The sequence below is a fragment of the Haploplasma modicum ATCC 29102 genome (assembly GCF_000687835.1).
GTDB classification, from domain to species: domain Bacteria; phylum Bacillota_I; class Bacilli_A; order Acholeplasmatales; family Acholeplasmataceae; genus Haploplasma; species Haploplasma modicum.
Genome location: NZ_JHYB01000005.1, coordinates 1 through 115,343 on the forward strand (window position 1 = coordinate 1; position 115,343 = coordinate 115,343).

Genomic DNA, 115,343 nt, shown 5'->3' on the forward strand with positions numbered 1-115,343 from the left:
CCATTAGCGCTACTTGGATCAAGATAATTATAACTATCAATAGATAGCCATCTACCTAACTCTGGATCATAATATCTTGATTCACAGTAATAAAGCTTATTCTCTACATCATAGATATATCCCTTATATAGATAAATATTTAAGTTCTTTAATTTATTTGCTAGTGCTTGATAATTACCATCTAGGTTTTCTGGTACTATAATAGTTGGAATGCCAAATGCTGTATATTCGTATTTTAACACAGTTACATCATAAGCGTCAATAATACTTATAATATTTCCAAGTAAGTCTCTTTCATAAAAGTATTCTTTATCTAAGTAATTAAAACCTATTACCATATCATTACTATCATAATGATATACTAACTCATCATTACTTGTTTTACTACTTATGACTTTATTACCTTCAAGGATATAGTTAGTTATTATGTTGTTTTCAGACTTTTCTATTCTTATTCCACTTTCATTATATTTATAACTACTTGAACCATTTGTGCTTGACTAAAAAAATATTTTTCATAATGAAACTCCTTTTATTAGTACATTTTGAATTTGTTTTTTGTTATATATTTATAGCATGATTTCATAATTATATTATATCTAATATAAGTTAACATCATTGAATTCTTTCATAATAATCTATGGAAATATTAAAGTATAAAAGTATTTTTCTATTTTTACTAATATTTACTTAAAATATATTACAGTTGAAAATAGTATTTATTTTCATGTATGTTTTTAGGAAAATAAGATTTATTTTGATCTTAAACATTCTATAGTAAATGGATATTCTCATATATCAGGGATTTTATCTACTAATAATCCAACACTATCCATAATCAGTCAATACTTTGTGATTAAATTACAAAAAACTTGGTTACCACAAATTGATAACCAAGTTTTAATCTAAATTTATTTTATTGAATACTATTTTTTCTATTAAATCATTATTTGTCTTTAAAATGTATTTATTAGATAACAATGATATATTCAATAATAACCAAAGAAACCTATTGTTATTTAACCAATTCAACAAAATCGCCATTGCTTAAGATAAATGCACTACCATCATCTGTATCTAAATGACAATCTAATTTGAAGTGTTCACTTACACGACATAAAACATTTCCTAAGATTCCAGGTTTAATTCCTGATACTTTAATTTGAACTACTTGGCCATCTGTTACACCGAATTCTTTTGCATCTTCTAGTGAGAAGTGAATATGACGGTCTGCAACTATTACACCTTCACTTATTTCAACTTCACCTTTTGGGCCAACAATTTTTGCTGCTCCACTACCTGCAATATTACCACTTGACCTAACTGGTGCTTCAAATCCTGCTCTTCTTGCATCACTATATGATAATTCAACTTGTGTGTTTTTTCTAACTGGTCCTAGAATTCTAACTCCTGCAATAACTTTCCCTGTTGGGCTTACAACATCAACTTTTTCGTTTGCTGCATATTGTCCTGGTTGGCTTAAGTCTTTTAAAACTGTTAATTCATAACCTTTCCCAAATAACACTTCTAAATGTTCGCTACTTAAATGGATATGTCTTCCTGATATTCCTACTGGTATTTTCATTTCTTTACTCCTCCTAATTTACTTTATTATTATAACACTTATCAATCATTCTTTCAAATTAATACTATTGTAAATTAAACTATGTGATAAAATTAAATTGGAGGGATTATTATGACAATATTTGAAAAAATAATAAATAGAGAAATTAGTTCGTATATCGTATATGAAGATGAGTTAGTTATAGCATTTTTAGATATCATGCAAAGTACAAAGGGACATACACTTGTTGTTCCAAAAAAACCGTATAAAGATATTTTTGAAATTGATGAAAAGACTTTAGCTCATTTAATTACAGTTGTTCAAAAGATTACAAAAGCAATCGATAGTAAATTTAATCCACTAGGAATAAATTTATTAAATAACAATAAGGAAAGTGCTGGTCAAACTGTTTTTCATTTCCATTTCCACATTATTCCAAGATACAAAGATGATCAAATAAGATTTAATTTTGTTAATAATATGGATAAGTTAACGGCTCTAGATTATGAAAAAAGAGCTTCTTTAATTAAAGAGGCTCTATTGTAAACATTACACCACCATTAACATTTTCAACTCTTAATTTTAAATTGAAAATATTAACTGTTTTTTGCACAATTGTCAGTCCTAAACCAAACTGACCCTTATGTCCTTTTTCATATGGTTTAAATTCACTATCAATAAATTTTTTATCAATTGGCTCACCATCGTTAAAGATTGTGAGCTTTCTTGCTTTTAAAGTAATCTTAATTACACTTTTAGCATATCTTAAAGCATTTTCAACAATATTTGAAATCATTACATAATAATGATCATCTAACCCCATTAAATAACTATTATCTAGGTCTAATTCAAATCTAACATCTTTTTTAAATTTATAGTTATTTGCAACAGTTTTAATTATAGTATTTAAATTAACTGGATAAAACTCTTCTTCTTTAGCTACATAAACTAATCTATTCCACTCTAAAAGTTTAGTAACTTTAGATGTTAAGATATCTGTTTGTTTAATAACAACTTCTATATCTTCAGGATCAGAGACCCCATCTTTAATCGCTTCTGCATATGACTTAATAACTGAAATTGGAGTTTTAATATCATGGCTTAAATTTTGAAGCATTTCTTGTTTAACTCGCTCACTATTAGAAATCTCTTGACGCATAATATCTATTGTTGATGCTAGGCTTGATATTTCGTCATTACCTTCAATTTCAACCGGTTTAGTATAAGAAGACTCACTTAATCCTCTAACACCTCTTTCAAGCATTTTAATACGTTCTACCGTAATGCTTGACCACAGTAAAATAATAGCATTCCCGAGTAAAATAATGGCAATAAAGCCGATTGTAACAACATTGTTTATTGGCTCTCTTAGGATTGATGCATATGTGTTATCACCAACTGTAATGATTAAATCGATATTACCACTAGGAAGTTTTTTATTAACAAAGTAAAATGATAATCTATTGTATTTTATAAACCCTTTTTCTCTACTATTAATTTCTAGTTTATGTGTTTCATAAAATTCATTAATGCCTTCTTCATCAATAAATTCTTTATCCGGCTTAACTTCATTTAAGATATTGACTCTTTCCTTATTTTCATCAAGTTCATAGACAATATAATAATAATATTCGCTAAAGACAACTTCGCCTCTATTAGTTTTAGATAAAGTTTCAGAAAAAGTGATAAATGCTTTTTGTGCTTGATCATTCATGAAAAAAAACATTGATCTTCTAAAGACCATAACAAATAAAACACTTGTAACAAGTGTTATTACTGTGAATATTAAATTTATTTGTGTAGATAAACTAAATCTAAACTTGCTCTTACTCATAATAATTTATAGCCAAATCCGTATATTGTTTCAATTCGAAGATTAGGCATTTTTTGTCTAAGTCTTCTAAGTAAGTCATCTACTACTCGGTCACTACCAAAGTAGTTATCTCCCCAAACTTTATGAAGAATTTGTTCACGGTCAAAAGGTGTATTAATATTTCTTAAGAAAAATAATAATAATTCAAATTCTTTATTTGTTAATTCAATAGGCTCACCGTTTTCATATATTTCTCTTTTTGTAATATTTACTTCATATGTTTCATGAGTAATAACTTCCAATTCAGTCTTATTTCCTCTTCTTAAAATAGCTTTTACTCTTAAAACTAATTCTTTAGGTGAATAAGGTTTTGCTAAATAATCATCACTACCTAGTTCAAGACCAATAATCTTATCAATGTCTTTATCTCTTGCAGATGTAAACATAATTGAGGCATTAGGTCTTTTTTCTTTAATTGCTTTAATTAAATCATAGCCACTTGTATTTCCAGGTAACATGATATCTAAAATCCATAAATCAACATCGCTTGCTACATGTTCTAAAGCATCTTCCCCATTGTAAAAAGTATTTACTTCATAACCTTCTTTAATTAAATATTTGGTAATAATATTAGCTAAATCTTGTTCATCTTCAACATAATTGATTTTCATGAAATACCTTCTTTCTTTACTTTAAATTTTTAATAAAAAAATAAGTGTGCAACTGCACACTTATTATACCACGTTAGTGTGGTTGAGAGAAAAATGAAGCATGTTTATTATAGCAATTAATTGTGGATAAAATATCAAAACATTATGTGAAATTATTTTATAATGTCAGTTTTCATATATGGAACTAAAACTTTAGGTAGTGTAATTGATCCATCTTTGTTTTGATAATTTTCTAATACTGCAATAAATGTTCTACCAACAGCAAGTCCAGATCCATTTAATGTATGAACATATTCGGTTTTACTATCATTAGTTCTTTTAAATCTTATGTTTGATCTTCTTGCTTGATAATCTCCTGCGTTAGAAATTGATGCTATTTCACGGTATTTATTTTGTGAAGGAATCCATACTTCTATATCATATGTTTTAACCATTGAAAATCCTAAATCACCTGTTGAAAGCATTACTACTCGGTATGGTAATTCTAACTTTTGTAAAATAAGTTCAGCTTCATTTACCATTTCTTCAAGTAACTTATCTGATTCTTCTGGTCTTGCAAAATTAATTAATTCAACTTTTTGGAATTGATGTTGTCTAAGAATTCCTCTTGTATCTCTACCTGCAGAACCAGCCTCAGATCTAAATGCTGATGTATAAGCAACATATTTAAGGGGTAATAAATCATTATTAATAATTTCATCACGGTATAAGTTAACCATCGGTACTTCTGCAGTTGGATTTAAGTATAAGTTTTTACCTTCTAATTTAAAAGCATCTTCCTTAAACTTAGGAAATTGCCCTGTTCCGTACATGCTATCTTCATTTACGATGTATGGTGGGATAAATTCTTTATAATTAGCCTCAAGACTATGAGTATCCATCATAAGTTGCATTAACATACGTTCTAATCTAGCACCTAATCCCTTATAAACAACAAATCTAGTCCCAGTAATTTTTGATGCACGTTCAAAGTCTAAGATATCTAACTTTTCTCCTAAATCAACATGATCTTTTATTTCAAAGTCAAATTCTCTTATTTTTCCCCATTTTCTTACTTCTAAGTTAAATGATTCATCAACTCCGACTGGAATTGACTTATCAGGTAAATTAGGTGTGTTAAGTAATATTTCTTTAATTTTATTATTAATTTCTAAAGCTTTATCATCAAGAACTTTAATCAAATCACCTAGACTATTAACTTCTTCTAATACTTCACTTACATCTTTTTTATCTCTTTTTAAAATCCCAATTTCTTTAGATTTTTGGTTTCTAAAAGCTTTTTTAGCTTCAACTTCGTTTATTACATCTCTTCTTTCGTTTGAAAGCTTAACAAGCTCGTTTAAATAACTAAAATCACCATTTCTTGTGTTTAGTCTTTCAATAACTTCATCAATATTATCAACTATATATTTTAAATCTAACATTTCTCTTCCCTCTTTCTTTAATAAAAAAATCCCTAGACAAAATAATTGTCTAAGGACGAATAATCGCGGTGCCACCTTAGTTCTAGTTTCCTAGCGCTTACTACTTTTACGAAGTAACCCGTTTATCACTCAAAAGTAGATTCGTTAACTGTTAATATCTATTTACACCAACCATAGACTCTCTTTTAATAACTTAGTTAATTACTATTCTTTATCATCATGATAGTTATATTATAAATTGTTTTATCTTTTTTGTAAAGCATTTTTAAAATCTATATATACTGTTTTATCACTAATAATTAAATCACTTAACTGTTTAAAGTATTTAATATTATCCATAATTCTTTTCTTGTTAGATAATTCAACATTTGGATAATATTTATTTTCATTTCTAAGTGATACTAAGTATGGTTTATAATCATCTTCATTAATTCTATTTATATCATCAATTATAATATCTTGAATTCTGTTATCAATAACAAATGATGGTTCATTACTTATTCCATTAACACCAAAATAAAAATCATTTTCATCAAATAAACCAAATAAATCGCCAATTGTACGGTAAAGATCGGTATTTGTTCTAGTTAGTTTTTGTCGTCCTTTAATTAATCCTTCATTAAGATTAGTTAATGGATTAATGGTTTTTCCTGGTGCATAAATAAAACTTATTGTTTGTTGGAGAATTCTTCGTTCTTCAAGCAGTGATAAATTTTTATCATACAATAAATTTAAATCACCATTTTTCAAACTACTTCCATGATCACTATAAAATATGTAAACAGTATTTGTATCTATTCTTGAGTTACTTGTTTTTGGATCAAATAATGAACTCTTAATTAAGTCATCAAGATAAGGTACATAATTTATATATCTTTTTGTTATTTCTTTTAGTTTAGAATAATTTTTTAAATTAGAATAATCCGGACTATCATATGGATCAAATAAAAATGGTGTATGTTGGCTTATAAATGCTGGAAAAAGCATATATTTGCTACCCAATTCTTCCTTGAATTCTTCTAATATATCAAAGGTTTCAAACTCACTTGGCCAAGGACTCTTAATTTCGATTCCATTATAGACATAATTTTTTCTACTTTCCTTATATTCCTCAAGTGTCATATTTTCTCTTCTTGCAAAATCTTCATTAGAGAACATTGGTTCACTAAAGCCAATAAAATCATGATAAGCATGATTCCTATTATAAAATTCTTTAGCATCACCGTGAACTGATACACTCTTATAATTTTTTTTGCTAAATAATTTAGGTAATGTATCAACAGTTAAACCAGACTTTTCATAATCACGGTAAAGCGTTGAATAACCATTCATATAAAGACCTGTAAGAACTGATGCTTCAGCATCACTACTTACTCCCATCCCAACAGATGTGTAAAAATTATCAAAGACAATACTCTCTTCTAATAATTGATTTAAAAAGACAAACTTTTCACTAATCTCAGGAACTTCAAGTAAAAATTGATTAAGTGATTCCATATGTACTAATACTAAATTTTTATCTTTAAAAACACCATTTAAAGAATCATCATCGTTTAAATTTAATTCATCACTAATGGTTGCAAAACTATTCCTTACTAATAGCTCATTTGAATAGTACTTTCCATCAATAAAATTATAATAACTGTTTTGATTTTTATTAAAGTTATTATAACTATCAAATAGTTCTTGTTCCGTATTTATATCTAAACTTTTTCTTGTTGTATGATTAAATTTAATTCCTAAAAACTCTGTAATATAGTATGGATAAAGACCATATTGCTGAACTCCTTGTGTACTATTTAATGAATTAATATTATATGAATCTTTTCTAGAGATTTGACCAGCAAATGAAATGTTTACTGCTCCAAATACTAAGATAAATGAAAAGCTTGAGATTAGAATTTTTCTTAGTGAAAAATTAAAATCAATTGTTTCATTTATTTTTGCATAGTTTCTATATTTGATAAATAATACCAAAAGAGTAACAGATGGTATAAATACTAATATTCTATAATATAAAAACAATTCGTTAATGGCTTCAGTAAAAAGTCCTTGAGATAATCCTTCTGAGGGATTTTTAAAAATATCAAGAGCATTTAATGAAAAGTGATTACTATAAAATAATGTATAGTAGCCAAGAAGTAATATTAAGATATTTAGAAATAATGAAATAAATAATAGTGATTTAATTCTATTTTTATCTTTTCTCGCAATTAAAAAAACAACTATAACAATTAAAAATAAAATAGAAACATTACCAAAAAAAGAAGTTACTTCACCGACAAAAGTACGGCTAATTGGTGCAGTATATCTATTTAATAATTGGCTTGTTACAAAGTATGTATTAATTGTATTTAAAAGGATAAATAGTAATACTATAATAAATAATTTTTTGTGTTCTTTTCTAATTGTCATCTTACCACCTTCAATCTATCTTTTATTTTATCATATTTCATTTATAAAAAAAATAACTATGTTAAATAGTTACTTTTTCACTTAATTTACTTAGATTGGTTTCTGAAATCTTTTGGCAAGATACCTACAATCTCTTTGAATTTCTTTGTAAAATAACAGGGTTCGATAAATCCAACTAATAAACCTATTTCATAAGCTCTTAGTGTTGTTGATAAAAATTGTGTTTTATTGATATTTTTATTGCAATAAAATAAAAAAATAATCTATTTTAGGATTATCTTTAAAAACCATCTGTTGTTATAAAGTCAACATTCATGGATACCATCTTATCAAACACTTCTTTTTTATTAACTGTCCATACATTAATAGGTATCTTATTATCTTTTAAGTATTTTACATTGTCTTTTGTCGCAATCGGAAACTGAATATCATAACCGAGTTTGTATCTTTCAAGTATTAAAAAATTTATGTTACGATGTTTGCTAGTTAAATATTGCAAGTTAATTTTTTTATTATACTTTCTTATTAAAACTAGATTTACAAGCCTAAAGCTAATAATTGTTATATCTTTATACTCATTTAAGTATAGATAGGATAAAAGTTCAGTAATTTGTTGCTCATTTAATTCTGGCTTAATTTCAATTATTGTGTGTTTGTTATTTTTTTTCATTAAATCTAAAACTTCAGAAAGTAGCGGAATTTTTAGTTCATATTTTTCATTTCTCTTATTATAAAGATCAATATCTTTTAACTCATTATATGTCTTATCTTTAATAACAACATCTACTTTAGCAAGTCTACCTGTTGTATCATCATGAAAAACAACGTACTTATTATCTTTTGTTAAATGAATATCTAATTCTACTCCATAAAAATAATCTTGTTTTGCCGCAAGCAAGAAAGATCCTATTGTATTTTCTGTTGCAATCTTACTATATCCTCTATGAGCAATTACTTTTGTTTCATTCATTTTTTATATCCCTTTCTTTTAATTATAAAAATATAATATATGAGTACTACTAAAAATATATAAAAAGGTATTGCTGAAATATATACAATATATGATTTTAAATCACTGAAAAGTAAATCAAGTGATAACGCTAATGTCCAAACAAATATTGTCATATAAATATAAATCAAAATTATTTTCTTCCATATAACATTAAATATAAACATTGAAAGACTAAATAGAGGTATTGCAAATATAAATAAATACGCTGTTTTAATCTTAAAATCTAAAACTCTAAAGATAAAGTATAAAACTGATGCTATTAAAAACAAAATCATCGAATACATAATAGCTTTAACTTGATTGTGTCTTAAAATTTTAGGTCTAATCTTATGCTCATTAAGTAAATCATCAACAGAAACATTAAAAAAGACAGACAGTTCCTTTAATACATAAATATCTGGAACTCCCTCTTTTCTTTCCCATTTAGAAATTGACTTATCAGAGTAATTAAGTTTTTCAGCTAACTCTAGCTGGGTTAGATTCATTTTTTTACGGTAGTAGGCAATATTATTACCTATATTGTTCGTCAACATCTCTTTTTCATTTATCATAATGCAATTATATCATAAATACCAATTCTACTGTGAGTAGAGTTAGTTTTTTTTCTCTATTTTATATTTTTAAATAGTAGGTTGAGTCTTTTATCAAACTTTTTTATAATTAGTCTATAGAAAGTAGGTATTAAAATGAAAAATAAATTAGCAAAAACAATCAGAGCAATTTCAGTACCACCTATTGTAGTTACAATTATGGCTGTTGCATTATTTTTATTAAAAATAACAACATTAACCGAAACATTATTCTTATTCTTATTTTTAGGATTCATTCCGTTCTTGTCATATCCTTTATCTTTTATATTAAAGAAAAAATCAAGAGATGAGGTTAGAAAATTAGCTTTTATTTTCTCTATCATAAGTTATACTCTTGGTTTATTTTATAGTCTTTTCATTGATTTAAGTATTGAACTTGAAATTATATATTTAACATACTTCTTATCAGTATTAATACTAACCTTTATTAATAAAGTAATTAAAGTAAAAGCTAGTGGTCATATGACAAGTATAACTGGTCCACTTCTTATCTCTATCTATTTGATTGGCTTTAAATCAATCTTTATTACACTAGCACTTTATATTTTAGTGTTTTGGTCAAGTCTTTATTTAAAAAGACATACAAAAAGAGAAATGATTTTAGGAACTTTAACAGTTTTAATCTCATTTCTCCTAGCTAATATAATTTATATGTTTTAAATTAAGGGTATACAATTGTATACTTTTTTTATATATCTTTTACTATTTCAGAAATAAATGAACTATTCAGCCAAAAGCAATGCTTTGTGTATTCAGTCATACCTGTTTTATTATCTGGAATCGGAAGCGTGTTTACATCATTAGCATTTCTAGCATGTGGCCTTACATGACAGACACTATTATCAGCCATTCCAGGGAAGTTTGAAAATTTTTTCCCACCTATTATGTCTTTAACAACATTACCATTTTTTATTACTTCAACTGTCTTTGACCAAGCATCTTTAACTTCATTATTTAGTGTAGAGTTAGGCATATTCCAAAATTTTATTCCGGAAAAAATATAATCGTTATTCACTTCTCTGAACACCACAAACATATACTTTGTTGTAGAAAACATTTCATATAATTCAGAATTATACCATTTTTCTTTGCTGATTTTAATAAAATCAAAAGAAGGAAAAGACATACTTTCTTTTATTGATCCATTTGAATTTATTCTTATTGTCTTAGGTATGATATTTGCTTTTATAAATTCATCTGTTTGTGCAACTTTACCCTTGATGTTTAACATTCTTGCAACAATTAATTCATTAACGTTTTTACTATTAGAGTTTATCCCAAATAATTTTTTTAGTTCTATAACGCTTTTTCCTCTATATTTTTTTATTTTATTTTCTATAATCTGTTCAAAAGATATATTTTCATCAATATCAGTAATGATTCTCTCTGCACTACTATTTGAAACATGATTTCTTACTAATTGTGTCATATATGATGATTTCAGACTAAAAGCTCTTTGTTTTGCTCTAATATCAGAGAATGGTTGTTCTCTTTCTGATTTAGAATTTTCTCCTTTTGTACATGCACCTAAGTACATTGTGTCTGCTTCTGAAATTTCATGTGCCAAACCTAATTTTATTTTATTTATTATAGTATACCAATCATTTATTATTATAGGAAGATCTTCTTTTGGAAATTTAAAAAGTAATTCATCAGTTATAAGAAAATCACTTTTGGGTTTGTTGTCCTCATATCTATACCAGACGATTTGAATCAACTTATTTTTAAACCAAAAATGGCTATCATAAAAGTCATTTTTATACTCTGTCATATAATTGATAATATTTAATACAAGCCTTTCTTTAGCTGATAATGTACCGTTTTTATTAATTTTGTATGGTGTCATTTTTAACTCAATATTTAAATTTGCTATATCAAGTTCTGATTTAGTGTTTTTACCATACTTAAAAACATCTTCTTCCATTATAAATCCAAATGATCCCTTATTATAGTTTTCAGATGAAATTTTATAATTATTTAATTCTCCAAAAGTTTTCCCTATCATATTTTCTACGATATTCCTAACTTCCGAAAATGTATAGTTTTTTTTCAAGAAAACACCCCTATTTTATTTTTTTTTATAATAATTCATTGATCGATCTTGTCAAAATACTTGATCAATGATATACTTATATAGTATAATTTTATCATAATATGGTATAGATTTGAAAGGAACATTGAAATGGAAAAGAAAGTAGTTGAATTATTTGCAGGTGTTGGTGGTTTTAGGGTAGGATTAAATAATGTTAAATTAGACAAAAATGGAAAAACTATCGAAAAAAATAATTTTAAGTTTGTATGGGCAAACCAATGGGAACCTTCAACAAAAGTTCAGGATGCTTTCTTATGTTATAAAACTAGATTTTCTAAAGGGAACGATGATCATGAATTTTCAAATGAAGATATCTCATTAGTTGATAAAAACTCTATTCCCGACTTTACTCTTCTAACTGGAGGATTTCCTTGTCAAGATTATAGTGTGGCTAGAAGTTTATCGAAAGAAAAAGGTATCGAAGGTAAGAAAGGTGTTCTCTGGTGGCAGATTAATGATATTCTGATAAAAAAGAACCCACCATTTGTCCTATTAGAAAACGTAGATAGATTATTAAAATCTCCTTCTACTCAGAGGGGTAGAGATTTTGGTGTTATGTTAAGATGTTTTCATGACAACAATTATTCGGTTGAGTGGAGAGTTATAAATGCGGCTGAGTATGGTCATCCTCAAAAAAGGAAGAGGGTATACATCTTTGCATATAAAAATAATACAAGACACAGTGAAAGTATTATTGAGAATACTCCTGAAGAAATAATATTTCACAAAGGAATTTTTGCAATAAATTTTCCCATCTCTTCAAATGATAAGGTAACAAAAAAAGAAATTAAAGACTTTGTAGACCTGGTTGAGGTATCTAATGATTTTGAATTTAGTTTTGAGAATACAGGTTTTTTAAGAGATGGAATAATAACAACATCAAAGGTATATCCACATGAATCAAAAACAATTAATTTAATAGATATATTAGAGTCTAATGTTATTGATTCCAGATATTTTTTATCAGAAGATAATATTAAAAAATTTGATTATTTAAAGGGGAATAAAAGAATTGATAGAATATCAAAAAGTGGGCATAAATATGTGTACTCTGAAGGTAAAATGACATATCCTGATGATCATAATAAACCTGGAAGAACAATGTTAACATCTGAAGGAACTGTAAATAGAAGCACCCATGTTGTATTGGATATTATAACTGGAGAAAAAAGATTTATAACACCTATAGAAGCTGAAAGACTTAATGAATTCCCTGATAACTGGACAGAAATGATGTCTGATAAACGTAGATATTTCATGATGGGTAATGCTCTTGTAACCGGAATTGTTAAAAAATTAGGTAAATCAATCAGTAAAATAATTGAAAACGAGGAATAAATCCTCGTTTTTCATTTAATTAAAATATATTTAAAATTATTATTGTTTTTATTATATATAATTTTTGGACAACTAAGTTAGAACTAAATAAGCTAGATCAATTAACTATTTTATTTTATCTGTGCTAAAATATTAATGTAGTTAATTACTTTTTAAATTAGATCAACGGAGGTTTTTAAAATGGATAAACATGACTATAACTATCATGGGCACACTTTTTTATGTGGTCATGCTACAGGAACACCAATTGAATATGTAAAAGAGGCAATAAAAAAGAATTATAAGGTTCTCGGTATTAGTGAACATGCACCAATGCCTAATCTAAGAAGCAAAAATAGTAGATTAGAAATTGAAAATTATGATCTTTATTTTAAGTTACTAAAAGAAGCGAGTGATTATGCTTTAGAAAATGATCTTACATTTTATAAGGCGTTTGAAATTGAATATTTTAGTCACTTAGATTTATATGAAAAATATTTAAATGACGTTGATTATTTAATACTAGGACAACATTATATAATAAGAGATGGTAAAAATAAGAGTACTTTTGCCCTAGATGATGTTGAAGATGTAAGAATATATAGTAAAACTGTTGTTGAAGCTTTAAAAACTGGATATTTTAATTTACTTGCTCATCCAGACTTATGTTTTTTTAATATTAAAAATCCAACAGATGAAATGTATGAACTACTTAGACCTATTATTAAGACTGCTAAGGAGCTAGATATTCCTTTGGAAGTAAATGCTAACGGCATTAGAAGATCTCTTGTTGAAGATAACAATAAAGATATAAACAAGGTTAAATATCCGAAAATTAAGTTTTTTGAAATGGTTAAAGAAGAAAATGCAAAAGTTATTATTTCAAGTGATTGTCATAGTGTAGATGCATTAGATGATTTTGCTATTAGTGAGGCAAATAAATTTGTTAAAGAGTTAGGTTTAGATTTAGTAACTAGACTAAAAACTAACTACTATCCTGCTAAATAAATAATGATTATTAATTAATTATATTATGTAAACGTTTTATAAAAAAAATTTGTTTTTATTCAATTTAATATGATATAATTTTCTCAAAGTTAATAAGTCGTATAATATCGATATAATGGTTCGAAAGTTTCTACCTCATCGCCGAAAAGATGAGACTACGATTTAGTTTGTTTTTACGCATGAACTAAAGTCCTAGAAGAAACCATATTCTAGGACTTTTTCTTATGATTTATTAACTAAAATAATAAACAGGAGGAGAAAAATGAATAATCTTAAAAATAAGATTGAATCATTCTTTAAAATTAAAGAACGTGGTTCATCAATTTCAAAAGAGATTATTGGTGGTGTTACAATCTTTTTAGCAATGCTTTATATTTTACCAGTTAATGCTGGTATGCTTGCTGAGACTGGAATGCCAATAGCAGCTGTATTTGCTGCTACAGCAATTAGTGCTGGTATTGCTACAATCTTAATGGGGTTACTTGCTAACTACCCAATTGGTTTAGCATCGGGGATGGGTGTAAATGCATTCTTTACTTACACTGTAGTATTGGGCTTAGGTTTTTCATGGGAGGAAGCCTTAGCAGCAGTTTTAGTTAGTGGGGTAATCTTTTTAGTAATATCATTTACTAATATAAGAAAAAAACTAATTAATGCAATTCCAAAAGACTTAAAATTATCAATCGGGGCTGGAATTGGATTCTTTGTTGCTTTTATTGGCTTAAAGAATGCAGGTATTGTAGTTGCTAGTCCTGCAACTGGAGTTGCAATGGGTAATCTTGCTCATCCAGCAGTATTGCTTGGTTTATTTGGAATTATTTTAGTTTTAGTTTTATCAGCAATGAAAAATAAGTTTGCAGTTATTATCTCAATTGCAGTAACAGGAATACTTGGTGTAATTCTTGGCTTATTAGGTGTTGATTTAATGCCTTCATTTGGTAGTGAAAGTTTAGGTAAAGTTTCAGATATCAGCCTAACATTTGGTAAAGCTTTTAAAGCAATTCCAAGTCTTCTTTCAAAACCAGAAAGTTATGCTGTAATATTTACTTTCCTATTTGTAGACTTCTTTGATACATCAGGTACTTTAGTAGCTGTTGGTCATGATGCTGGTCTATTAGATAGTGAAGGTCAATTAATCGGTGATAAAAAAGCTTTCTTAATTGATGCAATTGGTACTGTAACAGGTTCAGTACTTGGTACTTCTACTGTTACATCGTTCGTTGAATCTACAACAGGTATTCAATCAGGTTCTAGAACTGGATTAACTGCTGTTACAACAGGTGTATTATTCTTGTTATCATTATTAATCTATCCATTATTTGGATTTGCTAATGGAATCTTTGATCCAGTAACTGGTTTAGTTTATTCACCAGTCACTTCAATGGCTCTAGTTTTAGTTGGTTCATTAATGATTTCTAGTTTAAAAGACTTAGACTGGGAAAATAAAGTTTCAGTTACAAGTGGATTTATGACAATAGTTGGTATGATTTTATTCTACTCAATTGCTGATGGTATCGCATTTGGTATTATTACATACTTAGTTATGATGTTAGCAAGTGGCAAGTTTAAAAAAGTAAACTTAACGGTTTACATTTTAAGTGCTTTATTTATTATTAATTTAATCATAAGATTTACCGTATTAGCTTAAATATTTAAGACTTGAATTTATTTCAAGTCTTTTTATTAAATAAAAGGAGAGAGAAAAATGGAAAATAAAATGTTGCTAGGGCCAAAAGATAGGCCAGGAAATTTAAAATGGGTAATACTAAGTGTTCAGCATATATTTGCGATGTTTGGAGCAACAATATTAGTTCCAATGTTAACTGGACTCCCAATAAGTGTTGCATTATTTACATCGGGTGTAGGAACACTAATCTATATTGCCTTAACAAAAGCAAAAGTACCAGTATATCTCGGTAGTTCATTTGCCTTTATTGTACCAATTCAACTTATTATTGGTTTTAGTAGTGAAAATAGTAATCCTAGTTACTACTTTGGTTCGGTCTTAACTGGATTATTCATGGTTGGGTTAGTATATGTCGTAATTGCCTTTGTCATAAAACTAATTGGAACAAACTGGATTGATAAACTACTTCCACCAATTATTATTGGACCAATGATTGCAATTATTGGTTTTAGTTTAGCAAGTACTGCAGTCTCAAGTAGTGGCTTAGTTGCTCTCGGAAGCTACAAAACAATCATTACAGCAGTTATCTCATTTATTACAGTAGTAATATTTGCACTTAAAGGAAAAGGATTCTTCAAGATAATTCCATTTTTAATGGGAATTCTTGCAGGATATGTTACAGGATTAATTTTAGGTCTTGTTGATTTTTCAAACATTATCGAAACAATCAAACTTCCTGGTTCATGGTTTAAAATACCTGAATTTATGTTCTTAGGATTTAAAGATAAAACTTTAGAAGTCCTAGGTAGTACAATTACAATTTATAAATTAAACTTTACAGCAGCCCTTGGTTTAATCCCAATTGCATTTGTAACAGCTTGTGAACATATTGGCGATCATGCTGTGTTATCTGAAATTACTGGAGAAAATTATTTAAAAGATCCAGGGCTAGATAAAACTTTAATGGGTGATGGTGTTGCTACAATGTTTGCAGCAATGGTAGGGGGACCTGCAAATACAACATACGGTGAAAATACAAGTGTTGTTGGAATGACAAAAATCGGATCTGTTTGGGTAACCGGACTTGCTGCAATAATCGCAATCTTACTATCATTTTCAAATATCTTTATCTTACTAGTATCTTCTATTCCCTCCTCAGTTATGGGTGGTATTTCATTAATTCTTTATGGTTTTATTGGATTAAATGGGATAAAGGTTTTAATCGATAAAAAAGTTGATTTTAATAAAACAAAAAATATGATTATTGCTAGTGCAATGTTAGTAATTGGTCTTGGTGGTGCAGTTATAAAGTTTGGTGTATTCCAGTTATATGGAATGGCACTTGCTGCAATCGTTGGAATATTACTAAATCTTCTCTTACCTGATAATTAAAATTTAGTTAATAAATATAAAGAGCTCATTGTCCGTAATGGAAAATGAGCTTCTTATTTTTATACAATTAGTGTTATTAAATTAAAAATTAATGGAGCAATTAACGCTGTTACAATTCCCGTTAATATTAATGATAAAGAAGACATACTAACAGCATCTTCACCAAAGTCCATGGCTTTTGCTGTTCCTAGAGCATGTGCTGATGTTCCAAGTGCTAAGCCGATTGCAATATTGTTTTCAATCTTTAATAGTTTTGCCATAATCGGAGCAATTGCTGCACCTAGAATTCCTGTAACTATTACTACTGCAACAGTTAAGTTTTCAATTCCACCTAGACTCTTTGAAACATCAATAGCAATCGCTGTTGTAAGAGATTTAGGAATAAAGGTTGCTACCATTTCATGACTTGAACTAAAAAGCATAAATAATAAAGTTAAAACAATCGCATGAGCAATTATCCCTGATAAGATCGATGAGATTATTACTTTATAATATTTTTTTACTAAATGTAAGTTTTTATATAATGGTACTGCTAGCGAGACAGTTGCAGGTGCGATTAAGAAACTAATAAACCTTGTCCCTTCTTTATATGTGTCATATTCAATATTTGTAACAATTAAGAAAATGATTATAAAGATACTTGAAAATAATAAAGGGTTTAAGAAACCTAATTTATATTTTTGTTGGATAAAGTAAAATAACAAATAAACTCCTATTGTAAGGGTAAGTGACCAAATAATATTATTCATTTTTTAGCCCCCTTTTTGCAATAAGCCCAACTACAATAAACGTTACTACAGTTGATACTACAAGAAGTACAATTATTTCAATTAAGTTTAATTTAATAATATCAAAATATTGCATAACTCCTACACATAGCGGAACAAATAAGATTGCCATGTTTTTTTGTAAGTAATTACTAACATCATCTAAATGTTTAACTTTAACAACTTTTAATACTAAAAAGACAAATAATAATAAAAGTCCTATAATACTTGCTGGAAAAGAAAAGGGTAAAATACTACTAATTAATTCTCCTAAAAATGTAAATAATAAAATTATAAAAAACTGAAATAAAATCTTCATCAAATCACCAATCCTAACATATTATATTATACAATATATCTTTAACAAATATTTTCAATATATGAATAAAATCTATACTACTTCACTTAGTTTATTATCAACAATTGAATAAACAAACATTAAGATTGGTAAATCAAATATTTTACTTAAATATTTCTTATAGTTTAATAACTGATCTCTATATTTTACTGGATCATTATTCTTTAATTTATAATCAATAATATGAACTTCATCCTTATATAGGGCTACCATATCAATTATTCCTTTAACTGAAACATTTTTATCTATATACTCATATTCATACTCGTGATATATTTTGGCATCACTTAATTTTTTACCGTTAAATAAGTTATTTTTAAAGTTTAAATAAAACTTATCATTAATATTTTCATACTCAAATGATTCATGCATTAGTATCCCTTGTTTTAAATTATGTTTTAGCCCATCATCAATTAACTCGTTAATAGTAATTGATGCTTTACTTGATTCAATTACTTGAGACTCAATTTCAAAATTAATCTCTTCTAATTTATCTAGTTCTAGGGGATAATATGTATTTTCTTCTTTTAACTTTAAGTAATACTCAGCATTACTTAAAGATTTTCTATATCTTGTTATATTTAATGGATTAATGAAATCATATAATCCATTAGAATAGAGATAATCTGCAAATGAATTTAATTTGCTATAATCATCTTTCGGCGTTAAGACTAAATATAGTGCTTTTTCTGCTCTAGTTAAAGCAACATACAATAATCTTAATTCTTCTTTTAAATTATCTTTAACTGTTTTCTTTATCTTACTGTTTTTAACTGAATCATTAATTTTTAAAGTTTTTATATCACTTGGACTCTTTAAATTTAAATTAAACTTAACTACATTATTATAATTAAAGTTTCTAACTAAAGAACGATTAAACTCATTATTTAGTCCAACGACAAATAGTGTTTCATATTCTAAACCTTTAGACTGATGAATGTTTGTAATTTTAACACTATCTTCTTTGCTGTCTTGTAAAATACTAATCTCTAAATTTAAGTCATCATTGTATGCTAAATTATAGATATATTCAACAAAATCTAATCCTGTAATATTTAAGTCTGATAAGGTCTTACTAATATTGTATAAATACTCAATTTGGTATTCTTTTTCTTTAACTTTAGTGGTTTTACTAATTTTTTTATACATATCAAAGATATGAACCATATCGTCTATTATTTCATAATTTGATTTGGTATATATTACTCTGTTTAGTAAAAGACATTTTTCATAAATTAAATCATCAATTTCTAATTTACTATTTAGTTTATTATCAAATACTTTTGTTAATGAATTAAATAAATTATAATCACTAAAGCCAAATAACTCACTTCTTGCAACTGAGAAGTAATAAAATCTTTTTTCACTGTTTTCCTCGTCAATTAATGAACTTAATTTTAAGACGTTTGCCATTAGTTTTAAAAAATAAGTTTGTTTTAATTTTTGATCTACCTGAATTTGTAGTGGAATATCTAAATATTTAAATACATTTTTAAAAGTCTCAAATGATTTTTTATTTCTCGCTAGAATAGCAACTTCTTTGTAACTATTAATTGCCTTACTATCCAATAATTCCTTAATCTTTCTCCCCACAGAAAAAGCTTCTTCTATCATTTGATTATTACTTGTTCTTTTATCTTCGCTTGTATTTAATTCTTCTAAATATACATTAGCAAACCTATTTCCCAAAAACTTAGTAGATCTACTTTCCATATAATGATTATCTTTATAATCTATATCATATTTATCTTTATCATCTAATATTTCTTTAAATAGTTTATTGACAAAGTCAATTATGCTAGATGAACTTCGGTAGTTTGCTTTTAGGGGAATACTTTTAATTGTTTCTAATTTATTTTTAAAAGTTTCTGGTTTGGCATTTCTAAATTTATATATACTTTGTTTAATGTCACCTACATATAAAACATTTATTTTATCATTGTCTTTTATTAACATTTCAAGAAAATCTGATTGAACTTTTGATGTATCTTGATATTCATCAACAAACACATATAAAAACTTGTCCTTTTGACGTTTTAAAAGACCTTCATTTTCATTTAATATTTGATTTAAGAAATTAGCAATATCATTAAATTCATATTTGTTAGTTAACTTTTTAAATTCATTTAACTTTTCTTCATATCTTACTAGAATATCTAAAATGATTTTCAATGTATTAAAAGTTTCTTCCTTAAATATTTCAACATCGTTTATTGTTACATCATTTTTATATAGTTCCTTAGGATATTTAATCAATTTTTCTATCATAGATCTTTGCTCACTACTTATATTTAAATCTTTCCATTTAATATTAGTTTTTTTAATTACAGGTCTTTCTATATCTTTACCATTTAAATAGTCATAATAGTCTAAGTAAAAATCAACTAATTCCTGATTCTCTTCAATAAAAGATAAAGAGATATCAGCTAGTTCTTCACTAAGCATCAAACTATCAAAATAGTTTGAATCATCAATTAAGGTATTAAGTTTTAAATCTTTTATTTTACCTAATTCACATAAGTTATTATAACTCGAAAGAAAGTCTCCCTTTAAAGAATCTTCACTTTGTTTATCTGTATATGTTCTAACAAAATTATATAAACTAGGATTTCTTTCTTCATTTAACATAATATCGGTAAATATTTCATCTAAGATATCTTTCTTTATTTGATTAAAAAAGATACCATCTAATAGTTCAATGTTAGAATCAAGTCCGATTAAGCTTGCATTTTGTTTAACAAAGTTATAGGCAAAAGCATCAAAGGTTGAAATGTTTGAACTATCAATTTTATTTGCCATATTTCCTAAGTTTGCCTTAATCAATTCTTTTTTAATACGTTCTTTCATCTCATTAGCGGCTTTTTTAGTAAAAGTCAAAACTAAAAAATTATCTAAGCTTTTTCCCTCTGTTAAAAGGTTTACAACTTTTGTTACTAAAGTTTTTGTCTTACCACTTCCAGCCCCTGCAGGAACAATTAATTCCTTTGAGCTATCTAGTACTACTAAGACTTGTTCATCATTAAGACCATACGTATTAATCAAATCATCTTTAGTTTTCTTCATCATTTTCACCTTCTTCTTGATTACTATTAAAAAACGCTAAGGCTTCATAAATGCTGTAGTATGATTCGTTGCGGCCTTTTTTATCAACTAAATCTTTTCTAATTTCAATTTTAAAGTTAAAGTTTTTTATTTCCTCTAGAACCTTATTTAAAAGTTTTTCAACATCTAAAAATAGTTTTTTTAATTCTTCTTCATTTATAATTCTGGTCTCCCCTTTAATATAATAATCTAGATTTAAATCAGTAGTAGATAGTGCATTTAGTTTTGTCGAATTATAGGAAAAATATGCTAGATCCTTCATTTTTAATTTTTCGTATTTAATGCTATAAAAATATGCGTAAAAAATTAATTGAAGTAAATCTAAATTTTTAAGCACGACTTCCTCATTAGTATCTTTTAATAAGAGATTAATTGTTTCAATTATTTTATCCTTGTGAAATGGTTCTTTTGCACTTGATTTATAATCAATGATTGAAAAAGTATTATTCTCATATATTTTAACTAAATCTGATTGACCAATAAATTTTTCAAGTTCTACCTTTTCTTCAATTATTAATTCTTTACTAGGTATATCTTTTTCTAAATTAACAACTACTTCTAAGGCAGCTACAATTGTATCTTGTTGTTTTTTTGTATAAAACATTGTTTTTATATACATAATATCTTTTTTTGATAAATCTTTATAGCTAATATCTTTTAGCATATTTGTATACTCTAACATCTTCTTAAAATAAATATTAAAATAATCGTTAAAGTATTTATTGTAATTGAAATTTGAAATATCAACATTTAAAATATAATTAATAATTTCATTGTTAATATCTATATCATCATGATAATTTTTAATTTTTCCAGTTTTACTTCTATCTACTTTAGTTTCATAAAATATAATCATTAAGGTCTCTACTAAACTATGGAAAAAATTACCCATTAAGGTACTAATACTTTCATTAAATATTTGAAGTCTTAAAATATTTTCAAGATAATAAACAAATGGAATATTAAAATATTTTGTCACTTGAGAAGGACTTATTTTAGTTTTTATATCTTTCGTATAATTAATTAAAGAGTCTTTTTCTTTTTTTGTTAAATTAAAATCTGACTTGAAAGTTGATTGTAATATATCACCTGTATTTTTACTATAGTAAAGCTTGTAAAAACTAGGTGCATAACCAAAGTTAAGTTCTATTTCGCTAGGCTCATTAGTACTTTTTATAAATTCACTTGATATATCACTTGGTGTATATGATAAGTAATTATCACTTAAAGAAAAAGAGATGTATTTAACGGTAGAGAATTTTATTACTTCTTTTAAAAAATTATTGGCTGCAATATTTAAGTCTGAACTAGTTGGATAATTAATTAATTCTTTATCATTATCAGATAAGTAGTCATTATCTTTACTTAGCTTGGGAAAAGACTCATATACCGTATTTAAGATAAAGATATGATTAGATTCATCAAGTCCTAGTATTTCTTCATTAGATATTACATTAACGGCATTACTGTAAACCTTAGATTTAACTTTTAAGTTTTTAAGATCTTCTTTAATTACTTTTAAAATATTAGACGTCTTATAATTTTTTGTTGGATACTTATTAAATAGACTAATTAACTTATTAATATTTGTTTCAAAGTCTATTTTATCTTTCAAAATTTCTTTTTGATATAATTCATTACGATACGCTTCATCTTTTAATATTTGAATGATTAATTCATATTCTTTACTCATAATATCTTTAATATAAGGAATATCATTTAAATATACTTGGTTATCGTAATTAACATTAATATTGTAAAATAACTTAAATTTATTTATTAAATTAAAATAAGTATTGTCAATATTTGAAATATAAATTTTATTAATATCAATATTTTTGTGTAATAGTTTAGCTATTTCTTCAAACAGATAAAATACTTCATCTTCTTTTGTATTAAACTTTAATGTTAATACATCTTCTTTTATCTTTTCAATATTTATATAGTTAACCTTTAGTTTGTAGTAATCAATAAATGGTTTTAATAATACGTCATTACCTAAAATATTAAAAGTATATTTTTTAATATTATCTTTAAAAAACTTATTTTCTAAAATGTATTTTTTATTAAAATCTAAAAATTTATTTAGATCATCATTTTTTTTATCTAGATTATATTTTGAAAATCTTATCTTTTCGTTAATAACTGAAAGTGGCAAATTATTTTCTTCTAAATTAAATAAATAAATTTCGTCAAGAACATCAAAAGATAAAAGATTTATTAACTCACTATAAGTGATTATCTTAAAATCTACTAATACTTTATTAGTAAGTTCATAATTACTTTTAGATCTTATCACATTAGATTTTATTTTATCTGGAATGACAAAATAATTATTGTTATAATTTATTTTTTTGAATATTTCATTTAATTTCAAGTAAAAACACCACCCATTTTATATTAGTTTTATTATACTATAAACTAGCTAATAAATGAAGAACGCTCTTTTTAAACAAAATGATTATTTCATAAATCATTTTATTTAATTAGTATAGTCATATCATAAAAAAAATAATACTCTACCCTTTAAAAGGATAGAGTATTTTTACTATATTACTTTATTTGGATTTAATAATCCTTTAGGATCTAATGCTTTTTTAATACTTCTCATAATTTCTACTTTTACTTTGTCGGTATGTTTTAAGAAATAGTCTCTCTTAATGTAACCTATTCCGTGTTCAGCTGAAATTAAACCTCCAAGTTCATATACTTTGGTATATAAGTCATCTAAAATATTTTTTCTAACTAAATTCCATTGCTCATCTGTTTTATTTTCTTGTAGAAGGAGTGTATGGATATTCCCATCACCAGCATGTCCAAAATTTAAAATGGTTGTATGATATTTTTTCTCCAACTCTTTAGTATAGGAAATCATTTCTGCAAAATGATGAATTGGAACTACTTCATCAAGCATTTCATATTTTGTAAGACTCATTAAAGCATATAAGATATTATCTCTCAGTTGCCATGCTGTTTTAGCTTGATCCTTATTTAGTAAAATAATTTCTTTGGCATGAACTTTATATTTATTCATTATTTCTTCTAAAATTAAATCAATTGCCTTCTCATCCATCCCATCAAATGTAGATAGTACATATGAATGTCCCATCTGACTTGGAAATTTAGTGTTTAAGTACTTTTCACTATACTCAATTGTTTCTTTATCAAATAATTCTAAAGCAGTTGGAAGATATCCACTATTTAATATTTTAGTAACTGTTAAAGCAGCTTGAGTTGTTTTATCGAAAGCTAAGATTAATGATTTATTATACTTAGGTCTTGGAATTATTCTTAACTTAATTTTAGTAACAATACCAAGAGTTCCTTCTGAACCAATAAATAAATCTTTTAAATCATAACCACTTGCATCTTTAACTGTCAGACCACCAATAACTGTTTTTCTACCATCAGGAAGTACTATTTCAAGTTCTTTAACATAGTTTCTTGTTGTTCCATATTTGATTGCTCGCATGCCTCCTGCATTAGTTGATACATTCCCACCAATACTTGAATCCTTTGAGCCTGGATCTGGTGGATAGAAAAAGTTTGTATCTTCTAAGAGATTTTGAATTGTGCCAAGCTTAACACCCGGCTCTACAGTTATAGTCATCGTGTCTAAATTAACATCTAATATGTTATCCATTAAACTCATATCAATAATAACTACACCATCTAACACATTAAACTGACCACCAACTGCACCTGTACCAGATGCTTGGGGAATAAATTTTATGTTATTATCGTAACAATATTTAACTATTTTACTAATTTCATCAGTGTTTATTGGTAAAAAAACTGCCTTTATATTTGTATTTACATTCATGTAATAACTAAAAGTATATTTTTCTGGAATACTCCCTGATAAAAAAATTCTTGCATTATCTAATATTAAATCTTTCATTTAAAGCCCCCTTTAATTTTAAACAATTATATATAAAAAGTGTTTACATTTCAAAGGAATAGACTTTCAGTGAAAAAAATATCCAAACAGTGATTATAATTCGAAAGTCATGAAAAAAACAGATAGATTTTTTACTTTCTATCTGTTTGAATTTATTAAATATTTATACTTTGATCTCTGAAACTATAAATTCAAATATGTTTATTACCTCTTTAAAGTCTAGTTCAATTTGTAGTCCTACTTTTCCAGCACTAACCATAATTGTTTTAAAATTATTAAATGAACTATCAATAATTGTCTTAAACTGTTTTTTCATTCCAAAGGGACTACATCCACCATGAACATAACCAGTTAAGCCAAGCAGTTCTTTTTGTGGAATTAAATCAATCTTTTTCTCATCTAAGGTTGTAGCAACCTTCTTTAAATCTAGTTCACTTGATACAGGTATTATACAAACGTAATATTGTTTTGATTTTCCCTGTAAAACCAGAGTTTTAAAAACTTGATCTGGATTCTCATTTAAAATACTTGCTATCTTAGTTCCCTTAACAATTTTTGTTTCTGTATAGTCTCTAAGTACATATTTAATGTTTTTAGTATCAAGAATCCTCATTGCATTTGTTTTCATTTGCTCACCTTCTATTGCTATAAAAATTAGAAATTATTTTTTTAAAGTAAGTACTGTAATACTTTCGATATGACTAGTTTGTGGGAACATATCAAGTGGTGTAATTGATTTAATATCATAACTAATACTTAATTCTTTTAAATCATCTGTTAAAGTTCTAGGATCACATGAAACATAAATTATTTTTTTAGGAAGTTTTGTTAATATATATTTTCTCAAATAAAATCCTAAACCAATTCTTGGTGGATCAAAGACCATAATATCAAATTCTTCTTTAATTGCATTATTCATTTTTGTTATATCGCCTTGTTTAGGGATTACATTAGTAATATTATTGATTTTAAGTGATTCTTGCATATCTCTAACTGCATCTTTTATTTCTTCCACAGCAATAACTTTTTTTACGTGTGGTGCGATATGACTTGCGATAGTACCAACCCCACTATATGCATCTAACACAACATCTTCTTTATTAAACTCTGCAAGAGTTACTACTAAATCATATAGCTTAATTGCTTGTTTAGTATTTAGTTGAAAAAATGAAAATGGTGTAACTAAGAAAGTATTATTATTTATTTTCATATTTAAGTATTTGTCTCCAAATAATAAAAACATACTTCCTTTATAAATATCTCTATTATCCTTATAGTCTTTAACATAGTTTTGATAAATGCTATTTATCTTAGGATTTATTTTATTTATGGCTTTTGCTAGTTTATCTAATTTAACATTTTTGTTTGTAATAAACACTAATTGAATTTCACCAATCTCATTTGTTCTAAGTGATAAACTATAAACTAATCCTTTATTAGTTTCAGGATTAATTGCATAAACGTGATGCAAATCCATTTGTTCTAAAACTAATTTTAATGCATTTCCTAAGTTTTCATCCTCGATAATAAAATTGCTGATTGGCATAAACTTATTAGTACCTCTAACATACATCCCTGCTACATTTTTATCATCAATTCTTCTAACCGGTAAATCAGTTTTATTTCTATAGTTAAAAATGTTATCTGATGGAACTGTTTTATTTAATACTGTATTTTTTGTTTCTTTTCTAAGTTTTGTAGATAGTAAAAAATTAATAGTATTTCTCTTATATCTAAGACTTTCGTCATAAGAAATATGCATTAAATTCGTTCCACCACATTTTACATATGTCTCATCTTTTACTTCAATACGATGAATTGACGGAGTTATTACTTCTTTTAAAATACCTTCATAGGAACCTCTTTTATTTAATATTAAATCAGCTTCTACAACCTCATCTAAATAAGCATTATATATGAAGACTGGTTTATCTTCATAATATGCAATTCCTTCACCATCATGGCCTACTCTTTTTATTTCAAATCTCATTTTATCATTTCCTTTTTTAATCATTAATATTATATCACGTAACAAATAATCTATAATGATTAATTATACTTATTTAAAAACATTAAAAAAACCTAACTCTTTAATAGACTTAGATTTTAAAACTTACTCAATAACTATTTTAACAGTATCGCCTTTCGCACTATCTATATTTATATCTCACCAATTATTCCAGAACTAGATAGTTCTATTATTTCATCGATATCGATATTAAATCCGTCAATATGAGAACTAAAATTTTTATTTTTTAAAACTTTACTTTTGAATTTATTTTTTTAAATTCTTTATCTTGCCCTTTTTTTAAAAATAGTTTAAATATAAATACTGGAAGTGGTAGTAAAAATATAATACTTAAAAAAGTATTTATCGCTTTAGATTCATAACTTGTTATTTTAGTTTTAAAAAATGTGCTCTTCTTTTTACTTTCTTATAGATAGTTTATAAGCTTTTCTAGGGCTTATATTTCCTAACTCTAAACTTTCCAAGATTTCAGTATTACTATACGCTTTCTTAATTGATAGTTTGAGTATATTCTTAAAATATCATTTATCAATAATAATATTATGTAAAAATCATAAAAAAACTAGTGCTATTGATATTTTATCTAATAGCCTAGTTTTTATATTATTTATTTAATAATCTAATTACTTCATCAATATCCTTTTTAATTAATTCTAATGATGAAATCCAAAAATCTTTCTTTGTAACATCAATATTCATTGATTTAGCAACATCTTCAACACTTGCCATTGTTGTTAGTTTTAGTAATTTATCATAATTTAAAATAAATGATTCCTTATCTTCTAAATATTTACTATATAAGCCTTTACCAAATAATAATCCAAAAGCATATGGGAAGTTATAGAAATTTAAACCTGCACTATAGTAATGTCCTTTATTTAACCACATATATGGATGTAAGAAGTTACTGTCTAATCCTTTACCATATGCTTCTTTTTGTGCTTCTACCATTAATTTCTTCATTTCTTCTTTACTAATCGGACCATCTGCTAACTTAAAGATACTATCTTCAAAAATAAATCTCGATAAAATATCAATAATTACTTGAGTATCACCTTGAAGTGCAATTTCTAATACTTGAAGTCTTTCCTCATCATTATCAATATTACTTAATAAGTGATTAGTAACAATTGTTTCACAGAAAATTGATGCTGTTTCTGCAAGTGGCATTGGATAACTCCAGTTCAGTGGTGTATTATCACTTATAACTTCACCATGATAACCATGGCCTAACTCATGAGCAAGAGTAGATACATCTGAAAGAGATCCAGTAAAGTTTGATAAAATTCTACTTTGTTTTAATTGGGGTTGATTACTACAAAATGCCCCTCCTCTTTTACCTTTTTTAGGAAATGGATCAATCCAGTTTAAATCGAATGCTTTTTTAGCGTAATTTCCTAATTTTTCACTATAACTATTAAAACTGTTTATTACGATATCTTTTGCTTCATCATATGTATATGTTTTATCTAACTTACCTACTGGTGCAAATAAATCATAAAATGGTAATGCATTATCATGTCCTAAATATTTAGCTTTAGCAATTAAGTATTCTTCAAAGTATGGTCTATAATCCTTCATTGCACTAATCATAGCATCAAGTGTTGCTTTTTCCATGTTTGATCTAATTAATGTTGGCTCATAAACATCTTTATACCCTCTAATATCATTCATGATTACAACTTCTCTTTTAATATTTGAAAGTGCCATTGCTACTACTTCATCAACCTTCTCATAAGCCTTTAATTCGCTATAATAAGCATCTTTTCTAACTTTAGCATTATTGTCATAAGCAAGATTTCTAACCTCTGGTAGTGTGATTGTTTTATCATTATAACTGACATCTAGTTTTGAAGTTAAGAGTGATTGTAACTGGCTCCATGAACTTGATGAGACTTGTTGTAACTTTGCATACATAATTTCTTCTTTTTCAGTTAATAAATATTTAGAGCTTTTTTTGATTTTTTCTAATTGAAATAAATTATTTTTAATTATTTCATTATTAAGATATAAATTTAAATCAATATCTTTTAAAAATCTATTAAATAATACACTTGCTTCAGTAGTTTCATTTAACATTTTTGATAATTTAGCCATATTTACTAATGATTTTTGATTACTTACATCAACTGAATTAGAAAGACTATTAAATGAAAATAAAGTCCTTGTTAATACGGTTAATTCCTCATTTAGTTTAATATATTCTAAAATAACATCTAACCTATCATTTTTTTCAAACATATTTGGTAAATTATTATACTCTTTAATAAGCTTTTCTACCTTTAAAACATCAAGTTCATACTTAGGATCATCAAATCCTTTATATAAGTCATCTAAATTCCAATTCATATAAGTTCCTCTTTTCTAATAATTATTATATATTTTACATCATTTATCTTATATTATCAATTTTTCTTTGGTATAATATTTAAGATTGAAAGGATTTGATGGAATGAAAAAAGAAATATTAATAAAAGTAAAAGACTTTGGCGAAATAAAAGTGGAGTTAGACAGAGAAACTGCACCAATCACATTTGATAATTTTGTTGGCTTAATTGAACGAAACTATTTTGATAATACTGTGTTTCACCGTATCATTAAAGGTTTTATGATTCAAGGTGGAGCTGGAAATGAACAGCTTAATCCTATTAAAGGTGAATTTATGGCAAATGGCGTTAAAAATGACTTAAAACATACAAGAGGTGTTATTTCAATGGCACGTACTATGGTTAAAGATTCAGCAACAAGTCAGTTTTTCATTATGCATGAAGATTCACCACATCTAGATGGACAGTATGCTGCATTTGGAATTGTTATTGAAGGCATTGAAGTAGTAGATAGAATTGCTAATGAAAAAACAAATGCTTACGATGCACCACTTAGTCCTGTTGTAATTGAATCAATTAGCTTTATTTAATTAATAAGTAGTTTATCTACTTATTTTTTTATATAAAAATAGAAAGACCTAAGTCTTTCTATCACTCAATATCTAAGTATTTAGTTTTTTCTTCAGTTACTTTCTTGCAGTCAACTTTCAAAGTACCATCTTTATATGATGCTTTTAGATCTTTCATTGTTACATCACCAACATAGAAACTTCTACTAATTAATCCATAATGTCTTTCTTTTTTAATGAAGTCTTTCTTTTCTTCATCTAAGATTTCTTCTTTAACTGCTTCAACAGTTAAATAATTGTTTTTAATCGATATTTTAATATCTTCTTTTTTATATCCAGGTAAATCAATTAAAAACTCATAACGTCCATCTACTTCTTTGATGTCTGTTTTCATTAAATTGTTATCAGTAGTAATTAAATCATCAAAGAAGTCACTAAAGAAGTTTTTACCTCTTTTACTTACTTCTAACATAATTACACTCCTTTTTGTACCTTTGGTACAATGTAATTATATTCCTATATTTAAATTCTTGCAAGTAAAAAGCATTAAAAAGTCATAGTATCAAGTAAGTCTTTTAATGTGTCAGCTGAATGCTTTAATAACTTATCTTCTTCTTGATCTAGCTTTAAGCTAACAACTCTTTTTACGCCATTTCTATTTAAAATTGCAGGTAATCCTATATATAAATCATTTTCAATATTATAAGCTCCGCCATTATAAACAGAAATTGGAATAATTCTGTTTTCATTGCTTAAGATTGCTTGAGTAATATTAACTAAAGTCATTCCTATTGCGTAGTAGGTTGAGTTTTTACGTTTAATAATTTCATATGCTGCATTTTTTACTCTTAAATAGATATCATTAAATTCACCAAACTCAATTTCAGGAACTGTATCAATTACTTCTTTAAGTGGTTTTACTCCAATATAAGCATTTGACCAACAAACAAATTCAGTATCACCATGTTCACCTAGTATATATGCATGAATGTTTTTAACTGATACGTTAATTTTTTCTGCGATTTCAAATCTAAGTCTTGCTGTATCAAGGGCAGTACCACTACCAATTACCTTGCTACTTGGAAGTCCTGATGCTTTCCAGGCAACATAAGTTAAAATATCAACAGGATTAGAAGCTACTAAAATAATTCCATCAAACCCACTAGTCATAATGTTTGAAACAACAGATTTCATGATTATGGCATTTCTATTTAATAGATCTAATCTAGTTTCACCATCTTTTTGAGCAACACCAGCAGTAATAACAACAATATCAGCATCCTTACAATCATGGTATGAACCTGCATAGATTTTCATTTTTCTAGGTGCATAGCTAAGACCATGATTTAAATCCATCGCTTCACCTTCTGCTTTATCTTTGTTAATATCAATTAACACTAATTCTTCAACGGCTCCTTGATTAACTAAAGAATAAGCATAACTCATTCCTACTAAACCAGTACCGATAATTACTATTTTACTTTTAGACATTTTTTCTCTCCTTTATAATTTTTATAATTAAAAATTATTCATCAAAATTTCCTTTTTCAATACTATCAAATCTCTTACTTATCTTGTCACTTGTTATTTTAATATCTTTTATACTATCCGTCAATCTATTTGAAAGTTTGTCTAGCTCTTCAAATCTATCATAGTATCTAGTAAATTCAGTAGAAAGTAATTTTAGTTCTTTAATTATTTCTGAAGTTTTATTATTTTGTTCAATATTTTTTAAAACTATTAAAATTGTTGAAAGAGTTGAAAGTAAGGTTGTCGGCGAGACTATCCAAACTTTATTACTATTTGCATATTCAATCAATTCATAATGTTTATTTACAATATCTAGAAAAATTGCTTCAGATGGTACAAAGAGCATTGCTTGATCTGAAGTTTCATCTTCAATTATGTATTTACTTTTTATATCTATAATATGTTGTTTAACATTTTTTATAAATTCTTTTCTTGCTTTATCTCTAAGTTCACTTGAAAGTGAACAATCGGTGCTTGCACGGTAGTTTTCTAAAGGAAATTTAGAATCAATACAAATAGAACCAAGTGGCATTGGAGCGTGAAGTATTATATCAACTCTTCTACCATTTGATAATGTTTTTTGTTTTTCAACAAGTTTTGAGTTATCTGGAAAAACAGAATATATTACTTGTTCTAAAACAACCTCACCAAAAGCACCACGACTTGATTTATCTGTTAGTAAATTATTTAGTTGTAAAACTTCACTTGATAATTTTTCAATATATTTATGTTGTTCATCTAACTTAACTAATCTTTCAGTAACACCTATAAATGTTTCATCACTTTTCTTAAAGCTATCACCAAGTTTATTATTTACTCTATTTGTTACATTGTTAAAGTTTTCATCAATTCGCTTAAATAATTCATTTTGTAAAACTACTAGATCAGTTTTATTATCTTTATTTGTATTGTTAGTTATTTGAAGTAAATCAATTTTTAATTTATTATATTCATCCCTTAGTAATAACTCAAAATTAACATCTTTAGTTTTCTTATTATCCTTTTTAAAGATTAAGATAAGAATAACTAATATTAGTAAAACAACTATTCCAATTAATATATAAAGTTCCATAACTATACCTCAACATCACTTAAATAATAAATAGTCTCAACAATTACCTTTTCATCATTTAATATCTCTTCATTAATTTCTACATAAAAATGAATAAAAGTATCCTTAGATAATATTAAGTCATTAACACTTGAGATAAAACCATCATCATTCATCTTTTTAGCATATCCTTTTGACTTATATTCTTGTTTATCATTTACTACTTTATTGTATGCTTCATCAAATGATCTACCTAGTAAATCAGTACAATAATATTTATATCTCGTATTGATGAAGAATAAGAAATTATATAAGCTATCACTTTCAACTTTTTCATATGTTTTATTGATTGCTTCATCAATATATTGTTCGTATAAATCATCATCAATATCTTTAACTTGTCTAAGTCCTATATATTTGTCACGGTAAAACATATCAAAATAATATTCATTAAGTCTATTTGGAGTAGTCCAGTAATTGGCCGTATTTACACTTACAGTTGAGTGTAGATCATGTATGGCATTACCTTTATTAAAGATATAATCAAAAATAGATTCATCTGAGGTTGGAAATCCAGTTGCCTCAATAAAGTTTGGATTATTATTTTCATAATATAATAATGCTGAGTGCCCACCAAAATAATATGAAACAAAATTATGAATTAAAACTTTTTCTGGAAATGGTGAATCTCTTGTTACAAATATGTCACCATTTCTTCCTAATTCATTTTTTTCAAAATCATTAAATACATTTTTTTGATCATTTAATTCTTTCGATGTTTCACGTGGAACTTCTAAATATCTTCGGTAGTAACTCTCCCCACCATTAGTAACATTTATTAGTACTTCACTATTTAGATCAGCTCTTTTTTTAAATTTTTTAATCATGTTATTTACTTTTATGTTTTCATATGTAGTAAAAGAAAAGCTATATATTATTCCAAAAAGTGCAAGTAACAATATTAGTTTAAAGATCTTTTTTGTTGTTTTCATAGTATCACCTTTGTATGTAATTATAACATAAAAAAATATTAACGATTACTTAATTAGTAACCGTTAATATTAATTATTTTACAGGTTTTATTATTATTGCTCGATGTTCGCCTTCACCAACTGAAGTAGTAGTTACGTCTCTCCACTCTGCTAATTTAGCATGAATAATTCTTCTTTCATATGAATTCATTGGATCTAACTTAACTTCAATTTTTGTTTTAGCAACTTCTTTAGCTGTCTTTGTTGCAATAATTTCTAATTGTTTTTTTCTGTTTTCATTGTAGTTTCCAATATCTAGATTTACTACAACAAATTCTTCACTAAACATACTTAAGTAGTTTCTTAATAAGTATTGAATAGCTTTTAGAGTTTTACCATCTCTTCCAATTAATAATGCATTTTCATCACTCTTAATTGTATAATATATTTCCATACCTTCATTTTTTGAACGCATTTCCATTTTAGCTTCAATATCTAAACCTGAAAAGATTCTTTCTAAATATTCTTTTCCTTCTAAACCTAAATTTAAATTTAAACTTGCTAGGTAAGTAGCTGAACTACCAATTCCTAAAATACCTTTTTTTTCTTTTATTACTTCAAAAGTAATTTTTTCCAATGGAACACGTAATATTTGTACAGCTTTCTTTTGAGCTTCATTTAAATTTTTCGCTTCAATTTCTACTTTTTTAAGCATTACTTGTCACCTTTCTTACTTACTTTTGCATCAATTATTTGACGTGATGCTCCATACAATTTTTCTTCTTGTAATTTTTTATATTTATTTTCATTTATTCTCTTATTAATTAAAGTTTGTAAAATTGAATACACGTTACCAATAATCCAGTAATATGATAAAGCAAGTCCTGGTGTTACATAAGCTGTCATAATCATCATGAAAATCATAAAGAAACTTACCATTTTCATTGTTTGTTCTGTTTGTTGACCTTGTGGGTTTGGTTTACCTTGCGTATTTTTTGCATAACTTGGTTTCACTTGTGAAATCTTTTGTAATGCAAACATTGTAATACCTACAAGTGCTGTAAAGATTATTTTAGCAACAGTTCCGCCAGATGCAAGATCTGTACCTAAGAATTTTGTGTTATGAACACTTGTATAGAATTGACCACCTGGAATTGTAATTCTTTTTACAACTTCAAACATTGCAAAGAAGATTGGCATTTGTAAAAATGGTAATAAACAACCAAACATATTAATATTATGTTTTTTGTATAGTTGCATCATTTCCATTTGCATCTTTTGTTGACTCTCAGGATCTTTTCTTGCTGCATATTTCTTTTGTAGTCGATCAATTTCTGGTTGTGCAACACTCATTTTCATTGACATATCGTTCGTTTTTGCATAAATTGGCCATGCAAGTGTACGAACAATAATTGTTGTAAATAAAATTGCGACTGCAAATGAGTTAAAGAAAATCTTTCCTAATAATGACATTACAAACGCAATTGGTGTTTGTAAGAAAATCCAGTTCCAAAATGATGATGTCTTAACACTTATTGGTGTTGCTGTTGCTTGTAATCTAATTTGGAAATCAAATTCATTACCTGCTTCATCATTTGCTTTTAAATCAAATGTTTTATGATTGATATATTTTTTATTTTCAATTAATTCATCTCCAACAGGAAAACCTGTAAAAGTTAAATTATCTGTATCAATTAAATCAACACTTGTTCCATTTATAACATTAAAATCAATGTTTTTTCCTTCAAATAAGTAACTATTTGTTAAAATTATTCCATTTGCCTTAACTTTTCCTTTATCATCAAATTTTAAGTAATCAATATATTTAGTAGTTTTATCATGATTACCTTTTTCAATTTGTGTAATTGTAAAATCTTTATTATATGAAATAGTTTCTTTTTTTACTTTATAATCATATTTAATAGTATATGTATAATTTTTTGCAACTGCATCAGCTACAGACTTACCATTTGCTACTAATTCATCTTTAGTATACGCTGTATCATCACCGTTAAGTAGATATGTAATACCATCTGCTTCAGATAAAGTAATTTTATCTAATCCACCAGTTGCAAGTAATTTATAAAAACTTAATGACTCTAATTTTTTAGATTCATCAATTTCATCAACTAGTAAATTATTGACATCTAAATCATAAAAGGGAAAAATTGGTGATGTGTCTGCTTTCTTACATGAAGTAAGCATTAGTGTTGTTGCTAGTAACACCACTAGTAATAAAATCTTATTAATTTTTTTCATTAATCAGTCTCCATTATCTTTAGTTTTAATAATAATTCAATTATTAAACTTTCTATTTCCTGGTAACTCAAAATATTGGCATTAGGTCTAATAACAATAACAAAATCATTATCTACTTTTATAGATCCTTGATTTAGTCTTATTATAGATCTGATTTGTCGTTTAATTTTATTTCGTTCGACTGCATTACCATATTTTTTACCTATTGACATTGCAAATCTAAAATTAACATTTAAATTACTTTTTTTTAGAAAAATCATAAAATATTTATTGTAACTTTTTAATTTACTTTTAAAAAGTTGATCGATTTCGCTTTTTTTCTTTATAATATATTCTTTTTTCATTTTATTATTCTAAAAAAAAGATTACTTAAATAAAATAATTGGCATAATCATTTTAATCAAGTAATCCAAGTGTTTTAAAATGTAATTTTTTAAACTGCTAATTTTTTACGTCCCTTTTTACGACGGTTAGCGATGATGCGGCGTCCACCAACTGTTGACATTCTAACTCTAAATCCGTGAGTTTTGCTACGTTTACGATTATTTGGTTGATATGTTCTTTTCATTATGAAACCACCTTTCTTTTGCGAAATCATGCATTTTTTATTATATCGTTATTATTACTTTTTGTCAACCTATATTTATTACTTTTAATAAAAAAAATTATCCACATTATTATAAAAATATAAAATGTTGATAAAATGTTTATTTTGTTTTTAACATTGTGGATAACTTATCAACAAAAAATATCTATTGTGGGTTTGTGGGAAACTTAATAAAAGCCTTTATAAGGCAATCGGAATCATACTTTAACCACATTTAATTAACAATTATAAATATCAACTATAAAGTTATCCACATTTTTTGTTGATAAGATTTTATTAATATTTGTTTTATCTATGATATCATAATTGTAGAATTTCAAGGGGTGTGTATTAAATGAATAAATATGATGAATTATGGCAAAAAATATTAACTGAATTAGAAAATACCTTAGAAGAAGAGACTTATCAGGATACTTTTGAGCCTTTAACAAAAACTCATAAATATTTAAATGGAAATATTTTTATAATTGTTGCTAACGATTTTATTAAAAATAGAATAAATCAATTTTATTTGTTAAAAATTAATGAATTAGCTGAATATTTTTATGGTGAAAAGATTAGATTTAAGTTTGTTACTGAAAAAGAACTTTTACCAGAAGATACTCTTACAACTCCAGATCGTAATATTGAACAAAAATATCGCATTGGTAATTTAAATGCTACATATTCATTTGATAGTTTTGTTGTTGGTAAGAGTAATAATTTCCCTTTCAGAATGGCAATGAAAGTTGCTGATCAACCAGGGTTTGTAGCTAACCCTTTATATATTTTTGGGGATGTTGGACTAGGTAAAACTCACTTAATGCAAGCAATCGGTAACTATATATTAGATACTAATGTGGAATCGAGAGTTTTATATGTAAAAGCAGACACTTTTATTGAAGATTATTCAACTCACGTTAGACAAGATAAAATGCAGGATTTTTATAATAAATATCATGATTTAGATGTCTTATTAGTCGATGATATTCAAATATTAGCTGGGGCTCAAAAATCTCAAATGGAGTTTTTTAAATTATTTGATCTTTTATATCATCAAAATAAACAAATTGTTATAACTAGTGATAAACCTGCTAGTGAACTAAAAGATATTATGAGCCGACTTACTTCAAGATTTCAAGTTGGATTATCAGTTGATATCCAAGTTCCTGATCAAGAACTAAGAATTGCTATCTTAAAACGTAAATTATTGGCTGAAACTTCAGAATTTCATGAAATTAATACTGATGTCTTAGAATTTATAGCTCAGTCCTTTGTAACTAATATTAGAGAATTAGAAGGAGCTTTAAAAAGAGTATTATTTTATTCATTATCTTATAATTCAGAATTAAATTTAGAAATTGCTAAAGAAGCTTTAATTCCTTTACTAAAAACAAAGAAAACAAGTGATTCATTAAACGAAAATAACTATGATAAAGTTCAAAGTATAGTTAGTGACTTATATGGGATATCAGTTGATGAATTAATTGGAAAAAGTAGAAAGAATAAGTTTGTTGTGCCAAGACATATTGCTATGTATATTATTAAAGATAGATATAATATTCCTTATGCAACAATTGGTGGACTATTTGGTGGCAGAGATCATTCAACAGTCTTAACAGCTTGTGAAAAAATTGAAAATGAATTAAAAATTGACAACAGTTTAAAGGTTGCAATTCAAACAATTAATAAAAAGTTAAACACAAACTAATGTTGGTTAAATGTTTAACAAATGTTGATAAATATGGTATAATAACTATGTAATAAAGCCATTGTTGTTAGTTATCCACATACTAACACTGACTAATAGTAGTAATAATATTAAAAAATAATAAATAAAAGGGGTAAAAAAATGATATTTTCAATCGATAGAGAAACATTATTAGAAAATTTAATTATTATGCAAAAAGCATTACCAAACAAAACTTCATTACCTATTTTAACTAATATTAAATTCGATGTAAAAGAAGATCATATTATTCTTACATCTAATAATACTGATATTGCTATTCAAGTATTAATAGAAGAGGAAAACTTGAAAGTTAAGAAAAGTGGAGTTGTTGTAGTTCCAGGTAAATACTTAATTGATATTGTAAGAAAAGTTAATTCAAAACATATTGAGTTTACTTTAATTGAAGATAGAATAATTGTTATTAAAGCAGATAGATCTGAATTTAAATTAAGACTTATGGATTACCGTGAATATCCAGAAGTAGATTTTTTAACCAATGTAACTGAACCTTTAACAATTGATGTTGAATTATTAAAATCAATTATTAGAGAAACAAGTTATGCTGCTTCTACTAATGAAAAAAGACCAATCTTAACCGGTGTTAACTTTAAATTCAATAATAATGAATTACATGTAGTAGCAACAAACAGTTATAGATTAAGTCAAAAAATCTTAAAAATAAGATCAAACATTGATAATTTTGATATTGTTATTCCAAGTAAGAGTTTAGATGAATTAAGTAAAATCTTAGATACAAGTTTACTAGATGTTCAAATATATGTAAGTATTAATAAAATCTTATTTAAAATTGGTAATGTATTATTCCAAAGTAGTTTACTTGAAGGAACATACCCAAACACATCAAGAATTATCCCAACAGACTTTGCTGTTGTAATACCTTTTAATAAAGATGAATTACTTCAAACTGTTGAACGTGTTTCATTATTATCACCAAAAGATAAGGAAACAAATTATAATATTATTAAATTTAAATTAAATAATGATCATACAGTTGAAATTACATCAAACAACCAAGAAATTGGTGATGCAAATGAAGTTATTTTACCAAGTGGTGATATAAAAGGAAGTATTATTAATATTGCCTTTAGCTCAAGACATTTAATTGAAGCACTAAAAACATTTAATGCTGTAGATGTTAATATGAATTTTGCTGGAGAAATTAAACCTTTTGTAGTTAATACAAATGAAGATCCAACTCTACTTCACTTAATATTACCAGTTAGAATTGACTAATGTCTAATGTTTCAAGACATCTTAAAACAGTTTTTAAACATAGAAGAGAAGTTAGAAAAGCTTGTTTTAAAATGGGGTTATACTATCAAGGATTAACTCATGATTTAAGTAAATTCAGTATTAAAGAATTAAAAGTAGGATTTAAATATTCAAATGGTAAACAAAGCCCAATTGAAAATGAGAAACAAGAACTTGGTTATTCTTATGCTTGGCAACACCATCAAAATAAAAATCCTCATCACTGGGAATATTGGATTGATTATAAAACAGTAAGTCCATATGAGAGTATTGCATATGGTGTTAAAATTCCTTTTAAATATGTTTTAGAAATGGTCGCAGATTTTATAGGTGCAGGAAAAACATATAATAAAAAAACATGGAATAAAAAAATGCCGCTTGAATATTATCTAAAAACATATCCAAGAAGGATATATCATAAAGATACAGATAAATTACTTAGATACTTATTTACTCTTATTGCACGTGATTCTGTATCATATACAGATAGTTTAAAAGAAATCAGAAAAAATAAGAAAAAACTAAAAAAATTATATGAAAATTCAAGCAATTTTAATATTTAAATATTAATTAATAATTTAAAGAAATCATTTGATTTCTTTATTTTTTTATCTATATTTTAAAAATAAGGCTAAACCTACTAAGAAACACAAAAAAATAAGCAAAATACTAACTTTTATAAATATTTGTAAGTATATTAGTTATTTAATAAAAGTGCTTAAAAAACGGTATATTTTAAATATTTTAAAAATGTTACATTGAAGAAAAAAAAGTTATCATATCGATTGTTTGAAGTTAAAATCCTATGTTATAATCAAACTTGAAAATGATAGATGGGGGAGAATAAATGGGGTTACCAAAGTTAATAACTAAAAGAAACGGTTTAACCGTTAGTTTTGAAACAAGTAAAATTACTGCAGCAATTTTAAAAGCAGGAAACCAAACTGGTGAGTTTGGAGAAAAAGAAGCAAAAAAATTAACAGATGAAGTATTATTATTAGTTGAAAAAAATAATGACTATGAAAATTTAACAGTAGAAACGGTACAGGATACAGTTGAAAGAGTACTTCTTGATTCACCATATAAAAATACAGCTAAAGCATATATTTTATATCGTGAGAAAAGAAATCAAGCAAGAAAACCAGATATCTTTAAATTTAGATTAAATTTAAAACCATATGAATATCCAAGTCTAGAAGAATATAAAGAAGCTATTCAACACTCTTACTGGTTACATACTGAATTTAACTATACTTCTGATATTCATGACTTCAAAGTAAATGTTAATGAAAATGAAAGAAATGTTATTAAAAATGCAATGCTTGCTATTGCACAAGTTGAAGTAGCAGTAAAAACTTTCTGGGGTGACTTATATCATAGATTACCTAAACCAGAGATAGGTTCAGTAGGTTATACATTTGCAGAAAGTGAAGTTAGACATCATGATGCATACTCACATTTATTAGAAATTCTTGGCCTAAATAATGAGTTTGAAAAGATTAAAGATATCCCTGAATTAATGCAAAGAGTTGATTATTTAACAAAAAGTGCCCAGTTAGCAAAAACTGAAAGTGATAGAGATTTTACACTATCAATTTTATTATTTTCATTGTTTATAGAGCATGTTTCACTATTTAGTCAGTTTTTAATAATCATGGCATTTAATAAATATGAAAATTTATTTAAAGGAATGAGTAATGCTATTGAAGCAACTTCTAAAGAAGAACAAATTCACGGATTATTTGGAATTGAATTAATAAATGTAATTAGAAGTGAAAAACCAGAATGGTTTAATCATGATTTAGAACAAGAAGTTATTGCTGCATGCAAGGAAGCATATAGAAGTGAAGAAATTGTTATTGACTGGATTTATGAGAAAGGTGATTTAGATTTCTTACCTAAAAAATTAGTTAAGGAATTTGTTAAAAACCGCTTAAATAACTCATTATTAAGTATTGGATATAATAAAATATTTGAAGTTGATGAAAAATTAGTAGAACAAACAGACTGGTTTGATGATGAAGTTGTAGCAACAAAACATGTTGACTTCTTTATTAAGAGATCAATTAATTATAGTAAAAGAACAAGAAGTATTACAGGGGACGATTTGTTTTAAATAAAAAAATTGGAGGAAAAATAATGAAGTGGTTAAATGAGAACAGTAAACTATTTTTGTCAAGAGGTTACTTAACAGAAGGAGTTACTGCTGAAGATAGAATCAAAAATATTGCTAATAAAGCAGAAGAAATTTTAAAGATTGATGGTTTTGCAAAGAAATTTTATCATTATATGGAACAAGGATTTTATTCGTTATCATCTCCAATTTGGGCAAATTTTGGAATTAAAAAAGGTTTACCAATAAGTTGTTTTGGGTCACATATTTCAGATAATATGGGTTCTATTTTATATACTCAATCAGAAATCGGAATGATGAGTAAATTTGGTGGTGGAACAAGTGGTTATTTTGGTGATATTAGACCACGTGGTGCAGCAATTACTGATAATGGTAGTTCTTCAGGATCAGTTCATTTTATGAAGTTATTTGAAACAATAATTGACGTAGTATCACAAGGTTCAACTAGAAGAGGAAGATTCTCACCATATTTACCTATTGATCATAAAGATATCTTAGAATTTTTAAATATTGGAACAGAAGGTAATCCAATTCAAGAGTTAACACATGCTGTAACTGTAACTGATAAATGGATGGAAGAAATGATTGCTGGAGATCCTGAAAAAAGAGCTATTTGGGCTTTAGTAATCCAAAGAAGAGTGGAAATTGGTTATCCATATATCTTCTTTACAGACACAGTTAATAAAAATACTGTTGATGTTTATAAAGATAAAAACTTAAAAATTAATCACTCTAACTTATGTAGTGAAATTGCATTACCTAATAATGAAGAATGGTCATTCGTATGTAATTTATCATCAATGAATATTTTATATTATGATGAATGGAAAGATACAGATGCTGTTGAAACAATGATTTATTTCTTAGATGCAGTTATGACTGATTTTATTGATAAGTTAGAAAATTTAAGAGATTCCGAAAGAAAAGAAGATAAATTAGCATTCTTCTTTATGGAAAAAGCATATAATTTTGCAAAAGCAAATCGTGCTCTTGGTCTTGGTGCACTTGGCTGGCACTCATATTTACAATCAAAGATGATCTCTTTTGAAAGTATGGATGCACTTAAACTAAATGCTCAAATATTTAAACTTATAAATACAAAAGCACACAATGCTTCAAAAGAATTAGCTAAATTATATGGTGAACCAGAAGTATTAAAAGGATATGGTAGAAGAAATACAACTCTAACTGCAATTGCTCCTACTACTTCAAGTGCATTTATTCTAGGTCAAGTTTCACAAAGTATTGAACCAATTTGGTCAAATAACTATGTAAAAGACGTTGCTAAAACAAAAGTTACAATTAGAAATCCATACTTAAGAGAAGTATTAGAAAAATATGGTAAAGATACAAGAGAAGTTTGGAATGATATTAGAGATCATGACGGTTCAGTCCAACATTTAACATTTTTAACCGATCATGAAAAAGAAGTATTTAAAACATTTAGTGAAATTGATCAATATATAATCATTAATCAAGCAGCAACCAGACAACAATTCGTTGATCAAAGCCAATCATTAAACGTAATGATTAATCCAAAATCAACTGCAAAAGAAATAAATGAATTATACTTATTTGCGTGGGAGAATAATATTAAATCGCTTTATTATCAACATAGTACAAATGCAGCACAACAATTTAGTAAAGATAAGTTATGTGTAGTCTGTGAAGCTTAAGATATAAGGGACTGTAAAGAAATGAAGTTTTGATACTTCAGGAGCTTACAGCTCTTTTCTTTATATTTTATTGTGGATAAATAATAAAAAAGGTCTATTTCTAGACATATTAAAAGAAGATTAGTTAAAATATTAACTTATCCACTGGATAACTATTCGGTTACTCTATATCTCTTATTATGGAATTTTAAGAGATTATAGCCAATTGCCGTTAAAGTCATCTCTAACCAAACTTTTAAATTGCCTTTTCGTCTAAATCTTCTAATTCCATAATTTTCTTTTATCATACCAAATGCTCCTTCAACTTGAATTGATCTTTGAACTCTTAACTCTATTCCAAATTCACTTTTCAAGTTTTTAATTACTTCTTTTTGGTAGTTTAAGTTCTCTTCATAAAAGCGTTGTAGTAATGTTTTTCTTTTACCTGAACCATAGACAAACACTGGATTTAATAATCCTATTTGCTTATCTAGAAATGCTTTTATACTTTCCAAATAATTAAGTTCATATAAATCATACTCATTAAAACTAATCCCTGAAGGATTATATTCTTTATTTAACTTTTCAATTAGTTTGGTTATTTTTAAATGTAACTTAGATTCAAATTTCTCAACTGCACCTCGCCAAATAAATGTATATTTATTGGCGACAGATTCTATCTTTGTGCCATCAATATAGATAATATCAGTGTTTACATTATCATTTTTTATTATATATTCATTTAGTTCTTTAAATATGTCTTTTAAACTTGTAGTAAGATGTTTGTTAATAAAGTTACCAATAGCTTGGTGACTTGGGCTTATTTCATCTGTAAGCCACATTATTCTTATATCATTCTTTGCGGCTTTTTCTTTTAGAGCTTAACAAAGTTCATTTCGTTACAGCCCCATTTTTATATCTATTCAGTGTTAAAATTAATCAATTACTCAAAAATTATATTATATAGTATAATAAATATAAACTATAATAAAGAATTAGCTGGAAGAGGGTTTTAATATTCCAATTATTGAACTAATAAATAATCCAATAGTTTTATTAATTTTAAACTCAGTTATTTTATCGGGGATTCTTTTACTATTGACTATTGTCAATAAAAATATAAAAAATAAAATATTTGATATTACATATAAATCAGTTTTAATTATCATAGGATCTTTTTTAATCCTTATGTTCCCTTGGTATATAGATGATTTAATAATCCTAGATACAAGAAATGTTTTTTATATATTTACTACAATGTTTTTAGGAATAATACCATCAATAATAGGTTCATTATCAACATTAATTATTGGAATAATAATTGATGGTTTAAGTATAAATATTTTAGCTGAGGCATTTTATGTTATTATTCCAATTTTAGTGGGGACGATTTTAAAACATAAATTTAAGAAAAAAAATAAATTTTTAGACTATTTTATTACAGGAATAGTTTCCAATACTTTAAGTATCTTTACATATTTATTAATTATCGATTATTCAATAACCTCACTAGATTTTTTACTATTTGGGTTAATTTATCCAGTTATTTATCCGTTTATTGTTTTAATCATAAATGGATATACTGAGAATGAACATTTAAGAAAAATAGTTCAAGAAAATAATATTATAATTGAATCAACATTAAACTCAGTAAAATATATTGAGATTTATGCAATTGATGTTAATTATAATTACTTAGCATTTAATAATCATCACCGTAATCAAATGAAGAAATTTTATGATAATAAATTAATAATTGGTCAAAATTTCTTGGAACTTGTCACAAATAACAAAGTTAAAAATAGGTTGAAAGAAAATTTAGACAAATCTTTATCAGGTGAAACGAATACAATTGTGATTGAAGTTAGTGAGTATGGTAATAAAATTTTAAAAGAAACATATGGTCCAATTAGAGATTTAAAGGGTATTGTAGTTGGTGTATGTGTATATAGCGAAGATGTTAGTGAAGAATATAAAAAAAGAGCAGAGATAGAGTATTATAGTAAATATGATTCACTTACTGGACTCTTTAACCGAAATCTTTTTGAGAAAAGTATTAAAAAATTAAATGATATTTCAGATATTTCAATTATTTATTTTGATGTTAATGGGTTAAAAAGAGTTAATGACGCTTTTGGACACTTAGCCGGTGATAAATTAATTAAAACTGTTTCAAATGAGATTACTAGCATGTTAAGTATGTATGAAGCTAAAATATACCGTATTGGTGGTGATGAAATAGTTTCTATAAGCCGCACATTAACTAATGTTGACAAACTAATAAAAGATATAAAAGATAAGCTGTTTAATACTAAGATTTTTCATTTACCAATTTCAATATCTGCCGGCCATGCAATTAAAAAAAGTGATGAATCTTTTATGGATTCCCTACTAGCTGCTGAAGAATTAATGTATGTTGATAAAATTACAAATAGCCATAGTATTCAAAAAGAAAATATTGATTCTTTAATTAAAACTCTACATGATAGTGAAGTTGAAACATTTGAGCATTCCAATCGAGTACAAAGATTATCAAACAATTTGGGGAAAATGTTGAATCTTAGTTTCAAAGAACTAAAACTTTTGGATTTAATTTCAAAACTTCATGATATTGGTAAAATTGGAATTGACCAGGAAATATTAAATAAACCAGGAAAACTAAATAAAATGGAATTTCAACTAATGAAAAGACATTGTGAAATAGGTTACCAAATACTATCATTAGTCTATGATTATTCAATTATTGCTAATGATGTATTATCACATCACGAAGACTTTGATGGCGGAGGTTATCCAAGAGGCTTGAAGGGTGAAGATATCCCACTTAAATCTAGAATTATTAGAATAGTTGATTCATATGATGCTATGACATCAGATAGAAAGTATCGAAAGGCTTTAACCAAGGAAGAAGCATTAAAAGAAATAGAAGATGGACTTGGAACTAAATATGATCCAGTAATTGGGCAGAAATTTATTTTAATGATAAAAAAAGAAGCGATTTAAATTTCGCTTCTTTTATTTATTAGAAGAATTTTGCTCTTGCTTGATCTTTTATCTCTCTACTTGCTGTAAATGGAATTCTTGTTGTATAACCTGCTTTTGCAGCAACAATAGCTTTTGTTGGCCATGCAAAGATATCTTGGTTCCATCTAAGTACAGTATCATTATAAACTTCACGTGCAGCTGTTATTTCTTTTTGTAGATAACTGTTTTGTTGCATCGCATCAGCTAATGAGCGATGTGCTTTTAAATCTGGATAAGCTTCAAATGCAATTCTCACATTTGATAATGCTTGATCAAGTTGACCTGAGACTTCATTTCTTGTTTCTTCAGTTGGATGAACGCCACCTCTAAACATTGCAACAGATTTCATAACATCTTTATCTAAATCAATTGATTTTTCAACAATACCTACAACATTTTGTAAGATAACAACTCTTTGTTCTAAATAGTTATCAATTTGAGATGCATTGTGTTGAATTTTTTGTTGTAATGCTTTTAAATAGTTTCTTGCACTTATTTTCATGAAAAGGAAGATAAGACCAGGAATAATTAGTGGGAACCATAATAATATTTCAAAGATAGTTGATCCTACTCCAACTTTTGCTGGTATCTGTTTTTCAATTACGTTAATGTCACGACCTTGTTCGTTGACTGTTCCAGTTAATTCATCTAATTCATTTGCCATAATTAATACCTCCATTATTTTTTTTAATTATACCATTTTTTTTAGTTTTTTTTATTTAATTATTCTTGCAATAAAATTACCTAAGTAAAATAATTCATTCTCATCTAATTTTTCATTATTTTTTAATTTGTTAATAAAGTTGTTTAAATGATCTTTATAATCTTTATTTTCCTTATCTTCAACAATATTAATATCAATTACTGATTCTTGTGTAACCGGAAGATATTCAACCCAGTGAATAGGGATAGTATGCATTCTCCCGTCCCCACCTAATCTAGTTCTAAATTCAGTTCTATTAATTGCTTTATAGCCAAAGGCTGTAACCTTTACTTTATCAGTATTATTTTTACTTGATACAATACTTGTTTTTAAAATATTTCTAGTATTTGACTCCGGATGTCTAAGGTTAGATTCACCTAATTTATTAGCAACAATCTCATGCTCATAAAAGCTAACATAACTATCATATAAATCTTTATAAATGTATTCATGGGGCTTTTGTTGCTGATAAAGTGGGATTGCAAGTATCGGTGCGAAAGTGAAGTAAACTGCTTTAAAGAATAAAACATTTGTATCAATAAATTTGCTTTTAATTAAAGTGAAATCATAATCATAATACTCACTTGCATTAACATTTAAGACATCACCATTTAAGTGTTCTGGAGTAATAATATTGATTTTTTTGTTTTTAATAAAATCAAAATTATCGCCATAACCTATTGTTTTTTCTTTCATTAATTCTAGTAATTGCTTTTGTGCAAGAGGAGTGAATAACAATCTAAATTGTACTTCATTGTTTCTATCTGTTGCATTAAATAAAACTTCAAATTCTGAGTTTGCAAGAGTTGTAAAGTTACCCCCCTTTTTAATGTCTTTCTCCGCTTTTTTCCTTAGTATTTTTTCTTCTCTCTTTACATGTTTATCAATTTGTTTTTGATCCATATTTTCAGCATTGGAATCATCTCTAGTAAATTTTAAATCAGGTGCTGCTTCATTTCCATAAACTAAATATGCTTGTTCATTGTAGTATGGATAAGGTTTTAAGATGGTCTCAGTTAGAGTTTGTGTTCTTGTTTGAGCAACTCTTTTCCCATTAACGGTTGTATATGTAACCCAGGAGATGATAATAGATCCAGTATATGCTTTCGTTCCTAAGGTATGAACTAAATCGTTTGCGATATAAAAGGGATTACCATTTATATCACCAGATTTAACAAAGAGAGTAGACCTATCTAGTTCAGGGACATCATCTAAACCAAATTTATTTACTAAGTAGTCATATCTTTTACTATCAAACATTCTATCTAGATTAATTAAGGGGATAGTTTTTTTAAATAATTCAATACCCATTTCATCGGTAAATAGGTCATTTAATGGCTTCATTTGTGACTTAGCTAAATTAATTAATTCACTAATCTCATTTTTAATAAAATCTGAATCAGTCTTTAATTTTTTAAGTAATGGATTAATTTTTTTGAAAATTAAGAAAATAAAAAGAACTGAAATTAATGAAGATACTGCAATAAATCCTACATCAAGAGCCATTGATGTTGTAGCAGTAATATCTGCTAATAGTTTAATCGAAATTAGTAATACAATTACGATAAAAAGTATCATCAAAATTCTAAATGTATTATATTTTGAAATTTGTCTCTTAGTCGTTTCTTTTTTATGATTTAGTGTTTTAATTTTTTTAATTGTTTCTTTATTTTCCTCAACATTGATATTTGATTTTAAAACTAGTTCATCAAAATATTCCTCAACATTCTTTTTATGGTTTGGCCCATACTTGTTTTTGTATTCCATTAAAGGATCATAAATGTGATCATCCACATAAATCCCTCCCCTCTTTTCATTAAGTTAATAATACTACAATTGGCTCTAATTGTAAATAAATAGTTTTAAATTAAAAGTATCTTCGTTACAAAAAAACGTGCAAATTTCTTATATTATGATATAATATAAGGAAGAAATGAGGTATTCAAATGAAAACTTTTTATTTAAATGGTGAATTTATGACACTAGCTCAGTTTTTGAAAGCTAATGATTATATTAATTCAGGTGGCGAGGCTAAATATTTTCTGCAAGATTATGTTGTAAAAATTAATGGCGAACAATGTTCATTGCGTGGTAAGAAATTATATGAAAAAGATATAGTTACAGTAGGCAATGATGATTTTGTTTTACTGTATGATAAAAAAGATTAATCTAACTAATATTAGAAATCATAGTAATTTATCACTAGATCTAAATGATCGATTTATTTATATTAAGGGACCAAATGGTTCTGGTAAAACAACGATTTTAGAAAGTATTTATCTTACTTCAACAACTAAGTCTCATAGAACAAATAATGATTTTGATTTAGTAAAAAGAAATGAAAAATTTGGAATTATCCATTTGGAAACTAATAAAGATATTTTCAAAATAGTTATTCATGAAAAAGGTAAATCAATTTTAATTAATAACAAAGAGGCAAAAAAGTTAAGCGAAGTTATTGGTAGATTAAAAGTAATTATGTTCTCACCAGAAGATTTAAATTTAATTAAAGGTTCACCTCATGTTAGAAGAAGTTTTATTGATTATGAAATAATTAAATATAGTAAAAATTATTTAAATAATCTGACAACCTATAAAAATATTTTAAAACAAAGAAATGCTTTACTTAAAAATATCAGTCTTAATGATGATCAAACTTTCTTAAATATTTTAGGAACAAAACTTTATGAAATAGGAATTAAGATTATTAGACAAAGAAGTGAGTTCATAGAAGAACTAAACTTAGAAACAAAGAAAATATATAGTTTGTTTTCAGATAAAAATATCGAAATAAATTATTTGCCAAATGCAAAAGAAGAGTTTTTTTTAAATCATTTAACAAATAATCAGAAACAAGATATTTTATATAAGACAACTATGTCCGGTCCACACCGCGATGACTTTTTAGTAACGTTCATGAATGAAGATGCGTATAAATCATCTCAAGGTGAGATTAGACTAATCGTTATTTCTATGAAATTAGGGCTAATAAATGTTTTAAAAAATAAAACGAGTGATAATATCACCTTGTTGTTAGATGACGTTTTAAGCGAATTAGACGATAAAATCAAGCACAAGTTTTTAGATAATTTGCCAGAGAATATGCAAATAATCTTAAATAGTGCAATAAATATCGATAGTAATAATGTAAAAATACTAGAATTAAAAGGAGAAATGTAAAATGAGTGATCAAAAGAAATATGATGCCTCGAATATTCAAATATTAGAGGGATTGGATCCAGTTCGTAAAAGACCTGGGATGTATATTGGAACTACAGGTTCAGATGGACTGCATCATTTAGTTTGGGAAATTGTAGATAATTCAATCGATGAGGCGCTTGGTGGATATGCTGATGAAATTACATTAGAGATTTTAAAAGGCGAAGTAATTAGAGTTACAGACAATGGTCGTGGTATTCCTGTTGACATTCATCCCCATACACAAAAACCAGCAGTTGAAACAATTTTAACGACTCTTCACGCTGGTGGTAAGTTTGACGGGGAATCATACAAAGTATCCGGAGGATTACATGGTGTTGGTGCATCAGTAGTTAACGCGTTATCAGAATGGTTTACTGTAAATGTTCATAGAAATAATAAAAATTATTTTCAAAAATATGCTAGAGGTGTTACGCAAACTGAATTAGAAGAACGTGGCTCAAGTGAACATACTGGAACAATTATTGAATTTAAATTTGACCCTACAATTTTTATTGAAACGCAAGTATATGATTATGAAAGACTAAGACACCGTATTCAACAGCTTGCTTTCTTAAATCGTGGTATTAAAATATCAATTAAAGATTTAAGGGGTGAAGAGACTCATGAGGCCACATATCATTATGAAGGTGGATTAATTGAGTATGCTGAGTTCTTAAATGGTAATAAACAAAAAATTAATAAGCAATTGTTTTATGTTGAAAAGTTAGTAGACGATATAAACGTTGAAATTACAATCCAGTACAATGACTCATATAATGCAAATATTTATTCATTTGCTAATAACATTCCAACTAGAGAAGGTGGAATGCATGAAGACGGATTTAAGATGGCTTTAACTAGAGTTTTAAATAACTATGCTAAAGTTAATAAAATTACTAAAGATGAAGAAGGATTTATTGGGGAAGATACTAGAGAAGGATTAATTTCAATTATTTCAATTAAGCACCCTGATCCACAATTTGAAGGACAAACAAAAACAAAATTAGGTAATACCGAAGTTAGACAAATTGTAAGTCAAGTTGTAGGTGAGAGTCTAGATCGATTCTTACTTGAAAATCCAGGAGATGCAAAATTAATTATTGAAAAATTAGTTCTTGCTAAAAGATCAAGAATTGCTGCTAGAAAAGCGAGAGAAGCAACAAGAAAAACCCCACTTGATTCATTAGGGTTTGCTTCTAAACTTGCAGATTGTAGAACAAAAAATGCCGAGATTGCTGAACTATATATCGTCGAAGGGGACTCCGCTGGTGGATCAGCTAAGCAAGGTAGAGAATCAGAATATCAAGCAATTCTTCCACTACGTGGTAAAGTACTAAACGTTGAAAAAGCAAGACAAGATAAAATTTTAGGTAATCAAGAAATCTTATCCTTATTCCAAGCAATTGGGGCAGGTATTGGTGATGAATTAGATGTTACAAAAGCTAGATATCATAAGATCGTTATTATGACCGATGCTGACGTTGACGGGGCACATATTAGAACCCTTTTACTAACATTCTTCTATCGTCATTTAAGACCATTAGTAGAATTAGGTTATATTTATTTTGCTCAACCACCACTATATAAAATATCAAGTGGTAAAAGATTTGAGTATGTTTATACAGATGAAGAATTACCAGCAGTGATTGAATCATTCGGTGAGAGATATCAAATGCAAAGATATAAAGGGTTAGGGGAAATGAATCCAGAACAATTATGGGATACAACAATGAACCCTGAAACTAGAACATTGCTTAGAGTATCTTTAAAAGATGCAATGGATGCAGATCAAGTATTTAGTATGTTAATGGGTGAGGAAGTTGAACCTAGAAAAGACTTTATCCAAGAAAATGCTGAATATGCAAATGATATTGATATTTAAGGAGTAAGAGATGAGCGATAATAAAAAAATAGATAATATTGATTTAGAAGATCAAACAAGTAAGGTAACGGAAGGAAATATTAGAGAAGTAAATATTTCTAAAGAGATGAAAAAATCATTTCTAAGTTATGCGATGAGTGTAATTGTCTCACGTGCCTTACCGGATATTAGAGATGGACTAAAACCAGTTCAAAGAAGAATCTTATTTGGTATGAATGAACTTGGTATGTATAGTACTTCACAGTATAAGAAAAGTGCACGTATCGTTGGGGACGTTATGGGGAAATACCATCCACATGGTGACTCAAGTATTTATGAAACAATGGTAAGAATGGCTCAAGATTTTAGCTACCGTTATATGTTAGTTGATGGTCATGGTAACTTTGGTTCAATCGATGGTGATGGCGCTGCTGCGATGCGTTATACTGAAGCTAAAATGAGTAAGATATCAATGGAACTTTTAAGAGATATTGATAAAGATACAGTTAATTATGTAGGTAACTATGATAACTCAGAAAGAGAACCAAGTGTCTTACCTTCAAGGTTCCCAAACCTTTTAGTTAATGGATCAACTGGTATTGCAGTTGGTATGGCAACAAATATTCCACCACATAACTTAGGTGAAGTAATTGATGCTATTATTGCATATAAAGAAGATAAAGATTTAACTGTTTTAGATTTAATGCAACACATTAAAGGTCCAGACTTTCCAACAGGTGCTGAAATCTTAGGTCTAACCGGACTTAGACAAGCATATGAGACAGGTCGTGGAACAATTGCAATGCGTGCTAAGGCAGATATTGTTGAACGTAAAAATGGTCGTCATAGTATTATAATTACTGAAATTCCATATCAAGTTAACAAGGCAAATTTAATTGAAAAAATTGCTGAATTAGCAAAAGAAGGAAAAGTAGATGGAATTACTGAACTTAGAGATGAATCAAACAGAAAAGGAATTAGAGTAGTAATCGACTTAAGAAGAGATGTTATTCCTAATGTTATGTTAAACAATCTTTACAAAAATACTCAGTTACAAAAATCATTTGGTTTTAACATGATTGCTTTAGTAAACAATAAACCAGAAATGGTAAACTTAAAATCAATGATTAGTAACTACTTTGATTTCCAAATTGAAGTAATTCAAAGAAGAACAGAGTTTGAATTAAATAAAGCTGAAACTAGAGCACATCTACTTGAAGCATTTATGAAAGTATTAAATGATATTGATCATGCAATTGAAATAATTAAATCATCACAAACAGGTGAAATTGCTAGAGAACGTTTGATTGAAGAATATGACTTTGATGATGTTCAAGCAAGAGCAATTCTTGATATGAGATTACAAAGACTTACAGGTCTAGAAATTGAAAAAATCAAAGAAGAAGCAGAAGAAATTAGATTAAAGATTATTGAATTAAAAGAAATTATTGCAAGTAACGAATTAAAAGAAGATATTTTAGAGTCGGAGTTACTTGAAATTAAAAACAAATATAGTGATAAGAGAAGATCAGAAATTAACTTACATGATGACTTATCAATTGAATCTGAAGATTTAATTCCAGTTGAAGATATTATTATAACTGTTACAAATAAAGGTTATATTAAACGTATGAAGACTGATGCTTATAAATCTCAAAATCGTGGTGGAGTTGGAATGAGCGGAATTAAAGTTCATGATGATGACTTTGTTGAACATATTCAAATGACATCAACTCACGATTTCCACTTATTCTTTACTAATAAGGGTAGAGTATATAAGATTAAAGGATATCAAATTCCAGAAGCTTCTAGAACTGCAAAAGGAATTCCAATTGTTAACCTATTAAATCTAGAACAAGGTGAATACTTAGCATCATTTACTAATATTAAATCATTTGAAGATGAAGCTGCACACTTAGTCTTTGTTACAAAACAAGGTATTGTAAAAAGAACAAAGATTACAGAATATCAAAACATTAGAACAAATGGTATTATCGCTTTAACATTAAAAGAAGATGATGAATTACTAGTAGTAAAAGCAACAGATGGTACAAAAGACATTGTTTTAGGTGCATCAAATGGTAAAGCAATTAGATTTAGTGAACTAGATGCAAGAGCAATCGGTAGAACAGCAACTGGGGTTTTAGGTATGCGTCTTGATCAAAATGAAGAATTAATTGGAGCTGCAATTATTAATTCAGATGACGATGAGATTTTAGTAGTTACTGAAAAAGGTTTTGGTAAACGTACTAAAGCAAGTGAATACCGTAGTCAAAACCGTGGTGGTAAAGGGGTATTAACCTTAAAGATTACTGAGAGAAACGGTAATCCAAAATCACTAAGAATGGTTTCAAATGATGATGATTTAATTGTAGTAACAGATAAAGGCATTGTAATTAGAACACATATTGAACAAATCTCAACAACCGGTAGAGCAACACAAGGTGTTAGAATAATCAACTTAAAGAATGATCAAAAAGTATCAACTGTAGCGGTTGTTCCATTTGATAAAGATGAAGAAGAAAAAGTTGAAGAAAAAGGATTTACTCAAGACTCAATTACAGTCGATGAACAACAAGAAAATATCGTAAACTTAAATCCAGTCGAAGAAAAAGAAGAAGTTGTAACAAAAGACTCATTATTTGAGGATAAATAAGATAAAACGAAGTTATAGAAAAATCTATAGCTTCTTTTTTATTATGATATAATTAAAGAAATTATTTAGGAGGATTAAGATGATAAAACTAAAGGGAGTATCTAAGTACTATAAAACTAAAACCGGCGTTTCTGAAGGTATGCGAAATATTAACTTAGAATTAAGTTTAAATGAATTTGTTGCTGTTACTGGACCAAGTGGTAGTGGTAAGACAACACTACTTAACGTATTAAGTGGTCTTGATTCATATGAAGATGGCGAGTTATATATTAATAATGAAGAAACATCACACTATGGCGTTAAAGAATGGGAAGAGTTTAGAGCAAGTAATGTTGGCTTTGTTTTTCAAAACTATAATGTTATAGATTCATATACGGTTTATCAAAATGTCTTAATTGCCCTAGAAGCACAAGGATATAGTGAAAAAAGTAAAAAAGAAAGAGCACTTGAATTAATTGAAAGAGTAGGACTTACAAGCCATAAAAATCAAAGAACTTCAAAACTTTCTGGAGGGCAAAAACAAAGAGTTGTTATAGCAAGAAGTCTTGCCAAAAATGCTCCAATTATTTTAGCAGATGAGCCAACAGGAAACCTAGATGAACAAACAGGTAAGGAAATTATGGCCTTACTAAAAGAAGTAAGTAAAGATAAATTAATTGTTTTAGTAACTCATGATTTTAATTTAGCTAAAGATTATGTAACTAGAAGAATTGAAATGAAAGATGGAAGCATTAAAGAAGATAAAGTAATTGATAAATCAAATGCTATAAGTGATAAAGAAATTATAACAAGTAATCTTGATAAGAAAAATAAATTTTTAACAGCAAGTAAGATTGCAATGAGAAATATTTTTGCAACGCCTAAGCGTACAGTTTTTACAACCCTTTTATCAGTACTTGCAATTGCAGTCTTTCTATTTTTTCATGCTTCATTAATTAGTAATCAAGTTGGTAGTATCGTATCAAATCAGAGTGACTTAATAGTTTATAATCGTGATAAAACTAGTTTTAACCGAGAAAGTTATACTAAATTGAAGCAAGACTTAGAAAATAAAGATATTGATGTTATAGTACCTTTTAGTATCAATGAAGTAGATTTTAATGGCTTGTATACAACCATAAATACAGCTGATTCAATTACTAAAAATAATAAAATAGCTGAAGGTAGAATGATTGAAAACGATAATGAGATTATTGTTATAGATTTTTATAATTCAAGAGAAAATTATGAATTAAATAAAACGTATAATTTAATCTTAAAAGATTATATGGATAATGTTATTTACCAAAAAAGTCTTACAGTAGTAGGATTTATGGAGTATGATAGTAATTTTTCTTATAATGGATTTAGTTCAATCATTGTTCATCCTACCATTTTGTATGATGATAACTTTAAAGTAAATAGTGTATTTAAATCATTTAGAACTTACCAAAAAATAAGTGAAGAAGTAAATTATGTAAGTATACTAGGTTCAGATAGACCTTCAATTGAACTTGTAAGAGAAAAAATAGATCAAGATAAATATCAAATAATTGATGGTTATTTAAAGAGTGAAAATGAAATGGGATTTGTTGTTGGTATTTTTGTAATTGTTCAGTGGTTACTATTAATTGGAATATTATCAATTGTATTTTTAGTAATATATAATATTAGTAAAAATGTGATGGAATCTAGAAAGAAAGATTTTGCTGTATATAGATCAATTGGTGTTAGTGAAAGTGAAGTGGCACTAACTATAATCTTTGAACAGCTATTCGTTGCAATTTTTGCAATCTTCATCACAATTACAATGTTTGAAGTATTATCAATTTGGATTGAAGAAGTTAGATTAGTCACAAGACATATTAAAGTAAGTGATTACTTCTTAGTATCAACCGTCTTTGCTTTATTTACACTAGCACTTGGACTTAAATTTAACCGTAAAATATTTAATATTACCGTAATAGATTCATTAAAGGAGGATTCTAAATAATGATAAAAGTAAATAATTTAGATAAATACTTTAATAAAAATAAAGAAAATAGTATTCACGTTATTGACAATGTAAATTTAGAATTTCCTAAGTCAGGTCTTATTTCTTTAGTTGGACAATCAGGCAGTGGTAAAACCACATTATTAAATGTAATTAGTGGCTTAGATAAAGCAAATGGTACAATTCAATTTGATAATGTCTTGATGAATAAGTATGAAAGCCATACATGGGATAAGCTAAGAGCTAATGATATTGGCTATGTTTTCCAAAACTACTATTTATTAGAAGATAGATCAGTATATGATAATATTGCTATTACTTTAAATATGATTGGAATTGTAGATAAAGAAGAAGTTGATTACCGCGTTAATTATTGTCTTGATGCGGTTGGGATGTTTAGATATCGTAAAAAACTAGCAAGTGATCTATCAGGTGGGCAAAAGCAAAGAGTTGCTATTGCTAGAGCAATCGCTAAAAACCCTAAAGTTGTAATAGCAGATGAGCCAACTGGAAACCTTGATTCGTTAAATAGTATTGAAGTAATGAAAATAATTAAAAAAATATCGGAAGAAAGATTAGTTGTCTTAGTTACTCATAATATTAATTTAGCTAATAAATATTCAGACCGAATAATTAATATAAGTGACGGTAAAGTGATAAGTGATAATCTAAATACTTTATCTGGTGAAACTGAATTAATTTTTGACGATAATAACATCTATTTAGGTAACTTAGAAAATATGATGGATCAGGATGGTATTAAAGTTTATACTAATGACTTAGAACAAAAACTTAATTTAATGATTATTAAAATTAATAATAATTACTTTTTAAAACCGATGGATGATAATATTAGAATTAATGTTATAACTCCTAATTCAGGAATTGAAATAATTGACGATAAAAAAGAAAACTATGATAAATCAAATGACTTTAAAACAGAGTTTTCACTAGATCAATTAGACAAGGTTAAGACTTTAAGAAAAAAGAAAAAAACTTTTACAGTTAAAGAATCAGTAATTGAAGCATTTAGAAAAATTACTAATCTAGGAAGAAAATCAAAAATTCAAATTATTGCATTAATACTACTTGGAATAATGTTTTCTGTCTCAGTGCATACTTTATTTTCTAATATGTTTGTAGATACAAGAACAATATATACTGATAAACATGTTTATGTTACAGACTTAGATAATCCTAGTAATACTAATCCTTCGAATTTTATCGAATATATTGACTTAGTAAACTTAGTAGGGAGAAGATCAATTGAACTGAAAATAGATAAACCTAATAATGGTTATTTTGATTTATCACTGTCACTTGAATCAGCCCTTCCAATAGAAGGAATTAAAGAAGAAGATATTACTGCAGGGAGATTACCAATCAATCCACAAGAAATTATTATAGATAGTTCTATCTTAGATAAAAAATATGCAAATAGTGTCGTATACCGTGCGCTTGGCTTAAATAAAGTAAATGATTTACTAAATCAAGAAGTTATAATAGAGGGCTTTAATTACTTTAAAATTGTTGGTGTTGTAAATACTGGCTCAAAAGGTATTTATTTAGATAAGATGATTGCGAATTCTTATTATGCGAGTGATGAAGGCCTAACATATGGTTTAGTTAGAGATGACGTTGAAATATTAAGTGGAACCCTAGAAGATTCAAGTGATGTCGTTTATGCATTAATATCCGATAGATATTCATCACTAGATATTTACTTTAAATCAAATAATATTCAAGTTACTGGAATATTTAAGGCAAATGATAATGATCCACAAATTGTGATGCACCAAAATAGTCTAAATCTTTTAAAGGATAAACATAATATTGAAGACAATAAGATAAGAAGATTTTACAGTATTGATGGAACCAATCCAAATGATGCAGTCTTTGAAAACTTATATGATATACAAGTTAAAAACATTAGTGAAGTAAGCAAAGAATCAATGCAAGCATCAGTTGTGCAAATGATTATCTCTCTTGGTTTGTCTAGTTTAATCTTTTACTTTTTAGTTCGCTCTTCATTAACTAAACGTGTTAAAGAAATAAGTATCTTAAGATCTCTTGGTGTAAATAAAAAAGAAGTAATAAGCCTTTTTGGAATTGAGTATTTAGTTTTAACGCTATTTACCTCTTTAATTGGTGTTATTATTGGAACGTATTTAATAAATGTTATTGCTAATAGTTTCTTTAATAGCTTTGTATCAATGCGAGCAACACCACTATCAACCCTAACATCAATCTTAGGAATTATATCTATAAATGTAATACTTGCACTAATTCCGGTCTTTTTATTACTTAGAAAAACACCAGCTAACATGCTTACTAACTACGATATTTAGGAGTGTTTTATGTATAGAAAAATTATTGAAAATTATAAACCCATAAATGAACAAGAACATTATGATAGATTATCAATGCTTGATTTTATTGATAAAAATGAAAATGCATTAAGTAGAGATAATTTAGTGGCTCATTTTACCACCTCAGCAATCGTTGTAAATAAGTCTTTAGATAAAGTTTTATTTGCCTATCATTTAATATATAAATCATGGGCATGGTTAGGGGGTCATAATGACCTAGACTCTGATTTTTTGAATGTTGCGGTAAAAGAAGCTAAAGAGGAAAGTGGGTTATTAAATGTATATCCCCTTGAAAAAAATCCAATTATGCTTGATCAAATCTTAGTTCAAACTCATATTAAAAATGGCAAATATGTAGGAGATCATCTACACTTAAATTTAACGTATTTATTATACGCAGATGAAAATGAAAAGCTAACTGTTAAGGAAGATGAAAACAGCGGTGTTAAATGGTTTAAGATAAGTGATATTTTAAGTATGGTTAAAGAAGAAAGAATGATTCCTATTTATAAAAAAGCATTTAATTATATTGAGGTTAATAAAGATAAGTTACTAAAGGTTATAGAAAATGATTCTATGGACTAATGCTACATTTTATTCAATGGAAGACTGTTTATTAACATATGATAAAGTATTAACTGAAGAGGGAATTATTGTTGCTCTTGGAAATGATACTTTAAAATACAGTAATTACCAAACTGTTGATTTAAAAGGTAGTTATGTCTTTCCAGGTTTTAGTGAATCACACCTACACTTAATTGGTTATGGAAGAAAATTGTTTAGTAATAACCTAAAATTAGATATTAATAAAGAAAGTGTCTTAGCAAAGATTAAAAAATTTTACAAAAATGAAAAACTACTAATTGAAGGATATATTAATATAGGTATAACAAAAGATGATCTAGATTTAATAAGTAGTGATGATATTATTATACTTAGACATAATGACTACCATAGTTTTACAGTAAACTCTAAAGTACTAGAAATGTTAAATATTAAAAATAGTAATGGCATCATTTTAGATGATTTGGTAAGTAGTAAAATTACTAAGGTTTGGGAGTCAAACGATAAAGTAATGCTTACTAAAATTACTGATTATGCAATTAAAGATTTAAAAAAGTTAGGATTTACAAGCGTTCATACAGATGATTTATCATATTTTAATAGTTATGATGAAACAATTGAAATCTTAAATCTATTATCAAAAACTAATAACTTTAGAATAAACACATTAATACATTATAGTGTATTAGATTCCTTTATAAAATATTATCCAAATAATAAACTATTAAATCCAATTCAAATAAAGGTCTTTTATGACGGGACACTATCATCAAAAACCGCTTTAATTAGCGAAAATTATGTAAATTCAAATAGCAACGGTAAAAGATATATAACGGATAAAGATTTTTTAAATCTCCTAAAAAAAGCAAGATCTCTAAGTAAGGGACTAGCTATTCATACAATTGGTGATTTAGCATTTAGTGAAGTAATTAAACTATTATCATTAGAAAAAAAAGTAAGTGAAATGGATAGAATTGTTCATGGCTCACTTGCAAGTGATGATTTAATTTTAGAATTAGAAAATATTGCAATTGATATTCAGCCACATTTTGTTAAATCTGATAAAGAAGTAATTAGAAAAAATATTAATCATCAAACAAATATTTATCCATTTGATAAATATAATAAAAAGGTTTTAATTAATACTAGTTCTGATGCGCCAGTTGAAGATCCAAACCCACTTTTAAATATGTATGAATTAAATAATATCAGTAGGTTTGATATGATAAAAAGTTATACAATAAATCCTTATTTAACTATTAATAAAAAAGGTGGATTAATTAAAGAGGGATATTATGCTGATTTTACTTGTTTTGATAAAGATATTATGAAGATAGAAAAAGAAGAATTATTAGACACAAAAGTTTTATATACAATTATTGACGAAAAGATGTAATTATAAAAAAATATCACTTATAAATGACATTAATTAATCTTAATAATAAGTAAACCAACAATCCGTTTTTAAATATTGCTTAAAGATTTAAAACAATTAAATAAAAAGTTGTAATTTATGAATAAACATAATTACAACTTTTTTTACTTAAACTATTTTGGTCGATCTAATGAATAAAGATCAATAACTTTAACAAACTTATTTCCAGCAAGTCTTCCAATTGGTTTTAAGTTTTCATAGTTTATATATGTATTTTGATAAATATCTTCCCTCAAATGAATTAAAGATACTCTGCCAATAAAGAAGTCAGCACTAATTATGCCATTATCTCCAAGTTCTAGATGGCTTTCAAGCAGAACTTCAAACCTAACACTACCTTCTTTAACCCCAGGGGTTTTAATATTTGTACTATTAATAGGAGTTAGATTTGCTAAATCAATTTCACTTATTCCGTAAGGTAGTCTTGCTGCAGCCATATTAAATTTTTCAACATTTTCCTGCGTCATCACGTGAACTACAAATTCTTTTTCACGAATAATATTAATTGCAGTATCTTTCATTTTATTATCTTCTCTAAGAACAGATAGAGAAATTAATGGTGGGTTTGGAGTCAAAATACTAAAAAAACTAAATGGAGCTCCATTAATTGTTTTATCTAGATTTAAGGTAGTAACAAAAGCAACCGGCCTTGGAGCAATTGTTCCACTTAATATTTTATGTGTTTCTTTTTGACTTAAGTCTTTTGGATTTATTTTTAACATGTCTACACCTCATTTTTAAGTATAGAATAATTTAAATTTTTAAACAACTTATATACTAATATTATACCATTATATGATATACTAAATTAGTAAAAAAGGGAGGAATCTTGATGAATACAATTGCGAGAGGTATTAAAACACCAATAATTAGAAAAGGTGATAATTTAGCACAAATAGTTGCTGATAGTATTTTAAAAGATGCAAGTGTTAATAATTATGAATTAAACGACCGAGATATAATTGGAATTACTGAAAGTGTTGTAAGTATTAGCATTGGTAATTTTGTTGATATTAAAGATGTTGTTACTGACTTAAATAATAAATTTGAAGGTGATGATATTGGCGTTGTTTTTCCGATTCTTTCTAGAAACAGATTTTCTATTATCTTAAAGGCGATTGCTCGCGCTAAAAAGGATATTACAATTATGCTTAGTTATCCTAATGATGAAGTGGGTAATCCTGTCTTAGATTTAAAAGTATTAAAAGATATAAACTCAAACTTTGATTTAATTAGTGAAGAAGATTATTTGAAAAACTTTTCTAATTTTAAACATCCTTGGACAAATGTTAATATAGTTGATTATTATAGAAATATTTGTCTTGATGAAAAAAGCAGTGTTAAATTTGTCTTTTCAAACAATCCGGAAGATATTTTAAAATATACTAAAAATGTTTTAGTATCAGATATTCACACAAGATTTGAAACTAAAGAAAAAATAAGAAATAAAGATAAGTTTAGCAAGGTATATGGTCTTGATGACATATCTACTGAAAGTATTAATGAAAGTGGCTTTAATAAAAAATACGGCCTACTTGGATCTAATCTAGCAACTAAAGATAGTTTAAAATTATTTCCTAATGAAAACTATGAGTTACTAGAAAATATTCAAAATATTATTTATGAACAAACAAACAAAAAGCTTGAAATTTTAATTTATGGGGACGGAGCATTCAAAGATCCAGTAAGCAAGATTTGGGAATTAGCAGATCCTGTTGTATCACCCTTTTATACAAAAGGCTTAATGGGTAGTCCAGTTGAGTTTAAGCTTAAATACTTATCAGAAAATGAGTTTAAGAATTTAAGTAAAGATGAACTAGAAAAAGCAATTGAAAGTTTAAGAAAAGATAAGAAAAATAACACCTTATCACAAGACAGCATGCTTGGAACAACTCCAAGAAGATATGTTGATTTAATAGGTTCACTATGTGATTTAGTAAGTGGTAGTGGGGATAAAGGCACACCGGTTGTTTTAATCCAAAATTACTTTTAAAATGCTTGCTAAATAAATTATATTTGCTATCATATTATTTGGAGAAAGAAGAGGAGAGATTATTATGGAACAAAATAAAATAGCTAATCCAGCACCACTAGGGTTAATTGGATTTGGAATGACAACAATTTTATTAAACCTTCATAATGCAGGAATCATACAATTATCAGTTGTGATAGTTGCAATGGGAATTGCACTGGGTGGTCTTGCACAAGTTGTTGCAGGTTTATTAGAATATAAAAGAGGTAATACATTTGGAGGAACAGCATTTACTGCATTTGGTTTCTTCTGGTTAAGTTTAGTTACAATTTGGTTAGTAGGGCCAAAACATGTTGTAGCTGATAAAACATCAATGGGCTTTTATTTATTATTATGGGGAATTTTCACAACAGCAATGTTTGTGGGAACATTAAAACATAATACAATTTCAAAATTAGTATTTGGTAGTCTTGCATTATTATTTTACTTACTTGCAATTGGTGATTTTGCAAACTCACAAACAATAACAACAATTGCTGGTGTTGTAGGAATTATTTCTGGATCACTTGCATTATATGATGCAATGGGTCAAATTATTAATACAGAGTTTGGGAAAGATATTTTTCCTTTATAATAATGGAAGATCTAAAGATAAGTTTATTAGATAAAAAACTACTGGGCGTTAAAAAATTATATAATAGAGAAGCTTTATTCTTTTATATAATAGATTATAATGAAACATTTTATTTTGGTGTTGAAGAGTTTGATTTTAAACTAGAAGGATATCAAATTAGATTGGTTCATGATATTGAAGAAACAAAAATAATTGATAATTTCTCAAGTAAAATAAATGAAAAAGAAGGATTAATCGAAAAGATTAAACCTTATAAAATTAATTTAGAATCATTTGAGACAATCTTTAATGATTTATATAAAATGGATAAAATTATTTCAATTGAAAGAGAATACCATGATGACGATAATTTTTTCTTAATAGGTAAAATAGTTAGTGTAACTTTTGATAGTATTTGGTTTAAAGACTTTAGTGTTGATGGAATTTGGAATGAAGAAATAAGTATTATTCCCTTTGAACTAATAACTACAGTAAGGTTTGATTCAAACTATATAAACATATGGGAGAAATATATATGAGATTAATAGGAAATATTTTATGGATTATCTTCGGTGGCCTATTTACGGCACTTGGTTGGTTTTTACTAGGACTAATACTTTGTATAACAATTATTTTCATACCTTTTGGTAAACAATGCTTCAAGTATGCAAAGTTATCACTTGCTCCATTTGGTAAAACCATTGATTTAAATTTTGGGAAACATCCAATAGCTAATGTTATTTGGGTAATATTTGTTGGTTGGGGAATGTTTCTAACATATATTGGTTCAGGAATTGTACTTTGTATAACAATTATCGGAATACCATTTGGTCTTCAATCATTTAAAATGGCAACACTTGGATTATTTCCATTTGGTGCTAAAGTAAGATAAGTTTAATAAACATAGACACTAACTCTATTTATAGAAGAGTTAGTGTTTTTTTGTATATTGATTGTAGTATTTAAAGATAAATAAAAAGATATCAAGTAAATAATACTTAATATCTTTAGTTAATTAGCTATTAAATCTTTTCAAGAACTCTTTTGTTCTTTGTTCTTTTGGATTATTAAATAATTGTTCAGGACTTCCCTCTTCAGCAATGACGCCACTATCCATAAAAATTATTCTATCTGATATTTCTTTAGCAAAAGCCATTTCATGAGTTACAATAATCATTGTCATACCAAGCTTTGTTAAGTCTTTAATAACATTTAAAACTTCCCCAACCATCTCTGGATCAAGTGCACTAGTTGGCTCATCAAAGAGAAGTACTCTTGGCTCCATTGAAAGACTTCTTGCTATTGCGACTCTTTGTTTTTGCCCACCTGATAATGTTTTAACGTCTTGGTGAATAAATTCACCCATTCCAACTTTCTTTAAGTTGTTAATAGCAATCTCTGTTGCTTCTTCACGGCTTCTTTTTAAGACTTTCATTTGACTTAAAGTACAGTTGTCTAAAACATTTTTGTTATTAAAAAGGTTAAAGTTTTGAAAAACCATTCCAACTTCACTTCTAAGTAAATTAACATTTCTCATGTTGTTTAAGATTGATAAGTTATTATAAATAATTTCTCCACTATTTGGATACTCTAAAAGATTTAAACATCTAAGTAGTGTTGATTTACCACTACCAGAAGAACCAATAATTGAGATAATTTCTCCTTCAGTAACATCAAAGTTTATGTCTTTTAATACATCATTATTTCCAAAACTTTTTTTCAAATTTTTTATTTTAAATATATTTTTCATAATACCACCTAATTTGCACTTGGAAGTTTAACTTCAGGAACTTCAAGGACTTTAGATAAACGTTTTAAGATTGCTGTTATTGTAGAAGTTAAAATTAGATAAATTACAGCAACAATAATAAATGGTGGGAATGGGTTTAAATATTTAGCTTGTGCAAGTTGTGCAACCCTAAATAAATCAACAACTAGAATAACAGATAATACTGATGTATCTTTAATGTTAATAACAAACTCATTACCTATTGATGCCATTGAGTTTTTAATTGCTTGTGGGAAAACAATTGTCATCATTGTTTGGAAATTAGATAATCCAAGTGATAAACCACCTTCTTGTTGCCCTTTATCAATTGATTCAATACCACCTCTTAATACCTCTGTTAAGTAAGCAGTAGTATTTAGTGAGACAACAACGAGTGCGGCTACTAAATGGTCCCAATCAACAAATGTCTTACCTCCCCAATATATGATCATCGCTTGAACCATCATTGGAGTACCACGAATAACTGTTACATAAGTTTTAACAAACCACTTACCAATACTTTTAAAAGTCTTTTTAATAACTCCGTCTTCTGGATAACGTTTTAAAGTAACAATTAAGCTTAAGAAAATAGCAAAGATAAAACCAATTGTTGTTCCAATTAGTGACAAGTAGAGAGTTGTTCCAATACCTTCTGAGAATTTATGGCCATACTCAATTAATATTTTGCCATAAATACTTGTCTCTTTAAATAAAGTACCAATCCATGTAATAAAACTACCAATAACTTGACCAATTGTATAGTAATAAATTTCATTGAAACTAAATATTAATAAAAGTAAAACTAATATTTGTAAAACAAATCTAACTTTATACCAAACTTTGTCTTTATCTAAGGCTTTATTATAACCATTAAATTTTTTACTAAAGATAAGACCTATTGTATTATCTAATAAAAATAAAAATAATCTATATAAACTGACAAATAGGAAGGCAATTGCCTTCCCTATTTGCTTAAATACATTCTTTAAACCAGGCATTAATTACCAGCTCTTTCTACTGCAGTATCCATCCAACTATTTCTCATTTCTTGTGTAATAGTTGCTAGTATATTATTAATATCTTCTTTTAGTTCATATTCTTTTCTAATACCAATTGAAATTTCGCGGTCTTCATCTAAGACATTAAAGATATTTTCTGTAACGTCTAAAACAATTTTTAATCTACTATCAGCAGTAACCATTCCTAAAGCAACAGGTTTTTCAACTATTGTAAAATCAGTTCCCCCATTTAAGATACTTGTTGTTATTAGTGGAACTGTATCAGCAACAGGTTGAACAGTAGCACCATGATTTTCACCTACAAACTCAACTAATTTAGCATATAGTGTACCTTTTTGTCCCATACCTTTAGAACCTCTTAAACCTTCTAAGCCAGTGATGTTTGCATATTTACCATTAGCTAATACTACAGCAACGTGGTTTGAAGTATAATATGGGTTTGTAAAATCAATTGTTAATTTACGTTCTTCAGTTGGACTCATACCAGCAATGATTAAATCAATTTCACCTGTTGTAAGTGCTGGAGATAATGAATCCCAAGCAATCATTTTAATTCTTAATTCTTTACCAAGTTTTTCAGCAACAAACTTAGCAACTTCAACATCATAACCTGCAACATAGGCGTTTCTTTGTCCATGTATTGGGTGGTTATAATCATTTTTTGATGTTTCATACCAGTTAAATGGTGGATAATCAGCTTCTAGTCCAACAGTGATATAATCACCACTATTTTTCTTACATCCTACTAGCGTAATTGCTAGTATTATTACCACAATTAATGAAAATATTTTTTTCATTTTTACTTCCTCTTTTCCTATTTTTATTTTACTGAAAAAATAAAAAGCATCCAAGAGGACGCTTAAAATCATAAATGTTAATTTATGCAAGCGCCTCTACCAAAGTAGGAGTATTAAAAGTATTCCCTTTAACACCATATATATTTACTGCCATAAATATATATTCGGCGATGACTACCTTTCAAGTGTTTCACAGAATGCCTTCTCCACACTTTACTAATTTGCATCGCTACCTCATGCTATATTTTTTAGTTTCATTCATTTTATAACATATTTAGAGTGTTGTCAAATGAAATATGTAAATATGTCTTATATAACTATCTTATTATGAAAAATAATGTACAAAACAAGTGTTTTATCAATTATAAGATATAATATAACTAATATAAAAAAGGCAAGGTGATAAATTGTTAGTACTAAAGAAAATTAAAAAAGAATATAAAGTTGCAGATACTAAGTTTTTAGCTCTAAAAGGAATTAATTTAGACTTTAGAGAAAATGAGTTTGTATCAATCCTTGGTCCTAGTGGTAGTGGTAAGACAACACTTTTAAATATTATAGGTGGACTTGATCATTATAGTGAAGGTCAACTAATTATTAATGGTAGAGAAACAAGTGAGTTTAAAGAAAAAGATTGGAATGTTTATAGAAACCACCGAATTGGTTTTATCTTTCAAAGTTATAATTTAATTCCTCATCAAACTGTTATCTCAAACGTTGAGTTGGCATTAACCATTGCAGGATTAAGTAAAGAAGAAAGAACAAAAAAAGCAAAAGAAGCACTAGATAAAGTTGGGCTAAGTGATCAGTATTATAAAAAGCCTAATCAATTATCTGGGGGACAAAGTCAGAGAGTTGCTATTGCTAGAGCATTAGTTAATGATCCGGAAATCTTACTTGCTGATGAACCAACAGGTGCGCTAGATACTAAAACATCAGTGCAAATTATGGATTTAATCAAAGAAGTAGCAAAAGATAGATTAGTTATTATGGTTACCCATAATCCAAATTTAGCAGAGAAATACTCAACAAGAATAATTAACTTACTAGATGGTAATGTGTTAGATGATTCAAATCCTCTAACTAATAAAGAGAAAGAATCACTCTATAATAAAAAACCTTCAAACAAAAAAGAACAAGCTAAAATGACTTGGTGGACTACATTTAAACTATCAATTCAAAATTTACTTAATAAAAGAAATAGAAGTATTTTAACAAGTATTGCTAGTTCAATTGGTATTATTGGTATTTCGCTAGTATTATCACTATCTTTTGGTGTTCGGTCATTTATTACTAAAACACAAGAAGATATGTTATCAGGTAATCCTATTACGATAACAAAAAGTGCTCTTGATTTAGAAAGTATGATGAGTGGAATGACTGTTGGCGAAAAAGTTGAAGTCTTTAAAGAGATTGGTTATGTTGGTGTTGAAAAAGTAGTTGAAATGATTGCTAAGAGAAGTCAACAATCAAGCAGCATGTTTATTGAAAATGATATTACTGAAGAGTATATAAATTATGTATTAGATATGCCAAAAGAAGATTATGCAGCAATCTACTTAGACCGAGAAATAGATATAACAAATAACCTATATTTTGATTTTTATGAAAATGACACAGAGTTTGAAAATATCTCAGTAAGTGCACTTAAAACTATTTATACTTCAATTTTAAAAGAAAATGAAGCAACCAGTTCTTATGCAAATCTAATTAGTAACTTTACTAATATTTTAGCAGAAGCACCAAATAATTCTAGTTATATTTTAGAACAATATGATATCTTAGAAGGTAAGGTTGCAGAAAGTAAAAATGAAATTATGCTAGTTCTAAACAGTGATGGTTTAATTTCAGACTTAACTTTAGCACAGCTTGGATATTATAATCAAGAACAGTTTATAAATATGATCTTAAAGGCATTAGATGATCCAAAATATGATCCAAGTATTGTTGATATAGAAAAATTTAGTTATGAAGAATTAATGAATAAGAAATTTGTTTGGTATCCAAATGATATAGTATTTAAGGAAAATAATTTACCAAACAAAGAATTTAATCCATTTTACTACAATGCATATAGTAAAGACTTTGAAACTAATGATCAAGGTATTGAGTTAAAAGTTGTAGGTATTTTAGAGCCTAAAGAACATATTAATTATGGTAGTCTTACAAGTGGTTTTTACTATACTAACGAACTTACAAACCATATAATTGAAAATAGTAGTGAATCAAAAATAGTAAAATATTTTAATGAAAAAGGCGATAACTACATTATCAACAGTGGAAAAATTAATGGCGGTGGTGAAATAGGAATTACATTTAAGTATTCATATAATTACTTAGGCGAAGATAGATTAAACTTAACTGGATTTGTTGGTAAGACAAATCAAATGGCTGATATGATTGGCGCTATAAACCCAAATATCCAAAGTTTATATTCACTTACAAAAAGAGATGTAGGTGGACAATCACTAGCAAGTAAAATCTCAATCTATCCTGTTAACTTAAAACATAAAGATAAAGTAACAGAATATTTAGATAATTGGAATAATATGGATGATGATAGAGCAAAAATTGTTTATTCAGATAACCTATCAATTGTGTTTGCTATGATTCAAAATATCATTAACGTAATAACAATAGCACTAATTGGATTTACAACACTAGCTTTAGTTGTATCATGTGTGATGATTGCAATTATTACTTACGTATCAGTTGTAGAGAGAGTTAAAGAGATTGGTGTTATTAGATCTCTTGGTGGAAGTAAGAAAGACGTATCAAATCTATTTGTTGCAGAAACTGTAATTATTGGCTTATCTGCAGGAATAATTGCAATTGGCTTTACCTATTTAGCAACATTTATCATAAACTTAATTGTTGTTAAATCACTAGGTTCAAACATTGCAGGATTCCCAGCACACTACGCAATCATTATGATTTCAATAAGTGTTTTACTAACAGTTATTTCAGGATTAATCCCATCTAGATCGGCTGCTAAGAAAGATCCAGTTGAAGCACTAAGAACTGAATAATCTAATTAGGATTGACAAGATTAGCTAATAATTATATAATAAAATAAATCGTTGAAGAAAAGAGTAATTAATAAATTATTTTAAAGAGAGTTAGGGCTTGGTGAAACCTAATAAGTACTTATTAATGAAGAACATTTCTGAGAGCTGGAAGAAATTAAGTAGAACCAGACGTTACTCGCGTTAAGAGATAAGAGTGCTAGGAAACTAGAACTAAGGTGGTACCGCGTAAATTTACGTCCTTAGACAATATTGTCTAGGGACTTTTTTATATATTAAAAGGAGGAAATAAAATGGTATTAGTAAAAGAGATATATGACAAAAAAGAAATGTTTGAAAATAAAGAAATTCTTGTTAAGGGTTGGGTTAGAAATAATAGAGCTCAAAAAGAATTTGGTTTTATTGATTTTCATGATGGTTCTTTTTTTAACGGAGTTCAGGTTGTTTATGAAAGTGAATTAGAAAACTTTAAAGATATTCAAAAAATAAGAGTAGGTAGTTCAATTAGTATAAAAGGAATTTTAGTTCTTACCCCAAATGCGAAACAACCATTTGAAATAAAAGCGAGTGAAGTAGTTTTACTTGGTGGGTCTAAAGAAGATTATCCAATTCAACCAAAAAGACACACAAGAGAATTTTTAAGAGAAGTAGCTCATCTTAGAAGTAGAACAAACCTATTCCAAGCAGTATTTAGATTAAGAAGTGTTGCTGCTCATGCAATTCATACATTCTTCCAAGAAAAAGGATTTGTGTATACCCATAGTCCAATCATAACAGGCAATGATGGTGAAGGTGCAGGTCAAATGTTCAACGTAACAACTCTACCACTAAAAGATATTCCAAAAGATAAAGATGGTAAAGTTTATTATGAAGATGATTTCTTCGGTAAAGAAGCCCACTTAACTGTAACAGGACAATTAGAAGGTGAAGCTTTTGCTATGGCATTTAGAAATATTTATACCTTTGGCCCAACTTTTAGAGCGGAAAATTCAAACACACAACGTCATGCTAGTGAATTTTGGATGATTGAACCAGAAATGGCATTTGCAGACATTAATGATAATATGGATATGGCAGAAGAAATGGTTAAGTATGTTATTAAATATGTATTTGATAAACTACCTGAAGAAATGGATTTTTTCAACAAATTTGTTGATACAAAATTAAAAGATAGACTTGAAAATGTATTATCTAAAAAGTTTGAAAGAATAACACATGAAGAAGCAGTAAATATCTTATTAAAGGCAAATAAAAAGTGGAATGTCTTACCAAAACAAGGTGAAGATTTATCAACAGAACATGAAAGATATTTAACTGAAGAACATTTTGATTGTCCGGTCTTTGTAACAGACTGGCCAAAAGATATCAAAGCATTTTACATGAAATTAAATAGTGATGGAAAAACTGTTGCTGCAATGGACTTACTTGTTCCTGGATCTGGTGAATTAATTGGTGGTTCACAAAGAGAAGAAGACGAAGAAAGACTAATTGAACGAATGAACCAAATGAATGTTCCAGTAGAATCACTTGACTGGTATGTAGATTTAAGAAGATATGGTGGATGTGTTCACTCAGGATTTGGTTTAGGATTTGAAAGACTTATTATGTATTTAACAGGTGTTGAAAACATTAGAGACGTAATACCTTTCCCAAGAACACCGAAAAACTTAGAATTTTAATTAATTAGACTTGATTTATTCAAGTCTTTTTTTATGCATAAAAAAATCCTCATAAGAGGATTTAATATTTATTATTCAAAAATAATTGTATTATGTGGTTCCCACACTGGTTTTGTTGTTAGTAATTTATTTGCTACATAATCCCAGTCTGGTGATTTTTCTCCATCTGGCTTATTTGGATAACCATATAAACCCCATCCCTTTAAGACTGCATTTCTTTCTGCAAATCTAAGGAATGTTAAATATGGAACTTCTTTATATGTAAGTAAAATATCATTTTCTGTATATTTATCTGGCATTCTTTCACTTAAACCTTCAGCAACAGTTAAAAACTGGGATAACTGATTATTAATCCAAACAAGTCCTAGGTTTCTACCATATGTTTCTGTTGTTTGTGTATTCGGGAATGATTGAACATATAATTCTTTTGATGAGTGTTGATTTAAGATATATTCTTTATTTAATTTACTTGCAACATAACCCCAAGGTTCAGCACTTACTTTAGAACCATCAACTTCAGGAGTATTAATATAATAATATCTAACTGAGTTTCCATTTGAGTATCCAGGTGTATTAACTACAGGTTGGAAAGTAGCAGTATCACCATCAGCAATAGATCTAAGTGTTACTTTAATTGCTCCCCCAGTACCAATATTAACAGTTCCTGTTGTACCAGCTTTTGCATAATCCATCTCTTTATAACGTTGTTCAAGTCTTGGGCCTTTTAATAAATCTTCGAAAGTTTTAATTTCATAATCATCATTTTTCAAATACTTGAATAGATCTGGAATATAAGCTATATAATCATATGAATCATAAGTTTTTGTTGCTTTAAAATCTTCCTTATTACCTAATTTAATTAAGGTTAAGTTAGCTGAAAATGTAAGATCAACCCCAATAGTACCAATAACATCAACTATCTTTCCTTTATTTGATAATGCAATAGCATCATCACCATTAAATGACAATCTATCATCTAAAACTAAATCAATTTTACCTTTAATTTCATCTTCAACATCTGGTCCAGCAATAGCGTAAAAACTGTTTGCTTTAATAACGCCACTTAATGCATAATCGTTTTGAATTGTTGCTTCCCCATTATTATAAATATCAATTGAAAATGATTTTAAATCAATATCTTTATCTGTATTATTATAAAGTTCAATAGTGTTATTGTCAGAGTTTGATGCAGTATATAACTTTGATATTACAAGATTTAACTCTTTATTGCCACCACAAGCAACTAATCCAAGAATAATAATAGCAGGTAAGATTATGTATAATATTTTTTTCATTTTTTCTCCTCTTCTTTCTTAACTAATTCTTCTTTAATTGTAGAAATTCTTTTATTTTCCTGATCTTTTTTTCTTTCTCTTATTAACATTACTTCTTTATGGAAAAATAAGAAGTAAGTTAATGGAATTACAAATAATAGCTCAAGTAAAATATTTTTAACATATTCAGTGTTATAGCTACTTAGTTTCTTTTTAAGGGTATTATTATAGTAATACTTTGAATCACTTTTTATTTCATTTAAATCGATAGTAGGTAGTGTTATTTTATCACTAGTTATTGTATTTAGTTCTCTATTAACTTCGTTTCCAAGAGAATCTTTTATAACGATATCTGATATATCACTATTTAATAAAGTAAGCATTGTAACATATGAATCACCTTTTACTAAATATTTAAAGGTAATATCTTTAATGTTAATATAGCTGACACTATCTTTTAGATACTCATAATTAAATAGTAGAAGCGATTTTCCAGTCCCAACATAGTGTTGAAATCTTTCTTTTGATGAACTAAATTCCTTACCATTTATCATAAATGATCTCTCATAGTTCATATCAATATCAATTATTGGATTAGTTGTATCATCCAACACCTTATTTTCATCAAAAACCATTAAATTGTTTAAGATGATTGCCAGTGAATTATTTGTTTTCTTTCCTTCAACTTCGATGTAGCGGTACATTACTAAGTTAAAAGAATAAACAATTTCTCCCTCACTATCCCTTAGTTCGTATTTTTCATTAAACAGAGGGTCTTCATATGTATATGAATCGTTCTTTTTATTGCTGTATGTAAGCGCAACAGTTTGAATTAAATCAAGATCAGATTCTCTCGAACTATTTGTCTGACTTATTAAAAATTTTTCTATTTTATTTGCCTCACTATAAGATATTATGAGGAATGTTGAAAGGACAATTAAGATAAAATAGAGGATTTTTGGAATTAGTTTAGCCATTTTACTTCCTTTCTAGTTTCAACTTAACTTTACTAACCAAGTGTTTATAGTTTTTATGGTTGAAAAATATACACAACTATTATATAATAACAATGTGATTTGTCAAAGTTTTAATATAATTAATCATAATTGATAAATAATTAAAAATGAAGAAGATTAATGGAGGTAATTTTACGTTTATTTAAAGAAGTGTAGAAATAAGGAGTTAATTTTATTCATTTTTATTTTTATTTAAAAATCAATTAAAATATAAAAATTGGTTATGAGTTATTACTAAGTCGAATATAAATTAAAAAGGAGATATATATGAAAGAGACAAACAAGAGTCAAACTTCAGGAATAGCAATTAAGCTAGAAAATCTTACAAAAATCTTTTATGATAAAAAAGATGGTAGAGAAACAAAAGCTGTTAATGATTTTGACGTTTTAATTCCAGAAGGAAAATTAGTGGGCCTTTTAGGACCATCAGGGTGTGGTAAATCAACAACACTTTACATGATTGCGGGACTACATGCACCGACAAGAGGAAAGATTTTCTTTGGTGATGAAGATGTTACTGAATTATCACCAGAAAAAAGAGGAATTGGTCTAGTATTTCAAAACTATGCCTTATATCCACATATGACAATTAGAAAGAATATCATGTTTCCTTTAGAAAACATGAATATTAAGAAAAATGCCATTAAACAAGCATATAAGGAAGCGTACCTATTAGATAGTAATAAAGAAGCAACACTTTATTATGAATATAATGATAAATTAGAAAATATAAATTATAAGTATGCAAGATTAGAAAGTGAAGCGAAAACAATTTATAAAGGTGATATCTTCACTGCAGAATCAGAATTTAAACAAATCAAAAAAACAAAAGACAAAGAACAAATTGAAAAAGCAAAATTAGTTTTAAAGGAAAAACGTGAAAAAGCACTTGCAGAATTAAATAATTCGGTAAAAGGATTTGAACAAGAATACTTAAAACTAAAAAATGATTTACGTCCAGAAAACTATGAAACTTTATTAAAAACAATGAAAGAAAATCACAAACTTGTTGTTGATAAGTTTGAATTAGCTAAAAAAGAATATATTGCTAATGCAAATTTTGATAAAACAAATGCAACAGAAGAACAAAAAGCAAAATTTGCATTAGGGTTAGATAAAATAACACCAGAAAGTATTAAATTAATTAATGAAGCTAAATCACGTAACTATAAACTTGAAATGGAAGACGCAGTTGTTGAAATGGCAAAACTAGTTGGTATTGAAGATCAATTAGAAAAGAAACCAGCACAATTATCAGGTGGACAACAACAAAGGGTTGCTATTGCACGTGCTTTAGTTAAAAAACCTAAAGTTTTATTACTTGACGAACCACTATCAAACTTAGATGCAAGACTTAGACTTCAAACAAGAGAAGAAATTAAACGTATTCAAAGAGAAACAGGAATTACAACAATCTTTGTTACACATGATCAAGAAGAAGCTATGTCAATCTCCGATGAAATTATCTTAATGGATTATGGTGTTGAACAACAAAAAGGTGCACCACAATCAGTTTATGATAAACCAGAAAACTTATTTGTTGCTAAATTCTTAGGAACTCCACCAATTAGTGCATTTGAAGCAGAATTAAAAGATGGTAAAGTGTATTTAGATGGTAAAGCAGTTTATGAATCAGAAGTTCTTAAAAATGAAAAAAATCGTCCGGTTACACTTGGAATTAGACCAGAAGGTTATGAACCAAATCCAAACGGTCCAGTTACATTAAATAATCAATTTACAGAAACAATTGGCCGTGATATCTCAATTGTAGCAAATCACAGCAAAGCAGAAAAAGAATCTTTCCGAGTAATTATTTCATCAAAAAATAGTGAATTAGGAAATCAAAAAGTAGTAAACTTTGATTTAATTCCTAATAAGGTGTACGTTTTTGATAAAGAAAGCGGAAGGAGAATTAATTAATGTTAGAGTATAAAAAGGATTACAAAGCTTGGGCTTACATGGCAATCCCGCTACTCCTACTATCGATATTTACATTTTTCCCATTATTAAAAACAATTGGAATTTCACTTTTTAGTCAATTTGACTCAACAACAAATACATTTGGTACATATTTTGACTTTGCTGCATATGTAGCAGTGTTTAAAGATCCTATTTTTCTAAATTCCATTGTTAATACATTAATTATTGTGTTTATATCTGTACCACTATCGACAGGTTTAGCATTATTGATTGCTGTTGGTTTAAATTCAATTAAACCACTACAAAAAATATTCCAAACAATCTTCTTTATTCCATACGTTACTAACGTTCTTGCGATTGGGATGGTATTTAATTTAATATTCTTCCACTCAGCAACACCAGGAATTTTACCAGAAGGATTAGTTAACTCATTATTTAACTTATCAAGAGATTGGGTTGGAACAACAGCAACTAGAAGTAGTTGGATGGTTGTAGTTTTAATTTATGTTGTATGGAATGGACTTCCATTCAAAATATTAGTATTTATTGGAGGTTTACAAAATATCTCAAATCAATATTATGATGCAGCAAAAATTGACTCAGCAACACCAGCTAAAACTTTATGGAGAATTACAGTACCATTACTATCTCCAACTATTAGTTATCTTTTAATTACTTCGTTTATTGGGGCGTTTAAGTCTTATGAGGCTGTCTTGTCTGTTGCTGGTGGAACCGGAACAGCACTTGATCGCGATAGATGGACAATCGTTGCTTATGTATATGATAAGATTGGTATTCCTGGATTAGATGGAAAATATATTTCCTTCTATTCAAGAGGGGCAGCAGCGGCTGTTATACTATTCCTTATTATTCTAGTATTTACGTTTATTAACTTACAAGTAAGTAAACGTAGAGTCCATTATTGAGGTGAATTAAATGACAAATAATAAAATAGACTACAGACAAAATAAAAGACTAGTAGTTCAAAAAACAAATAAAATTATAGGTAAAACAATTACTTACTCATTCTTAACAATTATGGCACTATTTGTTTTGATTCCATTCTACTGGATGTTCAACGTATCACTTCAAAGTAATAATGAAGTTTTAAACTCAATTAGTATTAGTTATTTTCCAAAAGAGTTTAGTCCAGATAACTATATAAAAGTATTCTTGTACTCATCAACATCACAAGGTAATATTACTTTTATGGATTACTTAAAAAATACATTAATTGTAGCATTCTTCTCAACAGCAGCAGGAACAATATTCTCAATCTTAGTTGCTTTTGCACTTGCAAGATTAAATTTTAAAGGTAAAGACTTAATCTTCACATTATTATTAGCAACAATGATGATTCCTGGGGAAATGATGGTTTTATCAAACTATGTTACTGTATCTAGATTAGGATGGGTTAATGATGATGGAATTGGTTCGTATCTCGCGATGATTGTTCCATTTACGGTATCAATCTTCCATATTTATCTACTTAGACAAAATTTCAAACAAATTCCAGATGAGCTATATTATGCAGCTAAAATCGATGGAAGTACAGACTTTAAATATCTCTGGCAAATTATGGTTCCAATGGCAAAATCAAGTATTATTACAATTACTATTTTAAAATTAATGGGATCATGGAACGCATATATTTGGCCAAACCTAGTAGCTAATAGTAAATATAAATTAGTTACTTCATGGTTAAGATCATCATTCGTTGATGAAGCTGAGGGCGGTAGAGTTTTAATGAACTACCAAATGGCAGCTACAGTTATTGTTACAGTGCCACTTTTAATTTTCTTTGTTGTCTTTAGAAAATATATTATGAGTGGTGTTTCTAGAAGTGGAGTTAAAGGCTAGTAATTAGCATTAACATAATAGGAAAAGGAGAAAAAAAATGAAAAAGAGAATTATGTTTGTTCTAATGTTAGTATTATCATTAACATTAGTTGCATGTAATAAAGACCGTGGCGGCGAAACTGGCGAAAAGTTCGTTGAATGGTATGAATTATCAGAAGATGCAAAATATGATGGATCAGAAGTAACAGTCGATTTCTGGCATACAATGGGTTCTGCTAACCAAACAATTTTACAAAAATGGATTGGTGAGTTTAATAAAACATACCCAAACATTACAATCAAAGAAGAAAAAGTAGCAGATGATTATAATGCATTAGCAGAAAAAATTGCTCTTGCAATTCCAGCTGGTAACCAACCAAATATTTCACAAAGTTATCCAGATCATATTGCAAGATATGGTAAAGCAGTACTTGCTTTAAATAACTTTATTGGACATAAAACACTAGGTTATACTGAAGAAGAACAAAAAGACTTCTTATCAGGTTTATGGAAAGAAGGAACAAGTTATGATGGTGCTGGAACAGTATTATCATTACCATTTACAAAATCAAGTGAAGCTTTATACTACAACAAAACATATTTTGATTTACACAGTTATGAAGCACCAAAAACATGGGATGAAGTATTTGAAATAGCAGCAGACATTAAGAAAAGAGAACCAGATGCATATCCATTTGGTTATGACTCATCAGATAACTTCTTCATTGCAGCTTCAGAACAATTCAAAGCTCCATATACAGGATTTGATGCAGAAACAGGTAGAGGTAAAGTTTTATTTAATAATGATGAATCAAAAGAAATGATTAAGTATTTCAAAGACAAAGTTGATAAAGGTTTAATGTTAACTAGAGACTTAAATGGTGGGGCTTACACATCAGATATCATGAAAACAAATAAAAAATTATATATGTATGTAGGTTCAACAGGTGGTGCTAGATATTCATATGAAGGTGCTCAAGCAGCATTTGATGCTGGATATAGAGTAGGTGTTTCAACAGTTCCTGTTAAAACATTAGAACATAGAAAACAAATTCAACAAGGACCAAATATTAACCTTTTCAAAACAAAAAATGAACAACAAATGATTGCTTCATGGTTATTTACTAAATTTATGTTAGAAGCTGAAAGAACTGCAGAATTCTCATTACAATCAGGATATGCACCAATTAGAACTTCTGCATATGAAACAGAAACATGGAAAAACTATGTTGCTGGAGTTAAAGAAAACCCAACAACTCTTGCTGAAGCAAATGCTAAAGTTATTAAAGATTCAATTGAAATGTTCAGAGATAACGAATCAATCTTCTTTACATCAGCAGTATTTAACTTAAGTTCAAAAACAAGAAGTGAAGTAGGTTCATTAACAAATAAGATTTTTGCATACAAAGGTGCAACACAAGAAGATCTAGATAAATATATCAACACACAATATAAATCTTCTTATGATTTTATTGTAAATTAATTGAGGGTATTAAACTAAACATATAAATGCTTAGATAATATAAAAAAAAGAAGGGATAGAAAAATGAAAAAAATATTTTCCGCTTTATTGATATTTGTTTTAGCTCTTACAGTTGTTGGCTGTAAGAAAAAAGAAGATCCAGCAGTTGCTATCTTAGATGAAGCAATTGAAAATCTACAAGGGGTTATTAATGACCCATCAAGTATAGTTGCAAGTTTTAACGTTCCAACTAAATTAGCTAATGATGTTACAGCATCATGGGTTAGTGGAAATACTGACCACATCCAAGTTGGACAAGCTAATGAACAAGGATTAGTTATTATTACTGTTATTAGACCGGAATTTGGTGCTAGTGAAGTAGTAGTTAACTTAACTGTTACTGTTTCTGTAAAGTCAGAAAAAACAGGTGAAATGGTTGAAAAACCATATACATTCAAGCTTACAGTTAAACCTGAAACAGTTGAAAAGTTAGAAATCAATAATATTAAAGATATTCTTAATATTAAAGATGATAAGTATGATCCAAAAGATGAAAAAGATAAAGTTTCAGTAGCACTTAAAAATGTAACAGTTATTGCTGTTGGTTCAGATGCTTCATTTATCTATGATGGAACAGGTACAACAATGGTTTATGGTGGCGATGCATCAAAAATGAAAGTTGGATCAGTTTATAACGTAAACGGACTATTAGAATGGTACTTTGGTATGTGGGAAATTATTAAACCAACATTCGAAGAAGTATCAGGTCAAACACCTAAATATCCAGAAAAACAAGTTGTAACAAGTATTGATGCATATATTGCAGAATTAGTTGAAGCAAAAGAACATCACGCAGCATTTGGTAGTGCAAAAGATGGAAACTTCGAACCAGTATTAGCAAACATAACTGCAAAAGTATTCATGATTGATAAAGATACATCAAACTATAATACATTTTTAATTGACAAAACAAAAGATACATTAATCCCAGGTAAAGCAGCTGAAAATGCAGGAGATCCTTCAACACCAGCAAGTGGTTTAATGGCATATTATCCAACAAATGATTTTGCATACCTAAGATCATTTAATGGATTTGAAGTAAACTTAGACGTTGTAGTTCACACATATAGATCAAACAATAACGCATTTGCATTCTACTATGTAGGTGGAAAAGATGGTATTGAGTTAGGTGAATTAACAGACGAGCAAGCAGTTGAATTAGATGTTAAAGGTATTTCATTACCAACATATATCTTTGAAGACACAACATTAAAAACATTTGTAGCAGAAGGTAAACAAGGTTCAACATTTGAATGGACAGTTGATAAACCAGCAATTATTAACTTAGAAACAGGTAAAGTTGATGCAACAGCAGCAAATGAACCAGTTAAAGTTACTCTAAAAGCAACAAAAGGTGAAGCAACACAAACCAAAACATATACAATTAACGTTGGTACTTTAGAAGTAGTTGAAATTGATAAGTTATTAAAAGGTAATAACGGACAAGCATTTAGAATCGAAGGTGTTGTTACATCATTTGGACCATACAACTCATTTACAGTTGAAGATGCATCAGGTGCAGCAGCATTTAGAATTAGTGGTTTAAATGCAACATCAGAAGAATTAACATTCAAAGTTGGTGATACAATTAATGCTATTGTAACAAAAGCAGTGTTTAACGGTTTAGTTCAAGGTGAATTATTCGGTGGTAAAGCTTCAATTGGTAAAGTTAAAGTAACAGAAAATGCTACATTACCAGCAGCAGTTAGCCTACAAACTGAAGCATTAACAAAAGAAAACTTACTAAAATTCCAATCAAAACTTGTAAACTTAAATAATATGTTAGTAGTTAAACACGAAGTTGATCAATATGACAACGTAGTTATGACATTATTAAGACAAGATGGTCAAGAAATTGAATTCAAATGGGATTCAAGACTTGCAGTTAAAGATAATACTTTAGCAACACTAAAAGTAAATGATGTCATAAATATTGTTGGAGCACCATTAACATGGAATAATGGTCCAGTTATTATGTATGATAATATTGCTCAAGTTGTAAAAGCAGAAGCATTAACAGATGAAGCTAAATTAGCATTTGACGTAGCTAAATTTGAACCAACAACTGATTATGCAGTAGTGGGTGATTTAAAATTACCTGCAAAAGGTTTATTATTTGAATCAGCAATTACATATACATTCAAAAATACAGATGATACAAATAATACATTAGTTGATTTAGCAACAATGAAAATTTTATCAGTTCCAACTGAAGGACAAGTTAATGTGACATTAATCGCAACAATCAAGTTAGGTGAATTAACTGAAGTTAGAGAAGTTAAGTTATTAGTTGGAAAAGCAGGAAATGTTGTTACATTCCATGAAACATTTGAAACTGCAGAATTATCAACAAATCCAAGCGTCTATAATGACGTAACATTTACAGGATTAAATGGTGTGGTTTGGAACTTTGTACACTCAATGAGTTCAAATGTTAATGATTCAGCAAACGGAATCTTAGAAAGTGGGCAAGGAATTATACTTAGAAGAAGTAATGATCCATCACCTTCATCAATTACAGCAACATTTGCAAATGGTTTAGTTGACTTTTCATTTGATTATAGAAAAGCATTTACTGGTGGTACTTCTAGAAAGTATAGTGTTGACATTACAAACAATGGTGAAACAACAACTATTGTAATACCTGAATTTGGTGCAGGATCAGGAGATCAACCACAAGTATACACATTTAAATCAGAATTATTAAATCTAACAGGTGAAGTTGTAATTAAGATATATGCAACTGGTGCAGACGGCAATCAACAAGCAACATTTGATAACTTTAAATGGACAGAAAAAGCTCCAGTAACACCTGCGGCATAATTAAGAATATATAATGGTTGAATGTCAAGGATAGGGATTCAACAAAATAAATTTAAAATAAGACTTGGTTGTCACATTGTGATAATCAAGTTTTTTTTAATGTATTAATATTTGAAAAAAATAATCCATATTTAAAAAATAAATAAATAGTGTTACCATATTTATATGAGAATAGGGGAGGTTTATATGAAAAAGTTTGCAGTTGTAGTACTATTTTTAACCACCTTTATATTTACAGGATGTTCAAAGAATAACACATACTTGATTAGTACAAACAACTTTGAAAGTTTTTATGATGTTAAAGTATCAGTAAGTTCAGAAAAAAGATCTTTTCAATAATAAATAGAGTTTACTGAAAAAGATCATTTAAAGTATCTAATTTTAATGTTTCTTATGAAGTTTATTTTAGGGTTCAAAAAATGATGGTTCTATTGTTTTTAAATCATCTAAAGTATCTGATTTAAAGGAAGAAATATTTGTGGAAGATATTAAAGAAGATGCAATATACAAGGTTGAGTTTTATTACTTTTACTTAAATGATTCAAGTGGTAAAATTAAAACTAAAAATGATATCACAATCAAAGAAAAAGAATATGTGCATTTAGATAAAGTAGAAAGAGAAAAAAATCTTGTTAAAGAAGATGAGATAGAAGAAAACGAAAACAATTTTTTAATATTTAATGATCTGATAAGTAAATATGATATAAAGAATGAAAATTAACTAAAAATAAAATATTATGAATACAAAAACATAAATCAAGATGGAACTTTTAGAGAAAAAATCGAATCTTCTACAAACTATAATTTTCAAGCAGAATCATTCTATTTTCATAAAAGTAATTTGTCTGAAAATACAATTATAACAAAAGAACAGGATACATTTATAGTACAAAAATTTGATAGTAAATTAACTTATGAAGATAAATTTATTACATCAACTGAATACGTAGATGAAATGAAAAAATATAATACTTTATATTTTGATTATGAAATTGATGCTAGCAAGATGAAAATTGAAATATCTGATAATACATATAAGGTTAGCTCATATATCAATGATATTATGGATGAAGAAACTTATAAAGCTGTAGTAAGAGAGTTTATTAATTATAGAGTAGAGGCCATTGAAAATACCATTGTTAATGTAATATATACATTTAAAGATAATGAAATGGTAGTAGAAACTAATATTTTAATTGAAGATAAATATGTTGATATTCTATTTAAGAAAATCATAACAATCAATATGGATGGATTTGAGTTAATTGATACATCTAATGAAGATGTTTTCATTATAAAACCACCAAGTAACAGAAATCCCATTATGCAGTTTTCAAATTTAGATCAAATTTATAGTAGTCCATTTAATTCAAGTGATAGTCCACTCTTTTATAAATTTAGACTTGAAAGGGGACAATATGATTTACTGAATTTATCTAATAGTTATATTGAATATACTATATATGGTGAAGATGATGTTTCAAGGTGGTCAAGACTTTTTTATGGTTTTGGTCGTGGTGAGGATTTTGATTTAACTTTCTTAATTTATAGGACTGGTGTTTACTATCTTTCTTATGAAGCTAGAAACTATTCTAGACCAAATGAATTTAAGTTATCAAAATTAGATTATAAAACTGTTTTTGACTCTTCAAATTTACCAGAACTTACAACAGGAATTCATGAAATTGAGCTTGAGGGATATAGAGATATAGTAGGATATAAAGTAAAAGCAACTAAAAATGCTTTATTTAAAATAAGCAAACCGCAAGATGAAGAAGTAAGTCCATTATCATTATTTTATTTTTTCAATGCAAGATATGTCGTAAAAGAACTCAAGTTTGAAACTGATTATTATCAATCTTTATTAGATGGAATGGAAATATATTTTTATAGCCCCAACCATAAAGAAACAGATAAATACAAATTTGAAGTAGAAATATTTACAAGTGATGCATATTTAAATAGTGATTATGATAGCATGGAAGTATTAACATATGAATACACTAAAACTCCAATTATATCTGGGGAAGGATTAAAGCGAAATTATTTAAAGTTTTCAATTGATGAAAAAGGGTTGTATTGGTTTGATTTTGATATAACAAAAGGAATGCCTATGTTTAATTTGTATCCAAAAGATGGAAAAAAGATTAGTACATACTATGGTTTTGAAAGAGGTCCAGTTGAATTTGATGTAGGTGACTATTACATTGAGCTTTATAGTCAGGACCAAGCTCCTACTTTATTTAATATAGCTTTAAAGAAAATATAGATAATAAAAAGAGGTAGTAAGCAAAATATATTTGCTACTACCTCTTAATCTTTATTTAATTATAGACTCTATTTAATAATTCTGGATAATCAATATATGGATTTCTATTGTTTTGATACTTATATATTACTTCATTTCTTATAATCTCAAAACTATCGACAGGATCTAGATTGTGCCAGTTAACTAACATATCTATATCTTCTCTTAATAATAAACCATATAAGGTGTTCATATAAAGAAGTATTCGTGCTACATCACCACGGTGATTATCTCCTGGATAAAATGCAGTAGTAGTTGTTTTAGTGTCACCAGGAGTATAAGGATTTAATGGTCTACTACTTATATTAACAATACCAAATTCAATATTAGAACTACCCTTATCAGCAAACATTAAGTTAGAATGGGTACTATTTACACTAGGGTTAATAGCTCTTAAGTTATGTAAGTCAGAACCAATGTTTCTTTCATTGTTGCCAATTGTACTAATTGAATAAACTTTACCATTAGAATCACTACCAAATGCACTCTTTGCCCAAACGTGTTCTTTAGCCCAGTTTGTTGAATTCCAGCCGCCTCTTATTGATGCTCCACTATAAATTAGCATTACATTGTTAAAGTTATACGGATCTCTATCAGATATTTCCATTGAAAGATTTCCAGTTCCATAAGTTACTAATTTAATGGTATTATTTAATAACGTTTGTAAATCATTTTTTAAAGGCTCTTTTTCTTTAGTTGTATCAATAGGTTTATAGTAGTTTTCTAGTTGATTTACTTCTCTAACAATAACTGTGATATAAGCATCAGATCTATTACCATCACTATCTACGGCAAAGAAGAAGGCATAATAGATTCCGTAATTACTAATATTAATAGTATCCCTATCAAACTCAACTAAAACATTACCATCTTCTTGATCTGTTGCTGTTAGGGTTGGTTTAACCCAAATATCACCGATTTCTAGAATAATTACTTGATTATTTTTAATATCTATTTTTGGTCTATTAATATCATCTTCCTTAATAACGTCAGGTCCTATTTGATAATATGAAATTTCAATTGACTTAATATATACGCGTTCTGCGGTAACACTCGATAAGTTTTCAATTGAGAATGTTGATGTTTCAATATTATCAAATGTCTTTGTTAGGTCATTGTGGTTAGTTAATTTATGAGACTCTGTTCCAAGTTTAATTTCTGTTTCACCAATCGTATTATTGTATTTACCAAAGTTAATAGTTACCTTGTTAATAATAAACGAATCATGAATTGAAAATGAAACTTTCCCTTTAATATAAATTCTTATTTCATTGTTATAAATTCCTGGTGCAGTTGATCCACCTTTATATGCACTAACATTAAAGTAATTAGGATCTAGGCTTAGTCGCTCTGCACTATTTACACTTTCATGAGTATCAAAGCTACTGTTAGAACCTGATTGTTTAGTTGTATCAGTGAAGATATCACTCCATCTTGCATAAAGAGTAGTATGTTCTAAGACTATATCTTTAGTAAAATCCCATTTATCACCTGTAAAGTCTTCTTCTGTAAACCATCCACTAAATATTTTATTCCCGTTTGTAAGACCGTTTGGTTCTTCAATTAGACTTGAGACTGGATAGTTTAAAATCAAGTCTTCTTGTTCATTGTTTAAAACAAAGGTAACTGTTACTGAGTCGCTCTCACTTACAAATTTTGCAGTAAGTTCAATATCAGCAGTAATTAAAGTGTTAAAATCAAATCTTATATTATCCAAATACCATCCAACAAAAATATAACCTGCTTTTGTAGGATCAATTGGTTTGTCTAATGTGGTATTAGTTGTTATTTCTTTGGTTTCAATATTTCCATCAACAATAAAAGTAACTAGATGTTTTATTTCTTCTATATCTTTATTCCACTTCGCATAAAGTGTAATATTATTTTTAACACGGTCTACTTCAAAGTTCCAAGAAGTACCTGTAAAATCACTATTTAAGTACCAACCTTCTAATGTATGGTTTTCATACTCTAAAACTATTTGATCTAGCTTAGAATTTTTTAATACCTCAATTGATTCAAGGTTACTACCTTCAATATTTGTCTCAAATGAAACAGTATATATTTTCAGACATGAAGATAAGATAACTGTAAAAATTAAGATATTTAAAATTAATAATATTTTTTTCATATGTCCCTCCCTTTTTAGTCATTTATACTTTACCATAATTTATTAAAATATGAAGTAAATATTAACTAACTTGTTGATTTAAGTAGATTAACAGGTTAATAAAAATAGATAAGAGACACAAAATATGGTATAATAATATAGATTTAAAGGAGGCTTAATATGACAAGTCAAGTGTTAGATTTAATAAAAAAATATGATAAGATTATAATCCATCGTCATACAAGACCAGATATGGACGCAATAGGTTCACAGATGGGGCTATATCACTTAATTAAAGATAATTTTAAAGATAAAATGGTCTATAAGGTTGGTGATACAAATAATCTTGTATATAAAACTACAATGGACGAAATTAGTGATAGCACCTTTTCTAATGCTTTATCAATTATAATTGACGTTGCAGTTAGTGAATTAGTTAGTGATTCTAGATATTTATTAGCTAGTGAAGTGTTAGTCATTGATCATCATAAAAATGATACAAATATTGAAAATAGTTTGTTTTTCCAGCAAAGTGACTACACCTCAGCATGTGAGATGTTAGCTAATTTAGCTAGGGTAGAAAAACTTGAAGTATCTAGTGAGGCTTCAACTTACATTTATGGTGGAATGGTAACAGATACCGGAAGATTTCAGTATATTGATGCATCTAATGCAAGTAGAGTTTTTAGTAATGCAGCATTTATCACATCATTTAATCCAGATATTAAAGATATGTATGATTTTTTATATACTGAAGATTTAGAAAAGAAGTTAGTAAAACAAATGTTTTCTAATTTTGAGTTAACAAGTAATAATGTCGCATTTAGGAAAAATACTCACGAAATGATTTTAGAAAGTAAACTTGATGTTTTTGGTGTTAGTCGTGGAATGGTTAATTTAATGGCTGGAATCAAAGAAGTTCCAATTTGGGTAAGTTTTACTGAAGATTTAGAAAATAATAAAATTTTAGCGGAAATAAGATCAAGAAATATTATAGTAGTTGATATTGCTAAAAAATATGGTGGTGGTGGCCATAACTTTGCTTGTGGGGCATCACTTAAAGATTTTAATGAAGCAGATTTAATGTTAAAAGATTTAAACGAAAGGGTTTTGGAAAATGGAAATATTAAATAAAATATTAAATAAAATTAAAGAATACAATAGAATTATCATTCATGGTCATAAAAGACCAGATGGTGATTGTTATGGAGCACAGTTTGGTTTAAAAGATATTATTAAATCAAGCTTTCCTAATAAGGAAGTATATGTAGTAGGTGAAACTAGTGATTTTGTAAGCTTTGTTGGAACACCTGATATTATTAGTGATGATTTATATGAAGGATCATTAAGCATTGTTGTAGATACAGCAACAAGTGAACGTATTAGTGATTTGAGATATACTCTTGGAAAAGAAGTAATAAAGATTGATCATCATATTCCAATTGATCAATATGGTGATTTAATTTGGGTTGATACAAACTTTCCTTCATGTGCACAAATGATTGGTTTCTTTTATCGTACATTTAAAGATGAACTTAAATTATCAAGTGTTGGTGCAAGAGCAATGTATACAGGAATTGTAACTGATACAGGAAGATTTAGATATCGTGGTGTATCTAACTTAACTCATGAAATTGCTGGGATGTTAATAGATTTAGGTGCTGATATTGAAGAAATAGATGGTAATTTATCAAAAGAAACATTAGATCAATTTAGATTTAAAGGTCACTTATTAAATAGTGTGAAATTTGATGAAGGATTTGTTTATGCAATAATTACTAAAGCTGATATTGAAAAGTTTAATATGACAGATGAAGAAGCAGCAGCAAACGTTAACTTACTTGGGGGAATAGAAGGTTATAACTTCTGGTTCTTAGCAATTGAATATGATTATGAAATTAGATTAAGACTTAGAGCATCAGGAATTGAAATTGATAAACTAGCAAATATGTATAATGGTGGTGGCCATAAGATGGCTGCAGGTGCTAAACTTAAGAGTCTAGATGAATTAGACGGATTTTTAGCAAGTGCTAGAAAATATTTAAAAGAGTACAAATAAGGTTATAGTATGTTTGAAGATACAATTTGCGCAATCGCAACCCCACATGGTACTGGTGGAATATCAGTAATTAGAGTAAGTGGAACTAATGCAATTGATATTGTTAATAAAATATTTAAAGGTAAAAACTTAAAGAAAGCTAAATCACATACAATTTCTTACGGACATATCGTTAATGAAAAAGAAGTAATTGATGAAGTTTTAGTTAGCGTATTTATTGCTCCTAAATCATTTACAGGAGAAAACACAATTGAAATATCAACCCATGGTGGTATTTTAGTAACAGAACGGGTGTTAGAAGAAGTACTTGCTGCTGGTGCTAGATTAGCAAGACCTGGTGAGTTTAGTGAAAGAGCTTATTTAAACGGGAGAATCGATTTAGTTCAAGCAGAAAGTATTATGGATATAATTCACGCTAAAAGTGAAAAAGCGCTTAAAATTGCTAATTTAGGCTTATCTAGAGAGACTAGTAAACTAGTTAATAACTTAAGAGATAAGTTAATTAATATTATTGCTAATATTGAAGTAAATATTGATTATCCAGAATATGATCAGGCTGAAGTTATAACAAATGAAATTGTTATGCCTAAGACTAAAGAGTTAATTAAAGATATGGAATATCTACTTAAAAAATCATATCAAACAAGAATTATTAGAGAAGGTATTAAGACTGCTATTGTTGGTAAACCTAATGTGGGTAAAAGTAGTCTACTTAATACTTTAATCGATGAGGACAAAGCAATCGTTACTAACATTGCTGGAACAACGAGAGATACAATTGATGCTTTTATTAATTTAGGGGGTATTACCTTAAATTTAATTGATACCGCAGGAATTAGAGAAACAAGCGATATTGTTGAACAAATTGGTGTGGTTCGTTCTAAAAAAGCAATTAGTGAAGCAGAACTTGTCTTGCTTGTTTTAGATCAAAGTAGAGAACTAGAAAATGAAGATAAAGAATTATTAGAACTTACAAAAAATAAAAATAGAATTGTTATTTTAAATAAAAGTGATCTTGAATCAAAATTTGAAATTAAGGATTCCTTAAGTATTTCAACTCTAAACAAAGAAGGAATAAATGTTTTAGAAGATGAAATCTTAAAAAAATTAAAATTAGATAATTTAAATGATGATGATTTTAACTACTTATCTAATGTTAGACATATTAATAAAGTAAAAGAAGCTAAAAAAGCATTAGAAGATGTTTTAGTTTCTATAGATAATTTAATGCCTGTAGATATTATTGTTGTTGATTTAACAGAAGCATGGAATATTTTAGGTGAAATTATCGGTTCAAGATATGAAGGAGAATTGTTAGATCAGTTATTTTCTAAATTTTGTTTAGGTAAATAGTGATATAATAAATATGATAATTAAAAATAGAAAGGATTATTGATAAGTATGAGTTATGTTGCACTTTATAGAGCTTATAGACCAAGTAGTTTCGATGATGTATCTGGACAAGATGTAATTGTTAGAACACTTAAAAATACGGTCTTAAACAATCAAATAGGGCATGCATACATCTTTAGTGGACCGCGAGGGACAGGAAAAACAAGTATTGCTAAAATATTTGCTAAGGCAATTAATTGTACTAATCAAGTAGATGGTAATCCTTGTAATAAATGTGAATCTTGTATAAATGCTAATTCAAATAGTGCAAGTGACATTATTGAAATAGATGGTGCAAGTAATAACGGTGTTGATGAGATTAGAGATTTACGTGATAAGGTTAAATATCTTCCAAGTAGTGGTAGATATAAAGTCTATATTATAGATGAGGTTCATATGTTAACAACCGGCGCATTTAATGCTCTACTTAAGACATTAGAAGAACCACCAGCACATGTTGTCTTCATCTTAGCAACAACAGAAGTTCATAAAATACCGGCAACTATTATTTCTCGTTGCCAAAGATTTGATTTTAAAAATATTGACTTAAACAATATGATTAAAAGACTTAACTACATTGTTCAAAAAGAAAATATTAAAATTGAACAAGAAGCAATTGATCTAATTGCCTATAATGCTAAGGGTGGACTTAGAGATGCACTTAGTATGTTAGATCAGGCAGTTAGTTATTCAGATGATATTAAAGTAAGAGATGTTAATGAAATAGTAGGTACTGTTTCAAAAGAAGACTTAATTAAACTGTTAGAACAAATTGCTGATAAAGAAATTAGTAAATCATTAAAAATGGTTAAAAGCTTCTTAGATAGTGGTAAAGAAGAAGAAAGATTAATTAATGATATTATCTTTATTTTAAGAGATATTTTATTAAATAAAGTAAACTATTACGATGAGGATAAGTTTAATTATTTAAAAAACAATTTAAGTATTAATAAAATCTATCACTTCTTAGATGTCTTAATGGAAGTACAAAGTAATATGCGCCATTCAACACAGAAGAGAGTTTATGTTGAGATTGCAATTATCCAAATGATTGAACATGAAGATATCAGTAAGATTGATTTATCAAGTAGTATAAGTCAACTTAGAAAAGATTTTAATGAACTTAAAGAACAAGGGGTAAAAACTCCTGTAAAAAAAATAGTTAAATCAAATAAAACACCACTTGTTAATATAGATGATTTGCTTGATTGTTTGTATGAGGCATCAAATGATAAAAATGAAGTTGATCACTCAATTAAAACTAGAAAAATAAATAACCCTAACTTAGAAATTATTGATCATCTTTTAAAACAAACAAATGTTGTTGCTGTTTCCAATAATAATATTATATTAGCAGCAACAGATTTAATGGTAGCAACAGAATTAATGCAACCAGAAGTTAGGAAAAAAGTTCTTGATGTTTTAAATTATGATGCGATTAGATTTAAAGTTTATTCAGTTGTTTTAGAAAATGATTGGTTAGGCTTTAGAAAACAATATGTTGACTTATTTACTAGTGGCCAAAAAAGACCAATTATCGAAAATTATGATTTTAGAATTTACGAAAAAGAAAAAGATGATATAATAAAAAATGTAGAAAAAGAATCAGTTAGATTAGCTAAAGAATATTTTGGCGAAGAAATTGTAGAAATTAAGGAGTAGATATAAATGAATCCAGGAATGTTAAAAAAATTAAAAAAGATGCAAGATGAAATGATGGAAGCACAAGCAAGACTTGAAAGTAAAGAATACTTCGGTAAAGCAAGCGGTGTAACTGTTATTATGCAAGGAACAAAACAATTAATTGATGTCAAGATTAATCCAGAAATGTTAGACGAAGTTGAAATGTTACAAGATTCAATTTTAATTGCTGTTAATGATGCATTAAAACAAATTGAAGATGAACATAATGAAACAATGGGCCAATTTGCTGGTGGTATGGGTGGATTTGGCTTTTAATGTATCCAGAACCATTAAAGAATTTAATTGAATACCTGGAAAAACTCCCAGGTATAGGTGAAAAAACTGCTGAGAGGTTAGCATTATATATTGTTAGTGATTTAGATATTAATGATGCTAAAGATTTTGCAAATAGTATAATAGCTGCTAAAGAAAATATTAAACCATGTCCAGTTTCATTTGTTTTAACAGATGAAGAAGTATCCCCACTTATTAATGATAAGGCGAGAGATAATTCAACAATCATGATTTTAAGTGATAGTAAAGATGTCTTTCAAATGGAAAAGATGGATACATATAAAGGACAATACCACGTCTTAGGTGGTTTAATAGATTTTTCACGTGGTATTACAGATAAAGATTTAAATATTGATAGTTTAATTAAGAGAATTGAAAATAATAATTTCAAAGAAATGATTATTGCTACAAATGCAACTGTTGAAGGTGAGTTAACTGCAGAGTATTTAAAATCATTATTTAGTAAAAATGATTTAAATATAACTAGACTTGCTTATGGTATTCCGGTTGGTAGTGATTTAAAATATGCTGATATTTTAACTTTAATTAAAGCTGTTGAAAACAGAAGGAAATTTTAGGTGAGAAAATGATGTTATTATACACAAATATATTTATGAAATTTTGGCTATGGTTAGATAATCTTTTAAAAGGATTAAAATTTGATGAGTTATTTGATAAATTAGGTAGTCTAATCAAATCACTTCCAGAGTTAGTTAAATGGGGTGGAGCAATTTTTCTAGCAATTATAATCGTAATTGGTTTAATTACCTTCATAAAATCGCTATTTAAATTTTTTCTAGTTTTAGTTGTAATTGGAGCAATTATTTTAATTGTAACAAGAGGCTAAAATTTTATACTTGCAAAAAATACTTAAATAATATACAATATATAAAGTCTTAGGAGGCGTTTATGAGTAAAGATTTAAAAACTTTAGCAATGGTTGATATTGCTTATGAATTAATAAAACAAAGTAATAAACCAATGAAAATTCATGAATTGTTTGAAACAATTGCAGAAATCAAAGAAATATCATTAGATGATGTAGAAAAATTAACACAATTATATATGAATATTACACAAAGTGGTAAATTTGTATACTGTGGTAATGACAGATGGGACTTAAAAGAAGGTAACCTTGAAATCTGGGATACAGACGGTTCACAATTTATTGAAACATTGGAAGATGAGGAAGAAGAAGAATTTATCGATGACTTCGATTTAGCTGATCTAGATGATGAATTAGAAGAAGAGTTAGATGATCTAATTGAAGATGAAGTTGATGAAATCGATGAACAAACTAGAAAAGAATTAAAAGAAGAAAAAGAATACTTAGAGGTAGAACTTCCACTTCAAACTTACGAAGAAGATGAAGAAGTTGATTTTGACGCCGATAATTATGATGAAGATGATTACAACGAAATCATGGATGATTACGAAGATATGTACGAATAAAAAAAATCCCTAATAGGGATTTTTATTATAGAAGAGGGAAAAGGAAATGGCTAAATTTATTTTTATCACAGGTGGAGTAGTATCAAGTTTAGGTAAAGGCATTAATGCAGCATCGATTGGACAAATCTTAAAAAGTCGCGGACTTAAAGTTTTCATGCAAAAGTTTGATCCATATATTAACGTTGATCCAGGAACAATGAGCCCATACCAACATGGTGAAGTATATGTAACAGCTGATGGAGCAGAGACTGATTTAGACTTGGGACATTATGAGAGATTTATTGATGTTGAGTTATCCAAAGATTCAAGTGTATCAACAGGTAAGATTTATCAAACAGTTATTGATAAAGAACGAAAAGGGTTATATGATGGAGCAACTATTCAAGTTATACCACATATAACAGATGAAATTAAAAGTAGATTAATAAATGCAGCAAACTCTTCTGGTGCAGATATTGTTATTACAGAAATTGGTGGAACAGTTGGTGATATTGAATCCCTTCCATATCTTGAAGCAATCAGACAAGCAAGAAGAGATTTTGGCTTTAATAACACACTATACATTCATAACACTTTAGTTCCTTACATAAAAGCAGCTAGAGAAATCAAAACAAAACCAACCCAACACTCAGTAAGTGAATTAAAGAGTTTAGGGATTACACCAGACTTACTTATTTTAAGAAGTGAGGAAAAAATTGAACAAAGTGCAAAAGATAAAATAGCATCCTTCAGTGATATTGCAGTCTTAGATGTTTTTGAAGCAGTTGACGTTGAAGTAATTTATGAACCAATTTTAGCGCTTAATGAGCAAAAAATTGATGATAGAATTCTTAGTCATTTTGAAATAACTGGATTAAAGGAAGCAGATTTATCGGAATGGAAAAAACTAATTGATGATATTAAACATCTAGACGGCACAGTTAATATTGGTATTGTTGGTAAGTATGTATCACATCATGATGCTTATCTATCATTAGTTGAATCATTAAAGCATGCTGGTTATTTCCACAAGAAAAAAATTAGTTTAAAGTGGATTGATGCAGGACTATTAACAAATGATAATGTATTAGCTGAACTTGGAAACTTAGATGGTATAGTTGTTCCAGGTGGCTTTGGTAAAAGAGCAACCGATGGTAAGATTATTGCGATAAACTATGCAAGAGTTAATAATATTCCAATGTTTGGAATTTGTTATGGTATGCAATTGACAATGGTTGAATATGCAAAAAATGTTTTAGGATTAAAAGATGCTAACTCAACTGAAATTGATGAAAATACAAAAAATCCAATTATTATTAAAAACAAAAATTTTGATACAATTATCGGAAACAAAGAAATAACATTAGAAGATAATAGTTTAATAGCTAAAATTTATGGGAAAAATAAGATTAAAGAAAGATTTAGAAATAGTTATTGCTTTAATAATGAGTATTTAGAACTTTTTAAGAAAGATAGTAATATAAAACTTACTGCAAATATTGAAAATAATACATTAGCAGCAGTTGAATTAGTAAATCATAAATGGTTTTTAAGTGTACAGTATCATCCTGAATATATTTCTCGTCCACTAAAACCACACCCACTTTTTATAAGTTTTATTGAAAGTATGATTTAGTAAAAGTATTTATTGATAAAAAACGCTAATTGCGTTATAATATATAATGTGAAAAACAAAGGAGGAATTTAATATGGCAATAGTATCAGCAAAAGAAATGTTACTAAAAGCAAGAAATGAAGGCTACGCAGTAGCACAAATAAATATTAACAACTTAGAATGGACAAAAGCAGTTTTACAAACAGTTGAAGAGTTAAAATCACCAGTTATCTTAGGTGTATCAGAAGGTGCAGCTAAATATATGGGTGGTTATAAAACAGTAGTAGGTTTAGTACAAAACTTACATGACTTCTTAAAAGTTACTGTACCAGTAGCTATTCACTTAGACCATGGTTCATATGAAGGATCATTCCAAGCATTAGAAGCAGGATTTACTTCAATTATGTTTGATGGTTCACACTATGCATTTGAAGAAAACTTAGCAAAAACAAAAGAAGTTATTGCAGCATGTCATGCAAAAGGTGTATCAGTTGAAGCTGAAGTAGGTTCAATTGGTGGCGAAGAAGATGGTGTTATCGGTACTGGTGAATTAGCAGATCCAGAAGAATGTAGAGTAATTGCAGCAACAGGTGTAGATATGTTTGCAGCAGGTATTGGTAACATTCATGGTAAATATCCAGCAAACTGGAAAGGTTTAAACTTTGAAGTTTTAGCTGAAATCCAAAAAGTAACAAACAATGTTCCATTAGTATTACACGGTGGTACAGGTATCCCAGGAGATATGATCCAAAAAGCAATCTCATTAGGAGTATCAAAAATTAACGTAAATACAGAATTACAATTAGCATTTGCAGATGCAACAAGAAAATATATTGAAGCTGGAAAAGATTTAGAATCAAAAGGTTTTGATCCAAGAAAATTATTAAACCCAGGTTCAGAAGCTATGAAACAAGTAGTAAGAGACAAAATTGCATTATTTGGTTCAGCAAACAAAGCTTAATATTTTAGGAGGTTCTTTATGAAATTTGATGAATCTAATTACAACGAGTATGTTAATTGGAAGATTGAGAATGATGAACTTCTAAAAAAAATTAATAGTTATGATAATGATATTTTCTATAGACTTAAACATGTTTATGATGTTATAGAATACTATTATGACAAATTAATTGATGATAGTTCATATTCAGAGGAAGATGATGTAATCTTTCAAACAGGATTTTATTATCTTTTTGAGCAATTCGAAGAAATTAAAGAACTTTTAAATAATGTATATAATAAAAACTATGATGAGATGATGAGCAATTCTAAAGATGTTAACTTATACTTAAATGTTAAAGAGTTTCAAAATGAAGTGATTATGCTTGAGAGTAGTAATAAAAACACAAACTTTAGTGAACTTATGAAATTTGATCAAGAAGTGTATGATTATTTAATAAAGAAAGAACATGCACCTGAAGAAGTTTTCTTGAAACTAGATAATATAATGAGTAATATCTATGAAGAATTAAAAACTTCATTCAATTCAGTTAATACAATTTTTTTAGAAATTGCAGATGAATTAAATATTTTATAATATTAATAGACTGGTTGTTAATTTTTTAACAGCCAGTTTTTTATCTCCCTTTGTATAAAAAATACAACTTGACTATACAAATTAAAAAAATCACTTGACTATACAACATAATAATGTTATCATCTTTATGTGAAACCCCTTACACATGGGACAAAAAAAAGGAGAAGAAAATATGAAAAAAATTTTAGGCTTAATAGTAGTACTTGTTACATCTGTATTATTAGTAGCATGTGGCGACAAAAACGTTAGTGAAGATCTAAAAGAAATTAAAATTTATGGAAATTTTGATACTTTTAATCCATCTGAAGATTATGTCGGAGATTTAATTGAAGAATTAACTGGAGTAAGAGCAAAATATGACTTCTTACCACAAGATCCAGCAACAGCAGACACTAAATTGTATTTAGATATTGCAGGTAGATCACAGTATCACCTACTTAAATTATCATCAAATCAATTTAATCAACTAAGATCTGTTAATGCTTTATTAGACATTAAACCATTATTAGAAAAATATGGTCAAAACATCTTAAAATCAGTAGATCAAAATATTTGGAATACTTCATCATTTAATGATGGTATATATGCTGTTCCACAAAAGAATCCAACTGACAATATTAACATGGCATTATTCTTAAGAAAAGATATCTTTACAAAACATGGTTTAGAGTTACCAGAAACTTTAACAGAATTTAAAGATGTTTTAATCGCATTAAAAGAAAAAGAAGGCGCAAATTTTGTTCCATTCAGTGCAAGTTCACATGCAATTGATCCAATTAGAGGAGCTTTTGGTATTGTTAAAGATTGGGTAGAACAACCAGACGGTTCAGTTAAATATTGGGCAGAAACAAAAGAATATAATGATTATGCAAACTATATGAATGAATTAGTAAAAGCAGGAGTTATGCAAGAAGGTTACTTAACAACACCAAATTATGGTAGTTCAAGTCGTCCAGGTTTACAAAATGGTACAGTTGCTGTTACACTTGATGCATGGTGGAGTGGTAATGGTATTATCAATGGTATTGCAAGTTCAACAGGTAAAACACAAGAAGAAATTATTGCAAATGCTGGTGATTACTTACACTTTATCCCATCACTAAAAGGTGATGAAAACTATGGTGTTAAAGGTAAAGGTGAAGCAAAAATGGATTATTCAATCTCATACTTCTTTGCAATTCCACAATACATGTCAAAATATGCAGAAGCAGTAATTAAATGGATGGATAAAAAATTAGAACCAGAAATCTTTAAACAACTTACAATTGGAGTAGAAGGCATACACCATGAATATGTAAATGGTGAATACTTACCAATATTATCTAAAGAAGGTTCAGATGAAGTTCCATTCGACGTATTTGCAAAAGCTGACTATTATTTAACAGGAACAAATGCAGATGATTACTCAGAATACTGGAAAGCACGTGCTAGAAAAAATCCTCGTCAACAATTTGTTTGGGAACAAATGAACTTAGAATCATACAAACAAGAGTTTGGGGTTTTAGATAAGCTTGGATTAGCACCTGGATTTAGTATTTATGGGGCAAATGTTGCAAAGATGAAACAAATGTCAGATAACTTCTTAATAGCAAACATCTCTGGTCAAGGAGATAAGATTACTCAGGAACAATTAATTGCAAACTTAATTAAAGATGCAAAATTAAAAGAGTCAACAACAGAAGTTAATGAATGGTATAAGAAAAATTAATTAAAGAAGGTAGTTTAAAATGAATCAAAGAGTACTTGTAAACATTGGACAATTAGTACTATTAAATATTTTGTACATTATTACAATGGTACTGAGTGTTGGAATACTAATTATTCCAGCTACAAGTACTCTTTTTCTCTTTATAAAAGCAATTGGAGAAAAAAAACATGATCCATATTCAGTCTTTCAAACATATTTTAGAACATTAATTAATCAGACTAAAAAGATGGGATCACTTAGCTTTATAATGGTTATAATAATTGTTGTTTGTTTAATAAATCTTTCAAACATAAACTTCTTCAATTATTCACCATTTATAAAAAACATTGTTTATTATACATGGTTAATAATTATTATAGAATTAGTTTTAACAATGATTGTAAGTAGTTTTCTAATCGCATATTTTGATTTTAGTAGTAAGAAAGACTTATTAAAAATGAGTTTTTATTTAATACATAGACATATTATTCATACAATAATTGTATTAATTTTATTATTAGTATTTGGATACTTAATTGTTGGTATTAGTTATTTTCTAATACTTTGTATGTTTAGTATCTTATTTTACTTAATAGATAAATTATATTTACCATTATGTAGCAAGTATATTGTAAAAAGAGAGGTATAAAAATGAATCAAGTAGAAAAAATAGACGAACAAAAAAGTGCAAAAAATAAAAAAATAAAAGAATTCATTGAAAGAAATTCCTTATATTTATTTTTAATACCAGCGCTACTTTTAGTTTTCGTTTTTAGTTATTTACCGATGTTAGGTACGGTAATTGCTTTTAAAGACTATCAAATCTTTGCAGGTAAAAATCCAATAGATGCTATATTTCAAAGTAAGTGGGTAGGATTTGAGCATTTTAATAAAATATTCAGTAATCCAGAATTTGGTAGAGCATTAAAAAATACATTAATAATTAGTATATATAAAATTGTATTTTTATTCCCAATTCCAATCATAATTGCAATTATGATTACTGATATGAAATCAGCATGGTATAAAAAAAACAATTCAAACAGTAATATATTTACCACACTTCTTATCATGGATTGTTGTTACCTCGATATTTATTCAAATATTAGGACCTTATGGTTTAATTAACAACTGGTTAAAAGGTGTTGGTTTAACAAGCAAGTCAATAGCATTCTTTGGTAATAATGCTTTTTTTAGAAGTCTTACAGTAGTTTCTGCAGGATGGAAAGAAGTAGGGTGGAATGCAATTATTTATATTGCAGCAATCACAGGGATTAATCCACAACTATATGAAGCAGCAAAAATTGATGGTGCTACAAAAATGCAGCAAGCAATTAATATAACAATACCTTCGATTACAGGAACAATTGTTTTATTATTTATTTTAAGAATTGGAGCAATTCTTGACGCAGGATTTGACCAAATATTTAATATGTATTCATATGCCGTATACGAAAAGGGAGACATCTTATCAACATTAGTATATCGTTTAGGGCTTGAATCACAACAATATAGCTTTGCAACTGCAGTTGGACTATTTAACTCAGTTGTCGCACTAATACTTGTTTTAGGTGGTAACTTCATAACAAGAAAAACAATGGATAAGGGGTTATGGTAAAATGTTACAAACAAAAAATGATAAAGTTTTCAGTATTATAACATATGTTATAATGAGTATTTTTGGCTTATCAATTATACTGCCATTTTTCAATTTACTTGCAACATCCCTATCTGATCCAGTTGCTGTTTCTAACGGTAAAATCACATTTTTCCCAGTAGGTTTTAATATTAGTGCATATAAATATGTTTTCAATAACAAGCAGTTTTGGAATGGTTTTAAATCAACATTATTTATAACAGTAGTTGGTACATTCTTAAGTTTAATTATTACAACACTAACAGCTTATCCTTTATCTATAAAGAAATTTAAAGGAAGAAAAGTATTTTTAGTTATTTTTATTGTAACTATGCTTTTTAATGGTGGTTTAATTCCAAACTATATTTTAATTACAGGATTAGGGCTTAGAGATAGTTATTTAGCACTAATATTACCAGGTTTAATATCTGTTTATAATATGTTGTTAGTTAAAAACTTCTTTGAAACTCTTCCAGAATCATTAATGGAATCAGCAAAAATTGATGGAGCGGGTGAACTTAGAATATTTAAAGATATTTTAATTCCACTATCACTTCCAACACTTGCAACTGTTGCATTATTTTATGCAGTAGGCTTCTGGAACTCATACTTTAACGGTATGCTTTATATTTCATCACCAGAGAAAATGCCACTACAAACATATCTACAAACATTGTTAAACATGTCACAAATACCAGCACACGAATTACCACCTCATGTAGCAGATAGCTTAACAACAGATTCAATTCGTGCTGCATCAATTTTCACAGCTACAGTACCAATTCTTGTTTTATATCCTTTCTTACAAAGATTCTTTGTTAAAGGATTAGTATTAGGATCAGATAAATAATGAATGAATCACTTAAGACTTTTTTCATTAAATCATGGGCGATAGGTACTGCATGTTTTGTTGTAGGATTAATGCTTGCTTTACAACATTTTATGATTGGCCTAATCTTAGGATTATTTAATACATTTATTATTTATCCACTTTGTAATACACTAAATTACAAAGAAGAAAGTGAAAAAATAAATCATAAAAATTTATTAAAATCAACAATTATTAATGTAATAGTAGCTATTACAATTAGTCTCTTAATTAGAGTTATTGATTATAATATATTGAAAGAGTTAATTATTAATTATCCAATTGAACCATTTAGATTTACAATTATGTATCAAATAATTTTCTATCTAGGATATTTCATAATTAACAAAATTACTAAAAAAGCTTAAGAATTAAGAGAGGTTGATAAAATGAACAAAGATGAAATCTTAAATAAGCTAAAAAAAGGATTAATTGTATCCTGTCAGGCTCTTGAAAATGAACCATTATATGGATCAGATATAATGGCAAAGATGGCACTTGCTGCTAAAGAAGGTGGTGCTGTTGCTATTAGAGCAAATAGCATTTCTGATATAAAAGCAATTAAAGATGTTGTTGATTTACCAATAATTGGGCTTATTAAAATAGATTATGAAAATTCAAAAAGATATATTACCCCAACAATGAAAGAAATAGATGCTTTAATCGAGGCTAAAGTAGATATCATTGCAATGGATGCAACAAATAGAAGTCAAATAGACAATGTTTCTCTTGAAGATAAAGTTAAATATATAAAGAAACATAATATTTTAACAATGGCAGATATTTCAAACTTAGAAGAAGGAATAGATGCAGAAAAATATGGGTTTGACTTAATCTCAACAACACTATCTGGATATACTGAGTATTCTAAACAACAAGAAGGTCCAGATTTTGAATTAGTTGAAGATTTAATTAATAATATTACAACCCCAGTAATTGCTGAAGGTAGAATTTCAGATGTCATTGATTTAGCAAGAATGGCAGAAGTTTCTCCGTTTGCAATAGTTATGGGTGGAGCAATAACAAGACCTCAACAAATTACTAAAAACTATATAAATGTAATGAAAAACAAAAACTTTTCTTTTAAATAAACTAAGAGCATTTCTCTTTAACGTATATTTCTCTTTTGGTATTATTAAAATATCGTATAGAAGGAGAAATATATGGAAAATAACTATCAAGTACTGCTTTACTATAAATACATAAAAATTGATAATCCGGATGACTTTGCAAAAAAACATTTAAACTATTGTAAAGAACTAGGTGTTCTTGGAAGAATAATAATATCTAACGAAGGAATTAATGGTACCTTATCAGGTACTGTTGATCAAACTAGTAAATATATGAATGATTTAAGAAATGATGATAGATTTAAGGATATCATGTTTAAAGTTGATAAATCAGATAAACATGCATTTTCAAAAATTCATGTAAGATCAAGAAAAGAAATTGTTAACTTTAGTTTAGAAGATGATGTTGATCCAGGCATTTTAACAGGTAATTATTTAAAACCAGATGAATGGTATCAAGCTATGAATGATGAAAATACAGTAATTATTGATGCTAGAAATGATTATGAGTATGATTTGGGCCACTTTAGAAATGCTATCAAACCAGAGATTAAAACTTTTAGAGATTTACCTAACTGGGTAAGAGAAAATAAAAACTTATTTGAAAATAAAAAAATACTAACTTATTGTACTGGTGGAGTAAGATGTGAAAAGTTTTCTGGTTGGTTAAAACGTGAAGGATTTAGTGATGTTAATCAACTTGAAGGTGGGATTCATACTTATGGAACTGATAGTAAAGTTAAGGGAAATCTTTTTGACGGGAAAATGTATGTTTTTGATGAAAGATTGAGTAGTAGAATTAATATGGTTGAAGAAGTAATTGTTGGGAAAGATTATTATACTAAGCTTCCTTGTGAGAGATATGTTAATTGTGGTAACCCAGAATGCAATAAACAAATGATTTTAAGCTTAGAATCTGAAGAGAAATATTTACAGTCTTGCAGCAAAGAATGTATGTTAAATAAAAGAAATCGTTATGTTATAGCTAATAATATTTCGGATGAAGATGTTTTAAAGATTGTTGGAAACTTGAAATTATAATAAAAAATGACTTGAAACTTGATTTTTATAGATAAAATCAAGTTTTTTTTATTAAAATACATTTTTTACCAACAAAAATAGTCTCTAATTCGTATTATATGTGAAGAAAGAAGGGAGACTTAAAAATGAAAAAATATATTTTAGGTTTAATAGTAACAATTGGATTACTAGTATTAGTTGGTTGTGGAGGAACAAAGAGTAAGGTAGATGTTAGGAGTGAAGAAAATATTTATGCAATCTCAGCTGTTAGTGGTGTTGAGTCTATTTTAAGCAATAATAGTTTAATTACTTTAAATAGTAAAAATAAGGATATGGAAGATGTTGAATTTAATGATGAAAACATGGATATCATGTTAGCATTCTTAAATGATAAGGCATTTAAAGTAGAAGTAAAAGAATCAGATAAAGAAGAATATAAGTTCTTAATTAATATTACAATAAATAATGATCAAGTATTCGATTTTTATTATAATGAGTCATTAATTAAAGAAGAAATTGATGAAGAAGAAATTGAACAAAAATATAGTATAAATGGTATTATTTTAAATAATGATATAATGTATACTGTAGAAGGATTTAAAGAAATTGAAATAGAAAATGAAGAAAATGAAGTAGAAGAAGAATTTTCTTTAGACTTAATAATTTCTTTAGACGAAAATAATTATACAAGATTAAAATATGAAGTTGAAACTGAAACAGAAGATAATAAAACAGAATTAGAAAAAGTTTTTAAAACTCATTTCTTTAAAGATGGTAAAATGGTTAAAAAAATTCATTTTGACTTTGAAATGGAAGATAATGATTTAGCAATTAAACTTCAAGTTTTTGAAGCAAATGAAATTAAGATTTATCGCTTAAAATTAAATGATGATAAAGAAAGTGGAGTAATTAAATTCTTTGTTAAAGGTGAAGAACTAATTAATAGAGGTGAAAGAGAATTTATTATTGTTACAGACGAATCAGGAGTAATCACATATCAGTATAAATAATTAGGAGAATATTAAATGGACTTAGTAGAAGCAATAGAAAAATTAAAGAAGAAAGATAACGAAGCTTTTGAATATATTTATAACTATACTAAGTCTAGTGTATATGGAATAATAATTAATATTGTTAAAAGCAGGGATGTAACAGAAGATCTTATGCAAGATACTTACATTCAAGTTGTTAAATCAATTAATAGCTATAATAGTAATTATAAGTTTTCATCATGGGTTATTATGATTGCTAGAAATAAAGCAATTGATTATTACAGAAAAAACAAGAAAGAGATGCTTATTGATATTACGGAAAGTGAGTATCTCTTTCCTAATGTAAAAAGTGATGTTACAAATGAGCTAAATGCCAATTATTTTTTATCATTACTTGATGATAGCGAAAGAGAGGTAGTAATTCTTTATGCAATGGAAAATTATAAGCATAAAGAAATTGCTAAAATCTTAAATAAACCAGTAGGAACTATAACTTGGCTATATAATAAAGCAATGAAGAAAATGAGAGATAATATGAAGGAGGAGAAATTATGAAAGATAAAGAGATATTAAAAATAATTAAATCAGATATCGAAAAAGAAACACCTAATATTTTAAATAAAATTGATCTATCTTCTATAAAAATAGAAGAAGAAATAGTTTCGGAAAAAAGAAAATTTAATATTTTCTTTAGCTTATCATTAATTACAACTGCCCTAATTATCGGATTTTTTGTAGGGTTATTAATATTTAAACCAAATACAGAAATTAAGAACCCTATTAATATTAGCGTAACTAAAAAGGATGAAATAGTAGTTGATTATACAATTGGTGGAATACAGCTTGCATCAAGCAATTCTAACAAAATAAGCTTATCAAGTATTAAGGTTGATGATATTGATTCATTTCATAAATATATTAACATTATTGAAGATTACATGAGCTTAAGTACTAATACAATAAAAATAACTAAAAATCATGGTGATAACTTTAATTATATGTATAAGATGGAAGTTTCAAACACTAATGTTTTTGGAGTAGCAACATCATATGTCTTATATTATAATGAAAAACGTGAAACCGAAGATGATGAAGAAGAAAAGGAAATGAAAGGGATCGTTATTTATAATAATACCATCTATAACTTTTATTCTGAAGAAGAAATAGAAAAAGATGAAAATGAGATTAAAGTTACTATTTATCAAGATATTAAATCAAATAAAATAGTTATTAATAAAGAGTTAGAAGAAGATGAATATTCATTTTCATATAAATTATATATAGCTAATAAATTAGTTACCAAAATTGAATTAAAAGCAGAAGAAGATGAAGTTAAGTTTAGTATAAACAAAGATAAATTAAAGACTGAATATACTTTAGAAGTTATTGATAAACTAAATTATCAAATACATTTAGATAGCGAGATGTTTTTACTTAAATTAGATTTAGAAAATAAAAAATATATTTATCTATTAGATGATATTGAGATAATTAAATAGATATTATACCAAATGAAATACTCATTTGGTATTTTATTTTAAAAACTTCTAATTAAGCCATTATTAAGTACTATTTTTAAAATAAAGATATTAAAAACTTTAATATTTAATGTATAATAATAGATAGAATATAAAGGAGATACTGGTGAAGAAAAAATGAGCAAACTTAATTTTATTGAAAAAAATATTATTGAAAATAATAATGCTGTTAAGCACTTAAAAATAAATGGTGAATCAATTAACGATATGGGAACTAGTACAATCCAAGAAGTTAATGTTATTGTTAACGAAAATGATTTAAAGATTGCAGTCTGGTCGATGTTTGATAATGGGACATATAGATTAGGTGATGTCTTAGAAACCGCAAAAAACTTTGAAGAAATAAATGAAAATGTTGAAGTAATATCAGCTATTAATGGAGATTATTTCTATATGAGAGATCTTGTTGATGTTCCTGTTAATACAAGTGTTTTATACGGAAGTAGAATATTAAATAATAAGAATCATGCTAAATATCAAGCAATCAAATTTAACAATGATTTTAAAACGTTAGAATATTTTAAACAATCAACAACTGATGATAAACTGTACTTAAGAGTCTATGAAGAAGAAAGTGTTGTCTTAACTGAAGAAATTTTTGTAAATGAGATGAATAAAGATTTAGCCTTTATAACAAATAGTAAAATGTTAGTTGATAAAACAGAATACTATGTAGATGTAAAAATGAAACTAATTGATAAAGAATTATTTTTTGTTGAAGGAGTTATAACAAAAACTCCAACATTTTATAAAATTGTAAGTGATAAAATTAGTTTTAAAAATGGTCAAAAAATTATGATTAGCTATTTGATTGAAGGATTAAAAGAAGATGAAATGGCACTTGGTTTTGATGGCTATATCGTAAAAAATAATCGAGTATTAGACTTTGGTGAAATGACAGGACAAAACTTTGAACATAACGTTGTTAGACATCCGAGAACTGCTCTTGCCCTAGATAAAGATAATAAAATAATGTTTGTAACAGTTGATGGTAGAATTCCAAGTTCAGTTGGAGTTGATAATCGTGAATTTGCAAATATTATTAACAAGTATGGTGGAGTTTATGCCTACAACCTAGATGGTGGTGGCTCAACTCAGGTTGTTTTAAGAGATAATGATGAGTTAAAGATTGTTAATGTTCCATGTGAAATGCCACTTAGACCAGTAACGAATATCATTGTTTTATATAAAGAAAAATAAGAGGAAAAAAATGGCTGATTATAAAGGAAGAGTATTTGAATACGTTAGAAATGATGAAGCAAGTAAGATAAAAAATGATATTTCATTTTTAATTAGAGAGTTACAAAAAAGTCTAAAAGAGGAGGGAGTTACTTTTAATCCTGTTTTAGTTGGTCCATCTAAGGAAAACTTTGTAACAAGAGAGGTTAATGGAACTACTGGGATTGATATTCATTATAATTTGTTACTACAAAAATATCCGGATAAAACAGCTAAACAATTAAGAATGTTATTTCTTTCAACTATTAATAACATCTTAAAAAATAAAGGATTTAAAAATACTATTAATAATTATCAATCAATTACGGTATTAATGCCAGATAGAATTGAAAAAGAAGTAATTCATAGTATAGATTTTGCTATAGTTATTGATGAAAAAGAACAACAAGATATTTTAATTTATGATCGAAAAAATAGTGAATATTTTTTTGAAACAAGAGAAAGTATAAATTTATTAGATGACTTAACTTATGATATTAAAAATAATGGATTATGGGAAGATTTAAGAGATTTATATTTAAACATGAAAAATTATAATGATAATAAAGATATAAGAACATTTGAAATTTATAAAGAAGCAATAAATAATATTATGAAAAAATAAGTTAAAGATAATAACTTTAACTAATTATTAGATAAAAATTAATAGTTATTGTATAATCATATATGGTGATAACATGAAAAATGAGAAATTATTTAAAACAAGTTTTTCAGCTATCTATAATCTTTATTTAAATAAGATAATAAGAAAAAATAGAACTAAAGAAGAGTTAGATGAAGTAATAGTTTGGCTAACCGGGTATACTTTAGATGAATTGAAAGAAAAACAAAATAGTAATATAAGCTTAGAAGATTTTTTTAATATGGCCTTAAACTTTAATCCTAAAAGTAATTTAATAAAAGGTGTAGTTTGTGGTGTTAGAGTAGAAGAATTAGAAGATGGTTTAATGAAGAAAATTAGATATTTAGACAAGCTAGTTGATGAGTTAGTAAAAGGTAAGAGTCTAGATAAAGTTTTTAGGATATAAATGGTGATTTTATGAAAAAGGAAGTTAAAATAAAATATAGTACATTTGTAATTTTATTTTTAGTGTTAAATATTTTAATTACATATGTAGTAACAACAGAGTTTCTAAATAAATATATAACAACATTTGAATACACATGGATAGGTGTTGTTAATTCAATTATTGGTAATTTGAGTTTTCTACTTATAATATTGTTTTTTATTCACTTGTTTGCTAGAAATATAAAAACAAGAATTATTTCCTTAATTGTCGCAAGTTTTGTTTTATCAGGATCTCTTTTCTGGGTAAACACATTTAACAGATATTATGGAACAGCTTTTACTATTAGTGTTTTTTCAATTTTTAAAAATCCTGCTGCTGGATTTGGTTTAACAATATTTTTTGAATCAATGCGTGAAATGATAACATATTATAGAATAATTTTATTTATTCCATTTATTGTATTACTTATTGTTTTTCTAGTTAATAGAAAAAAAATAAATGGTTTTTCAAGTTTAAAGCCAATCAACTTTGTAAAATCAATCTTAAGTGTTTCAGTTTTATTTTTAATTAATATTGTATTATTTAGTTCAAGTTTAAAAGGGACTACAATTCTAGAATCGGCTAAATCAGCTTATGCAACTCAAAACATGGGTATTTATAACTTTATATTCTTAGATGCCGTAGGATTTGATTTTGCGGCCAAAGAAGATATTGATCAAAATGATATTATTATTGAGTTAGATAAGTTTAATAAAAATAAAGATGAGTATATTAATATATTAGATAATAAGAAATATAAAAAAGAAGTATTAAAAAAAGATGTTTCAGACTTTAGTGGGAAGTTAGTTAACAATCTCACAGATAATGACTCTATTACAGGAATATTAGAAGATTATAATTTGGTATTAGTTCATCTTGAATCATTTAATTATTTTTTACTAGAAAATCCGATTTTAAGAGATAAACTACCTAACTTAGTTGCACTACTAGATGAATCATATGTTTTCTCAAATTTTTACACAACCGTTGGACTTGGTAATAGTTTTGATGCAGAAGTATCAGTATTAACTGGTCTTTACGCTAATGGTATAAATACAATAGGATGGGAATTTGATAAAGACGTTGCAGTAAAAAACTATAATTTCCAGTCAATACCTAAATTATTTAATGATAAGAACTATTCAACTATTTCTTATCATGGTAATGATGAGATATTTTATAATAGAAATAATGTCCATCCAAATATGTTTGGCTTTGATGAATACAAAGCTAAAGAAACATTAATTAAAGATTTTGGTAAAACATTAGAAGAACTACAAAATGAGTATAATCATAAGTCTGGATATTGGTTGAGTGATCGTATTACCCTTGATTATTTAAATAATGAGATTGATAATAACTTATTAAATGATGAAAAATTTATGAAGTTTTTAATTACAATGTTACCACATACACCATATCATTATGATCCATATCATGAAGATATGAAAGATAGTGATATGTATGATTTAGAATTTATTAAAGAGTTAGATAGTTTATCAGTTAAGTATTTTAATTATTTGAAATACTATAATGAATCATTTAAATTATTTTTTGAAGATGTTAATGCCTATGGTGATGACTATATCGAAGATACTAATAATCTCTATAATAGAAAGAAAACAGCTTACGTGTTTTATGGTGATCATGGCTCTGGGTTACAACAAAAAGATGTTAACTATTTATATGATAACGAGTTAGAGAATTTAGAGATCAAACAAAAATTATTACAAACCTTAGCGTTTATATATGTTCCAGGTGAAGAAGTAATTACCAAAGATATAGATGGGAAGTCAATTAGTTTTAAAGAGGGATTACTTAAAGGTAATCAACCACTATTAAGAGACCAAGTTGATTTATACCGTACAATTATTGATTTATTTGGGTTAGAATTAGACGATAAAGATTATTTATTTGGAACTCATGGAATGAGCAACGAACCTTCATTTGCCCTTGATAATAAGTCTTTAAATATTATTACTGATGGTTTTATAACTAACTTTAAAAATGATAAACATTTAATTTATGATATAAACTATACAGATTTAGATATTGAAAGAATTAAAAAACTGATTGTAAACTTTAAAAGAGCAAGTGACTATTCATTAAATAATAATCTGTTCCAAAATTTTAAAAATCGAATATAAAAATTATCGAAGCTATTATGTAAAAGTAATAGCTTTTTTTGTATAAAAAAAAACTTTTACTAGCCAATAGGTTAATAAAAGTTTATTAATTATTATTTTTCAGTTCTATGTCTTGCATGTGGGAATAAGATAACATCTCTAATATTTGGTGTGTTAGTTAATAACATTACAAATCTATCGATGCCAATTCCAATTCCACCAGCAGGTGGCATACCATATTCTAGGGCTTCAATGAAGTCTGTATCCATTTCGGTTGCTTCATCATTACCTAAGTCTTTTTCTTTTAGTTGAGCCATAAATCTTTCTTTTTGATCGATTGGATCATTTAATTCACTAAAAGCATTAGCAAACTCACTACCAACAATAAATAACTCAAATCTTTCTGTAAATCTTTCGTCATTTTTGTCTTTTTTAGCAAGTGGACTAATATCAGTTGGATGTCCATAAATCATTGTTGGTTGAATTAGTGTTTCTTCAACATATTTTTCAAAGAAAGCTTCAATAATATGACCTAATTTAAAGTGTTTTGGCACTTGAATTTGGTGTTCTTTAGCAAGTTTAATTGCATCTTCTAATTCATAAATATCAAAGAAATTAATATTTGTTTGTTCTTTAATCGCATCTACCATATGAATTCTCTTCCATGGTTTTTGCATATGAACTATTTGTTCTTTATAAGTGATATCATAAGTACCTACAACATTTTTAGTAACTGTTGATAATGCATCTTCAACTAAGTTCATCATGCCTTTCATATCAGAATATGCAAGGTATGCTTCAATTGTTGTAAATTCTGGATTATGTTTATGACTAATACCTTCATTTCTAAAAAGTCTTCCTATTTCATAAACAGCTTCTAAACCACCAACAAGAAGTCTCTTTAATGGAAGTTCGGTTGCGATACGTAAGTAAAAGTCCATATCTAGTGTGTTGTGATGAGTGACAAATGGTCTTGCAGCAGCACCACCTAAGATTGAATGTAAGACTGGTGTTTCAACTTCAATAAATCCTTTTGAGTCAAAGTAGTTTTGAATTGCTCTAATAATTTTTGGTCTTGTTAAAGCAACTCTTCTAGATTCTTCATTAACAATTAAATCAACATAACGTCTACGTCTTGCTTCTTCAACATCTTGAAGACCATGGAATTTATCAGGAAGTGGTCTAAGTGCTTTTGTAAGGTGAGTATAAGTAGTAGCTTTAATTGTTAATTCATTTGTTTTTGTTCTAAATAAAACTCCAGAAATACCAACAATATCACCTAGGTCTGAGTGTTGGAAAATGCTAAATTGTTCTTCACCAACTGCATCTAATCTAACGTATACTTGAATTTTTGCATCTCTATCTAAGATGTGCATAAAACCAGCTTTACCTTGTCCTCTTTTAAGGACAATACGGCCTGCGATGGTAACTGCTACATTTTTTTCTTCTAATTGGTCATGATCAAATTTATCATATTCATTAATTATATCAATTATTTTATGGGTACGTTCAAAGGCTTGTCCAAATGGGTCAATACCATTTTCTCGTAATTCATTTGCTTTGTTACGACGAACAATTTCTTGTTCGGTTAAGTTATTATTGTTATTCATAAGAAAACCTCCTAATTCTTTTAATATTATATCATTTTTTTCAAAAAAAAGGACAAAAGTTAATTCTTTTGTCCAATAAAACTCTCACTAATTAAATCATACATTAACTCATCTTTTTTAGGAATAAGTGAAGTAACTTTAACAATTATTTGTTTTGATCCTAGATTAAGAGTTATTAAGTCATTAACCTTTACTTGATAACTAGGCTTTACTATTTTATCATTGACGATAATCAAATCTTTAGTAGCAGCACCTTTAGCAACAGTTCTACGTTTAATTAATCTAGATTGTTTTAAAAATAAATCAATTCTCATTTGTTTCTTCTTTAGATTCTTCTTCCTGCTCTACAGTAGCAACTTCTTCAACAGTTTCTTTTTCAGCCCAAGCTAATTTTCCTGTTTTAACAATTTCATCAATATCTGATTTAGTTAATGTTTCCACTTTAATTAAGTAGTTACTAATTGCATCTAATAAATCTTTGTTTTCAAGGATAATACGTTTTGCATCTGCTAAACAACCATTGATAATATTTCTAACTTCTTTATCGATTTCATGAGCTACTTGATCTGAGAAGTTTTTCTCATTGAAGTAGTCACGACCTAAGAAGACATTTTGTCCACGTGATTCATATTGAACAGGTCCTAAATCACTCATACCATATTCAGTTACCATTGCTCTAGCAATCTTTGTTGCCATTTCAAAGTCATTATAAGCACCAGTAGTAATTGAATCAAATTCAATTTCTTCAGCTACTCTACCACCTAAATAACCAGTAATTGTATGGAGTAATTGATTCTTTGTTTGTAAGAAAGTCTCTTCAGCAGGCATCATTAAGTTATAACCACCAGCTTGACCTCTTGGAATAATTGTTACTTTTTGAACAACGTTAGCATGTTCTAGTTTAATACCAATAACAGCATGTCCTGCTTCGTGGTATGCAACAACTTTTTTCTCATGTTCTGAGTATTTACGACTCTTCTTAGCTGGTCCCATTCTTACACGGTCCATTGCTTCATCTAAGTCTTTTTCTGAAATAACAACTCTATTTTCTCTAGCAGCAAGTAATGCAGCTTCATTAAGTAAGTTTTCAATATCTGCTCCTGAGAATCCAGGAATTCTTTGTGCGATGTTTTTAAAGTTAACATCATCACCAATCTTTTTGTTTCTTGCGTGAACATATAAAATAGCTTCACGGTCTTTAACATCTGGTAAATCAATCATAATTTGACGGTCAAAACGTCCTGGTCTAAGAAGTGCTGGGTCTAATACGTCTGGTCTATTTGTTGCTGCAATAATAATAATATTTTGATTTGCAGAGAAACCATCCATTTCAACTAGTAATTGGTTAAGTGTTTGTTCACGTTCATCATGACCTCCACCTAAACCAGCACCACGTTGTCTACCAACAGCGTCAATTTCATCAATAAAGATAATACATGGTGAACTTTCTTTTGCTATTTTAAATAAATCTCTAACTCTTGAAGCCCCAACCCCAACAAACATTTCAACAAAGTCTGAACCTGAGATTGTGTAAAATGGTACATCTGCTTCACCAGCAACAGCACGTGCTAATAAAGTTTTACCTGTACCTGGTGAACCTACAAGAAGTACACCTTTTGGAATTCTTGCTCCAATATCGTGATATTTCTTAGGATTTTTTAAGAAGTCAACAATTTCCGCTAATTCTTCTTTTTCTTCAATAGAACCCGCAACATCTTTAAATGTTACTGATTTACCTCTTGAAAGTTTTGCTCTATTTTTACCAAAGTCAAATGCTTTATTGTTTCCACCAGATGCACTCTTAAATATAAATATTAAGATAAGCACACTTATTATAATAGGTAATAGACTAAATAATACTGACCAGAAACTTACTCCTGATTTAACATCAACTTTAGTAGTACCACCATTTGCAGCAACAATCTTTAAAAACTCATCTGCATCATCTAATCTCATAACAATAGTAAATGAAACTTTATTTTCATATAGATTTTTAAATTCTTCTCTAAACTTACCATTAACTCTTACAGTGTCTAGATTATCACCACCGACTGCGATATATTCAAAATACTCAATGTGATCATCTTGAACAGCAACCTCAATTTCGTTATATTGAGCTTCATAGACTGGATTCATTGCATTTCTAATAAAATAGAAAACACCAATCATCAGTAATAATGAAACTATAATAACTAAATAATCCGGTCTTCTTTTTGTTTTCTTCTGAACTGGTTTATTCATTATCTTTCTCCTTATTTATCGTATAATTCTTTTTTTAATACTCCAATATATGGTAAGTTACGGTATTTTTCTTGGAAATCAAGACCATATCCGACAACAAACTTATTAGGTATTGTAAAACCAATATATTTTGGTTTTAGATTGTTATTATCAACTTTATTAAGAAGTGTAACAACTTCGATACTTGCTGCTTTTCTATTTTTTAATAATTTGATAATTGCATTAATTGTTTGGCCTGTGTCAACAATATCTTCAACTAATAGTATGTGTTTACCTTCAATTGGAATTTCTAAATCATATTTTATGTGAACTTCAGAAGAAGTAGTTGTTCCATGATATGAACTTGCAATCATGTACTGTGTTTCAACTGGAAGATCAATTTCTTTTGATAAGTCAGATAAAAATGGAATACATCCTTTTAATAATCCAACTAAGACAGTATCTTTACCTTCATAATCTTTTGTTATTTGCTTTCCTAAAGTAATACATGCTTCGTTAATTTGTTCTTTTGATATTAAAATACTTTCTAAAATCTCGTTCATTTGTCTTCTCCTATTTTGATGTAGATATTATTTTCGTTACCAAGTGTCTCATTTAAATATGCATTCTCAATATATAATATTGTATTAGAACTATCAGTTATTACAATTAAATCATCTCTTAAATGTCTTGGTATTTTCAAATCAATTAAGAGATCTTTAACCTTTTTATGACCATATTTAAATTTAACAACGTCACCATTTTTTCTGGTTCGTGCTATAAGTGGTAACGTTAATTCATTATAGCATATTTTAATTTTATTTATATTGTTATGTGAGATGTTATTTAATAATGTGATTTTTTTCATATTCGGCAAGGTGTTTTCCTTCATTTTAAGAGGAACTTCGAATGATATTTTATTAGTTTTTTCTTCAATAAATGCTTCATTATAAGATTTAATTAAAACATAATTACGACTTAGATTATAAGTCTGATTTGGTTTATTATTAGATAAAATTTGATTTATCTTAATAACTAAATCATAAGTAAAATCTATTTCATATTGTTCTAAGAGATAAGCAATCATCTCATTTTTAATTGCAATATCTTGTTTGTTAAAAGTGTTAAGTTTAATTTTTAATCCATCTAAATGTTTTATTGCATTTTTTCTAATGTAGTTAAATGCGTTAGCTACTTGATTGTGATAGTTATTAAAACTATTTAGTAAATTACTATTTTCTTGTTTCATTATTGGAATAATAGTATGGCGGTATCTGTTTCTCATGTAACTATCTTTGTAGTTAGAAGTATCTTCTAAATACTTTATCTCGTTTTTAAAAGCATAATCAATAATTTCTTGTTTAGTGTTTTCAAGAAGTGGTTTTAAGTAGATAAAATCATCTTCATTAACTATTTTATGAATTCCAGCATAGCCATAGAGATTACTACCTCTAGTTATTTTCATTAAAACTGTTTCAGCTAAATCATCAAGATGATGTGCTGTAACAATGTACTTAGTTTTATGAGTCTTAGCAACTTCTTTTAGTTTTAAATATCGTTCATTTCTTGCTTTTTCATGAAAATTTCCTGATCTTATTTTTAAACTATAAACAAAGTATGGAATGTTTTTGTCAATAG

At 27.4% G+C, this 115,343-nt stretch carries 101 protein-coding genes, 2 riboswitches and 2 other annotated features (1 of these 105 running past the window's edge); of the genes, 61 read left to right on the forward strand and 40 right to left on the reverse strand.

Annotated elements, in window-relative coordinates; genetic code table 11:
- Both T352_RS0104465 and T352_RS0104470 read right to left on the reverse strand, forming a co-directional pair.
- Window positions 1-338: RHS repeat-associated core domain-containing protein (locus tag T352_RS0104465; protein WP_026391928.1), on the reverse strand; the 338-nt coding region annotated here is incomplete at its 3' end.
- Window positions 339-1,015: 677 nt separating this feature from the next.
- Entirely contained in the window at window positions 1,016-1,585 is a 570-nt protein-coding gene (locus T352_RS0104470) for a phosphate propanoyltransferase (protein WP_026391929.1), read from the reverse strand.
- Between the two features lie 111 nt (window positions 1,586-1,696).
- Between T352_RS0104470 and T352_RS0104475 the strand changes: the two genes are divergently transcribed.
- Window positions 1,697-2,110, forward strand: a complete 414-nt coding sequence (locus tag T352_RS0104475) for an HIT family protein (RefSeq protein WP_330981588.1) — start codon at window positions 1,697-1,699, stop codon at window positions 2,108-2,110.
- Here T352_RS0104475 and T352_RS06925 read toward each other — a convergent pair.
- From T352_RS06925 to T352_RS06930, 6 genes are all read right to left on the reverse strand, one after another.
- The gene (locus T352_RS06925; RefSeq protein WP_026391931.1) at window positions 2,091-3,398 is read right to left on the reverse strand and encodes a HAMP domain-containing sensor histidine kinase; all 1,308 of its coding nucleotides are present in this window, start codon (window positions 3,396-3,398) and stop codon (window positions 2,091-2,093) included. The genes T352_RS0104475 and T352_RS06925 overlap by 20 nt on opposite strands.
- Window positions 3,395-4,048, reverse strand: coding sequence for a response regulator transcription factor (locus T352_RS06535; protein WP_162151201.1), 654 nt, complete (start codon window positions 4,046-4,048; stop codon window positions 3,395-3,397). The genes T352_RS06925 and T352_RS06535 overlap by 4 nt, the downstream gene beginning before the upstream one ends.
- A gap of 152 nt (window positions 4,049-4,200) precedes the next feature.
- On the reverse strand, window positions 4,201-5,472 hold the full coding sequence (serS, locus tag T352_RS0104490) for a serine--tRNA ligase (protein WP_026391932.1): 1,272 nt from the start codon (window positions 5,470-5,472) through the stop codon (window positions 4,201-4,203).
- Window positions 5,473-5,520: 48 nt separating this feature from the next.
- Window positions 5,521-5,699: a binding site (T-box leader), on the reverse strand.
- A gap of 16 nt (window positions 5,700-5,715) precedes the next feature.
- Window positions 5,716-7,887 (reverse strand): sulfatase-like hydrolase/transferase, encoded by a 2,172-nt coding sequence (locus T352_RS0104495; RefSeq protein ID WP_026391933.1) that lies wholly within the window; start codon window positions 7,885-7,887, stop codon window positions 5,716-5,718.
- 280 nt (window positions 7,888-8,167) lie between these two features.
- Entirely contained in the window at window positions 8,168-8,857 is a 690-nt protein-coding gene (locus T352_RS0104500; RefSeq protein ID WP_026391934.1) for a glycerophosphodiester phosphodiesterase family protein, read from the reverse strand.
- Window positions 8,854-9,450 carry a helix-turn-helix domain-containing protein gene (locus T352_RS06930; RefSeq protein ID WP_162151202.1) on the reverse strand — a complete coding sequence of 199 codons (597 nt, stop codon included), beginning with the start codon at window positions 9,448-9,450 and terminating at the stop codon, window positions 8,854-8,856. Before T352_RS06930 ends, T352_RS0104500 begins: the two co-directional genes overlap by 4 nt.
- 135 nt (window positions 9,451-9,585) lie before the next feature.
- On the opposite strand from T352_RS06930, the gene T352_RS0104510 reads away from it, so the two are divergent.
- Window positions 9,586-10,149 (forward strand): hypothetical protein, encoded by a 564-nt coding sequence (locus tag T352_RS0104510; protein ID WP_026391935.1) that lies wholly within the window; start codon window positions 9,586-9,588, stop codon window positions 10,147-10,149.
- A 28-nt stretch (window positions 10,150-10,177) separates the two neighbouring features.
- Here the strand turns inward: T352_RS0104510 and T352_RS0104515 are convergent, their stop codons facing one another.
- Entirely contained in the window at window positions 10,178-11,542 is a 1,365-nt protein-coding gene (locus tag T352_RS0104515) for a Sau3AI family type II restriction endonuclease (protein WP_084301415.1), read from the reverse strand.
- Window positions 11,543-11,671: 129 nt separating this feature from the next.
- Here T352_RS0104515 and dcm point away from each other — a divergent pair, with 129 nt between their 5' ends.
- From dcm to T352_RS0104535, 4 genes are all read left to right on the forward strand, one after another.
- Window positions 11,672-12,919, forward strand: a complete 1,248-nt coding sequence (dcm, locus tag T352_RS0104520; RefSeq protein ID WP_026391937.1) for a DNA (cytosine-5-)-methyltransferase — start codon at window positions 11,672-11,674, stop codon at window positions 12,917-12,919.
- A 180-nt stretch (window positions 12,920-13,099) separates the two neighbouring features.
- Complete coding sequence (locus tag T352_RS0104525; RefSeq protein ID WP_026391938.1) at window positions 13,100-13,906, forward strand: PHP domain-containing protein; 807 nt, start codon at window positions 13,100-13,102, stop codon at window positions 13,904-13,906.
- Window positions 13,907-13,983: 77 nt separating this feature from the next.
- Window positions 13,984-14,084, forward strand: a riboswitch (purine riboswitch).
- Window positions 14,085-14,168: 84 nt separating this feature from the next.
- Complete coding sequence (locus T352_RS0104530; protein WP_035345364.1) at window positions 14,169-15,554, forward strand: NCS2 family permease; 1,386 nt, start codon at window positions 14,169-14,171, stop codon at window positions 15,552-15,554.
- A gap of 57 nt (window positions 15,555-15,611) precedes the next feature.
- Complete coding sequence (locus T352_RS0104535; protein ID WP_035345367.1) at window positions 15,612-16,925, forward strand: solute carrier family 23 protein; 1,314 nt, start codon at window positions 15,612-15,614, stop codon at window positions 16,923-16,925.
- A gap of 59 nt (window positions 16,926-16,984) precedes the next feature.
- On the opposite strand, the gene T352_RS0104540 is transcribed toward T352_RS0104535, so the two are convergent.
- The 8 genes from T352_RS0104540 to T352_RS0104575 form a co-directional block, all read right to left on the reverse strand.
- Complete coding sequence (locus T352_RS0104540) at window positions 16,985-17,674, reverse strand: LrgB family protein (protein ID WP_026391941.1); 690 nt, start codon at window positions 17,672-17,674, stop codon at window positions 16,985-16,987.
- Window positions 17,667-18,011 (reverse strand): CidA/LrgA family protein, encoded by a 345-nt coding sequence (locus tag T352_RS0104545; protein ID WP_026391942.1) that lies wholly within the window; start codon window positions 18,009-18,011, stop codon window positions 17,667-17,669. The genes T352_RS0104540 and T352_RS0104545 overlap by 8 nt, the downstream gene beginning before the upstream one ends.
- A gap of 72 nt (window positions 18,012-18,083) precedes the next feature.
- The gene (locus T352_RS0104550; RefSeq protein ID WP_026391943.1) at window positions 18,084-21,113 is read right to left on the reverse strand and encodes a UvrD-helicase domain-containing protein; all 3,030 of its coding nucleotides are present in this window, start codon (window positions 21,111-21,113) and stop codon (window positions 18,084-18,086) included.
- A complete protein-coding gene (locus T352_RS0104555) occupies window positions 21,100-23,529 on the reverse strand; it encodes a PD-(D/E)XK nuclease family protein (protein WP_026391944.1) in 2,430 nt (809 codons plus the stop codon). Before T352_RS0104555 ends, T352_RS0104550 begins: the two co-directional genes overlap by 14 nt.
- A 171-nt stretch (window positions 23,530-23,700) precedes the next feature.
- Complete coding sequence (locus T352_RS06545; RefSeq protein ID WP_035345370.1) at window positions 23,701-25,053, reverse strand: FAD-binding oxidoreductase; 1,353 nt, start codon at window positions 25,051-25,053, stop codon at window positions 23,701-23,703.
- Window positions 25,054-25,216: 163 nt separating this feature from the next.
- On the reverse strand, window positions 25,217-25,681 hold the full coding sequence (gene ybaK, locus T352_RS0104565; protein ID WP_035345373.1) for a Cys-tRNA(Pro) deacylase: 465 nt from the start codon (window positions 25,679-25,681) through the stop codon (window positions 25,217-25,219).
- Window positions 25,682-25,714: 33 nt separating this feature from the next.
- Complete coding sequence (rlmD, locus tag T352_RS0104570; RefSeq protein WP_162151203.1) at window positions 25,715-27,043, reverse strand: 23S rRNA (uracil(1939)-C(5))-methyltransferase RlmD; 1,329 nt, start codon at window positions 27,041-27,043, stop codon at window positions 25,715-25,717.
- 642 nt (window positions 27,044-27,685) lie between these two features.
- Window positions 27,686-29,431, reverse strand: coding sequence for a M3 family oligoendopeptidase (locus T352_RS0104575; protein WP_026391947.1), 1,746 nt, complete (start codon window positions 29,429-29,431; stop codon window positions 27,686-27,688).
- Between the two features lie 103 nt (window positions 29,432-29,534).
- On the opposite strand from T352_RS0104575, the gene T352_RS0104580 reads away from it, so the two are divergent.
- On the forward strand, window positions 29,535-29,999 hold the full coding sequence (locus T352_RS0104580) for a peptidylprolyl isomerase (RefSeq protein ID WP_026391948.1): 465 nt from the start codon (window positions 29,535-29,537) through the stop codon (window positions 29,997-29,999).
- Between the two features lie 61 nt (window positions 30,000-30,060).
- Here T352_RS0104580 and T352_RS0104585 read toward each other — a convergent pair whose 3' ends face one another.
- The 8 genes from T352_RS0104585 to rpmH all read right to left on the reverse strand — a co-directional run bounded on the left by T352_RS0104585 (window position 30,061) and on the right by rpmH (window position 36,357).
- The gene (locus T352_RS0104585) at window positions 30,061-30,450 is read right to left on the reverse strand and encodes an Hsp20/alpha crystallin family protein (RefSeq protein WP_162151204.1); all 390 of its coding nucleotides are present in this window, start codon (window positions 30,448-30,450) and stop codon (window positions 30,061-30,063) included.
- 74 nt (window positions 30,451-30,524) lie between these two features.
- A complete protein-coding gene (locus T352_RS0104590) occupies window positions 30,525-31,469 on the reverse strand; it encodes an L-lactate dehydrogenase (RefSeq protein WP_026391950.1) in 945 nt (314 codons plus the stop codon).
- 34 nt (window positions 31,470-31,503) lie between these two features.
- Complete coding sequence (locus T352_RS06550; protein WP_035345375.1) at window positions 31,504-32,580, reverse strand: DNA recombination protein RmuC; 1,077 nt, start codon at window positions 32,578-32,580, stop codon at window positions 31,504-31,506.
- Between the two features lie 2 nt (window positions 32,581-32,582).
- Window positions 32,583-33,551 (reverse strand): hypothetical protein, encoded by a 969-nt coding sequence (locus T352_RS0104600; RefSeq protein ID WP_026391951.1) that lies wholly within the window; start codon window positions 33,549-33,551, stop codon window positions 32,583-32,585.
- A 73-nt stretch (window positions 33,552-33,624) separates the two neighbouring features.
- Complete coding sequence (jag, locus tag T352_RS06555) at window positions 33,625-34,245, reverse strand: RNA-binding cell elongation regulator Jag/EloR (protein WP_051615835.1); 621 nt, start codon at window positions 34,243-34,245, stop codon at window positions 33,625-33,627.
- On the reverse strand, window positions 34,245-35,789 hold the full coding sequence (locus T352_RS06935; protein ID WP_051615836.1) for a YidC/Oxa1 family membrane protein insertase: 1,545 nt from the start codon (window positions 35,787-35,789) through the stop codon (window positions 34,245-34,247). Before T352_RS06935 ends, jag begins: the two co-directional genes overlap by 1 nt.
- On the reverse strand, window positions 35,789-36,133 hold the full coding sequence (rnpA, locus tag T352_RS0104615) for a ribonuclease P protein component (protein WP_026391952.1): 345 nt from the start codon (window positions 36,131-36,133) through the stop codon (window positions 35,789-35,791). Before rnpA ends, T352_RS06935 begins: the two co-directional genes overlap by 1 nt.
- Window positions 36,134-36,222: 89 nt before the next feature.
- Window positions 36,223-36,357: a 50S ribosomal protein L34 gene (gene rpmH, locus T352_RS0104620; protein WP_026391953.1), complete on the reverse strand. Its 135-nt coding sequence runs from the start codon at window positions 36,355-36,357 to the stop codon at window positions 36,223-36,225.
- A 373-nt stretch (window positions 36,358-36,730) separates the two neighbouring features.
- Here rpmH and dnaA point away from each other — a divergent pair, with 373 nt between their 5' ends.
- The 5 genes from dnaA (at window position 36,731) to T352_RS0104645 (ending at window position 43,189) form a co-directional block, all read left to right on the forward strand.
- Window positions 36,731-38,086, forward strand: coding sequence for a chromosomal replication initiator protein DnaA (gene dnaA, locus T352_RS0104625; protein ID WP_026391954.1), 1,356 nt, complete (start codon window positions 36,731-36,733; stop codon window positions 38,084-38,086).
- A gap of 141 nt (window positions 38,087-38,227) precedes the next feature.
- Window positions 38,228-39,361 (forward strand): DNA polymerase III subunit beta, encoded by a 1,134-nt coding sequence (dnaN, locus tag T352_RS0104630; RefSeq protein ID WP_026391955.1) that lies wholly within the window; start codon window positions 38,228-38,230, stop codon window positions 39,359-39,361.
- On the forward strand, window positions 39,361-39,942 hold the full coding sequence (locus T352_RS06565; RefSeq protein ID WP_035345377.1) for a DUF5662 family protein: 582 nt from the start codon (window positions 39,361-39,363) through the stop codon (window positions 39,940-39,942). The genes dnaN and T352_RS06565 overlap by 1 nt, the downstream gene beginning before the upstream one ends.
- A 284-nt stretch (window positions 39,943-40,226) precedes the next feature.
- Complete coding sequence (locus T352_RS0104640) at window positions 40,227-41,495, forward strand: ribonucleotide-diphosphate reductase subunit beta (protein ID WP_026391956.1); 1,269 nt, start codon at window positions 40,227-40,229, stop codon at window positions 41,493-41,495.
- A 23-nt stretch (window positions 41,496-41,518) separates the two neighbouring features.
- Window positions 41,519-43,189, forward strand: a complete 1,671-nt coding sequence (locus T352_RS0104645; RefSeq protein ID WP_026391957.1) for a ribonucleoside-diphosphate reductase subunit alpha — start codon at window positions 41,519-41,521, stop codon at window positions 43,187-43,189.
- A gap of 152 nt (window positions 43,190-43,341) precedes the next feature.
- On the opposite strand, the gene T352_RS0104650 is transcribed toward T352_RS0104645, so the two are convergent.
- On the reverse strand, window positions 43,342-44,010 hold the full coding sequence (locus T352_RS0104650; protein ID WP_026391958.1) for a transposase: 669 nt from the start codon (window positions 44,008-44,010) through the stop codon (window positions 43,342-43,344).
- A 346-nt stretch (window positions 44,011-44,356) separates the two neighbouring features.
- Here T352_RS0104650 and T352_RS06570 point away from each other — a divergent pair, with 346 nt between their 5' ends.
- Window positions 44,357-46,171, forward strand: coding sequence for a bifunctional diguanylate cyclase/phosphohydrolase (locus tag T352_RS06570; RefSeq protein WP_156951200.1), 1,815 nt, complete (start codon window positions 44,357-44,359; stop codon window positions 46,169-46,171).
- A 19-nt stretch (window positions 46,172-46,190) separates the two neighbouring features.
- Here the strand turns inward: T352_RS06570 and T352_RS0104660 are convergent, their stop codons facing one another.
- Both T352_RS0104660 and T352_RS0104665 read right to left on the reverse strand, forming a co-directional pair.
- The gene (locus T352_RS0104660; protein ID WP_026391959.1) at window positions 46,191-46,856 is read right to left on the reverse strand and encodes a LemA family protein; all 666 of its coding nucleotides are present in this window, start codon (window positions 46,854-46,856) and stop codon (window positions 46,191-46,193) included.
- A gap of 51 nt (window positions 46,857-46,907) precedes the next feature.
- The gene (locus T352_RS0104665; protein WP_026391960.1) at window positions 46,908-48,689 is read right to left on the reverse strand and encodes a DUF4199 domain-containing protein; all 1,782 of its coding nucleotides are present in this window, start codon (window positions 48,687-48,689) and stop codon (window positions 46,908-46,910) included.
- A 152-nt stretch (window positions 48,690-48,841) separates the two neighbouring features.
- On the opposite strand from T352_RS0104665, the gene T352_RS0104670 reads away from it, so the two are divergent.
- From T352_RS0104670 to T352_RS0104705, 8 genes are all read left to right on the forward strand, one after another.
- Entirely contained in the window at window positions 48,842-49,063 is a 222-nt protein-coding gene (locus T352_RS0104670) for an RNA-binding S4 domain-containing protein (protein WP_026391961.1), read from the forward strand.
- Window positions 49,047-50,075, forward strand: coding sequence for a DNA replication/repair protein RecF (gene recF, locus T352_RS06575; RefSeq protein ID WP_051615838.1), 1,029 nt, complete (start codon window positions 49,047-49,049; stop codon window positions 50,073-50,075). Before T352_RS0104670 ends, recF begins: the two co-directional genes overlap by 17 nt.
- 1 nt (window position 50,076) lies before the next feature.
- Entirely contained in the window at window positions 50,077-51,978 is a 1,902-nt protein-coding gene (gene gyrB, locus T352_RS0104680) for a DNA topoisomerase (ATP-hydrolyzing) subunit B (protein ID WP_026391962.1), read from the forward strand.
- Between the two features lie 10 nt (window positions 51,979-51,988).
- A complete protein-coding gene (gene gyrA / locus T352_RS06580; RefSeq protein ID WP_051615839.1) occupies window positions 51,989-54,613 on the forward strand; it encodes a DNA gyrase subunit A in 2,625 nt (874 codons plus the stop codon).
- Window positions 54,614-54,692: 79 nt separating this feature from the next.
- The gene (locus tag T352_RS06940; RefSeq protein ID WP_026391963.1) at window positions 54,693-56,585 is read left to right on the forward strand and encodes an ABC transporter ATP-binding protein/permease; all 1,893 of its coding nucleotides are present in this window, start codon (window positions 54,693-54,695) and stop codon (window positions 56,583-56,585) included.
- Complete coding sequence (locus T352_RS06945) at window positions 56,585-58,933, forward strand: ABC transporter ATP-binding protein/permease (protein ID WP_051615840.1); 2,349 nt, start codon at window positions 56,585-56,587, stop codon at window positions 58,931-58,933. Before T352_RS06940 ends, T352_RS06945 begins: the two co-directional genes overlap by 1 nt.
- 9 nt (window positions 58,934-58,942) lie before the next feature.
- The gene (locus T352_RS06595) at window positions 58,943-59,539 is read left to right on the forward strand and encodes an NUDIX hydrolase (RefSeq protein WP_035345379.1); all 597 of its coding nucleotides are present in this window, start codon (window positions 58,943-58,945) and stop codon (window positions 59,537-59,539) included.
- A complete protein-coding gene (locus T352_RS0104705; RefSeq protein WP_026391964.1) occupies window positions 59,523-60,914 on the forward strand; it encodes an amidohydrolase family protein in 1,392 nt (463 codons plus the stop codon). The genes T352_RS06595 and T352_RS0104705 overlap by 17 nt, the downstream gene beginning before the upstream one ends.
- 152 nt (window positions 60,915-61,066) lie before the next feature.
- Here the strand turns inward: T352_RS0104705 and T352_RS0104710 are convergent, their stop codons facing one another.
- Window positions 61,067-61,675 carry a flavin reductase family protein gene (locus T352_RS0104710; RefSeq protein ID WP_026391965.1) on the reverse strand — a complete coding sequence of 203 codons (609 nt, stop codon included), beginning with the start codon at window positions 61,673-61,675 and terminating at the stop codon, window positions 61,067-61,069.
- 110 nt (window positions 61,676-61,785) lie between these two features.
- On the opposite strand from T352_RS0104710, the gene T352_RS0104715 reads away from it, so the two are divergent.
- The 4 genes from T352_RS0104715 (at window position 61,786) to T352_RS0104730 (ending at window position 64,430) form a co-directional block, all read left to right on the forward strand.
- Window positions 61,786-62,946, forward strand: a complete 1,161-nt coding sequence (locus T352_RS0104715; RefSeq protein ID WP_156951201.1) for a coenzyme F420-0:L-glutamate ligase — start codon at window positions 61,786-61,788, stop codon at window positions 62,944-62,946.
- Between the two features lie 64 nt (window positions 62,947-63,010).
- Entirely contained in the window at window positions 63,011-63,559 is a 549-nt protein-coding gene (locus T352_RS0104720) for an acetate uptake transporter (RefSeq protein WP_026391967.1), read from the forward strand.
- A 2-nt stretch (window positions 63,560-63,561) separates the two neighbouring features.
- Entirely contained in the window at window positions 63,562-64,077 is a 516-nt protein-coding gene (locus T352_RS0104725; RefSeq protein WP_162151205.1) for a hypothetical protein, read from the forward strand.
- Complete coding sequence (locus T352_RS0104730; protein WP_026391969.1) at window positions 64,074-64,430, forward strand: YccF domain-containing protein; 357 nt, start codon at window positions 64,074-64,076, stop codon at window positions 64,428-64,430. The genes T352_RS0104725 and T352_RS0104730 overlap by 4 nt, the downstream gene beginning before the upstream one ends.
- A 123-nt stretch (window positions 64,431-64,553) precedes the next feature.
- On the opposite strand, the gene T352_RS0104735 is transcribed toward T352_RS0104730, so the two are convergent.
- Genes T352_RS0104735 through T352_RS0104745 form a run of 3 tightly spaced genes read right to left on the reverse strand, consistent with a single transcriptional unit; the run spans window position 64,554 to window position 67,122 of the window.
- Window positions 64,554-65,288 (reverse strand): amino acid ABC transporter ATP-binding protein, encoded by a 735-nt coding sequence (locus tag T352_RS0104735; RefSeq protein WP_026391970.1) that lies wholly within the window; start codon window positions 65,286-65,288, stop codon window positions 64,554-64,556.
- Window positions 65,289-65,296: 8 nt separating this feature from the next.
- On the reverse strand, window positions 65,297-66,304 hold the full coding sequence (locus T352_RS06600; RefSeq protein WP_051615841.1) for an amino acid ABC transporter permease: 1,008 nt from the start codon (window positions 66,302-66,304) through the stop codon (window positions 65,297-65,299).
- The gene (locus T352_RS0104745) at window positions 66,304-67,122 is read right to left on the reverse strand and encodes a transporter substrate-binding domain-containing protein (protein ID WP_026391971.1); all 819 of its coding nucleotides are present in this window, start codon (window positions 67,120-67,122) and stop codon (window positions 66,304-66,306) included. Before T352_RS0104745 ends, T352_RS06600 begins: the two co-directional genes overlap by 1 nt.
- A gap of 80 nt (window positions 67,123-67,202) precedes the next feature.
- Window positions 67,203-67,368, reverse strand: a riboswitch (Lysine riboswitch).
- A 161-nt stretch (window positions 67,369-67,529) separates the two neighbouring features.
- Here T352_RS0104745 and T352_RS0104750 point away from each other — a divergent pair.
- A complete protein-coding gene (locus T352_RS0104750) occupies window positions 67,530-70,151 on the forward strand; it encodes an ABC transporter ATP-binding protein/permease (RefSeq protein WP_026391972.1) in 2,622 nt (873 codons plus the stop codon).
- A gap of 42 nt (window positions 70,152-70,193) precedes the next feature.
- Window positions 70,194-70,395: a binding site (T-box leader), on the forward strand.
- 46 nt (window positions 70,396-70,441) lie between these two features.
- Window positions 70,442-71,827, forward strand: a complete 1,386-nt coding sequence (gene asnS / locus T352_RS0104755) for an asparagine--tRNA ligase (protein WP_035345381.1) — start codon at window positions 70,442-70,444, stop codon at window positions 71,825-71,827.
- Between the two features lie 71 nt (window positions 71,828-71,898).
- Here asnS and T352_RS0104760 read toward each other — a convergent pair whose 3' ends face one another.
- Together T352_RS0104760 and T352_RS0104765 are read right to left on the reverse strand one after the other, a co-directional pair.
- Window positions 71,899-73,122, reverse strand: coding sequence for a lamin tail domain-containing protein (locus T352_RS0104760; RefSeq protein WP_026391974.1), 1,224 nt, complete (start codon window positions 73,120-73,122; stop codon window positions 71,899-71,901).
- Window positions 73,119-74,078: a hypothetical protein gene (locus T352_RS0104765; protein ID WP_162151206.1), complete on the reverse strand. Its 960-nt coding sequence runs from the start codon at window positions 74,076-74,078 to the stop codon at window positions 73,119-73,121. The genes T352_RS0104760 and T352_RS0104765 overlap by 4 nt, the downstream gene beginning before the upstream one ends.
- 306 nt (window positions 74,079-74,384) lie before the next feature.
- Between T352_RS0104765 and T352_RS06950 the strand changes: the two genes are divergently transcribed.
- From T352_RS06950 to T352_RS0104805, 8 genes are all read left to right on the forward strand, one after another.
- Window positions 74,385-76,037, forward strand: a complete 1,653-nt coding sequence (locus T352_RS06950; protein WP_051615842.1) for an ABC transporter ATP-binding protein — start codon at window positions 74,385-74,387, stop codon at window positions 76,035-76,037.
- Complete coding sequence (locus T352_RS0104775; RefSeq protein ID WP_162151207.1) at window positions 76,037-76,963, forward strand: carbohydrate ABC transporter permease; 927 nt, start codon at window positions 76,037-76,039, stop codon at window positions 76,961-76,963. The genes T352_RS06950 and T352_RS0104775 overlap by 1 nt, the downstream gene beginning before the upstream one ends.
- 10 nt (window positions 76,964-76,973) lie before the next feature.
- Window positions 76,974-77,897, forward strand: coding sequence for a carbohydrate ABC transporter permease (locus tag T352_RS0104780; RefSeq protein ID WP_035345384.1), 924 nt, complete (start codon window positions 76,974-76,976; stop codon window positions 77,895-77,897).
- 37 nt (window positions 77,898-77,934) lie between these two features.
- Complete coding sequence (locus T352_RS0104785) at window positions 77,935-79,359, forward strand: extracellular solute-binding protein (protein ID WP_026391978.1); 1,425 nt, start codon at window positions 77,935-77,937, stop codon at window positions 79,357-79,359.
- A 63-nt stretch (window positions 79,360-79,422) separates the two neighbouring features.
- Window positions 79,423-82,221: an immunoglobulin-like domain-containing protein gene (locus T352_RS0104790; protein WP_026391979.1), complete on the forward strand. Its 2,799-nt coding sequence runs from the start codon at window positions 79,423-79,425 to the stop codon at window positions 82,219-82,221.
- A gap of 186 nt (window positions 82,222-82,407) precedes the next feature.
- Window positions 82,408-82,560, forward strand: a complete 153-nt coding sequence (locus tag T352_RS07140; protein ID WP_156951203.1) for a hypothetical protein — start codon at window positions 82,408-82,410, stop codon at window positions 82,558-82,560.
- A gap of 139 nt (window positions 82,561-82,699) precedes the next feature.
- Window positions 82,700-82,942, forward strand: coding sequence for a hypothetical protein (locus T352_RS0104800; RefSeq protein WP_026391980.1), 243 nt, complete (start codon window positions 82,700-82,702; stop codon window positions 82,940-82,942).
- A gap of 120 nt (window positions 82,943-83,062) precedes the next feature.
- Window positions 83,063-84,490 (forward strand): hypothetical protein, encoded by a 1,428-nt coding sequence (locus tag T352_RS0104805; RefSeq protein WP_026391981.1) that lies wholly within the window; start codon window positions 83,063-83,065, stop codon window positions 84,488-84,490.
- Window positions 84,491-84,545: 55 nt separating this feature from the next.
- Here T352_RS0104805 and T352_RS0104810 read toward each other — a convergent pair whose 3' ends face one another.
- Window positions 84,546-86,660, reverse strand: a complete 2,115-nt coding sequence (locus T352_RS0104810; RefSeq protein WP_026391982.1) for an InlB B-repeat-containing protein — start codon at window positions 86,658-86,660, stop codon at window positions 84,546-84,548.
- A gap of 159 nt (window positions 86,661-86,819) precedes the next feature.
- Here T352_RS0104810 and T352_RS0104815 point away from each other — a divergent pair, with 159 nt between their 5' ends.
- From T352_RS0104815 to T352_RS0104935, 26 genes are all read left to right on the forward strand, one after another.
- Window positions 86,820-87,773: a DHH family phosphoesterase gene (locus T352_RS0104815; protein ID WP_026391983.1), complete on the forward strand. Its 954-nt coding sequence runs from the start codon at window positions 86,820-86,822 to the stop codon at window positions 87,771-87,773.
- Window positions 87,757-88,698 (forward strand): DHH family phosphoesterase, encoded by a 942-nt coding sequence (locus T352_RS0104820; protein ID WP_026391984.1) that lies wholly within the window; start codon window positions 87,757-87,759, stop codon window positions 88,696-88,698. The genes T352_RS0104815 and T352_RS0104820 overlap by 17 nt, the downstream gene beginning before the upstream one ends.
- A gap of 9 nt (window positions 88,699-88,707) precedes the next feature.
- Window positions 88,708-90,051: a tRNA uridine-5-carboxymethylaminomethyl(34) synthesis GTPase MnmE gene (gene mnmE, locus T352_RS0104825; RefSeq protein WP_026391985.1), complete on the forward strand. Its 1,344-nt coding sequence runs from the start codon at window positions 88,708-88,710 to the stop codon at window positions 90,049-90,051.
- A gap of 48 nt (window positions 90,052-90,099) precedes the next feature.
- Window positions 90,100-91,752 carry a DNA polymerase III subunit gamma/tau gene (dnaX, locus tag T352_RS0104830; RefSeq protein ID WP_026391986.1) on the forward strand — a complete coding sequence of 551 codons (1,653 nt, stop codon included), beginning with the start codon at window positions 90,100-90,102 and terminating at the stop codon, window positions 91,750-91,752.
- A gap of 6 nt (window positions 91,753-91,758) precedes the next feature.
- Window positions 91,759-92,049: a YbaB/EbfC family nucleoid-associated protein gene (locus T352_RS0104835; RefSeq protein WP_026391987.1), complete on the forward strand. Its 291-nt coding sequence runs from the start codon at window positions 91,759-91,761 to the stop codon at window positions 92,047-92,049.
- Window positions 92,049-92,645, forward strand: a complete 597-nt coding sequence (recR, locus tag T352_RS0104840; protein ID WP_051615843.1) for a recombination mediator RecR — start codon at window positions 92,049-92,051, stop codon at window positions 92,643-92,645. Before T352_RS0104835 ends, recR begins: the two co-directional genes overlap by 1 nt.
- Before the next feature lie 8 nt (window positions 92,646-92,653).
- Window positions 92,654-92,914 carry a hypothetical protein gene (locus T352_RS0104845; protein ID WP_156951204.1) on the forward strand — a complete coding sequence of 87 codons (261 nt, stop codon included), beginning with the start codon at window positions 92,654-92,656 and terminating at the stop codon, window positions 92,912-92,914.
- 62 nt (window positions 92,915-92,976) lie between these two features.
- Window positions 92,977-93,519: a DNA-directed RNA polymerase subunit delta gene (gene rpoE / locus T352_RS06955; protein ID WP_026391990.1), complete on the forward strand. Its 543-nt coding sequence runs from the start codon at window positions 92,977-92,979 to the stop codon at window positions 93,517-93,519.
- A 46-nt stretch (window positions 93,520-93,565) separates the two neighbouring features.
- Window positions 93,566-95,134 carry a CTP synthase gene (locus T352_RS0104855; RefSeq protein WP_026391991.1) on the forward strand — a complete coding sequence of 523 codons (1,569 nt, stop codon included), beginning with the start codon at window positions 93,566-93,568 and terminating at the stop codon, window positions 95,132-95,134.
- 73 nt (window positions 95,135-95,207) lie between these two features.
- Window positions 95,208-96,074, forward strand: a complete 867-nt coding sequence (gene fba, locus T352_RS0104860) for a class II fructose-1,6-bisphosphate aldolase (RefSeq protein WP_026391992.1) — start codon at window positions 95,208-95,210, stop codon at window positions 96,072-96,074.
- A gap of 18 nt (window positions 96,075-96,092) precedes the next feature.
- The gene (locus tag T352_RS0104865; protein WP_026391993.1) at window positions 96,093-96,650 is read left to right on the forward strand and encodes a hypothetical protein; all 558 of its coding nucleotides are present in this window, start codon (window positions 96,093-96,095) and stop codon (window positions 96,648-96,650) included.
- Window positions 96,651-96,822: 172 nt separating this feature from the next.
- On the forward strand, window positions 96,823-98,358 hold the full coding sequence (locus T352_RS0104870) for a type 2 periplasmic-binding domain-containing protein (RefSeq protein WP_026391994.1): 1,536 nt from the start codon (window positions 96,823-96,825) through the stop codon (window positions 98,356-98,358).
- A 19-nt stretch (window positions 98,359-98,377) separates the two neighbouring features.
- Window positions 98,378-98,986, forward strand: coding sequence for a DUF624 domain-containing protein (locus tag T352_RS0104875; RefSeq protein ID WP_026391995.1), 609 nt, complete (start codon window positions 98,378-98,380; stop codon window positions 98,984-98,986).
- A gap of 2 nt (window positions 98,987-98,988) precedes the next feature.
- Complete coding sequence (locus tag T352_RS07275) at window positions 98,989-99,465, forward strand: hypothetical protein (protein WP_210994358.1); 477 nt, start codon at window positions 98,989-98,991, stop codon at window positions 99,463-99,465.
- Window positions 99,434-99,955 carry an ABC transporter permease subunit gene (locus T352_RS07280; RefSeq protein ID WP_232361987.1) on the forward strand — a complete coding sequence of 174 codons (522 nt, stop codon included), beginning with the start codon at window positions 99,434-99,436 and terminating at the stop codon, window positions 99,953-99,955. Before T352_RS07275 ends, T352_RS07280 begins: the two co-directional genes overlap by 32 nt.
- Before the next feature lies 1 nt (window position 99,956).
- Window positions 99,957-100,823: a carbohydrate ABC transporter permease gene (locus T352_RS0104885; RefSeq protein WP_051615844.1), complete on the forward strand. Its 867-nt coding sequence runs from the start codon at window positions 99,957-99,959 to the stop codon at window positions 100,821-100,823.
- Window positions 100,823-101,209, forward strand: a complete 387-nt coding sequence (locus T352_RS0104890; RefSeq protein WP_026391997.1) for a hypothetical protein — start codon at window positions 100,823-100,825, stop codon at window positions 101,207-101,209. The genes T352_RS0104885 and T352_RS0104890 overlap by 1 nt, the downstream gene beginning before the upstream one ends.
- Before the next feature lie 21 nt (window positions 101,210-101,230).
- The gene (locus T352_RS0104895) at window positions 101,231-101,932 is read left to right on the forward strand and encodes an N-acetylmannosamine-6-phosphate 2-epimerase (RefSeq protein ID WP_156951205.1); all 702 of its coding nucleotides are present in this window, start codon (window positions 101,231-101,233) and stop codon (window positions 101,930-101,932) included.
- A gap of 72 nt (window positions 101,933-102,004) precedes the next feature.
- Window positions 102,005-102,952, forward strand: coding sequence for an oxygen-dependent tRNA uridine(34) hydroxylase TrhO (gene trhO, locus T352_RS0104900; RefSeq protein ID WP_026391999.1), 948 nt, complete (start codon window positions 102,005-102,007; stop codon window positions 102,950-102,952).
- Between the two features lie 125 nt (window positions 102,953-103,077).
- Window positions 103,078-103,941 carry a hypothetical protein gene (locus T352_RS0104905; RefSeq protein WP_026392000.1) on the forward strand — a complete coding sequence of 288 codons (864 nt, stop codon included), beginning with the start codon at window positions 103,078-103,080 and terminating at the stop codon, window positions 103,939-103,941.
- Between the two features lie 15 nt (window positions 103,942-103,956).
- Window positions 103,957-104,478, forward strand: a complete 522-nt coding sequence (locus T352_RS0104910; RefSeq protein WP_162151208.1) for an RNA polymerase sigma factor — start codon at window positions 103,957-103,959, stop codon at window positions 104,476-104,478.
- Window positions 104,475-105,422: a hypothetical protein gene (locus T352_RS0104915; RefSeq protein WP_026392002.1), complete on the forward strand. Its 948-nt coding sequence runs from the start codon at window positions 104,475-104,477 to the stop codon at window positions 105,420-105,422. Before T352_RS0104910 ends, T352_RS0104915 begins: the two co-directional genes overlap by 4 nt.
- 156 nt (window positions 105,423-105,578) lie before the next feature.
- Window positions 105,579-106,661, forward strand: coding sequence for a phosphodiester glycosidase family protein (locus T352_RS06960; RefSeq protein ID WP_026392003.1), 1,083 nt, complete (start codon window positions 105,579-105,581; stop codon window positions 106,659-106,661).
- Between the two features lie 10 nt (window positions 106,662-106,671).
- Window positions 106,672-107,304, forward strand: a complete 633-nt coding sequence (locus T352_RS0104925; protein WP_026392004.1) for a hypothetical protein — start codon at window positions 106,672-106,674, stop codon at window positions 107,302-107,304.
- Window positions 107,305-107,377: 73 nt separating this feature from the next.
- Window positions 107,378-107,728: a DUF2200 domain-containing protein gene (locus T352_RS0104930; protein ID WP_026392005.1), complete on the forward strand. Its 351-nt coding sequence runs from the start codon at window positions 107,378-107,380 to the stop codon at window positions 107,726-107,728.
- 11 nt (window positions 107,729-107,739) lie between these two features.
- Window positions 107,740-109,896, forward strand: a complete 2,157-nt coding sequence (locus T352_RS0104935; RefSeq protein WP_026392006.1) for an LTA synthase family protein — start codon at window positions 107,740-107,742, stop codon at window positions 109,894-109,896.
- 92 nt (window positions 109,897-109,988) lie between these two features.
- Here the strand turns inward: T352_RS0104935 and lysS are convergent, their stop codons facing one another.
- The 5 genes in view from lysS to tilS are tightly spaced (at most 59 nt apart) and all read right to left on the reverse strand, a layout consistent with a single transcriptional unit that may run on beyond the window.
- A complete protein-coding gene (gene lysS / locus T352_RS0104940) occupies window positions 109,989-111,485 on the reverse strand; it encodes a lysine--tRNA ligase (protein WP_026392007.1) in 1,497 nt (498 codons plus the stop codon).
- A gap of 59 nt (window positions 111,486-111,544) precedes the next feature.
- A complete protein-coding gene (locus T352_RS0104945; RefSeq protein ID WP_026392008.1) occupies window positions 111,545-111,799 on the reverse strand; it encodes an RNA-binding S4 domain-containing protein in 255 nt (84 codons plus the stop codon).
- Window positions 111,789-113,726 carry an ATP-dependent zinc metalloprotease FtsH gene (gene ftsH / locus T352_RS0104950; protein ID WP_162151209.1) on the reverse strand — a complete coding sequence of 646 codons (1,938 nt, stop codon included), beginning with the start codon at window positions 113,724-113,726 and terminating at the stop codon, window positions 111,789-111,791. Before ftsH ends, T352_RS0104945 begins: the two co-directional genes overlap by 11 nt.
- Window positions 113,727-113,737: 11 nt before the next feature.
- On the reverse strand, window positions 113,738-114,268 hold the full coding sequence (gene hpt, locus T352_RS0104955; protein WP_026392010.1) for a hypoxanthine phosphoribosyltransferase: 531 nt from the start codon (window positions 114,266-114,268) through the stop codon (window positions 113,738-113,740).
- Window positions 114,265-115,343: the 3' portion of a tRNA lysidine(34) synthetase TilS gene (gene tilS, locus T352_RS0104960; RefSeq protein WP_162151210.1), read on the reverse strand. 199 nt of this gene lie beyond the right edge of the window; only the last 1,079 of its 1,278 coding nucleotides appear in the window; its start codon lies off the right edge, out of view; the stop codon is at window positions 114,265-114,267. The genes hpt and tilS overlap by 4 nt, the downstream gene beginning before the upstream one ends.

Coding starts and splice junctions, on each gene's coding strand:
- T352_RS0104600 (WP_026391951.1), bottom strand. CDS start 33,551: ATGAAAACAACAAAAAAGATCTTTAAACTAATATTGTTACTTGCACTT.
- T352_RS0104475 (WP_330981588.1), top strand. CDS start 1,697: ATGACAATATTTGAAAAAATAATAAATAGAGAAATTAGTTCGTATATC.
- rpoE (WP_026391990.1), top strand. CDS start 92,977: ATGAGTAAAGATTTAAAAACTTTAGCAATGGTTGATATTGCTTATGAA.
- T352_RS0104855 (WP_026391991.1), top strand. CDS start 93,566: ATGGCTAAATTTATTTTTATCACAGGTGGAGTAGTATCAAGTTTAGGT.
- T352_RS0104585 (WP_162151204.1), bottom strand. CDS start 30,450: ATGTTAGAAGTAAGTAAAAGAGGTAAAAACTTCTTTAGTGACTTCTTT.
- T352_RS0104580 (WP_026391948.1), top strand. CDS start 29,535: ATGAAAAAAGAAATATTAATAAAAGTAAAAGACTTTGGCGAAATAAAA.
- T352_RS0104835 (WP_026391987.1), top strand. CDS start 91,759: ATGAATCCAGGAATGTTAAAAAAATTAAAAAAGATGCAAGATGAAATG.
- T352_RS0104540 (WP_026391941.1), bottom strand. CDS start 17,674: ATGAATAATATTATTTGGTCACTTACCCTTACAATAGGAGTTTATTTG.
- T352_RS06935 (WP_051615836.1), bottom strand. CDS start 35,789: ATGAAAAAAATTAATAAGATTTTATTACTAGTGGTGTTACTAGCAACA.
- T352_RS06535 (WP_162151201.1), bottom strand. CDS start 4,048: ATGAAAATCAATTATGTTGAAGATGAACAAGATTTAGCTAATATTATT.
- T352_RS0104725 (WP_162151205.1), top strand. CDS start 63,562: ATGGAAGATCTAAAGATAAGTTTATTAGATAAAAAACTACTGGGCGTT.
- T352_RS0104550 (WP_026391943.1), bottom strand. CDS start 21,113: ATGAAGAAAACTAAAGATGATTTGATTAATACGTATGGTCTTAATGAT.
- T352_RS0104545 (WP_026391942.1), bottom strand. CDS start 18,011: ATGAAGATTTTATTTCAGTTTTTTATAATTTTATTATTTACATTTTTA.
- ftsH (WP_162151209.1), bottom strand. CDS start 113,726: ATGAATAAACCAGTTCAGAAGAAAACAAAAAGAAGACCGGATTATTTA.
- T352_RS0104745 (WP_026391971.1), bottom strand. CDS start 67,122: ATGAAAAAAATATTTTCATTAATTGTGGTAATAATACTAGCAATTACG.
- T352_RS0104590 (WP_026391950.1), bottom strand. CDS start 31,469: ATGTCTAAAAGTAAAATAGTAATTATCGGTACTGGTTTAGTAGGAATG.
- T352_RS0104715 (WP_156951201.1), top strand. CDS start 61,786: ATGAATACAATTGCGAGAGGTATTAAAACACCAATAATTAGAAAAGGT.
- dnaA (WP_026391954.1), top strand. CDS start 36,731: ATGAATAAATATGATGAATTATGGCAAAAAATATTAACTGAATTAGAA.
- T352_RS0104810 (WP_026391982.1), bottom strand. CDS start 86,660: ATGAAAAAAATATTATTAATTTTAAATATCTTAATTTTTACAGTTATC.
- T352_RS0104705 (WP_026391964.1), top strand. CDS start 59,523: ATGATTCTATGGACTAATGCTACATTTTATTCAATGGAAGACTGTTTA.
- ybaK (WP_035345373.1), bottom strand. CDS start 25,681: ATGAAAACAAATGCAATGAGGATTCTTGATACTAAAAACATTAAATAT.
- T352_RS06940 (WP_026391963.1), top strand. CDS start 54,693: ATGATAAAACTAAAGGGAGTATCTAAGTACTATAAAACTAAAACCGGC.
- T352_RS0104780 (WP_035345384.1), top strand. CDS start 76,974: ATGACAAATAATAAAATAGACTACAGACAAAATAAAAGACTAGTAGTT.
- T352_RS0104535 (WP_035345367.1), top strand. CDS start 15,612: ATGGAAAATAAAATGTTGCTAGGGCCAAAAGATAGGCCAGGAAATTTA.
- T352_RS06925 (WP_026391931.1), bottom strand. CDS start 3,398: ATGAGTAAGAGCAAGTTTAGATTTAGTTTATCTACACAAATAAATTTA.
- hpt (WP_026392010.1), bottom strand. CDS start 114,268: ATGAACGAGATTTTAGAAAGTATTTTAATATCAAAAGAACAAATTAAC.
- T352_RS0104785 (WP_026391978.1), top strand. CDS start 77,935: ATGAAAAAGAGAATTATGTTTGTTCTAATGTTAGTATTATCATTAACA.
- T352_RS06595 (WP_035345379.1), top strand. CDS start 58,943: ATGTATAGAAAAATTATTGAAAATTATAAACCCATAAATGAACAAGAA.
- T352_RS0104870 (WP_026391994.1), top strand. CDS start 96,823: ATGAAAAAAATTTTAGGCTTAATAGTAGTACTTGTTACATCTGTATTA.
- T352_RS06945 (WP_051615840.1), top strand. CDS start 56,585: ATGATAAAAGTAAATAATTTAGATAAATACTTTAATAAAAATAAAGAA.
- T352_RS06570 (WP_156951200.1), top strand. CDS start 44,357: ATGTTCCCTTGGTATATAGATGATTTAATAATCCTAGATACAAGAAAT.
- T352_RS06565 (WP_035345377.1), top strand. CDS start 39,361: ATGTCTAATGTTTCAAGACATCTTAAAACAGTTTTTAAACATAGAAGA.
- T352_RS0104720 (WP_026391967.1), top strand. CDS start 63,011: ATGGAACAAAATAAAATAGCTAATCCAGCACCACTAGGGTTAATTGGA.
- T352_RS0104670 (WP_026391961.1), top strand. CDS start 48,842: ATGAAAACTTTTTATTTAAATGGTGAATTTATGACACTAGCTCAGTTT.
- T352_RS0104525 (WP_026391938.1), top strand. CDS start 13,100: ATGGATAAACATGACTATAACTATCATGGGCACACTTTTTTATGTGGT.
- T352_RS0104790 (WP_026391979.1), top strand. CDS start 79,423: ATGAAAAAAATATTTTCCGCTTTATTGATATTTGTTTTAGCTCTTACA.
- rnpA (WP_026391952.1), bottom strand. CDS start 36,133: ATGAAAAAAGAATATATTATAAAGAAAAAAAGCGAAATCGATCAACTT.
- T352_RS0104760 (WP_026391974.1), bottom strand. CDS start 73,122: ATGAAAAAAATATTATACATAATCTTACCTGCTATTATTATTCTTGGA.
- lysS (WP_026392007.1), bottom strand. CDS start 111,485: ATGAATAACAATAATAACTTAACCGAACAAGAAATTGTTCGTCGTAAC.
- T352_RS0104945 (WP_026392008.1), bottom strand. CDS start 111,799: ATGAGAATTGATTTATTTTTAAAACAATCTAGATTAATTAAACGTAGA.
- T352_RS06600 (WP_051615841.1), bottom strand. CDS start 66,304: ATGCCTGGTTTAAAGAATGTATTTAAGCAAATAGGGAAGGCAATTGCC.
- T352_RS07275 (WP_210994358.1), top strand. CDS start 98,989: ATGAATCAAGTAGAAAAAATAGACGAACAAAAAAGTGCAAAAAATAAA.
- T352_RS0104510 (WP_026391935.1), top strand. CDS start 9,586: ATGAAAAATAAATTAGCAAAAACAATCAGAGCAATTTCAGTACCACCT.
- rpmH (WP_026391953.1), bottom strand. CDS start 36,357: ATGAAAAGAACATATCAACCAAATAATCGTAAACGTAGCAAAACTCAC.
- T352_RS0104815 (WP_026391983.1), top strand. CDS start 86,820: ATGACAAGTCAAGTGTTAGATTTAATAAAAAAATATGATAAGATTATA.
- T352_RS0104640 (WP_026391956.1), top strand. CDS start 40,227: ATGGGGTTACCAAAGTTAATAACTAAAAGAAACGGTTTAACCGTTAGT.
- gyrA (WP_051615839.1), top strand. CDS start 51,989: ATGAGCGATAATAAAAAAATAGATAATATTGATTTAGAAGATCAAACA.
- T352_RS0104730 (WP_026391969.1), top strand. CDS start 64,074: ATGAGATTAATAGGAAATATTTTATGGATTATCTTCGGTGGCCTATTT.
- T352_RS0104915 (WP_026392002.1), top strand. CDS start 104,475: ATGAAAGATAAAGAGATATTAAAAATAATTAAATCAGATATCGAAAAA.
- T352_RS0104935 (WP_026392006.1), top strand. CDS start 107,740: ATGAAAAAGGAAGTTAAAATAAAATATAGTACATTTGTAATTTTATTT.
- dnaX (WP_026391986.1), top strand. CDS start 90,100: ATGAGTTATGTTGCACTTTATAGAGCTTATAGACCAAGTAGTTTCGAT.
- T352_RS0104875 (WP_026391995.1), top strand. CDS start 98,378: ATGAATCAAAGAGTACTTGTAAACATTGGACAATTAGTACTATTAAAT.
- T352_RS0104865 (WP_026391993.1), top strand. CDS start 96,093: ATGAAATTTGATGAATCTAATTACAACGAGTATGTTAATTGGAAGATT.
- T352_RS0104930 (WP_026392005.1), top strand. CDS start 107,378: ATGAAAAATGAGAAATTATTTAAAACAAGTTTTTCAGCTATCTATAAT.
- T352_RS0104925 (WP_026392004.1), top strand. CDS start 106,672: ATGGCTGATTATAAAGGAAGAGTATTTGAATACGTTAGAAATGATGAA.
- gyrB (WP_026391962.1), top strand. CDS start 50,077: ATGAGTGATCAAAAGAAATATGATGCCTCGAATATTCAAATATTAGAG.
- serS (WP_026391932.1), bottom strand. CDS start 5,472: ATGTTAGATTTAAAATATATAGTTGATAATATTGATGAAGTTATTGAA.
- recF (WP_051615838.1), top strand. CDS start 49,047: ATGATAAAAAAGATTAATCTAACTAATATTAGAAATCATAGTAATTTA.
- fba (WP_026391992.1), top strand. CDS start 95,208: ATGGCAATAGTATCAGCAAAAGAAATGTTACTAAAAGCAAGAAATGAA.
- T352_RS0104820 (WP_026391984.1), top strand. CDS start 87,757: ATGGAAATATTAAATAAAATATTAAATAAAATTAAAGAATACAATAGA.
- T352_RS0104910 (WP_162151208.1), top strand. CDS start 103,957: ATGGACTTAGTAGAAGCAATAGAAAAATTAAAGAAGAAAGATAACGAA.
- T352_RS0104650 (WP_026391958.1), bottom strand. CDS start 44,010: ATGTGGCTTACAGATGAAATAAGCCCAAGTCACCAAGCTATTGGTAAC.
- T352_RS0104845 (WP_156951204.1), top strand. CDS start 92,654: ATGATGTTATTATACACAAATATATTTATGAAATTTTGGCTATGGTTA.
- T352_RS0104735 (WP_026391970.1), bottom strand. CDS start 65,288: ATGAAAAATATATTTAAAATAAAAAATTTGAAAAAAAGTTTTGGAAAT.
- dnaN (WP_026391955.1), top strand. CDS start 38,228: ATGATATTTTCAATCGATAGAGAAACATTATTAGAAAATTTAATTATT.
- T352_RS0104660 (WP_026391959.1), bottom strand. CDS start 46,856: ATGGCAAATGAATTAGATGAATTAACTGGAACAGTCAACGAACAAGGT.
- T352_RS0104495 (WP_026391933.1), bottom strand. CDS start 7,887: ATGACAATTAGAAAAGAACACAAAAAATTATTTATTATAGTATTACTA.
- T352_RS0104885 (WP_051615844.1), top strand. CDS start 99,957: ATGTTACAAACAAAAAATGATAAAGTTTTCAGTATTATAACATATGTT.
- dcm (WP_026391937.1), top strand. CDS start 11,672: ATGGAAAAGAAAGTAGTTGAATTATTTGCAGGTGTTGGTGGTTTTAGG.
- T352_RS0104575 (WP_026391947.1), bottom strand. CDS start 29,431: ATGAATTGGAATTTAGATGACTTATATAAAGGATTTGATGATCCTAAG.
- T352_RS06960 (WP_026392003.1), top strand. CDS start 105,579: ATGAGCAAACTTAATTTTATTGAAAAAAATATTATTGAAAATAATAAT.
- trhO (WP_026391999.1), top strand. CDS start 102,005: ATGGAAAATAACTATCAAGTACTGCTTTACTATAAATACATAAAAATT.
- T352_RS0104765 (WP_162151206.1), bottom strand. CDS start 74,078: ATGGCTAAACTAATTCCAAAAATCCTCTATTTTATCTTAATTGTCCTT.
- T352_RS0104500 (WP_026391934.1), bottom strand. CDS start 8,857: ATGAATGAAACAAAAGTAATTGCTCATAGAGGATATAGTAAGATTGCA.
- T352_RS0104530 (WP_035345364.1), top strand. CDS start 14,169: ATGAATAATCTTAAAAATAAGATTGAATCATTCTTTAAAATTAAAGAA.
- jag (WP_051615835.1), bottom strand. CDS start 34,245: ATGCTTAAAAAAGTAGAAATTGAAGCGAAAAATTTAAATGAAGCTCAA.
- T352_RS06930 (WP_162151202.1), bottom strand. CDS start 9,450: ATGATAAATGAAAAAGAGATGTTGACGAACAATATAGGTAATAATATT.
- mnmE (WP_026391985.1), top strand. CDS start 88,708: ATGTTTGAAGATACAATTTGCGCAATCGCAACCCCACATGGTACTGGT.
- T352_RS0104775 (WP_162151207.1), top strand. CDS start 76,037: ATGTTAGAGTATAAAAAGGATTACAAAGCTTGGGCTTACATGGCAATC.
- T352_RS06550 (WP_035345375.1), bottom strand. CDS start 32,580: ATGGAACTTTATATATTAATTGGAATAGTTGTTTTACTAATATTAGTT.
- T352_RS0104890 (WP_026391997.1), top strand. CDS start 100,823: ATGAATGAATCACTTAAGACTTTTTTCATTAAATCATGGGCGATAGGT.
- rlmD (WP_162151203.1), bottom strand. CDS start 27,043: ATGAGATTTGAAATAAAAAGAGTAGGCCATGATGGTGAAGGAATTGCA.
- T352_RS0104645 (WP_026391957.1), top strand. CDS start 41,519: ATGAAGTGGTTAAATGAGAACAGTAAACTATTTTTGTCAAGAGGTTAC.
- T352_RS0104710 (WP_026391965.1), bottom strand. CDS start 61,675: ATGTTAAAAATAAATCCAAAAGACTTAAGTCAAAAAGAAACACATAAA.
- T352_RS06545 (WP_035345370.1), bottom strand. CDS start 25,053: ATGAAAGATTTAATATTAGATAATGCAAGAATTTTTTTATCAGGGAGT.
- T352_RS07140 (WP_156951203.1), top strand. CDS start 82,408: ATGAAAAAGTTTGCAGTTGTAGTACTATTTTTAACCACCTTTATATTT.
- T352_RS0104905 (WP_026392000.1), top strand. CDS start 103,078: ATGAAAAAATATATTTTAGGTTTAATAGTAACAATTGGATTACTAGTA.
- T352_RS0104470 (WP_026391929.1), bottom strand. CDS start 1,585: ATGAAAATACCAGTAGGAATATCAGGAAGACATATCCATTTAAGTAGC.
- T352_RS06950 (WP_051615842.1), top strand. CDS start 74,385: ATGAAAGAGACAAACAAGAGTCAAACTTCAGGAATAGCAATTAAGCTA.
- asnS (WP_035345381.1), top strand. CDS start 70,442: ATGGTATTAGTAAAAGAGATATATGACAAAAAAGAAATGTTTGAAAAT.
- T352_RS0104895 (WP_156951205.1), top strand. CDS start 101,231: ATGAACAAAGATGAAATCTTAAATAAGCTAAAAAAAGGATTAATTGTA.
- recR (WP_051615843.1), top strand. CDS start 92,049: ATGTATCCAGAACCATTAAAGAATTTAATTGAATACCTGGAAAAACTC.